Origin of the sequence: Streptomyces sp. NPDC097595 (assembly GCF_044761525.1) — a bacterium.
GTDB classification, from domain to species: domain Bacteria; phylum Actinomycetota; class Actinomycetes; order Streptomycetales; family Streptomycetaceae; genus Streptomyces; species Streptomyces drozdowiczii_A.
Map to the genome: position 1 here is coordinate 1 of NZ_JBIWCN010000004.1, position 115,343 is coordinate 115,343.

Annotated in this window: 94 protein-coding genes, 1 pseudogene and 1 riboswitch (1 of these 96 running past the window's edge); of the genes and pseudogenes, 39 read left to right on the forward strand and 56 right to left on the reverse strand. The window is 72.5% G+C overall.

Translation table 11 applies throughout. The annotated features are described in order from the left end of the window. Positions 1–309 precede the first annotated feature (309 nt). The 14 genes from ACIQZN_RS07135 to ACIQZN_RS07200 all read right to left on the reverse strand — a co-directional run bounded on the left by ACIQZN_RS07135 (position 310) and on the right by ACIQZN_RS07200 (position 15,341). Positions 310–600, reverse strand: coding sequence for an STAS domain-containing protein (locus ACIQZN_RS07135; protein WP_403989192.1), 291 nt, complete (start codon positions 598–600; stop codon positions 310–312). A gap of 53 nt (positions 601–653) precedes the next feature. Further along, positions 654–1,250, reverse strand: a complete 597-nt coding sequence (locus tag ACIQZN_RS07140; protein WP_403989194.1) for a Uma2 family endonuclease — start codon at positions 1,248–1,250, stop codon at positions 654–656. A 98-nt stretch (positions 1,251–1,348) separates the two neighbouring features. Then, positions 1,349–2,626 (reverse strand): thymidine phosphorylase, encoded by a 1,278-nt coding sequence (locus tag ACIQZN_RS07145; RefSeq protein WP_403989196.1) that lies wholly within the window; start codon positions 2,624–2,626, stop codon positions 1,349–1,351. A gap of 119 nt (positions 2,627–2,745) precedes the next feature. Beyond that, complete coding sequence (locus ACIQZN_RS07150) at positions 2,746–3,150, reverse strand: cytidine deaminase (RefSeq protein WP_073964308.1); 405 nt, start codon at positions 3,148–3,150, stop codon at positions 2,746–2,748. Next, positions 3,147–4,436, reverse strand: a complete 1,290-nt coding sequence (locus tag ACIQZN_RS07155) for an ABC transporter permease (RefSeq protein WP_403989198.1) — start codon at positions 4,434–4,436, stop codon at positions 3,147–3,149. Before ACIQZN_RS07155 ends, ACIQZN_RS07150 begins: the two co-directional genes overlap by 4 nt. Continuing rightward, entirely contained in the window at positions 4,433–5,548 is a 1,116-nt protein-coding gene (locus ACIQZN_RS07160; RefSeq protein ID WP_403989200.1) for an ABC transporter permease, read from the reverse strand. Before ACIQZN_RS07160 ends, ACIQZN_RS07155 begins: the two co-directional genes overlap by 4 nt. Continuing rightward, on the reverse strand, positions 5,545–7,134 hold the full coding sequence (locus ACIQZN_RS07165; protein WP_403989202.1) for an ABC transporter ATP-binding protein: 1,590 nt from the start codon (positions 7,132–7,134) through the stop codon (positions 5,545–5,547). The genes ACIQZN_RS07160 and ACIQZN_RS07165 overlap by 4 nt, the downstream gene beginning before the upstream one ends. A 252-nt stretch (positions 7,135–7,386) precedes the next feature. Next, the gene (locus ACIQZN_RS07170; RefSeq protein WP_403989204.1) at positions 7,387–8,427 is read right to left on the reverse strand and encodes a BMP family protein; all 1,041 of its coding nucleotides are present in this window, start codon (positions 8,425–8,427) and stop codon (positions 7,387–7,389) included. 149 nt (positions 8,428–8,576) lie between these two features. Next, a complete protein-coding gene (locus tag ACIQZN_RS07175) occupies positions 8,577–9,806 on the reverse strand; it encodes an amidohydrolase (protein ID WP_403989887.1) in 1,230 nt (409 codons plus the stop codon). A 161-nt stretch (positions 9,807–9,967) separates the two neighbouring features. Further along, the gene (locus tag ACIQZN_RS07180) at positions 9,968–10,576 is read right to left on the reverse strand and encodes a hypothetical protein (protein WP_403989206.1); all 609 of its coding nucleotides are present in this window, start codon (positions 10,574–10,576) and stop codon (positions 9,968–9,970) included. 145 nt (positions 10,577–10,721) lie between these two features. Continuing rightward, complete coding sequence (locus tag ACIQZN_RS07185; RefSeq protein ID WP_403989208.1) at positions 10,722–11,780, reverse strand: hypothetical protein; 1,059 nt, start codon at positions 11,778–11,780, stop codon at positions 10,722–10,724. A gap of 11 nt (positions 11,781–11,791) precedes the next feature. Further along, positions 11,792–12,727, reverse strand: coding sequence for an N-acetylneuraminate synthase family protein (locus ACIQZN_RS07190; RefSeq protein WP_018519148.1), 936 nt, complete (start codon positions 12,725–12,727; stop codon positions 11,792–11,794). A gap of 11 nt (positions 12,728–12,738) precedes the next feature. After that, positions 12,739–13,959 (reverse strand): cytidylyltransferase domain-containing protein, encoded by a 1,221-nt coding sequence (locus ACIQZN_RS07195; RefSeq protein WP_403989211.1) that lies wholly within the window; start codon positions 13,957–13,959, stop codon positions 12,739–12,741. 32 nt (positions 13,960–13,991) lie between these two features. Next, on the reverse strand, positions 13,992–15,341 hold the full coding sequence (locus ACIQZN_RS07200) for a DUF6716 putative glycosyltransferase (protein ID WP_403989213.1): 1,350 nt from the start codon (positions 15,339–15,341) through the stop codon (positions 13,992–13,994). 209 nt (positions 15,342–15,550) lie between these two features. Here ACIQZN_RS07200 and ACIQZN_RS07205 point away from each other — a divergent pair, with 209 nt between their 5' ends. From ACIQZN_RS07205 to ACIQZN_RS07220, 4 genes are all read left to right on the forward strand, one after another. Beyond that, positions 15,551–16,528, forward strand: a complete 978-nt coding sequence (locus ACIQZN_RS07205; RefSeq protein WP_403989215.1) for a glycosyltransferase family 2 protein — start codon at positions 15,551–15,553, stop codon at positions 16,526–16,528. Continuing rightward, positions 16,528–17,886 (forward strand): polysialyltransferase family glycosyltransferase, encoded by a 1,359-nt coding sequence (locus ACIQZN_RS07210; RefSeq protein ID WP_403989217.1) that lies wholly within the window; start codon positions 16,528–16,530, stop codon positions 17,884–17,886. Before ACIQZN_RS07205 ends, ACIQZN_RS07210 begins: the two co-directional genes overlap by 1 nt. 2 nt (positions 17,887–17,888) lie before the next feature. Beyond that, entirely contained in the window at positions 17,889–20,381 is a 2,493-nt protein-coding gene (locus ACIQZN_RS07215; protein ID WP_403989219.1) for a YfhO family protein, read from the forward strand. 79 nt (positions 20,382–20,460) lie between these two features. Beyond that, a complete protein-coding gene (locus tag ACIQZN_RS07220) occupies positions 20,461–21,387 on the forward strand; it encodes a class I SAM-dependent methyltransferase (RefSeq protein WP_403989221.1) in 927 nt (308 codons plus the stop codon). Between the two features lie 22 nt (positions 21,388–21,409). On the opposite strand, the gene leuE is transcribed toward ACIQZN_RS07220, so the two are convergent. Continuing rightward, positions 21,410–22,078: a leucine efflux protein LeuE gene (gene leuE / locus ACIQZN_RS07225; RefSeq protein WP_018101084.1), complete on the reverse strand. Its 669-nt coding sequence runs from the start codon at positions 22,076–22,078 to the stop codon at positions 21,410–21,412. A 203-nt stretch (positions 22,079–22,281) separates the two neighbouring features. On the opposite strand from leuE, the gene ACIQZN_RS07230 reads away from it, so the two are divergent. Continuing rightward, entirely contained in the window at positions 22,282–23,190 is a 909-nt protein-coding gene (locus tag ACIQZN_RS07230) for a L,D-transpeptidase family protein (RefSeq protein ID WP_403989223.1), read from the forward strand. Positions 23,191–23,385: 195 nt separating this feature from the next. Here the strand turns inward: ACIQZN_RS07230 and ACIQZN_RS07235 are convergent, their stop codons facing one another. Then, positions 23,386–24,531, reverse strand: a complete 1,146-nt coding sequence (locus ACIQZN_RS07235; RefSeq protein ID WP_403989225.1) for a hypothetical protein — start codon at positions 24,529–24,531, stop codon at positions 23,386–23,388. Then, positions 24,531–25,352, reverse strand: a complete 822-nt coding sequence (locus tag ACIQZN_RS07240) for an RNA polymerase sigma factor (protein ID WP_403989889.1) — start codon at positions 25,350–25,352, stop codon at positions 24,531–24,533. Before ACIQZN_RS07240 ends, ACIQZN_RS07235 begins: the two co-directional genes overlap by 1 nt. Before the next feature lie 1,195 nt (positions 25,353–26,547). Here ACIQZN_RS07240 and ACIQZN_RS07245 point away from each other — a divergent pair. The 5 genes from ACIQZN_RS07245 (at position 26,548) to ACIQZN_RS07265 (ending at position 33,116) form a co-directional block, all read left to right on the forward strand. Beyond that, on the forward strand, positions 26,548–28,107 hold the full coding sequence (locus ACIQZN_RS07245) for a DUF4331 domain-containing protein (protein ID WP_403989227.1): 1,560 nt from the start codon (positions 26,548–26,550) through the stop codon (positions 28,105–28,107). Between the two features lie 103 nt (positions 28,108–28,210). Further along, a complete protein-coding gene (locus ACIQZN_RS07250) occupies positions 28,211–29,551 on the forward strand; it encodes a tetratricopeptide repeat protein (RefSeq protein WP_403989229.1) in 1,341 nt (446 codons plus the stop codon). 167 nt (positions 29,552–29,718) lie between these two features. Further along, positions 29,719–31,224, forward strand: coding sequence for a sulfite exporter TauE/SafE family protein (locus ACIQZN_RS07255; RefSeq protein WP_403989891.1), 1,506 nt, complete (start codon positions 29,719–29,721; stop codon positions 31,222–31,224). Positions 31,225–31,484: 260 nt separating this feature from the next. Next, positions 31,485–32,306, forward strand: coding sequence for a hypothetical protein (locus tag ACIQZN_RS07260; protein WP_403989231.1), 822 nt, complete (start codon positions 31,485–31,487; stop codon positions 32,304–32,306). A 102-nt stretch (positions 32,307–32,408) separates the two neighbouring features. After that, positions 32,409–33,116, forward strand: coding sequence for a class F sortase (locus ACIQZN_RS07265; protein WP_403989233.1), 708 nt, complete (start codon positions 32,409–32,411; stop codon positions 33,114–33,116). Positions 33,117–33,615: 499 nt separating this feature from the next. Here ACIQZN_RS07265 and ACIQZN_RS07270 read toward each other — a convergent pair whose 3' ends face one another. The 3 genes from ACIQZN_RS07270 to ACIQZN_RS07280 all read right to left on the reverse strand — a co-directional run bounded on the left by ACIQZN_RS07270 (position 33,616) and on the right by ACIQZN_RS07280 (position 36,873). Next, entirely contained in the window at positions 33,616–34,185 is a 570-nt protein-coding gene (locus tag ACIQZN_RS07270; RefSeq protein WP_403989235.1) for a hypothetical protein, read from the reverse strand. A gap of 140 nt (positions 34,186–34,325) precedes the next feature. Beyond that, positions 34,326–35,150, reverse strand: coding sequence for a DUF4328 domain-containing protein (locus tag ACIQZN_RS07275; protein ID WP_403989237.1), 825 nt, complete (start codon positions 35,148–35,150; stop codon positions 34,326–34,328). Positions 35,151–35,277: 127 nt separating this feature from the next. Then, entirely contained in the window at positions 35,278–36,873 is a 1,596-nt protein-coding gene (locus ACIQZN_RS07280) for a glycoside hydrolase family 20 protein (protein ID WP_403989239.1), read from the reverse strand. 310 nt (positions 36,874–37,183) lie between these two features. Here ACIQZN_RS07280 and ACIQZN_RS07285 point away from each other — a divergent pair, with 310 nt between their 5' ends. From ACIQZN_RS07285 to ACIQZN_RS07310, 6 genes are all read left to right on the forward strand, one after another. Beyond that, positions 37,184–37,693, forward strand: coding sequence for a 2-oxo-4-hydroxy-4-carboxy-5-ureidoimidazoline decarboxylase (locus tag ACIQZN_RS07285; RefSeq protein WP_403989241.1), 510 nt, complete (start codon positions 37,184–37,186; stop codon positions 37,691–37,693). Between the two features lie 243 nt (positions 37,694–37,936). Further along, positions 37,937–38,317 carry a succinate dehydrogenase, cytochrome b556 subunit gene (sdhC, locus tag ACIQZN_RS07290; protein WP_026242571.1) on the forward strand — a complete coding sequence of 127 codons (381 nt, stop codon included), beginning with the start codon at positions 37,937–37,939 and terminating at the stop codon, positions 38,315–38,317. Between the two features lie 5 nt (positions 38,318–38,322). Further along, positions 38,323–38,796 carry a succinate dehydrogenase hydrophobic membrane anchor subunit gene (locus ACIQZN_RS07295; RefSeq protein WP_073964328.1) on the forward strand — a complete coding sequence of 158 codons (474 nt, stop codon included), beginning with the start codon at positions 38,323–38,325 and terminating at the stop codon, positions 38,794–38,796. Positions 38,797–38,826: 30 nt separating this feature from the next. Then, the gene (sdhA, locus tag ACIQZN_RS07300) at positions 38,827–40,581 is read left to right on the forward strand and encodes a succinate dehydrogenase flavoprotein subunit (protein ID WP_403989243.1); all 1,755 of its coding nucleotides are present in this window, start codon (positions 38,827–38,829) and stop codon (positions 40,579–40,581) included. After that, entirely contained in the window at positions 40,581–41,357 is a 777-nt protein-coding gene (locus ACIQZN_RS07305) for a succinate dehydrogenase iron-sulfur subunit (RefSeq protein ID WP_018101096.1), read from the forward strand. Before sdhA ends, ACIQZN_RS07305 begins: the two co-directional genes overlap by 1 nt. Positions 41,358–41,510: 153 nt before the next feature. Next, positions 41,511–42,083, forward strand: a complete 573-nt coding sequence (locus tag ACIQZN_RS07310) for a hypothetical protein (protein WP_403989245.1) — start codon at positions 41,511–41,513, stop codon at positions 42,081–42,083. Positions 42,084–42,140: 57 nt separating this feature from the next. Here the strand turns inward: ACIQZN_RS07310 and ACIQZN_RS07315 are convergent, their stop codons facing one another. Then, positions 42,141–42,650, reverse strand: coding sequence for a MarR family winged helix-turn-helix transcriptional regulator (locus ACIQZN_RS07315; protein WP_403989247.1), 510 nt, complete (start codon positions 42,648–42,650; stop codon positions 42,141–42,143). 98 nt (positions 42,651–42,748) lie between these two features. On the opposite strand from ACIQZN_RS07315, the gene ACIQZN_RS07320 reads away from it, so the two are divergent. Together ACIQZN_RS07320 and ACIQZN_RS07325 are read left to right on the forward strand one after the other, a co-directional pair. After that, positions 42,749–44,017 carry an MFS transporter gene (locus ACIQZN_RS07320; protein ID WP_403989249.1) on the forward strand — a complete coding sequence of 423 codons (1,269 nt, stop codon included), beginning with the start codon at positions 42,749–42,751 and terminating at the stop codon, positions 44,015–44,017. A 28-nt stretch (positions 44,018–44,045) separates the two neighbouring features. After that, a complete protein-coding gene (locus tag ACIQZN_RS07325; protein WP_403989251.1) occupies positions 44,046–44,771 on the forward strand; it encodes a TetR/AcrR family transcriptional regulator in 726 nt (241 codons plus the stop codon). Positions 44,772–44,798: 27 nt separating this feature from the next. Here ACIQZN_RS07325 and ACIQZN_RS07330 read toward each other — a convergent pair whose 3' ends face one another. From ACIQZN_RS07330 to ACIQZN_RS07340, 3 genes are all read right to left on the reverse strand, one after another. Beyond that, positions 44,799–46,352, reverse strand: coding sequence for an ABC transporter substrate-binding protein (locus tag ACIQZN_RS07330; RefSeq protein ID WP_403989253.1), 1,554 nt, complete (start codon positions 46,350–46,352; stop codon positions 44,799–44,801). Between the two features lie 220 nt (positions 46,353–46,572). Beyond that, a complete protein-coding gene (locus tag ACIQZN_RS07335) occupies positions 46,573–47,790 on the reverse strand; it encodes a metallophosphoesterase (protein ID WP_403989255.1) in 1,218 nt (405 codons plus the stop codon). Between the two features lie 65 nt (positions 47,791–47,855). Further along, positions 47,856–48,101: an SCO4848 family membrane protein gene (locus ACIQZN_RS07340; RefSeq protein ID WP_403989257.1), complete on the reverse strand. Its 246-nt coding sequence runs from the start codon at positions 48,099–48,101 to the stop codon at positions 47,856–47,858. 121 nt (positions 48,102–48,222) lie between these two features. Here ACIQZN_RS07340 and ACIQZN_RS07345 point away from each other — a divergent pair, with 121 nt between their 5' ends. After that, positions 48,223–49,491, forward strand: coding sequence for a D-alanyl-D-alanine carboxypeptidase family protein (locus tag ACIQZN_RS07345; RefSeq protein WP_403989259.1), 1,269 nt, complete (start codon positions 48,223–48,225; stop codon positions 49,489–49,491). Here the strand turns inward: ACIQZN_RS07345 and ACIQZN_RS07350 are convergent. Next, complete coding sequence (locus tag ACIQZN_RS07350; RefSeq protein WP_403989261.1) at positions 49,439–50,398, reverse strand: YihY/virulence factor BrkB family protein; 960 nt, start codon at positions 50,396–50,398, stop codon at positions 49,439–49,441. The genes ACIQZN_RS07345 and ACIQZN_RS07350 overlap by 53 nt on opposite strands. 140 nt (positions 50,399–50,538) lie before the next feature. On the opposite strand from ACIQZN_RS07350, the gene ACIQZN_RS07355 reads away from it, so the two are divergent. Then, on the forward strand, positions 50,539–51,879 hold the full coding sequence (locus ACIQZN_RS07355; protein WP_403989263.1) for an FAD-binding protein: 1,341 nt from the start codon (positions 50,539–50,541) through the stop codon (positions 51,877–51,879). 30 nt (positions 51,880–51,909) lie between these two features. Next, positions 51,910–52,698 carry a decaprenylphospho-beta-D-erythro-pentofuranosid-2-ulose 2-reductase gene (locus ACIQZN_RS07360; RefSeq protein ID WP_018101109.1) on the forward strand — a complete coding sequence of 263 codons (789 nt, stop codon included), beginning with the start codon at positions 51,910–51,912 and terminating at the stop codon, positions 52,696–52,698. Between the two features lie 5 nt (positions 52,699–52,703). Here ACIQZN_RS07360 and ACIQZN_RS07365 read toward each other — a convergent pair whose 3' ends face one another. Then, complete coding sequence (locus ACIQZN_RS07365; protein ID WP_403989266.1) at positions 52,704–53,297, reverse strand: 2'-5' RNA ligase family protein; 594 nt, start codon at positions 53,295–53,297, stop codon at positions 52,704–52,706. Positions 53,298–53,403: 106 nt separating this feature from the next. Next, complete coding sequence (gene trpS, locus ACIQZN_RS07370) at positions 53,404–54,417, reverse strand: tryptophan--tRNA ligase (protein ID WP_403989268.1); 1,014 nt, start codon at positions 54,415–54,417, stop codon at positions 53,404–53,406. Positions 54,418–54,596: 179 nt separating this feature from the next. Between trpS and rocD the strand changes: the two genes are divergently transcribed. Continuing rightward, the gene (gene rocD / locus ACIQZN_RS07375) at positions 54,597–55,802 is read left to right on the forward strand and encodes an ornithine--oxo-acid transaminase (RefSeq protein ID WP_403989270.1); all 1,206 of its coding nucleotides are present in this window, start codon (positions 54,597–54,599) and stop codon (positions 55,800–55,802) included. Positions 55,803–55,809: 7 nt separating this feature from the next. On the opposite strand, the gene ACIQZN_RS07380 is transcribed toward rocD, so the two are convergent. Then, positions 55,810–57,216, reverse strand: a complete 1,407-nt coding sequence (locus tag ACIQZN_RS07380) for a PLP-dependent aminotransferase family protein (RefSeq protein WP_403989272.1) — start codon at positions 57,214–57,216, stop codon at positions 55,810–55,812. Positions 57,217–57,263: 47 nt separating this feature from the next. On the opposite strand from ACIQZN_RS07380, the gene ACIQZN_RS07385 reads away from it, so the two are divergent. Together ACIQZN_RS07385 and ACIQZN_RS07390 are read left to right on the forward strand one after the other, a co-directional pair. After that, positions 57,264–57,773 (forward strand): carboxymuconolactone decarboxylase family protein, encoded by a 510-nt coding sequence (locus tag ACIQZN_RS07385; RefSeq protein WP_403989274.1) that lies wholly within the window; start codon positions 57,264–57,266, stop codon positions 57,771–57,773. Between the two features lie 8 nt (positions 57,774–57,781). After that, positions 57,782–58,504, forward strand: a complete 723-nt coding sequence (locus tag ACIQZN_RS07390; protein WP_403989276.1) for an isocitrate lyase/phosphoenolpyruvate mutase family protein — start codon at positions 57,782–57,784, stop codon at positions 58,502–58,504. A gap of 75 nt (positions 58,505–58,579) precedes the next feature. Here the strand turns inward: ACIQZN_RS07390 and ACIQZN_RS07395 are convergent, their stop codons facing one another. The 3 genes and pseudogenes from ACIQZN_RS07395 to ACIQZN_RS07405 form a co-directional block, all read right to left on the reverse strand. Further along, the gene (locus tag ACIQZN_RS07395) at positions 58,580–59,569 is read right to left on the reverse strand and encodes a malate dehydrogenase (RefSeq protein ID WP_376456262.1); all 990 of its coding nucleotides are present in this window, start codon (positions 59,567–59,569) and stop codon (positions 58,580–58,582) included. A gap of 370 nt (positions 59,570–59,939) precedes the next feature. Continuing rightward, positions 59,940–60,356: pseudogene (locus tag ACIQZN_RS07400) on the reverse strand (DUF3017 domain-containing protein); the annotation flags it as partial. A gap of 42 nt (positions 60,357–60,398) precedes the next feature. Then, positions 60,399–61,268 carry a bifunctional methylenetetrahydrofolate dehydrogenase/methenyltetrahydrofolate cyclohydrolase gene (locus tag ACIQZN_RS07405; protein ID WP_018101118.1) on the reverse strand — a complete coding sequence of 290 codons (870 nt, stop codon included), beginning with the start codon at positions 61,266–61,268 and terminating at the stop codon, positions 60,399–60,401. Between the two features lie 227 nt (positions 61,269–61,495). Between ACIQZN_RS07405 and ACIQZN_RS07410 the strand changes: the two genes are divergently transcribed. Then, entirely contained in the window at positions 61,496–62,080 is a 585-nt protein-coding gene (locus ACIQZN_RS07410; RefSeq protein WP_403989279.1) for an RDD family protein, read from the forward strand. An 84-nt stretch (positions 62,081–62,164) separates the two neighbouring features. Here ACIQZN_RS07410 and purH read toward each other — a convergent pair whose 3' ends face one another. Then, positions 62,165–63,718, reverse strand: coding sequence for a bifunctional phosphoribosylaminoimidazolecarboxamide formyltransferase/IMP cyclohydrolase (purH, locus tag ACIQZN_RS07415; RefSeq protein ID WP_403989281.1), 1,554 nt, complete (start codon positions 63,716–63,718; stop codon positions 62,165–62,167). Further along, positions 63,705–64,361: a phosphoribosylglycinamide formyltransferase gene (purN, locus tag ACIQZN_RS07420; RefSeq protein WP_161211252.1), complete on the reverse strand. Its 657-nt coding sequence runs from the start codon at positions 64,359–64,361 to the stop codon at positions 63,705–63,707. Before purN ends, purH begins: the two co-directional genes overlap by 14 nt. A gap of 297 nt (positions 64,362–64,658) precedes the next feature. On the opposite strand from purN, the gene ACIQZN_RS07425 reads away from it, so the two are divergent. Beyond that, a complete protein-coding gene (locus ACIQZN_RS07425; protein WP_403989283.1) occupies positions 64,659–65,501 on the forward strand; it encodes a hypothetical protein in 843 nt (280 codons plus the stop codon). On the opposite strand, the gene ACIQZN_RS07430 is transcribed toward ACIQZN_RS07425, so the two are convergent. Next, positions 65,491–67,029: a DUF6350 family protein gene (locus ACIQZN_RS07430; RefSeq protein WP_403989893.1), complete on the reverse strand. Its 1,539-nt coding sequence runs from the start codon at positions 67,027–67,029 to the stop codon at positions 65,491–65,493. The genes ACIQZN_RS07425 and ACIQZN_RS07430 overlap by 11 nt on opposite strands. A 125-nt stretch (positions 67,030–67,154) precedes the next feature. Between ACIQZN_RS07430 and ACIQZN_RS07435 the strand changes: the two genes are divergently transcribed. Next, positions 67,155–68,357: a helix-turn-helix domain-containing protein gene (locus ACIQZN_RS07435; RefSeq protein ID WP_403989285.1), complete on the forward strand. Its 1,203-nt coding sequence runs from the start codon at positions 67,155–67,157 to the stop codon at positions 68,355–68,357. Between the two features lie 100 nt (positions 68,358–68,457). Here the strand turns inward: ACIQZN_RS07435 and sucD are convergent, their stop codons facing one another. The 5 genes from sucD to ACIQZN_RS07460 all read right to left on the reverse strand — a co-directional run bounded on the left by sucD (position 68,458) and on the right by ACIQZN_RS07460 (position 75,450). Continuing rightward, positions 68,458–69,342 carry a succinate--CoA ligase subunit alpha gene (gene sucD / locus ACIQZN_RS07440; protein ID WP_403989287.1) on the reverse strand — a complete coding sequence of 295 codons (885 nt, stop codon included), beginning with the start codon at positions 69,340–69,342 and terminating at the stop codon, positions 68,458–68,460. Between the two features lie 21 nt (positions 69,343–69,363). Then, positions 69,364–70,545 (reverse strand): ADP-forming succinate--CoA ligase subunit beta, encoded by a 1,182-nt coding sequence (gene sucC, locus ACIQZN_RS07445; RefSeq protein WP_073862690.1) that lies wholly within the window; start codon positions 70,543–70,545, stop codon positions 69,364–69,366. Positions 70,546–70,769: 224 nt separating this feature from the next. Further along, on the reverse strand, positions 70,770–71,957 hold the full coding sequence (locus ACIQZN_RS07450) for a vWA domain-containing protein (RefSeq protein WP_403989289.1): 1,188 nt from the start codon (positions 71,955–71,957) through the stop codon (positions 70,770–70,772). Continuing rightward, positions 71,954–74,341 carry a DUF5682 family protein gene (locus tag ACIQZN_RS07455; RefSeq protein WP_403989291.1) on the reverse strand — a complete coding sequence of 796 codons (2,388 nt, stop codon included), beginning with the start codon at positions 74,339–74,341 and terminating at the stop codon, positions 71,954–71,956. The genes ACIQZN_RS07450 and ACIQZN_RS07455 overlap by 4 nt, the downstream gene beginning before the upstream one ends. Further along, on the reverse strand, positions 74,338–75,450 hold the full coding sequence (locus ACIQZN_RS07460) for an AAA family ATPase (protein ID WP_403989293.1): 1,113 nt from the start codon (positions 75,448–75,450) through the stop codon (positions 74,338–74,340). The genes ACIQZN_RS07455 and ACIQZN_RS07460 overlap by 4 nt, the downstream gene beginning before the upstream one ends. A 127-nt stretch (positions 75,451–75,577) precedes the next feature. On the opposite strand from ACIQZN_RS07460, the gene ACIQZN_RS07465 reads away from it, so the two are divergent. Both ACIQZN_RS07465 and ACIQZN_RS07470 read left to right on the forward strand, forming a co-directional pair. Continuing rightward, positions 75,578–76,969, forward strand: coding sequence for an SWIM zinc finger family protein (locus ACIQZN_RS07465; protein ID WP_403989295.1), 1,392 nt, complete (start codon positions 75,578–75,580; stop codon positions 76,967–76,969). Between the two features lie 29 nt (positions 76,970–76,998). Next, positions 76,999–78,648, forward strand: coding sequence for a DUF5691 domain-containing protein (locus ACIQZN_RS07470; protein WP_403989297.1), 1,650 nt, complete (start codon positions 76,999–77,001; stop codon positions 78,646–78,648). A gap of 114 nt (positions 78,649–78,762) precedes the next feature. Here the strand turns inward: ACIQZN_RS07470 and ACIQZN_RS07475 are convergent, their stop codons facing one another. Beyond that, positions 78,763–79,170: a cobalamin B12-binding domain-containing protein gene (locus ACIQZN_RS07475; RefSeq protein WP_403989299.1), complete on the reverse strand. Its 408-nt coding sequence runs from the start codon at positions 79,168–79,170 to the stop codon at positions 78,763–78,765. A gap of 327 nt (positions 79,171–79,497) precedes the next feature. On the opposite strand from ACIQZN_RS07475, the gene ACIQZN_RS07480 reads away from it, so the two are divergent. Further along, positions 79,498–80,358 carry an esterase/lipase family protein gene (locus ACIQZN_RS07480; protein ID WP_403989301.1) on the forward strand — a complete coding sequence of 287 codons (861 nt, stop codon included), beginning with the start codon at positions 79,498–79,500 and terminating at the stop codon, positions 80,356–80,358. Positions 80,359–80,557: 199 nt separating this feature from the next. After that, positions 80,558–81,988: a M23 family metallopeptidase gene (locus ACIQZN_RS07485; protein WP_403989303.1), complete on the forward strand. Its 1,431-nt coding sequence runs from the start codon at positions 80,558–80,560 to the stop codon at positions 81,986–81,988. Between the two features lie 57 nt (positions 81,989–82,045). Here ACIQZN_RS07485 and pcrA read toward each other — a convergent pair whose 3' ends face one another. Further along, a complete protein-coding gene (pcrA, locus tag ACIQZN_RS07490) occupies positions 82,046–84,484 on the reverse strand; it encodes a DNA helicase PcrA (RefSeq protein ID WP_403989305.1) in 2,439 nt (812 codons plus the stop codon). Positions 84,485–84,645: 161 nt separating this feature from the next. Next, a riboswitch (cyclic di-AMP (ydaO/yuaA leader) is annotated at positions 84,646–84,796 on the forward strand. Here pcrA and ACIQZN_RS07495 point away from each other — a divergent pair. Then, positions 84,795–85,943 carry an NlpC/P60 family protein gene (locus ACIQZN_RS07495; protein WP_403989307.1) on the forward strand — a complete coding sequence of 383 codons (1,149 nt, stop codon included), beginning with the start codon at positions 84,795–84,797 and terminating at the stop codon, positions 85,941–85,943. Its footprint overlaps the riboswitch before it by 2 nt. A 50-nt stretch (positions 85,944–85,993) precedes the next feature. On the opposite strand, the gene ACIQZN_RS07500 is transcribed toward ACIQZN_RS07495, so the two are convergent. Further along, complete coding sequence (locus ACIQZN_RS07500; RefSeq protein WP_073964366.1) at positions 85,994–86,347, reverse strand: hypothetical protein; 354 nt, start codon at positions 86,345–86,347, stop codon at positions 85,994–85,996. A 309-nt stretch (positions 86,348–86,656) separates the two neighbouring features. Between ACIQZN_RS07500 and ACIQZN_RS07505 the strand changes: the two genes are divergently transcribed. Beyond that, positions 86,657–87,703 carry an NlpC/P60 family protein gene (locus tag ACIQZN_RS07505; RefSeq protein WP_403989309.1) on the forward strand — a complete coding sequence of 349 codons (1,047 nt, stop codon included), beginning with the start codon at positions 86,657–86,659 and terminating at the stop codon, positions 87,701–87,703. A 42-nt stretch (positions 87,704–87,745) separates the two neighbouring features. Then, positions 87,746–88,507: a GNAT family N-acetyltransferase gene (locus tag ACIQZN_RS07510; protein WP_403989311.1), complete on the forward strand. Its 762-nt coding sequence runs from the start codon at positions 87,746–87,748 to the stop codon at positions 88,505–88,507. Positions 88,508–88,520: 13 nt separating this feature from the next. Here the strand turns inward: ACIQZN_RS07510 and ACIQZN_RS07515 are convergent, their stop codons facing one another. Both ACIQZN_RS07515 and ACIQZN_RS07520 read right to left on the reverse strand, forming a co-directional pair. Then, on the reverse strand, positions 88,521–89,225 hold the full coding sequence (locus tag ACIQZN_RS07515; RefSeq protein ID WP_018101140.1) for a response regulator transcription factor: 705 nt from the start codon (positions 89,223–89,225) through the stop codon (positions 88,521–88,523). Beyond that, positions 89,209–90,507 (reverse strand): PspC domain-containing protein, encoded by a 1,299-nt coding sequence (locus ACIQZN_RS07520; RefSeq protein WP_403989313.1) that lies wholly within the window; start codon positions 90,505–90,507, stop codon positions 89,209–89,211. Before ACIQZN_RS07520 ends, ACIQZN_RS07515 begins: the two co-directional genes overlap by 17 nt. A gap of 175 nt (positions 90,508–90,682) precedes the next feature. Here ACIQZN_RS07520 and ACIQZN_RS07525 point away from each other — a divergent pair, with 175 nt between their 5' ends. Together ACIQZN_RS07525 and ACIQZN_RS07530 are read left to right on the forward strand one after the other, a co-directional pair. After that, positions 90,683–91,999, forward strand: a complete 1,317-nt coding sequence (locus ACIQZN_RS07525; RefSeq protein ID WP_403989315.1) for a PspC domain-containing protein — start codon at positions 90,683–90,685, stop codon at positions 91,997–91,999. Next, positions 91,986–92,249 carry a hypothetical protein gene (locus tag ACIQZN_RS07530; protein WP_403989317.1) on the forward strand — a complete coding sequence of 88 codons (264 nt, stop codon included), beginning with the start codon at positions 91,986–91,988 and terminating at the stop codon, positions 92,247–92,249. The genes ACIQZN_RS07525 and ACIQZN_RS07530 overlap by 14 nt, the downstream gene beginning before the upstream one ends. Here the strand turns inward: ACIQZN_RS07530 and ACIQZN_RS07535 are convergent. The 4 genes from ACIQZN_RS07535 to guaA all read right to left on the reverse strand — a co-directional run bounded on the left by ACIQZN_RS07535 (position 92,156) and on the right by guaA (position 96,882). Continuing rightward, entirely contained in the window at positions 92,156–92,677 is a 522-nt protein-coding gene (locus ACIQZN_RS07535) for a DoxX family protein (RefSeq protein WP_403989319.1), read from the reverse strand. The genes ACIQZN_RS07530 and ACIQZN_RS07535 overlap by 94 nt on opposite strands. 151 nt (positions 92,678–92,828) lie before the next feature. Next, complete coding sequence (locus ACIQZN_RS07540; RefSeq protein WP_403989321.1) at positions 92,829–94,094, reverse strand: hypothetical protein; 1,266 nt, start codon at positions 94,092–94,094, stop codon at positions 92,829–92,831. A 146-nt stretch (positions 94,095–94,240) separates the two neighbouring features. Then, on the reverse strand, positions 94,241–94,996 hold the full coding sequence (locus ACIQZN_RS07545; RefSeq protein ID WP_403989323.1) for an SAM-dependent methyltransferase: 756 nt from the start codon (positions 94,994–94,996) through the stop codon (positions 94,241–94,243). 299 nt (positions 94,997–95,295) lie between these two features. Then, on the reverse strand, positions 95,296–96,882 hold the full coding sequence (gene guaA / locus ACIQZN_RS07550; RefSeq protein WP_266532009.1) for a glutamine-hydrolyzing GMP synthase: 1,587 nt from the start codon (positions 96,880–96,882) through the stop codon (positions 95,296–95,298). A gap of 334 nt (positions 96,883–97,216) precedes the next feature. Between guaA and ACIQZN_RS07555 the strand changes: the two genes are divergently transcribed. Next, entirely contained in the window at positions 97,217–97,507 is a 291-nt protein-coding gene (locus ACIQZN_RS07555; protein ID WP_403989326.1) for a chorismate mutase, read from the forward strand. Between the two features lie 320 nt (positions 97,508–97,827). Here ACIQZN_RS07555 and ACIQZN_RS07560 read toward each other — a convergent pair whose 3' ends face one another. The 7 genes from ACIQZN_RS07560 to ACIQZN_RS07590 form a co-directional block, all read right to left on the reverse strand. Then, positions 97,828–99,510, reverse strand: coding sequence for a peptidase (locus ACIQZN_RS07560; RefSeq protein ID WP_403989895.1), 1,683 nt, complete (start codon positions 99,508–99,510; stop codon positions 97,828–97,830). A gap of 318 nt (positions 99,511–99,828) precedes the next feature. Next, positions 99,829–101,655, reverse strand: coding sequence for a GMC oxidoreductase (locus ACIQZN_RS07565; protein WP_403989328.1), 1,827 nt, complete (start codon positions 101,653–101,655; stop codon positions 99,829–99,831). Between the two features lie 52 nt (positions 101,656–101,707). Further along, positions 101,708–103,336, reverse strand: a complete 1,629-nt coding sequence (locus ACIQZN_RS07570; protein WP_403989330.1) for a succinic semialdehyde dehydrogenase — start codon at positions 103,334–103,336, stop codon at positions 101,708–101,710. Between the two features lie 169 nt (positions 103,337–103,505). Further along, complete coding sequence (locus ACIQZN_RS07575) at positions 103,506–105,146, reverse strand: serine/threonine-protein kinase (RefSeq protein WP_403989332.1); 1,641 nt, start codon at positions 105,144–105,146, stop codon at positions 103,506–103,508. 122 nt (positions 105,147–105,268) lie between these two features. Further along, positions 105,269–108,064: a protein kinase gene (locus ACIQZN_RS07580; RefSeq protein WP_403989334.1), complete on the reverse strand. Its 2,796-nt coding sequence runs from the start codon at positions 108,062–108,064 to the stop codon at positions 105,269–105,271. Between the two features lie 199 nt (positions 108,065–108,263). Next, complete coding sequence (locus tag ACIQZN_RS07585) at positions 108,264–110,213, reverse strand: protein kinase (RefSeq protein WP_403989336.1); 1,950 nt, start codon at positions 110,211–110,213, stop codon at positions 108,264–108,266. A gap of 141 nt (positions 110,214–110,354) precedes the next feature. After that, positions 110,355–112,064, reverse strand: coding sequence for a glycerol-3-phosphate dehydrogenase/oxidase (locus ACIQZN_RS07590; protein ID WP_403989338.1), 1,710 nt, complete (start codon positions 112,062–112,064; stop codon positions 110,355–110,357). Between the two features lie 247 nt (positions 112,065–112,311). On the opposite strand from ACIQZN_RS07590, the gene ACIQZN_RS07595 reads away from it, so the two are divergent. Then, complete coding sequence (locus ACIQZN_RS07595) at positions 112,312–113,574, forward strand: nucleotide sugar dehydrogenase (RefSeq protein WP_403989340.1); 1,263 nt, start codon at positions 112,312–112,314, stop codon at positions 113,572–113,574. Positions 113,575–113,696: 122 nt separating this feature from the next. Beyond that, on the forward strand, positions 113,697–114,254 hold the full coding sequence (locus ACIQZN_RS07600) for a hypothetical protein (RefSeq protein WP_403989342.1): 558 nt from the start codon (positions 113,697–113,699) through the stop codon (positions 114,252–114,254). 64 nt (positions 114,255–114,318) lie between these two features. Here the strand turns inward: ACIQZN_RS07600 and ACIQZN_RS07605 are convergent, their stop codons facing one another. Next, a protein-coding gene (locus tag ACIQZN_RS07605) for a GuaB3 family IMP dehydrogenase-related protein (RefSeq protein ID WP_018101158.1) crosses the window boundary here: on the reverse strand, positions 114,319–115,343 show its 3' portion. It continues 100 nt past the right edge of the window; only the last 1,025 of its 1,125 coding nucleotides appear in the window; the start codon falls outside the window, past its right edge; it ends in the stop codon at positions 114,319–114,321.

Sequence of the window (115,343 nt, forward strand, 5' to 3'; positions counted from 1 at the left end):
CGGGTGATCTTGGTCGTGAACCCGTCTACCAGGAGCTTCGTCGGTTCGTACAGCCCGCCAACCGCCAGGCCGCGCGGTCAGGTTGGAAAGGGCTCCGTAACTCTTGGCAAAGCAAGAACAGTTGTAGGCCGAATCCCTTGCACCGCCACCTGCAACCGGCAGATCTTTCGCAGCGATCGCCACCCGTGCAAGGGCGTCTGGCGACCTCAGCTCGCCCAGGGCATGGCTGGTTGCACTCCAGGGCCGCCCCACCATCGGACGCGAGACTCGCAACTGTGCGTAATGTGAAGACCATCACTGAGGCCGGCCTCAAGTAAGGGTCTCCCCCAGTCCCACCATATCCAGCAGTGCCCGTAGTTCCGGTGGGGTGCCGTGCAGGCGCAGGTTCGGGGCGCCCTTTCTGCGGGCTGTCAGGCAGAGGCGGGCGATCGCCTCGACCGTGGTCAGGTCCGGGTGGACGACGCCGCTCAGGTCGCAGTGCACCGCAGCGGGGTCGGGGGACCCGGCCAGGAGGGCTTCCAGCTCGGCGCACAGGCGGGGGACGGCGTCGCGGGTGAGGTGGCCGGCGACGATGAGCGCGGCCGGGCGCGGGGCTTCCATACCTTGGCAGACCCGGGACCGCGCCGGAATTCACCGCACCGGGCCGGCCCGTCTCAGCTGACGGGGAAGATTCCCGTGTCCAGGTGAAGGCCGAACGGCTCGGGCAGGGTCAGCTTGTCGCCGTACTCGACCGTGGCCAGCTGGCGGTACGTGCCGTCCTCGGGCTCCCCGTAGAGCGTCGCGGTGGGGCGGCCGGAGTGCCAGGGGTCCAGCAGGAGGAAGAGTGGGACGGCCGCCTTCGCGTATCCGCGCACCTTGCCGATGCGGTCGTGGTTGGCGTTGTGCTGCGAGGTGATCTCCACGACCAGCAGCGCTTCCTCGGCGGGGACGTTGTTGCCCGGTCCGGTGGCCACGGCGCGCGGGACGACCACCAGGTCGGGGATGTAGAGCCCGGCCCGGGCGGGGACCGAGACCCCGAGGGTCTGGTAGATCCCCCATTCCTCCGGGATCACGGAGTAGAGCCTGCGCTGCAGCAGTTCGGCAGTGGTGTTGTGGTCCTTGGACGGTGGCGGCGACACAGTGACGATCCCCTCGATGATCTCCACCTTGCAGCCCTCGGGCGCGTCCGTCTCCTCCCGGATCCGGACGAGGTCGTCCCACTCCTGGCCCTGTCCCGGGCCCGGCGCGGGATCGACGGTGAGTGCGCTCATGGCGGTCTCCTCTTATCGGTGCGTCGCCGAGTCCAGCATGCCGAACGGGACCGGTGGCAGTCCACCGGTCCCGTTCACCCGTACGGGGAAGCCGCAGGTCAGGCGATACGTTCCCGCACCACCGGAGTCGCCGCGAACGCCGTGCCCGCGGGCTCGATGTCGTACGCGTCCGGGAGCGCCTTCAGGGCGTAGTCGAACTTCTCCGGGGTGTCCGTGTGCAGCGTCAGCAGCGGCTGGCCCGCGGTGATCTCGTCGCCGGGCTTGGCGTGGAGCTCGATGCCCGCGCCGGCCTGGACCGGGTCCTCCTTGCGGGCGCGGCCCGCGCCGAGGCGCCACGCGGCGACGCCGATGTCGTAGGCGTCCAGGCGGGTCAGGACGCCGGAGGAGGACGCCTTGATGACGTGCTGCTCGCGGGCGACCGGGAGTGCGGCGTCCGGGTCGCCGCCCTGGGCGGCGATCATGCGGCGCCAGACGTCCATCGCGGAGCCGTCCGCGAGGGCCTTCTCCGGGTCGGCGTCCTTGAGGCCCGCCGCGTCCAGCATCTCGCGGGCGAGGGCGAGGGTGAGGTCGATGACGTCCCTCGGGCCGCCGCCGGCCAGGACCTCGACGGACTCGCGGACCTCCAGGGCGTTGCCCGCGGTGAGGCCGAGCGGGGTGGACATGTCGGTGAGCAGGGCGACCGTGCGGACGCCGCTGTCGGTGCCGAGGGCGACCATCGTGGAGGCCAGCTCGCGGGCGTCGTCCAGGGTCTTCATGAAGGCGCCGGAGCCGACCTTGACGTCCAGGACCAGGGCGCCGGTGCCCTCGGCGATCTTCTTGGACATGATCGAGCTGGCAATGAGCGGGATCGCCTCGACGGTGCCGGTGACGTCGCGCAGCGCGTACAGCTTCTTGTCGGCGGGGGCCAGCCCGTCGCCCGCCGCGCAGATGACCGCGCCGGTGGTGTCGAGGACGTCGAGCATCTCGGCGTTGGAGAGGTGGGCGCGCCAGCCGGGGATGGACTCCAGCTTGTCCAGGGTGCCGCCGGTGTGGCCGAGGCCCCGGCCGCTGAGCTGGGGGACGGCCGCGCCGCAGGCGGCGACGAGCGGGGCGAGCGGCAGGGTGATCTTGTCGCCGACGCCACCGGTGGAGTGCTTGTCCGTGGTGGGGCGGGAGAGGCTGTCGAAGTTCATCCGCTCGCCGGAGGCGATCATCGCTGCGGTCCAGCGGGCGATCTCCGTACGGTTCATGCCGTTCAGCAGGATCGCCATGGCCAGCGCGGACATCTGCTCGTCGGCGACCTCGCCGCGGGTGTACGCGTCGATGACCCAGTCGATCTGCTCGGGGGTCAGCTCGCCTCGGTCCCGCTTGGTGCGGATGACGGAGATGGCGTCCATGGTCTGGCGTCCTTCCGGCCGGTACGTACGGTGCGCGTGAGCCCTGTTGACTCTACGCGCATAGAGGGCAAAAGAGGCGCCGGGTGGGCCCGTTGTACGGGACCACCCGGCGGGAGGCGTCAGCCGAGGTGCGACGGGCCGAACGCCTGGGGCAGCATCTCGTCCAGGGTGCGGAAGCCGTCCGGGGTCTCCAGGATCAGCTCCGGTCCGCCGAACTCGTACAGCAGCTGCCGGCACCGGCCGCAGGGGACCAGGCTCTCGCCCGCCCCGTCCACGCAGGTGAAGTGGGTCAGCCGGCCGCCGCCCGTGGCGTGCAGCTGGGAGACCAGACCGCACTCGGCGCACAGCCCGATGCCGTACGAGGCGTTCTCGACGTTGCAGCCGGTGATCGTACGGCCGTCGTCCACCCGGGCCGCGACGCCGACCGGGTAGCCGGAGTACGGGGCGTACGCCCGGGACATGGCGTCCCGGGCCGCGGCCCGCAGGGCTTCCCAGTCGGCCTCGGTGAAGGGCGGGGGCGTCACTTGCCCTGGCCCTTGCGGTAGCGCATGCCGTCCGCCTTCGGCATCCGCAGCCGCTGCGCGGAGAGCGAGAGGACGAGCAGCGTGACGATGTACGGGGTGGCGCTGACGAACTCCGTGGGCACGCTGTCCGTACCGAGGTACCAGACCAGGACGGCGGCCGCGATGACCGCGCTGACGACGCCCTGCACGTAGCTCTTGCGGTAGAGCTTCCACCCGGCGAGGCCGACGAGCACCACGAACAGCAGCAGGAGCAGCGCGTGGACGGACTCGCCGCCGTTGCGCAGCTGGAGCGCGTCGGCGAAGCCGAACAGGCCCGCGCCCATGGCGAGTCCGCCGGGGCGCCAGTTGCCGAAGATCATCGCGGCGAGACCGATGTAACCGCGTCCGCCGGTCTGGCCCTCGTTGTAGATGTGCGAGGTGACCAGGGAGAGGAAGGCGCCGCCGAGCCCCGCGAGGCCGCCGGAGACGATCACGGCGATGTACTTGTACGTGTAGACGTTGACGCCCAGCGATTCGGCGGCGACCGGGTTCTCGCCGCAGGAGCGCAGCCGCAGGCCGAACGCGGTCTTCCACAGGACGAAGAAGGTCCCGATGAAGAGGACGATGGCCAGGATCGTCAGCAGCGAGAGGTTGGTGACGAGGCCGCCGAGGATGCCGGCCAGGTCGGAGACGAAGAACCAGTGGTGCTTCTCGATGGAGTGCAGTCCGTCGGAGAGGCCGGGGATCGTCACCGAGGTGATCTCGTCGGCCGGCGGGGACTGCTTCGGGGAGCCGCCCTTGGCCGCCGCCTCGCCGGTGTTGAACCACAGCTTGGCGAAGTAGGTGGTGAAGCCGAGCGCCAGGATGTTGATCGCGATGCCGGAGATGATGTGGTCGACGCCGAAGGTGACGGTCGCGACCGCGTGCAGCAGGCCGCCGAGCATGCCGCCGACGACGCCGGCGAGGACGCCCAGCCAGGGGCTCGTCTGCCAGCCGGCCCAGGCGCCGAAGAAGGTGCCGAGGATCATCATGCCTTCGAGGCCGATGTTGACCACGCCGGCGCGTTCGGACCAGAGGCCGCCGAGACCGGCGAGGCCGATCGGCACGGCCATGGCGAGCGCGGCGCTGATCTGGCCCGCCGAGGTGACGTCCTGGGCGCCGGTGATCGCGCGCACGGCGGACAGCGCGAGCAGGACGCCCGCGACGATCAGCAGGATGACGGGGAAGGAGAGGCGGGAACGCCCGCTCTTGCCGCCGGAGACCTTGGGGGCCGCCGGGGGCGGGGTGGAAGTCGCCGTGACGGTCACGCCGACACCTCCTGCTGGTCGGAGTTACGGGCGGCCTGTGCGGCGAGTTCCGCGCCGACCTTGCTCTGCTGGCGCTTGAGTCCGTAGCGGCGGACGACTTCGTACGCGATGACGACGCAGAGGACGATGACGCCCTGGATCACGCCGACGATCTCCTTGTCGTACCCCTCGAACTCCAGCTTTCCGGTGCCGCGCTCCAGGAAGCCCCAGAGCAGCGCGCCGAGCGCGATGCCGACGGGGTGGTTGCGGCCGAGGAGGGCGATGGCGATACCGGTGAAGCCGATGCCGACCGGGAAGTCGCCGCTGAACTCGTAGCTGTCGTTGAGCAGCGTGGGCATGCCGATCAGGCCGGCCACGGCGCCCGAGATGAGCATCGAGGTGACGACCATCTTCTTGACGTTGACACCGCTGGCCTCGGCCGCGGAGCCGGAGGCGCCGACCGTACGCAGGTCGAAGCCGAAGCGCGTACGGGAGAGCGTGAACCAGTACGCGATGCCGGCGGCGACGGCGACGACGATGAAGCCCCAGACGGGCGTCGGGGTCGTCGGGAACTCGAAGAAGTGCGAGGACTCCGGGAGCGGCTTGGTGGAGATCTTGGTGCCGGCCTCGTCGAGGTGGCCGAGGCGGTTCTGCTGGAGCAGGTAGCCGATGACCGCGGTGGCGATGGAGTTCAGCATGATGGTCGAGACGACCTCGCTGACGCCCCGGGTGACCTTGAGCAGACCGGCGATGCCGGCCCACATGGCGCCGACGATCATCGCGGTGAGGATGATCAGCGGGATCTGGAGGGCGCCGGGCAGGGTCAGCGCGCCGCCGAGCGCGGCGGCGAAGAAGGCGGCGAGGCGGTACTGCCCGTCGACGCCGATGTTGAAGAGGTTCATCCGGAAGCCGACGGCCACCGCGAGACCCGCGAGGTAGTACGTCGTGGCCTTGTTGAGGATGTAGACCTGGCTGTCCGACTTCAGGCCGTAGTCGAACATGATGCCGAAGGCGTTGAACGGCTCCTTGCCGGTGGCGGCGAGCACGAGTGCCGTCACCAGGAAGGCGACCACGATCGCGAGTACGGGGGCCGCGATCCCCAGGAGCAGCCGCTCCTTGTCGATCTTCTTCATCGGTCCTCTCCCCCTTCGCGGGGGTCGGTGTCGTCGTCCGTGGCGGGCGCGGCGGGAGCCTCGCCCTCCTCCGGCGCTTCCAGGTGGCCGCTGGCCGCGCCGGTCATCGCCGAGCCCAGCTCCTCGGGGGTGATGTCCGCGGGGTCGGCGTCCGCGACCAGGCGGCCGCGGTACATGACGCGCAGGGTGTCGGAGAGCCCGATCAGCTCGTCCAGGTCGGCGGAGATCAGCAGGACCGCCAGGCCCTCGCTCCGGGCCTCGCGGATCTGGTCCCAGATCTGGGCCTGGGCGCCGACGTCCACGCCCCGGGTGGGGTGCGCGGCGATCAGGAGCTTGGGCGCGTGGCTCATCTCGCGGCCGACGATGAGCTTCTGCTGGTTGCCGCCGGAGAGGGAGGCCGCGGTGACGTCGATCCCGGGGGTGCGGACGTCGTACTCGCGCACGATGCGCTCGGTGTCGGTGCGGGCGGCCTTGATGTCGAGGAAGGCGCCCCGGCTGTTGGGCCGCTCGGTGACGTGGCCCAGGATGCGGTTCTCCCAGAGCGGGGCCTCCAGGAGGAGGCCGTGGCGGTGGCGGTCCTCGGGGATGACGGCCATGCCGCCCTCGCGGCGCCTGCGGGTCGGGGTGCGGGAGATGTCCGCGCCGTCCAGCGTGAGGACGCCCTGGTCCGGGGTGCGCATGCCCATGATCGCGTCGACCAGTTCGGACTGGCCGTTGCCCTCCACGCCGGCGATGCCCAGGACCTCGCCCTTGTGGATGGTGAAGGTGATGCCGTCGAGCACGGCGCGCACGGCACCGTCCGGGTCGGTCGCGGTGAGCCGCAGGCCGTCCACGGTGAGCATGGGCGTGTCGGTGACCGTGGACTCGCGGGTCTCCGGGGAGGGGAGCTCGCTGCCGACCATCAGCTCGGCGAGCTGCTTGGTCGTGGTGTTCCGGGGGTCGGCGGTGCCCACGGTGGTGCCGCGCCGGATGACCGTGATCTCGTCGGCGACCGAGAGGACCTCGCCCAGCTTGTGCGAGATGAAGATGACGGTCAGGCCCTCGGCCTTGAGCTCCCGCAGGTTGTCGAAGAGCGCGTCGACCTCCTGGGGCACGAGGACCGCGGTCGGCTCGTCCAGGATCAGGGTGCGGGCGCCCCGGTAGAGGACCTTGAGGATCTCCACGCGCTGCCGGTCGGCGACGCCGAGGTCCTCGACCATGGCGTCCGGGCGGACGCCGAGACCGTACGCGTCGGAGAGCTCCCGGATCTTGGCGCGGGCCCGGTCGCCGATGCCGTAGAGCTTCTCGGAGCCCAGGACGACGTTCTCCAGGACGGTGAGGTAGTCGGCGAGCATGAAGTGCTGGTGCACCATGCCGATGCCGCGGTCGATGGCGTCGCCCGGGTTGGAGAACACGGCCTGTTCGCCGTCCACCGCGATGGTGCCCTCGTCCGGCTTCTGCATGCCGTAAAGGATCTTCATCAGAGTGGACTTGCCGGCGCCGTTCTCGCCGACGAGGGCGTGGACGGTGCCGCGGCGCACGGTGATGTCGATGTCGTGGTTGGCCACGACCCCGGGGAACCGCTTGGTGATACCGCGGAGCTCCACGGCGTTGGGACTGCTGGACGCGTTGATGGCGCACTCTCCTTGGCAGGAGCGGAGGGCGGGGGCGGTGAGGACGGGAAGCAGGGGGGTGGAAAACGTATCGCGCCCGGCCGGCCCCGGTCCCACGCTACGCGCGTAGCGTCGCCGAATCGTTGGCCACCTGATCACAGGTGGCCTCCACCCCGCCGGGGGTACGTGAATCGGGGCCCGGAACGGGCGGCCGAAGCCGCTCGCCGGGCCCCGATCGACGGTGGATCAGGTCGTGGTCTTGACCGTGATGGTGCCGTCGACGATCTTCTTCTTCGCCTCGTCGAGCTGGGTCTGGATGTCCTTGAGGTGGTCACCCGTGGGGGTCAGGCTGACGCCGCCCTTGGCCAGCGAGTACGTCTGGGTGCCGGTGATCGGCTTGCCATCCTTGACGGACTTGACCAGGTCGAAGACGCCGGAGTCGACGTTCTTGACGACCGAGGTCAGGATCGTGTCGGCGTACTTCGACAGGGCCGGGTCCTTGGCCTGGTCGGAGTCGACGCCGATGGACCAGGCGCCCTTCTTGCCGGCGACGGCCTCGATCGAGCCGGCGCCCGAACCGCCCGCGGCGGCGAAGATGACGTCGATGCCCTTGTCGAGCATGCCCTTGGCGGCGGCCTTGCCCTTGTCGGGGCTGCCGAAGCCGGAGAGGTCCGAGCCGGTGGACAGGTACTGGATCTGCACCGTGGCCTTCGGCTTGGTGTCCAGGACGCCTTGGCGGAAGCCCGCCGCGAACTTCTTGATCAGCGGGAGGTCCACGCCGCCGATGAAGCCGATCTTGTCGTCCTTGGACTTCAGCGCCGCCGCGACACCGGCGAGGTACGAGCCCTGCTCCTCGGTGAAGACGATGTTGGCGACGTTCTTCGCGTCGGAGACGGAGTCGACCAGGCCGAAGTTGACCTTCGGGTACTTGGGCGCGATCTTGTCGACCGCCTCCTTGTACGCGAAGCCGATCGCGATGACCGGGTTGTAGCCGCCCTCGGCGAGCGACTGGAGGCGCTGGTCGCGGTCGGCCGAGCTCTCACCGGTCTTGGCGGTGAGCTCCTTCGTCTCGGCGCCGAACTCGGCCTTGGCCTTGTCCAGGCCGCGCGCGGCGGAGTCGTTGAACGAGTTGTCGCCACGGCCGCCGACGTCGTAGGCCATGCCGATCTTCATCTTGCCGTCGTCCGAGCCGCTGCTCTCGTCGGACGACTCGCCGCACGCGGTGGCGGTGAGAGCGAGGGCCGCGGTGACGGCGATCGCGGCGCTGAACTTGGATACCCGGCGCAAGGGAAGGCTCCTTCAAACCTGACCGAAGCGCCTCTTCCGGCGCTGGTTTCGCCGCGATCGTAACGCGCGTAGATGTCAGATAAAGCCCTGTACGGAAGCCGTTATCGGATCGTCGCGAACGCGCGCCGAACCCGGGGCGACGTGTCCGGTTACAGGTGGTTGACGTGGAGCAACGCGGAGGCGGTGAAGAGTTCCACGCCGACCGTGATCGCTTCCTCGTCCGCGTCGAAATTGCCCCGGTGGAGGTCGAGCCCGCGCGTGTCGCCGGGGGTACGGACGCCCAGGCGCGCCATGGCCCCCGGGACGTGCTCCAGGTACCAGGAGAAGTCCTCCCCGCCGAGGCTCTGCTCGGTGTCCTCGATGGCATACGGTCCCCGGCGCGCGGCCATCGCACCGGCCAGCAGGTCGGTCGTGGCGGCCTCGTTGACGACGGGCGGGACGCCCCGGACGTAGTTGATCACCGTCTTGGCGCGGTGCATTCCGGCCACCTCGTCGATCGCGGCGTGCACCAGGTCCGGCGCCTCGCGCCACGCCTTGAGGTCCAGGCAGCGGACCGTGCCGGAGAGCTCCGCGTGCTGCGGGATGACATTGCAGGCGTGGCCCGTCTCCAGGCGCCCCCAGGTCAGGGCCAGCCCGGCCCGTGCGTCGACCCGGCGGGCCAGCAGGGCGGGCACCTCGGTGGCGACCTTGGCGGCGGCGGTGACCAGGTCCGTGGTCAGGTGGGGGCGGGCGGTGTGGCCGCCGGGTCCGTCCAGGGAGAGTTCGAGGCGGTCGCAGGCGGAGGTGATCGCGCCGACCCGGAGCCCGATCCGGCCGACGTCCACCTTCGGGTCGCAGTGGACGCCGATGATCCGGCCGACGCCCTCCAGGGCCCCGGACTCGATCGCGTCGGGCGCCCCGCCGGGCAGGACCTCCTCGGCCGGCTGGAAGATCAGCCGCACCGGGTTGGGCAGCAGCCCCCGCCGGTCCAGCTCGGCGAGCACGAGGCCGGCGCCGAGGACGGTGGTGGTGTGGATGTCGTGCCCGCAGGCGTGCGCCCGGTCGGGCACGGTGGAGCGGTACGGCACGCCGCTCTTGGTGTCCGGGATGGGCAGCGCGTCGATGTCGGCCCGGAGCGCGAGCATCGGCCGGGTGTCCTCCCCGCGCGCCCCGACGTCACACATGAGCCCGGTCCCGGAGGCGAGCACCTTGGGCGCGAGCCCGGCCTGCTCCAGCCGGGCCTTGATCGCCGCGGTGGTGCGGAACTCCTGATTGCCCAGCTCAGGGTGCATGTGGAGATCCCTGCGGAAGGCGATCAGCTCGGCGCGCAGGGCGTCGGGCAGAGCGCCGGGCAGGCTCTCGTCCTGGGAGGGACCGGCTTCGGACTCGGGACAGATCAACTGGCTCACCTTTTGAAGGGTAAGCCTGTTCCCTCCTCAACTGACCATGAAACAAGAAAACTTCAGCCACACAGGCGAATGTTTGGCCGCGTCCCGGCGTGTGGGACGCGCGCGGGATGGGTAAACTCGCCGGCCCCCGCGCCACACCCACCGGGCGATCGTCAGCCCGTCAGCCCCCGGCGCATCGGGAAGAGCCCCAGTCCGATGCACAGGGCCCCGGGCGCCAGCAGGTCCAGGCTCATGGCCATCATCACGACCCCGGCCAGCACCCACAGCGGGGACCACGCCGGGACCTCGCCCCGGCGGAAGAAAGCGAGCAGCGCGACGACCGCCAGCAGCCCCAGCCAGAACAGCATCGGCAGCACCGTGTAGACGACCGGCATCACACCGGGCACGTCCTGCACCTTCTCGAACATGTCGCCCATCGCCCGCTCGTCCGCCGCGAGGAACCCGACCACCAGGTCGATCACCGCCTGGACCGCCACGGCGGCCGTCCCCAGCAGCCCGGCCCCGATGGCCACCCGTACGCCCGTGCGTCTGCCACCGCGTACACCGTCCGGCATGCGCAGGCCGAGGAAGACCGGAACGAACGTGAGCGCCCCGGCCAGGAACAGCACGTGCGCCACCGTCCACCACGCACCGGGCCCGTAGTCCCCCATGGCCCGCCCGGCAGCCCGCACCAGCCCGTAACCGGCCATCAGGGCCGGGCCCAGCATGAACGCCTGTGTACTGAAGCTCTTCTGAAGTCGCGTCATTTCCGTGATCGGCATGCTTCGATCATCGCCTCGGCGCACTCTCCGGCCATCGGGGATGACCCTCGGTCGACCCTGATCAGCCCGCACACACCAGCTGGGGTCGGACTCGGGGCCGGCACCCGTGACGGCCCCGGCTCAGCCTGCCGCGGGCGACCGCCCCTCACGCCTCCCCCGTCACCGCCGTGACCCGCCAGGGCGCCAGGCGGTGGACGTCGCGGGCGGTCTCCGTGACGCCGCTCAGGAAGCCCTGGGCGCGGGGGGAGGCCGTTTCGTGGAGCCATTCCGGGGCGATGTCGCAGACCGCGACCTTGACCTCGGTGCCGGCCAGGGCGAGGGGCAGGGTGTGCACCACGGTGGACGGGAAGCTCAGGACCGTGCGGCCGATCGGGCCTCGGCGGGCGATGAGCTCCAGGGGGAGGTCGGGGCGGACGATCTCCAGGCCGGTGGCCGCCTCCAGGGCGTGCAGCTTCTCGGTGGACTCGCGGCGGTGCGCGAAGTAGCGGGTGGCGCCGTGCGTACGGGCGAGGGCGGCGACCGCCTCCAGATAGCGGGCCCGGTCCACCACGCCCGTCTCGACCAGCGAGGTGCCGACCAGGTCCGCGCCCTTGGTGAGCGAGGGCGGACCGAAGCGGGACCGGGTCCAGGAGAAGGTGTTCGGGATGAGGGTGACGCCCGGCGGCGGGATCACCGGCATGGCGGTGAACAGCTCGACCTCGCGCGCCGCCGACGGGGTGAAGCGGCGCCGCGCGGTGGACGTCACCGGGGCGAGGGCCAGGCCGCGCGGGTCGAAGCCGCCGCGCCGGTGCCAGCGCACGAGGCGCTCGCCCCGGGTGAGCTGGGCGACGAACTCCATGGTGGCGGTGCCGTCGTCGACCACGGTGAGGCGGCGGGGGCGTACGAGCGACAGCAGCAGCTGCACGTAACGCGAGAAGGGGTCGCCGATCACTATGTGGTCGGCGTTGCGGACGAGCCGGGTGAGGGCGCGCAGCGACTTCAGGGGGGTGCCCGAGTCGCCGCGCGCCTCCTGCCAGCGCACGGTCATGCCCTCGTCGCGGGCCAGCTCCGCCATCCGGCGCAGCTGACCGCGCGACATCGGGTCGACCGGGGGGAGGACGACGACGGTGACGTCCGTGAGGACGCGCCCGCCGCCTCCCTCGGTGACGGCCCACTCCAGGACGTTCAGGAGCTGGACCGGGCTCTCGACGAAGGCGAGGTTCACCGGCCGGCCCGTCAGACCGCGACCGGCTCGGCGGCCGGGGCCGCCGCGTCGCTCTCCGCCACGACGCCCGGGACCCGGCGGAGCTTCTTCATCGGACCGAGCTCGGACTCGTACACCTTCTTGACGCCGTCGCCGAGGCTCGCCTCGATGGTGCGGATGTCGCGGACGAGGCGGGACAGGCCCTGCGGCTCGACGGACGCCGCCTGGTCGGAGCCCCACATGGCGCGGTCCAGGGTGATGTGGCGCTCCACGAACGCGGCGCCGAGGGCGACGGCGGCGAGGGTGGTCTGGAGGCCCGTCTCGTGGCCGCTGTAGCCGATCGGGACGTTGGGGTACTCCTGCTGGAGGGTGTTGATGACCCGCAGGTTCAGCTCCTCGGCCTTCGCCGGGTACGTGGAGGTGGCGTGGCAGAGAAGGATGTTGTCGGAGCCCAGCACCTCGACGGCGTGCCGGATCTGGCGCGGGGTCGACATGCCGGTGGAGAGGATCACCGTGCGGCCGGTGGCGCGCAGGGTGCGCAGCAGTTCGTCGTCGGTGAGCGAGGCGGAGGCCACCTTGTGGGCGGGGACGTCGAACTTCTCCAGGAAGGCGACGGCCTCGGTGTCCCACGGGGAGGCGAACCAGTCGATGCCGCGCTCGGCGCAGTGCTCGGAGATCGCCCGGTACTCGTCCTCGCCGAACTCGACGCGGTGGCGGTAGTCGATGTACGTCATGCGGCCCCAGGGGGTGTCGCGCTCGATGTCCCACTGGTCGCGCGGGGTGCAGATCTCCGGGGTGCGCTTCTGGAACTTGACGGCGTCGCAGCCGGCTTCGGCGGCCACGTCGATCAGCGCGAGGGCGTTGTCGAGGTCGCCGTTGTGGTTGATGCCGATCTCGCCGGTGATGTAGACGGGGTTGCCGGGTCCGGCGGTGCGGTTGCCGAGGGTGCGCAGGCGGGAGGTGCTCATGAGGGTGTTCCTTACTGGGTGGGGGCTGTGGTGAGGGTGGGGCCCAGGAGCCAGGCCGCGATCTCGCGGATGGCGCCGGAGCCGCCGGGGGTGGTCGTCACGGCGCGCGCCGCTGCGCGCACCGAGTCGTGGGCGCTCGCGACGGCCACGGGCCAGCCGGCGAGCGCGAAGCAGGGGAGGTCGTTGACGTCGTTGCCGACGTACATGACGCGTTCGGGTGCGAGGGACTGCTCGTCGCACCACTGCTTGAGCGCGAGGTCCTTGCGGTCGACGCCGTGCAGGACGGGCACGCGCAGCTTGTGGGCGCGGGCGGCGACGACGGGGTTCTGTTCGGTGGACAGGATCAGCAGCGGTACGCCCGCTTTGCGGAGGGCGGCGATGCCGAGCCCGTCGCCCCGGTGCACGGCGACGGTCTCGCGGCCGTCGGAGTCCACGAGGACCCGGTCGTCGGTCTGGGTGCCGTCGAAGTCGAGGACCACGGCGTCGATGTCGTCCAGGGTCGGCAGCGGGGCCGGGTCGAGAAGGGGAGCGAGCGCGCGGGCGCGGGCCAGGTCGTGCGGGTCGTCGATCTCCAGGACGCGCGCCGGGTCGGTGCGGACCAGCGCGGTGTGGCCGAAGAAACGGTGCCGGTGGGTGCGGAAGCCGGCGGCGTCCATGGCGTAGGCGGCGCCCGTTTCGAGGAGGTCCTCGGGGCGGTCCTGGCGGCGCGGGCGGACCCGCTTGTCGTGGTTGACGCCGTAGTTGTGGTCCTCGACCGCGGTGCCGTCGCGCCACAGGAAGCCGTGGAAGGGGGCGACGGTGAGGGCGGTGTCGGCGCCCTCGTGGGCGACGGCGGCGGCGACCCCGTCGATGTCCTCGCGGGTGACGAAGGGGCTGGTGCACTGGACGAGCAGGACGACGTCGGCGGTGCGTCCGCGCAGCGCCTCGTAGGCGTCGAGGGCGTGCAGCACGGCGGCCTCGCTGGTCGCGGTGTCGCCGGCGATCTCCTCGGGGCGCTGTACGCAGTGCAGCCGGCCGCTCTCGCCGAGGGCTTCGGCCGCCGCGCGGGCGGCCTCGGCGACGGCGGGCGCGTCGGTCGTCACCACGACGTCGGTGACCTCGCCGGAGGCCAGGCAGGCGCGGACGGCGCGGGCGACGAGCGGGACGCCGCCGACCCGGGCGAGGTTCTTGGCGGGTACGCCCTTGGAGCCGCCGCGCGCGGGGATGACGGCGAGCACGGTGGGTCGGTTCATCGGTGCTCCAGTAGGTGACGTGACAGTGGTGTTCACAGCTCCCCCATCCGCCGGACGACCGGGGCGACGCGCTGGACGCCGTGCCGGTACGCGCCCCGGGCCGCGTCCCGGACCGCCTCGCGCACCGCCGTCCTGACCCGGCCGGCCTCGCGGGGCGCGGCGGCGCCGGGCAGCGGGTGGCCGTCGGGGGCCAGGTGGTGGCGGGCGAGGATGCCGGGGAGGTAGCCGGGGGCGGTGGCGGGCGTGTAGTAGGGCGCCGGGTCGGGCAGCCGGCCCCGGGCCAGCAGTGCGGTGACCCGGGCCCGTGCGGTGTCGTACGCGGTGGGGTAGCTGCCGTCTGCGGCGACGCCCTGGCCGGCCAGCCATTCCGGGTCGGGTTCCGGGTGCCCGCCGCCGTCCAGGTGGTCGAAGGAGGTGAGCAGTCCGGACCCGGTGAAGTGGTGGTTGCCGAGGGCTTCGCGCACCCCGAGGTCGGTGAGGACGGCGGTGGGGATGCGGCGGTGCAGGGACTCCAGGGCGGCCGTGGAGGAGACGGTGACGAGGAGGTCGGTGCGGTCCAGGACCTCGCCCATGTGCCCGTACACCAGGCGGAAGTTGGGCGGGAGCCCGCCGGGCAGGCGCTCGGCGAGCCGCTGGTAGGGGTGCTCCTCGATGTGCGTGGTGTGCTCGCCGGGCTTGGAGCGCAGCTTCAGCAGCACCTCGCGGCCGGGGTGCAGCCGGGCATGCTCGACCAGGCGCCGCAGCAGGTACGTCCGGTCGGCGCGGTTCTCCGGTACGGAGGGCTGGGCGGCGAACACCAGGGTGTCGCGGCCCGGTTCGGGCCGGTACGGCTCGCCGCCGAGGAACGGGAGGGCGGCCTCGGTGACGGCCGAGGCGTCGGCGCCCACTCCCTCGTACACCGTACGGAAACGCTGCGCGTCGTGACGGGAGTTGGCGAGGACGACGTCGGCGCCGTGGCGCAGCAGGAGCCCGTCGGTGAGCTTCTCGTAGACGACGCCGACGTAGCCGGTGACGAGGACGGGCCGCGTGGGCAGCCGGAGCGCCGCGATGCCGTGCAGCATGGCCTGGACCGCGCCGCCGACGAGGGCGAGGACGACGACGTCGTACCCCTCGTCCCCTACGGCGTGCAGGAATTCGACGGCGGTCACCTCGCGCACCCGGTCGGCGGGGATCCCCACGTCGCCTACCTCGGCGAGCTGGCGGGGGGTCGGGGTCGCCCGGCCGCGCAGCAGCAGTCCGCTGATCTCCACCCGCTGCGCGGGCGCCCCGGACACGGGGGCGGTGAGGCGGTGCGCGGTGAGCGCGCCCCATTTCCACCGGGTGTCGGAGTCGGCGATCACGGCTGCCCTGAGGGCCGTCGTCTTTTCGGTACGTCGTGGCACGTCTTCGAATTTAGGAAGGCATTCGGATTCGCGGCCCAACGTGACGGCAACAGCGGGTTAACAGCCCGCCGACTCCCGGAGAATCAGCTGATGGAATGGGTGTTCCGGGGCGGGGATTCGGGCCGGTTCATGGTCCCGACATTCTTCGTTCACCTGGTGTACCCGTCGGGTCCAGGGTAAATGCCGGACCGCCCCCTAGCGTGGTCCGCGTGGTCAAGCTCTCCGTCATCGTGCCGTTCTACAACGTTCGGGCCTACGCCCCCGACACCCTGAGAAGTCTGCGGGCCAATGCCCGCGAGGGGGTCGAATTCATCCTCGTCGACGACTGTTCGTCCGACGGGACCCTGGAGATCCTCCAGCGCGCCGAGCGCGAGCTCCCGGGTGCCGTCCTGGTCCCGCACGAGCGGAACGGGGGCCTGGCCACCGCCCGCAACACGGGGATCGACGCGGCGCGCGGCGAATACCTCACGTTCCTGGACGGGGACGACTGGGCGGCGCCCGGGCACTACGAGCGGCTGCTGGCCGCGATCACGGCCCTGGGCTGCGATTTCGTCCGTACGGACCATGTGCAGTTCACCGACCGGGTGCGCACGGTCCACCGCGTCCCGTTCGGGCTGCGGAACACCGTGGTCAGCCCGCGCGAGGTGATCCTGCCGGCCGACCGCTCGACGCCGGTGGACTACGCGTACGCCTGGGCCGGTGCCTATCACCGCCGGCTGGCGGATTCGGGGCTGCTGCGGTTCCGGGACGGGCTGCGCACGGCGGAGGACCGGCCGTGGATCTGGCGGCTGCACCGGGAGGCGGAGTCCTTCGCGGCGGTCGGGCTGCCCGGCATCTTCTACCGGCGCGGGGTCGCCTCCTCGCTCACCCAGATCGGCGATGTGCGCCAGCTGGACTTCATTCGCGCGTTCGACCAGGTGCTGGAGGAAACGGCCCTGGATCCGGACGCGGACCGGCTGATGCCGAAGGCCGTGCGTACGTACTGCGCGGTCATGGCGCACCATTTGGAATCCATCGAAAGGTTCGAACCAGCAGTGGCCAGGAAATTGCGCTCGATGAGTGCGGCTTCGCTGCGGCGCATGCCTCAGGACATTCTCGCGGAAACGCTGAATTCGCTGGGTGAGCGCCGTGCGGACCGGCTGCGCCGGGTGCGCCGCCGTTCCGTGTCGCGGGAGGTCGCGGCCTGATGCCCGGCAGCACGTCCACCGTCCAGGTCTTCTCGGCGTGTACGCAGTACGCCGCCGCCACGCTCGTCGCGGCCCTGCGCTCCGGCATGTTCGGGCCGCGCTCCGAGCACCGGCGCATCCTCGTCGTCAGCGACACCTCGCCCTCGCCCGAGCTCGGCACCCCGCTCCACCACCGGCCCGGGTTCGAGGCGCTGGCCGCCGAGTTCGACGCGGTGCGGTCCTGGAACGACTTCATCAGCCCCTTCCACCCGGCCGGCTGGGCGCCCCGGGAGCAGGACGCCCCGCTGTGGGAGCGGGCCGTGCGCGCCGCCTGGGACCTGGGCGACGAACCGGTCGAGCTGGCCTGCGAGTCCATCCAGGCCAACCCCGCGCAGGCGCTGGCCACGGTCTTCGGGGACAGCCCGCTCCATGTGTACGCGGACGGCCTGATGAGCTACGGACCGACCCGCAGCCGGCTCGACCAGCTGGTCGGCACCCGCATCCGCCGGCTGCTCCACCTGGACCTGGTGCCGGGGCTCAAGCCCTTGCTGCTCACGGAGTTCGGGGTGGAGCCGGAGGTCGTCCCGACGGACGCCTTCCTCAAGGTGCTGGGCGAGCTCGCCGACCCGGTCGCCGCCCCCGAGGCTCCGGGCCCCGCGCTCGTCCTGGGTCAGTACATGTCCACGTTGGGCATTCTGACGCCTCGACAAGAAGAGGACCTGCACGCGGGGATGGTGCGCGGCGCGGTCGCCCTCGGCCACACCCGCATCGTCTTCAAACCGCACCCCAGCGCCCCCGCCCACTGGACGCGCGCCCTGGAGGAGGAGGCGGTACGGCTCGGTGCCGTGCTCACCGTGGCGGACACCCCGGTCCTGGCGGAGACGCTGTTCGCGTCGATGCGCCCCGCCCTCGTCGTCGGCTGCTTCTCCACCGCGCTGCTGACCGCCGCCTCGTTCTACGGACTGCCGGTCGCCCGCCTGGGCACGGGCCCGCTGCTGCACCAGCTCAGCCCGTACCAGAACAGCAACCGCATCCCCGTGACCATCGTGGACGCGCTGCTCCCCGACCTGGACGACCCGCAAGCGGTGACCGGGTGGTCGATGCCCTCGCCCGAGGAGATCGCGCGCGGGACCGCCGGGCTGGTCGGCGCGGTCGGCTACGCGATGCAGCCGCAGCTCCAGGCCCCCCTGCGCCCCGCCGCCGAGCGCTATCTCAGCGGCCACCGGGACAGCGTGCGGCGGTACTTCAAGCGGCGGCGGCTGACCGCGCTCGGGCTGCCCGGGGCGATTCCGGCGCAGCTCACGTTCATCCCGCGCAACGCGACGGTCCGCCGCATCGCGCGCCGGGCCCGCACCCTGAAGAGGGCTGCGGCCGGCTGAGCATGAGGAAACTCCCGATAGTCCGGTCGCCGCGCGGCCGGGCCGCCGCCCTGGCCGCCGTGCTCGCCGCCCTCACCGTCTGCGCCGGGGACGCGGTGGCCCGCGGCTACCCCTTCGGCCCGCACACCCGCAGCGTCAACGACCTGGGAAACCAGTTCGTCCCCTTCCACGCCCGCCTCTGGGACCTGCTCCACGGCCGCGCCGACGGCGGGCTCCTCCTCAACTGGCAGTCCGGCTTCGGCACGGGCTTCCTGCCCGACTTCGGTACGTATCTGAGCAGCCCGCTCGCCCTGCTCGTCGGGGTCTTCCCCCGGGACCGCATCGACCTGGCGGTGTACGCGGTCACGCTGGTGAAGACGGGGGTGGCGGCGGCCGCGATGACCTGGCTGCTGACGGCGCTCCGTCGCGGCCGGAACCGGGAGTGGGCGGCGGTCGTGCTCGGGGCCTCGTACGCGCTGTGCGGGTGGTCGGTGATCGAGGCCGTGTACAACCCGATGTGGCTGGACGGGCTGATCGCGTTCCCGCTGCTGTGCCTGGCCGCCGAGTGGGCCCGTACCGGCCGGCGGCCGGTCCTGGGCACGCTGCTGGTGACGCTGGCCTGGGTGTCGAACTTCTACACCGCGTACATGGCGACGCTCGGTGCGGCGCTGGTGCTGTTGGTGCGGCTGCTGGTGGAGGACGGGACGCGCCGCGAGCGGATACGGGGGCTGGGCCGCGCGGTCCGGACGGTCGCGCTCGGGATCGGGCTGGCCGCGCCGGTCCTGGTGCCGGTGTTCCTCGGGACGCGGCACGCCTACCCGGGCTGGACGCGTGAGTTCGCCCCGGCGGCCTGGCCGGACGTCGCGGCCCGGTTGCTGCCGGCCACGTACGGCTTCTTCAGCCCGGCGCTCTTCCTCGGCACCGGCGCCCTCCTGCTCGCGGGCGCCCTGGCCTTCCACCGGGCCGTCCCGCGCACCGAACGCCTCGTGTGGGCGGGGCTCGTGGCGGGGGTCGCGCTGTCCTTGCAGTGGGGGCCGACGCATCTGCTGTGGCACGCCTTCGCGACGCCCAACGGCAGCCCGTACCGCCAGACGTTCGTGCTGTCCGGGCTCCTGGTGATCGCCGCCTGGCTCTCGGTCGCCTCCGGCTGGCCGGACCGGCGGGCGCTGCTCGGCGGCGCCGGGGTGGTCGCGCTGATCGCCGCCGGGGCCGCGTCCAGCGCCCTGGTCACCGCCTGGACGTACCCGCTGTTCGCGGTGGGCCTGGCGGCCGTGGCGGGCGCCCTGGTGCTGGCCCGGCAGGGCCGGTACGCCGTGCTGGCGGCGCTGTTGCTGGTCGGGGCGCAGGCCGGGCAGGCCGCCGCGACGACCGCGTACGCCGACCGGCAGCGGCTGGGCCGGCTGGACGACTACGCCCCCTGGGGCGAGCGCCAGCGCCTCCAGGCGGCCGCGGTCGCCGAGGCGGACGGCTGGCCGCGCTACCGGACCGATCCGGGCCTGGAGCAGAGCACGGCGAACGATCCGCTGCTGACCGGCGGCCAGGGCGGGGCGTACTACAGCAGCCACACCCCGGACGTCCTGACCCGCACCTTCCTCGCCCTGGGCGCCGGCTGGACGTCCAACGGCCGGGCCCTGCACGACCTGGACAGCCCGGTGACGGACGCGGTGTTCTCCGTGGGCGCCCGGGTGCACATGCCGCGCGACCCGCACCAGGGCTGGAACCGCCCGGACGACCGCCCGGTCACGGTGACCCACGAGGACGTGCCGCCGCTGGTGACCGTACGGCCCGCCAACGGGTCTCCCCCTTACGGGCGTTCACCCTTCCGCAACCAGGAGAAGCTGCTCGGCGCGTCCGTCTACACCGTGCCGACGACCACTCTGCGCGCGGCGGACGGAAGCAGTGCGCCGGACGCGGGCGCGTACGACTACGCGGTGCGCCCCGGCACCTACACCCTCCGCGCGGCCTGTCCGGCGGGCAGCGAGGTGTATCTGTGGGCGCCGGACCTGTTCGGCCGCGCACGGCTCGGGGCGGCCGAAGAGGCCGACTTCCGGGGCGAGTTGCCGGGCCGCCGGGCCGAGCTGCGGAAGCTGGGCGACGGGGGCGGGGCGCTCGACGCGGCCTTGCGCGTGGCCCGGCCGGGGACCGTCCCGCACGAGGCCGTCGGCTGCCTGGACCGGGACCGGCTGGCCGCCGCCGTGGCCGGGCTGAAGCGGACGGGGGCGACGCGGGTGACGGTGACCGGGAGCGGGGTGCGCGCCGAACTCCCGGCCGGGACGCGGGGCCTGGCGGTGCTCGCCGCGCCCCGGATCGCCGGGTGGAGCTGCGGGGGACGCCCGGCCGGCTCGTACCTCGGGCTGGTCGCGGCCCCGGTGAGCGGCGACCGGCCGGTGCTCGACTGCACCTACCGGCCGCCGGGGCTGAAGGCGGGGAGCACCGCCGGGGGCGTGGCGCTGCTGGGGCTGGTGGCCGTGGGGGTGACGGGGCGGATGCGGCGGCGGCGCGGGGCGGCACCGTAAACCCGTACACCCGCGACGACACCGAGACTTCATCTCCGCGTAGTGGGGCGGCCCGGCGCTCGCGCGTACGTTCCCAGCCATGGTCTCCCTTCTGAACAACCGCCTGACACGGCGCGCCCTGCGCCCCGCCGCCGCCCTGGTCGACCGCCGCATCCAGCAGCGCGTGGAGCGCGCCGCCGGGCCGCTGCGCGGCGAACTCGCCACCCTGCGAAGGGAGTACGAGGAGGAGCGGCGCGGCCGGTATGCCGTGGAGCTGCTGCTCGACGGGACCGGGCGCGGCGCCCACCGCATGCCGCCGGCCCACGAGGTCGACCGGCTGGTCCGCGAGGTGGGGGCGCTGGCCGGGAACAACGCGGCGGCGCGGCGCAGTGTGGTGTCCGCCTACCGCACGGTGGTCGCCCTGGAGGCACTGGGCGTCGGGCGGCTCGCGGGCTCGACGTCCAATGTGTGCGGCAAGCTGGCGACCGTACCGCTGCTGGCTCCGCCCAACGGGCGCATCCTGGAGATCGGCACGCTGTACGGGCTGTTCGCCGCCGCGCTGACCCGGATGACGCACCGGGCGGGGGTGGAGCCGGAGCTGACGATCGTGGACCCGTTGGCCGGTTCCCAGCTCCAGCCGGGCACCTCGCAGCCCGCCGACCCCACGGGCACGCCGGTCCGCGAGGACGTGGTGCGGGCCAACCTGGCGCTGACCGGGGGCGGCACGACGCACCACCCCCGGATCGTGCGCGGCTTCTCCAGCGCCACGGAGGTGCGGGCGGAGGCGGGCGACCGGGAGTACGGGGTGATCGTGGTGGACGGCGACCACTCCATGGCGGGGGTGGCCGCCGACCTGGAATGGGTCGAGGGGATCGTGGCCCCCGGCGGGATCGTGGTGCTCGACGACTACGGCGACGCGGCGTGGCCGGGCGTCCAGGAGGCCCTGGACAAGCATCTGGCGGACGGGACCTCGCGGCTGCGGCTGCTGGGGCGCGTGGCGACGTCGGCGTATCTGCGGGCGGAGTGACCCGTAGCCCCTGAAGGACCCGTCAGACGCTGCTGAGCGACAGCTTCGCGGCGAAGCCGAGGAACAGCACCCCGGCCGCCGAGGTGGCCCCGGCCGAGAGCCGCCGGCGCCTGCGGAAGGCGGCGGAGAGCCGGGTGCCGCCGAAGATCAGCGCCGACAGGTACAGGAAGCTGGCGAGCTGGAGCAGGGTGCCCAGGACCAGGAACGACAGGGCGGGGTAGGCGTATCCGGGGTCCACGAACTGCACGAAGAACGAGATCAGGAAGAGGATCGCCTTCGGGTTGAACAGGCTGACGACCAGCGCCCGCCGGTACGGCCTCTCCATGGCGCCCGGGGCCTGCGCCTCGGCGCGCTCCTCGTCGGTGATCTCGGCGACCCGCCGGTGCCGCTCGCGCCACATCGACACGGCGGCGCGCAGCATCCCGATCGCCATCCAGGTCAGATAGCCGGCGCCCGCGTACTTGACGATCGCGAACAGCACGGGCGTCGTCTGCAGCAGCGACGAGGCGCCCAGCGCGGACAGCGTCATCAGCACGGTGTCCCCGGTCCACACCCCGGCCGCCGCCACATAGCCGGTCCGCACGCCGCGCCGCGCGGCGACGGACAGCACGTACAGCGAATTCGGGCCCGGCAGCAGAACGATCAGCACGAGGCCGGCGAGATAGGTCGGAAGGTCGGTGACACCCAGCATGGAACGGAGTCTCGCACGCGGCCACGACCGTGCGGAAGCGGGAATTCCGGGTGCAGGCGTGCGGAAGGGTGCGTTCTGCGTCACAGATGCGCGACGGTAAGCGGGATGCAGGATTCGGCAACCGGGTGGAGCGGGAACCCGTCCCATGGGATACGCGGGTCCAGGGGCCGACGACGCCGGGACCGAGGATGCAGGGGGCTGGGATGATACGCACGCGCAGGACCGGGCGCGGTTACGCGCTCCGAGGGGCCGCCGTCGTGGCCGTGGTGGCGATGGCCGGGGTGACGGCCGGCTGCAAGGAGCAGCCCGCGTCCGGCGCCTCGGCCGCGCCGTCCGCACCGGCGGGCAGCAGCTCCCCCACCGACGACGCGAAGCCGGGCGGCTCCGCGAGCCCGTCGCCGAGCGCGAAGCCGAAGGAGCCGGTCAAGGCATCGCCGAAGCCCAGTGCGAGCAGCACCACGCCCACGGCCGATCCGCAGGGCAAGGTGCTCATGGCGAGCGGGGCCGAGGGCAAGCAGGTGCGCGAACTCCAGGCGCGGCTGCGGCAGATCGGGCATTTCGACCGCAACCCCACGGGCTACTACGGGACTGTCACCGTGGCCGCCGTGCAGTCCTTCCAGGGCAAGCGCGGCCTGGAGCGGACCGGGAAGACGGACACCGTCACCTGGCAGAAGCTGCTCGGCATGACGCACGAGCCGACGGCGGCCGAGCTGAACCCGCCGACCACCCGCCCGGTCGCCAAGCCGGACAAGCGGTGTCTGACGGGGCGGGTCATCTGCATCAGCAAGAACAGCCGCTCGCTGTCCTGGATGATCGACGGCAAGGTCGTCTCGTCCATGGACGTGCGGTTCGGCTCGCAGTACACGCCGACCCGCGAGGGCACGTTCTCCGTGTACTGGAAGTCGCGCCACCACGTGTCCTCGATCTACCACACGGCCATGCCGTACGCGATGTTCTTCAGCGGCGGCCAGGCGGTGCACTACTCCTCGGACTTCGCGGCCCGCGGCTACAACGGCGCCTCGCACGGGTGTGTGAACGTCCGGGACGAGGGGAAGATTGCGGCCCTCTTCGCCGCCGTCCGCACCGGGGACAAGGTCGTCGTCTACAAGTGAGACGAAGTCGTCCACTAGTGGGACACGAGAGATGAGGGGCGCGGACGGGACCGGGGGAACGTGTCCCGCCCGCGCCATGTGCGCCGAGCCGCAGGTACGGGGGGAACCCCGGCTCCGGGCGCTGCCGATGACCAGTCGGCTCATTCCGTACAGCGTCGGCGGGCCGGAAAATGTCACACCGGCCGGTAGCAAAGGTCAGCGAGCCCACCCGGAGGCGGCCGGCCGGGGGTCCTCGGAGGCGGAATCCGTCGCCCCCGGGTCCGGGGCGACGGCCGCCGTCGAGGGGCCGGGCGACTCGGTGAACCGGATGGCGGGGAGCGGCGCGGAGGCGTCGCCACCCTGCTCGGCGTCGCCCGCTCCGCCGCCGTGCTTGCCGTCCTCGGCGTCGAGGAGCCGGTCGCAGAACCGGTCGAGGTTGCGGGCGCCCTTGGCCAGGGCTTCGAGGCGGGTGCGGCGGTCGGCGTCGAGCGTGCCGTCCCGGTAGTCGCGGCACGCCTGGAGGGTCTTGGCGTACCAGGAGCCGGAGGTGTCGTCGCCGGAGTGGCCGTCCCCCTTGCCGGGGTCCTCGTTCCCGCCGTCGTCGTCGGAGCCGCCGTCCCCGGGGTCCGTCCCGCCGCCGGTGCGGCTGCCGCCCGTGCGGTCGGTGCCGGTCCCGTCGTCCTTGCCGCTCCGGTCGTCGTGGGAGGCGCCGCCGCCGGGGCGTGCGGTGTCCTGGTCGCCGGAGTCGGAGTCGGAGTCGGCGCCGGTGCGGCCGCCGGGGGGCGGGGCGTCCGGGGTCGGGGTGCCGGGCTGCGGGGGCGCGGAGGTCTCCTCGTCGGGGAGGACGTCGCTGCCCAGCTCCTCGGGGGACTCGGCGGCCGAGACCGAGGTCGCCGGTGCGGGGGTGTGCCGGCTGAAGGGGCCGGGCAGCATCCCGGACCCGGCTGCCACGGCCACCCCTCCCAGGGCACAGCAGGCCAGGGAGGCGACGAGCCCGAAGCGCAGGGGCCTGCTCCAGCGGAACGGGCGCCCGCCGTGCTCGGGGCCGGCCGCCCTGCCTATGTGGACCGGGGCGAGCACCGCCGTATCGGCGTCGTCGCCGTGCGCGGCCGAGGCCCCGGCTCCGGCGCCGGCTCCGGCGGTACGGGGGCGGCGGGGGGCGGCACGGAAGGCGGCGAGCGCGGCGGCCTCGCCGGGGAGTTCGCCGGCGGCGGGGCGGGCGGTGCGGGCGACGGCGTCGAGGGCTGCGGCCAGGCGTTCGGCGTCCTGGCGGGGACGGCCTTCGGCAGGGTCGACCGGTTCGCCGCGGAGCAATTTCTCCGCCGCTTCCTTGTCAAGCCATGCGTACTGCTCGTCGGCCATCACATGTCCTTCTGCGTCCACAGACGCGAATGCGTCACACCGGCGGGAGCCACCAGGCCGGTGCGTGGGGGGCGTTGTACGGGTACGGCGCCGAGCTCCCCGGTCCGTCCCGGCGCGTCGTCCCCCGCATTCTCCCGGAAGGCCGCCGAGGGTGCCTCGGGGCCCTCCGGCTGCGCCCGGTGCCGCAGGGTGCCGTCCGCCTGACCTGGGACGGGCGCGGGGCCGGGCTGCCCCTCCCCACCGCCCGGGCGCTGGGCCGCGGTCCCGGCCGCGTCCGCCCCGAGCAGTTCGGCGAGCCGCTTCAGGCCGCGGTGGGCGGCGGTGCGGACCGCGCCGGGCCGCTTGCCGAGGGTCTGCGCCGCGCTCTTCGCGTCGAGGCCGACCACCACCCGGAGGACCACCGCCTCGGCCTGGTCCTGCGGCAGCTGGGCGATGAGCGACAGGGTGCGCCCGGTCGCCAGGGATTCGATCGCCTCGTCGGCGGTGTCGGAGCCGGCCGGCTTGTCGGAGAGCTCCGTCTCGTCGCCGCCGATGGCGGGGCGCCTGCCGCGCATCCGGAGATGGTCCAGCGCCCGGTTGCGGGCTATGCGCGCGGCCCAGCCCCGGAAGCGGTCGGCGTCCCCGCTGAAACGGTCGAGGTCACGGGCTATCTGAAGCCACGACTCGGACGCCACGTCCTCGGCGTCCGGATCCCCCACCAGTGTCCTTATGTAGCCAAGCAGCCGCGGCTGCACAGCGCGGTACACAGTACGGAAGGCGTCCTCGTCCCCGCGCTGTGCCGCGAGCACCGCGGCAGTAAGCCCCGCGTCGTCCCCCAGCACTACCTCAACCCTGCCCTGCTGTCCGAATCGCAGCTGGTCACCACTGCCGCGCCACCCTGCGCGACTCAGCACGCTACGTCCTTGGCGTGCACCGCGTCCATGACTTGTACAACCCGCAACATTCCATCGCCCCACCCCGGTGTGACAGAAAACGCACCCACGGCGCTGAGATGAGTACGGGGTCGTCCTGCGACCCCGCGGAAGACGACCGGGGCCTCTCCTGTGGGGGGTGGCGGCCCCGGTCGTCGTTCCGACACGTGGTCGCTTGACCAGGCGCTTCGCGGATCAGCCGGCCCGTCCGCGACCAACGGTGTGGCCAACACGTCAGGGAATTCCTCAGTACCTCGGTGACCAGCGCTTTCCCGGCGCTCACCTGGCCTGTCCGCGCTCAGTCACCTCGTTGCCTCAGGACGAGCTCCTGGCACTTCCGTTGCCGGCGACTCCCCTTGCGGCACCACCCGGATCAGCGTCGCCGTCCGTGCCGTCGCCGCCCTCGAAATCACTGCTCGACCAAGAGGAAAAGGGCCTCGTCAATTAAGGGCATGACTGAATTCGGCATCAGCCATGCCCATGAATGACGATGGCCGGGCGCCACACGAAGGACACCCGTTCGATACCGTTTTCCTGATTCCCCTCCGGGACTCTCCGAATTCCTCGCCCTTTGCGGTCGAAGGTGATTCGTAGCCACTCCGGTCACGGATTGCCCAGGAGTGGGGGCCGCGGAGGGCCCGCGATCCCCATGGCGGCTCAGGTGATCAAACGGCTGCAAGCCGGGACCCTGGGAGAACGAGCCCTTCCGCACCCTTCCACGGAGGGGGCGAGAAGACGCGCTCCTTATTGCACAACGGTCGCAATAAGGGGCGCGTCACACGTTCGGCCCAAAGAGACGGCTTCCTTCCGGGGTGATTCTCCCCTCCCGGCATTCGCTCGAAATGCGGCACCCATCAGGAGTCATGGACCACTGCCCGCTTCGTTTTGCTTAATTGCGAGGCTGTCAGGCGTTCCGAGTTCTGGACAAGTGTGCTTCTCTATCGCTCCGACGATCAACGGAGGCCCAGCCTCCGCGAAAGGCGACCGGATTTACTTTCCGTCGTCCGGGATCTCGGGCTTCATTCCACCCGCCTCCGGACACCCGGACCGGCACTGCGGCCACGCGGCCGGTCTGCGGTGATTCCGCCAGCCGAGAGGTTCAGTCTTGTCATCCCCCACTCCGAGGCCACGCAGCAGGCGCGCCCTCGACCACTCGCTTCTCGTTCTCGGTGCCGGTGCCCTGGCCACAGGCCTCGGCATCCTCACGCTCGCACCCGGTATCAGTGCCGCGTCGAGCCACCGCGAGGCTCCACTCATCGCAGGCGACCCGCGCGCGGACAACACCGACGTGTACGCGTTCACCAGCCCCGATCGCTCGGGCACCGTGACCCTCGCCGCCAACTGGATCCCCTTCGAGGAGCCCAACGGCGGACCGAACTTCTACCAGTTCGCGGACGACGCGCGGTACAACATCAAGATCGACAACACCGGTGACGGCAACGCCGACCTCACCTACAGCTGGCGTTTCCGCACCCTGACCCGGGATGCGAGCGGCCAGTTCCTGTACAACACGGGCCAGGTCACCTCCCTCAACGACCCGGACCTGAACATCCGTCAGGTCTATGACCTGACGGTGACCACCTCGCGCGGCACCTCCACGATCCTGCGCGGGGCCCCGGTCACACCGTCCCGTGTCGGCAAGGCGTCCATGCCGGACTACGCCGCCCTGCGTGCCCAGGCGGTACGCGACGTCCCGCGTGGCGGCAAGGCGTTCGCCGGGCAGTCCGAGGACCCGTTCTTCGCCGACCTGCGCGTCTTCGACCTGCTCTACGGCGGCGACCTGAGCGAACGCGGACAGGACACCCTCGCCGGCTACAACGTCAACTCGGTCGCACTCCAGATTCCCAAGAAGGACCTGGCGCTGCGCGGCAACGCCACCCGCAACCCGGTCATCGGGATCTGGTCCACCACCGAACGCCGTGGTGTCCAGGTCACCGACTCCCGTACCAGCAACCACACCGGGTGGAAGCAGGTCTCGCGCCTCGGAAACCCGCTGGTCAACGAGGTCGTGGTCCCGCTCAAGTACAAGGACGCCTTCAATACCCTCAACCCCAGCCAGGACCGCACCGTCCAGCCCGTCGTGGACAAGGTGCTCGACCCGATCCTTCCCAAGCTGATCCAGAAGGTGTACGGCGTGCCGGCACCCAAGGCCCCACGCCACGACCTGGCGGAGATCTACCTCACCGGCATCTGCAAGGCATGCGGACCGATCAAGGCCGATCTGAACGCACACCGGCTGAACAAGGACGCCTCGCTCAAGAGGATCGTCCCGGCCGAGGAACTGCGGCTGAACATGGCCGTGCCGCCCGCGGTGAAGCCGAACCGGCTCGGGGTGCTCGGCGGAGACCTTGCCGGCTTCCCGAACGGACGCCGACTGGCGGACGACGTCATCGACATCTCCCTCCAGGCGGTGGAAGGCGCCGCCCAGACAGGCAAGATCGTGCCCGCCCTCGCCGCGGGTGACAAGGTCGACGCCAATGAGGTGCCCTTCGGCGCACGCTTCCCGTACCTGGCGCTCCCGCACTCCAAGAGCGTCAACAGCGGTCCTTCCGGGACCGGGAAGTCGGCGATGAAGCCGTCGCACGCCGTCGCGCTCGGCACCGCGGGTGCCGCCCTGCTCGGACTCGGCGGACTGCGCCTGCGTCGGCGCCGCGCGACGAGCTGACCGGCCGCCCGCCCAGGGCAAAGAGCCGGACAGCAGCGGTGTCCGGACCGGATCGGCCGGTCCGGACACCGTCCCCGCCCGTCACACCACACCGGGAGTACCCGTGCCAGCCCCGACCGACCCCATCCCCGCGCGCCGGACCCGTGGGAGCAGACGACTGCGCAACACGGCCATCACACTCTCTCTGGGCGGCGTGCTCTTCACGGTCGGGGCGCTGGGCCTGGCTCCGCAGCAGCAAGCCCCGGCCGCCCCGTCCCATGCCCCCGCCTTCCGTAGCACGAACGGCGTCGAAGCCCTCCGGGCACGCGTACGCGAACTGCCCGCCGATCCCACCGGATGGTCCTCCCTCGGCATGGCCTACGTGCAACAGGCACGCAGCACGCCGGACGCTGCCACCTACACCCGGGCCAGGGCCGCGCTGCGCAAGTCCCTGGTCCTCCAGCCGTCCGGCAACTTCGCCGCGGAGACCGGCATGGGCGCCCTGGATGCCTCCCTGCACCGCTTCGCCGAAGCCCTGACCTGGGCCAGGCGGGCCACCACATCCGACCCGTACAGCGCACCCGCCCAAGGTGTCCTGGCCGACGCACTCACCCAACTCGGCCGCTACGAGGAGTCCTACGCGGCGGTCCAGCGCATGACCGATCTGCGGCCCGACAGCGGCGCGCTCGCACGGGCCTCCTACAGCTGGGAACTCCGGGGCGACACGAAGCGGGCACGCGACCTGATGGAGAAGTCCTACCAGGCCGCCGGCACCCCGTCCGACAAGGCCTTCGCCCTGACCCATCTCGCCACACTCGCCCTGGAGACCGGCGATCCGCGCACCGCCGTGCACCTCGCGGACACCGGGCTGGCCGCGTCGCCGGAAGACCCCGCCCTGCTGGAGGCACGCGCCCGCGCCCACGCCGCGCTCGGCCGGAATCGGCAGGCCGTCAGCGACTACACCGCGGCCATCGCCGCCGCGCCCCTGCCTCAGTACCTTCTCGGCCTGGCGGATCTCCAGGAATCCCTCAGCCACCCGGAGAAGGCCGAGGAGCAGTACGGCGTGCTCAGAGCGCAGGAGAAGCTGCGCGAGGCCACCGGAGGAGTGGCCGACGTGGACGGAGTCCTGTTCGAGGCCGACCACGGCGACCCCGACAGGGCAGTGGCGATGGGGCGCACCGCTCTGCGGCAGCGGCCCTTCCTCGCGGTGCACGACGCGATGGCCTGGGCGCTGCATCGCGCCGGCCGCGACATCGAGGCCATTGAGCAAGCCGACCTCGCCCTCGCGCTCGGCACGGTCAGCGCACCCTTCCACTACCACCGGGCGATGATCAACGAGGCGCTCGGCCGGACCGAGGCCGCCCGGACTGACCTCCGGCGAGCCCTCGGCATCGATCCCCACTTCCATCCGGTGAACGCCCCCCGGGCGCGCGCCGCGCTCAGCAGAATCGAAGCCGCCCGATGAACCGAAACCGTCCCTCGCGCCGAACGCCCTCCCGCGCCCTTGCCGCTCTGATCCTCATCGGAACCGCAACCGCTCTCGTGACGGGTCCCGCCGCCACCGCGTACGCGCATCCGCTCGGCAACTTCACCGTCAACCACCACACGGGGCTGGTCCTTCGCCAGGACGCCGTGGACGCGCTCATCGTCGTGGACCGCGCGGAGATCGCCACCGCGCAGGAACGCCCGCACATCGATGGGGACCACAACGGCGTCACCGATCCGGCGGAAGCCCGGTCCTACGCGTCGGAGGGCTGCGCCGAACTCGCGGGACAACTGCGCCTGGCCATCGGGCGCACACCGGTGCACTGGAGGAACGTGACGAGCACGCTCACTTATCACCCCGGCGAGGGCGGCCTGCGGACCAGCAGGATGAGCTGCGCCCTGAGCGCCCCCGCGGAACTGGCTGCTGCGGCCGACATCGACGTGCGCACGGACTACGACGAACGCCGCATCGGCTGGCAGGAGATGACCGCGCGCGGGCGGGGGGTCACCCTCATCCACTCGCCACTCCCCGCCATCTCGCCGACCGACGAACTCCGCCACTACCCGAAGGACCCGCTGGCCACGCCTCTGGACCAGCGGTCGGCCCGGCTTCACACGGAACCCGGCGACGGACGACGCGCCGCCGCCGGCCCCGCAGAGTCGCTGCCCGGCGCGGGCCCGCTCTCCACGGTCGCCGGAAAGGTGTCCACGACATTCGACACCCTGGTGGGCCGACACGAACTCACCGTCCCCGCAGGGCTCATGGCGCTCTTGCTCTCCCTGGTGCTCGGCGCCTCGCACGCGGCCCTTCCCGGCCACGGCAAAACCCTCATGGCCGCGTACCTGGCCGGGCGCCGCGGGACCCCGCGCGATGCCGTCACCGTCGGAGTCACCGTCACCGTCACCCACACCGCGGGGGTCCTCGCGCTCGGGCTCGCGCTGCCGCTCGCGACCTCGCTCGCGGGAGAGACGGTCCTGACCTGGCTCGGTCTCGTCAGCGGACTGATGGTCACCGGGATCGGCCTGTGGCTCATGCGCACCGCCCTGACCAAGGGCACCGGCCACGGACACGCCCACGGCCATACACACCGTCACGGACACGCCCACGGACCCCAGCACCTCCACGACCATGTCCCGCACCAAGCTCGCCCCTCGGGTCCGCTTCCCACGGCGGAGCCCCGGCCGGGCTCGGACGCGACCCACGCGGACGGCACAGTCCTCGCCCCGGTCAGGACCGCCCCCCACACACACGATCGTCCCCATTCCCACGCCCATGGGCCGGGCCACGCGCACGCCGGGCACCACCACCACGCCAGGACGTCGCGCACCGGCCTGATCGGCATGGGAATCGCGGGGGGCCTGGTACCCAGCCCCTCCGCCCTGGTCGTCCTGCTCGGCGCCGTGGCCCTGGGACGGACGGCCTTCGGCGTGCTGCTCGTTGTCGGCTACGGCCTCGGCATGGCCGCCACACTCACCCTGGCCGGCCTGCTGCTGGTCCGGCTGCGCGACACGTTCAAGGCGAGGGCGGACAGGTATGCCCGCCTCCGCGTCCCGCTCGCCCGCCTTTCGGGCGTCGTTCCCGCCGCCTCCGCCGGGCTCGTACTCCTGGTCGGTCTGCTGCTGACCCTCCGGGCTGCTGCCGGCCCCTGGTAGACCGGCTGAGGGGATGGTCCGGCGGAAGCACCAGAGGGAGTGCCGACCGTGTCCGGGGGGGCGGGGCCACCGCGCTCCGAGTTCCCGACACCGTGCTGACGGTCGCGTTCGTGCACGGCATCCGCGTACGCGGCTGCCCCGGGGGGCAACGTTCGTCATGCTCCGACCAATCCGGACGCCGCGGGGTTCCGAATACACGGCATCAGCAACCAAACGTCGTTCCGGCTTCCGCCGGGACTTCCGAAAGGGGATGCGTCTTCGTGATAGCCCGCCGCACAGCCCGTCTCGCCACGCTGTTCGCCCTGCCCGCCGCACTCACCCTCGTGGCAGCCGCGCCGTCCCTGGCCCACGAGGGACACTCCGCCGGCACCACGAAGGCCGCCGACGGTGACACGTACCAGATCGACCTGGAGCAGCTGAACGACTCCGGTGCCAGTGGTACCGCCCTGGTCAGCGTGGAGGGCGACCGGCTCACCGTGAAGATCGACGCCGAGGGGCTGGTTCCCGGCCAGCCGCACGCCCAGCACATCCACGGATCCACGGACGGCCACGACTTCCGCTGCCCCGACAAGAGCGCGGACAAGGACGGCGACGGCATCGTCACCACCGCCGAGGGCCTGCCCATGTACGGAGACATCAACATCTCCCTGACCACCAAGGGCGACACCTCCAAGGACAGCGGCCTCGCGGTGGACCGGATGCCCGTCGCCGACAAGGACGGCAAGCTGACGTACTCCCGCACCATCACCGTCTCCAAGGACGTGGCGGAGCACATCAAGGACCTGCACGTGGTGCAGCACGGCATCGACCGGAACAGCGACGGGAAGTACGACTTCGGCGCGGGCAAGAGCGAACTCGACCCCAAGCTCCCCCAGGAGGCCACCGCTCCGGCCAGCTGCGGCATGGTCAAGGGCGCGGCCGTCGGCTCCATGCCGGTGGGCGGCGTCGAGACCGGTGGAACCACGACGGAAGGCATCGAGTCGCCGCGGCTGCTCGCGGCGGGCGGCGTGGCCGTCCTCGCGGCCGGTGGTCTCTTCGCCGTACGCCGCCGCGTCCGTACGGCCGGCCACGACGGCAGCTGATCACGAGTCCCGTTCGACCCGCGGTCGCCCCCAAGGGCTTCCGCCGGTCGGGCCACCGGTCCAGGTGTCCGCGGCGGCAGCGAGCAGGGAAGGGCGACCCCGATGAACGGAAGCGCAAGCGATGACGAGGTCCCTACGTCACTGCGGCGATGGCGGTTCGTCCTCACGGCGGGCATCATGGTGCTGCTGCTGGCCGGGGCACTGATGCTGGGTCTGGGAATCGACCGCCAGCAGCCCGCCCCTCCGGCCGCGAAGGAGACAGCCGGCACCCCTCGGGCCTCCGTCGGGCATACGGCCGCCCGCGACGGGAAGGCGTCCGGCTCGCCGGGAGGCGAGCAAGGCACGACCGTGCTGTCCGCCTCCCGGCCGCTGAGCATCACGATCCCCGCGATCAAGGTGACGTCCACGCTGGAGGACCTGGCACTCGGCAGGGACAGGGCGATGGAGACCCCCCGCGATCCGGACAAGGCCGGCTGGTACAGCCCAGGCCCGCCGCCCGGGGCCCGCGGCCCCTCGGTGATCGCGGGACACGTCACCTGGAACCGCGCACCGGCGGTCTTCTTCAAGCTGGCCGAACTCGACCCCGGCGACCGCATCGAGATCCGTCGCGCGGACGGCACCACCGCGACCTTCACCGTCGATCGCACCGCCGTCTACCCCAAGGACCGGTTCCCCACGGTCGAGGTGTACCGCAACCTCGACCACGCCGGTCTGCGCCTCATCACCTGCGGCGGGGACTACTCCGCGGCCGAGAGCCACTACGCCGACAACGTCGTCGTCTACGCCACTCTCACAGGCAGTCACACGTAGGCGCCGGACGATCCGTTGTGGGGCGCCCACGAGAATGACGCCCCACAACAACCGCCTCCCCGCGGACCTTCCTCCGCGAGGCGCGAGCGGAGACCCCCCGCAGCCGCCGGGGAGCCTCCTTGTGCGCGGTGCCTGCTCCTCCTGACAACCGCTCACACCTTGCATTCGTCACCGTCGGGAAGCCGGATTGGTCGTCGCCGGAACCGCACCCGAACGGGCTCTTCCGGTTCTGCGCGTTTCAGTGGCGGAGGACGGTGTGGTGGTGGCCGTTGTCCTGCCTCCCCGGGTCGGGCGAGCTCGTGGAGGAAGCCGTCCCCGTCGAGGTACCGAGTGGTCAGCCCGTCGCGGGCGACCGTCGCCGAGGTCCCGTGCAGGAGGTGGACGCGGAGCGGGAAGGTCCGCGCGTCGATGGAGGGGTGCACCGTGTCCCCGTCCGCGTGTGCGCGATCCTCGTCCAAGGCGGCGAGCTCTGCCTCATCCGGCGGTAGGGGCCGGGGTCTCAGGACCGCACCCGCCCCCGCCGGGCCGACGCCGCGCGGAGTATCCGCCGGCCCTCCGTGGAGACGTCGCGGATCTGGCGCAGCCCTGCCGTGGCGGGGGCGTCCTCGTCCATGGCCGCCAGCATCTCCAGGATCGCGGTCTGCCGGGCCGCCTCGCCGGCGAGCAGCGGGCCCGCGCCCGAGGGGTCGCCCGCCCGGCAGCGGGCCACCGGGTCCGGGGCGGCGGGGGCGGTCGTGTCGTGGCCGAGGTGGACCTCCAGGGCCAGCACCGAGCAGGCGTCCGCCCAGACACGCAGCCCCTCGCCCGCCCGCTCGGCCGGGGCGGCGGCGAGCACGTCCCGGACCCGGGCGGCGGGTGCGCCGGGGTCCGCGAGGGTGTCCAGCGCGGCGCGGGCCTCCGCGAGGCGGGCGGGCCAGAGGCGGGGCTCGGCGCAGGCGGCCCAGAGCGGGCGCAGCGGGTCGGGGCCGGGGCCCTGGGCGGGCTGGGGCAGACAGCGTTCGAGGCAGGCGACCGCCGCGGCGGCGAGCCCGCGTTCGTCGGCGGCGGCGATCAGGTCGAGCAGGCTCATCGGCGTCTCCTGTCAGCCCTCCCGTATGTGCCCCATGCCGGGACACAGGGGGGCGCAGCGCTTCCTGTTACCGCATTCAGCGCCGAATGGCCGAAAAGCGTCACTGAAGGGTGGCCGATTACCGCCGCCTGCCTCCTCCCTCAGTGCGCCTGAACCGGACGCGGCACCGCAGGGACCGGGCCGAGGTGCGCGCGCCGGGACTGCATCGCCGTCAGTCTCCGCACGAACAGGATCGCCAGGACCGCCGCGCCGATGTCCAGCGCGTCGCAGACCGCGACCATGTCGAGCCCGCGCACGATCTCGTCCCCGGTCTCCGCGTCGGCGTAGAAGCGGCCCGCGCCCTGGCTCAGGAGCTTGTCCACAATCAGCGCCGCCCACCACGCGTTCAGCAGGCCACGCGGCGCGGCGGGCCTGCGACCGTCGCCTTCGACCGGCACGCTCGCAGCCCACACACCGCTCGCCACCCGGTACGGCAGCCACAGGACGCCGATGGGCACGAACCAGGCGCCGACCGCCCAGCCGGGCCGCATCGAGTGGGCGGACGGGTCGAACACCTCCGCGTTGCGCCGGACCCGGCGCATCCACACGAGAAAGACGACCGCCGTCGCGAGGAGCGTGTACGCCTGAAGGAGCCCAGCGAGCCGGTACAGCTGGTCGGCGCGGGTCCACGCCCCCTCGTCCACCGAGAGGAAGCCGCCGTCCAGCCCGTCGGCGAGCAGCATGCGGGAGTGGACACCGGCAGCGATCGACAGCACATCCGCGACGGCCACGGCGCCGAGCAGCACGCACACCGCCTTGGCCAGGCCCACCGGCGAGCGCAGCTGGTCGAGCCGGGGCGAGGCCGGCGCCCAGCCGGGGCTGCCGGCCCAGGCCCGGCCCCGGCCGGCGTCCGCCGCGCCGGCGCACACGGCGCACCGCACATCGGCCGAGCCGACCGGTCTCGTACCGCAGAGTGAACAGAGCATGGAAACGGAACCCCCCAGGATTCGGACGTCGACGCGAGAAGCGCGCGCGTCCCTCCCCGGACGACGCGGCCACCGGAACGTAATGCCCGGCGACCGCATTGTCCATGGTCAGAGGCGTTCCGGAGACTCAGCCCGCGTCGATCTCCTTCGCCAGCGACTGGAACTTCGCGTAGCTCAGCTTCGGCTTGCCCGGGACCCACAGCTTCTGGGCCGTCGCCCGCAGCGGCATCCGGATGCCGGCCGCGACCTGCTCGGCGGTCTGGGCGTTCGGGAAGTCGCCCCAGACGGCGAACCGGCCGCCGAGGATCTGGTCGGAGTAGCGGGCCGGGACCGGGGTGGTGCCGCGCAGCACGAGCGGGGTCCACTGCTCGTAGATCCGCTTGCCGGTCGGGTAGACGAAGGCGTTGGGCTGGCCGAGCACGTAGTACATGAACTCGTCGTTGAGGTTGAGGACCTTGCGGCCCTCGCGCAGATACTCCTCCGGCGACCGGGCTCCGTACTCCTTGCCCGTCCAGTACTCGACCTCGATGTCCTTGTCGGCGCGGACCTTGCTGTCGCGGAACTGGCCGTCGTTCCACGCCTTGGGCTTCATGCCGTGCTTGCGGACCACCTCCGCCCGGTCGTTGAGCCAGCCGGTGGCGAGGTCGGAGATGCCGGCCCCGGAGCCGTACTTCGCGACGGCCGCGCGCTGGAGCTGCGGATAGGACGCGGCCGGGTCGCTCGCCATCAGCGCCCGGTACTCGTCGCCGCCCAGGTGCCAGTACGCACCGCCGAACAGCTCCGCGTACTCGCCGAGCAGCTCGTCGATCAGCTTGGCCGCGCCCGGCTTGGAGATGTCCAGCGAACCGGTCGAGGCGACGCCGGAGACGTTGTGCAGCTGGAGGTCGGGGTGGGCGCGCAGCACCGCGCCGAGGTGGCCCGGCGAGTCGATCTCCGGGACGACCTGGATGTGCAGCCGGCCGGCCAGGGCCACGATGTGCCGGACCTGCTTCTTCGTCAGGTGGTCCGGCGAGACCACCTCGGGGTGCGTGTCGGACTCGATGCGGAAGGCCTGGTCGTCCGAGAAGTGCAGGCCGAGCTGGTTGAGCTTCAGGTCGGCCATCTCGTGCATCCGGTCCTCGATCCAGGACGCGGTGTAGTACTTGCGGGCGATGTCGAGGTTGAGGCCGCGCTGCGGCTTGTCCGGCCGGTCGCGCACCTCCCCCTCGGGCATCGAGCCGTCGGCGCGCACGGACTGCTTGAGGGTGCGGGTGCCGTAGAAGACGCCCGCCTCGCCGGGTCCGCTGATCCTGACCCGCCCGTCGGCGGTGCGCAGGGTGTACGACTCCGAGCCGCCGGACGCCTTCGGGGTGAGGGCCAGCTCCACGTCACCGGCGCGGGCGGCCGCCTCGCCCCGGTAGTGGATCTTCAGCTCCCCGGCCAGCAGCTTCCCCTCGTCGGCCAGCTTGCCGCTGCCCTTGGCGAGGACGACCCCGCTGTCCTTGCCGGGCTTCCAGCCGGGCCCGTGGGCGGGCGTGTGCTCGCGTACGGCGGGGATGGTGCGGGGCGTACTGGAGAGCGGGTAGCTGCGGGTCGGTGACGGGGTGGGCGAGGGGGACGAGGCCGCCCGGGTCGTCTCGGGGCCGTTGCCGTGCTCGGTTCCGGAGCCGTCGCAGCCGACGAGGACGACGCTCGCCGCGGCCGCCGCCGTCACGGCCAGGAGGGCGCCGCGTGAGGGTGCCATCAGTCAGAAACCTCCGGTTCGGGGGGAGAGGGAAGAAAGGGAGCGCAAGGGAGCAGAACTGCGAGAAAACGGTGCAGATGTAGGGAGGTAACCGGGCATTCTCCTCACACATCCGCTCGCCAGGCATCGCGAAACTCTCCCGTCCGGGTGAAATTCGCGCATCCTTCGCCCGCCCTTATCCCCGTCTCGCTAGCGTTGAGCCCCCTCAGTCTCTTCCGTCTCTCCATTTCGGGAGCCCACGCTGTCCAGGTCCAGCGAGTCCCACGCCGGCCTCCCCGAGCAGCCGCCCCGGCCCGCCCGGCGCACCGCCGTGCCCGTGCAGCACCGCGGCGGCGCCTCCGCCCGGTCCGCCGCGCCCGCCTGGGGCCTGCCCCGGTTCAACGGCGCGCCCGCCCCCGAGGCCGAGGCGGCCCTGCTCGGGTGCTTCGGCAGCGCGGCCTGGGCGCGGCGGCTCGCCGCCCACCGCCCCTACCCGGACGCGGAGGCGCTGCTCGCCGCGGCCGACGAGGCGGCCTACGACCTCGCCCCCGCCGAGCACGCCGAGGCGCTGGCGGCCGAGGTGTCCCCGGGGCTGCGGCCGGACGCGCCGCGCTCCGCCCATCTCGCGCTGGCCGCCGCCCACGCCGAGTACGAACGCAAGTTCGGCCACGTCTTCGTGATCTGCCTGGACGGCTACCCGCCCGCCGAGCACCCCGACCAGGTCCTCGCCGGCATCCGGGCCCGCCTCGCGCACGAGGAGGACCGGGAGCGGGCGGTCACGGCCGATGAGATGCGACGACTCGCCCGGGGCCGCCTGGCCGCGTTGGTATCGAGTCGATAACGGGTTGGGGGCGGGCCGCTCGGCCCGGATTCCCCGGCGCGGAGGGGCCGAGCAGGGTCGCGGAGGGCTGTCCATAGCCCGTCCGTGCCTGTTTCGTTGCCACTTTGATCACACCGGAGGGCCCCGCGCGATCGAACCGACAATCCGTCGCTACGATGGCCGGGGCCGGTGGACCGTACCCGGCCGGGTCAGACCGACAGTCAAGCCGGCCGACCCCAATCCCCGCTCCCGGAGGGTTCTTCCGTGCCGGCTGGAACGCTGTACCGCGGCCGGGAAGGCATGTGGTCCTGGGTGGCTCATCGAGTCACCGGTGTCCTCATTTTCTTCTTCCTGTTCGTGCATGTCCTGGACACCGCCCTCGTCCGCGTCTCCCCCGAGGCCTACGACGACGTCGTGTCCACGTACAAGACGCCGATCGTCGCGCTGCTCGAATACGGCCTGGTGGCCGCGATTCTCTTCCACGCGCTGAACGGTCTGCGCATCGTCGCCGTGGACTTCTGGGCCAAGGGCCCGCGCGTTCAGAAGCAGATGCTCTGGGCCGTGCTGGGCATCTGGATCGTGCTGATGCTGGGTGCCCTGTACCCGGTGCTCGGCCACGCCGTACGCGAACTCTTCGGGAGCTGAGGCACATGTCCACCGAGACTTCCGCGATCGGCGCCGTCGAAGGCGTCTCTCTGTACGACGTCGACAATCCGGCCCCCGTCATCGAGCCGCCGCGCAAGCGGACCGGCAAGACCCCCAAGGGCTCGCGCACCAACTTCGAGATGTACGCCTGGCTCTTCATGCGCCTGTCGGGCATCGTGCTGGTCGTCCTGGTCATCGGCCACCTGCTGATCCAGCTGGTGCTGGACGGCGGCGTCTCCAAGATCGGCTTCGCCTTCGTGGCGGGCCGCTGGGCCTCGCCGTTCTGGCAGGTCTGGGACCTGGCGATGCTGTGGCTCGCCATGCTGCACGGCGCCAACGGTCTGCGTACGGTCATCAACGACTACGCCGAACGGGACAACACCCGCTTCTGGCTGAAGATGCTGCTGTACACCGCCACGGTGTTCACCGTCCTGCTGGGCACGCTGGTGATCTTCACCTTCGACCCGAACATCCGCTAGGCGCCGGGCCCGAAGGACCAGAGGTAAACCATGCAGATCCACACGTACGACACCGTCATCGTCGGCGCCGGCGGCGCCGGCATGCGCGCGGCCATCGAGTCGACCAAGCGCAGCCGCACCGCCGTGCTGACCAAGCTCTACCCCACCCGCTCCCACACGGGCGCCGCGCAGGGCGGCATGGCCGCCGCGCTGGCCAACGTGGAAGAGGACAACTGGGAGTGGCACACCTTCGACACGATCAAGGGCGGTGACTACCTGGTCGACCAGGACGCCGCCGAGATCCTGGCGAAGGAGGCCATCGACGCCGTTCTCGACCTGGAGAAGATGGGCCTGCCGTTCGGCCGCACGCCCGAGGGCAGGATCGACCAGCGCCGCTTCGGCGGTCACTCCCGCAACCACGGCGAGGCCCCGGTCCGCCGTGCCTGCTACTCGGGCGACCGCACCGGCCACATGATCCTCCAGACGCTGTACCAGAACTGCGTCAAGGAGGGCGTGGAGTTCTTCAACGAGTTCTACGTCCTGGACCAGCTGGTGGTCGAGGAGGACGGCGTCAAGAAGTCCGCCGGCGTCGTCGCGTACGAGCTGGCCACCGGCGAGATCCACGTCTTCAAGGCGAAGGCGGTCATCTACGCCTCCGGCGGCACCGGCAAGTTCTTCAAGGTGACGTCGAACGCGCACACCCTGACCGGTGACGGCCAGGCCGCCTGCTACCGCCGGGGTCTGCCGCTGGAGGACATGGAGTTCTTCCAGTTCCACCCGACCGGCATCTGGCGCATGGGCATCCTGCTGACGGAGGGCGCCCGCGGTGAGGGCGGCATCCTCCGCAACAAGGACGGCGAGCGCTTCATGGAGAAGTACGCGCCCGTCATGAAGGACCTCGCGTCCCGTGACGTCGTGTCCCGCTCCATCTACACGGAGATCCGCGAGGGCCGCGGCTGCGGTCCCGAGGGCGACCACGTCTACCTCGACCTGACGCACCTCCCGCCGGAGCAGCTGGACGCCAAGCTCCCGGACATCACCGAGTTCGCGCGTACGTACCTCGGCATCGAGCCCTACACGGACCCGATCCCGATCCAGCCGACCGCGCACTACGCCATGGGCGGCATCCCGACCAACGTCGAGGGCGAGGTGCTGGCCGACAACACCACCGTCGTCCCGGGCCTGTACGCCGCCGGCGAGGTCGCCTGCGTGTCGGTGCACGGCGCCAACCGCCTCGGCACCAACTCGCTGCTCGACATCAACGTCTTCGGACGCCGCGCGGGCATCGCCGCCGCCGAGTACTCCGCGAAGAGCGACTTCGTCGAGCTTCCCGAGAACCCGGCGCAGCAGGTCATCGACCAGGTCGAGCGGCTGCGCAACTCCACGGGCACCGAGCGGGTCGCGGCGATCCGCCAGGAGCTCCAGGAGTGCATGGACGCCAACGTGATGGTGTTCCGCACCGAGCAGACGATCAAGACCGCGGTCGACAAGATCGCGGAGCTGCGCAAGCGCTACCTGGACGTGTCCGTCCAGGACAAGGGCAAGCGGTTCAACACGGACCTGCTGGAGGCCATCGAGCTGGGCAACCTGCTCGACCTCGCCGAGGTCATGGCGACGTCGGCGCTGGCGCGCAAGGAGTCCCGCGGCGGGCACTACCGCGAGGACTACCCCAACCGCGACGACGTCAACTTCATGCGCCACACCATGGCGTACCGCGAGGTCGCCGAGGACGGCACCGAGTCGATCCGGCTGGACTACAAGCCGGTCGTCCAGACCCGCTACCAGCCGATGGAGCGTAAGTACTGATGGCTACACCCACCCTGGACAAGGCCGACAAGGCTCCCGAGCCCGAGGCCGGCTTCGCCGACTCGCCGTACATCACGGCCACGTTCCGCATCCGGCGGTTCAACCCCGAGGTCTCCGACGAGGCCCAGTGGCAGGACTTCCAGATCGAGATCGACCCGAAGGAGCGTGTGCTCGACGCCCTTCACAAGATCAAGTGGGACCAGGACGGGACGCTCACGTTCCGCCGGTCCTGCGCGCACGGCATCTGCGGTTCGGACGCCATGCGGATCAACGGCAAGAACAGGCTCGCCTGCAAGACGCTGATCAAGGACCTGAGCCCGGAGAAGCCGATCACGATCGAGGCCATCAAGGGCCTCACGGTCCTCAAGGACCTCGTGGTCGACATGGACCCGTTCTTCCAGGCGTACCGCGACGTCATGCCCTTCCTCATCACCAAGGGGAACGAGCCGACCCGCGAGCGCCTCCAGTCCCCCGAGGACCGCGAGCGCTTCGACGACACCACCAAGTGCATCCTGTGCGCCGCGTGCACGTCCTCGTGCCCGGTGTTCTGGAACGACGGCCAGTACTTCGGCCCGGCGGCGATCGTCAACGCGCACCGCTTCATCTTCGACTCGCGCGACGAGGGCGGCGAGCAGCGCCTGGAGATCCTCAACGACCGTGACGGTGTGTGGCGTTGCCGCACCACCTTCAACTGCACGGACGCCTGCCCGCGTGGCATCGAGGTCACCAAGGCGATCCAGGAGGTCAAGCGCGCGCTGATCACGCGTCGCTTCTGATCCCCACGCGCACGTGAAGAGGCCCGGTCCCCCTCGGGGGTCCGGGCCTCTTGCTGCGCCGGTGGCGGCCCGGACGGTACGGTCGTGCGGAACCGGTGGTCGGTTCACCCACCGCCGCACGGGGATGCGCGGGGGAGCGAGAGCGGGGGCACGTTGAGCGATCCGAATCCGTACGCGGACGACTCATACACATGGGGGCCTTCCCAGCAGCCCGGGACCCCTCCCGGCGTCCCGAACGGCCAGGGCTACGGCTATCCGGCGGGCGGCAATCCGGTCTACGGCTACCCGCAGCCGGTCTCCGGCCCGCCCTCGCAGCCGCCGGGCTACGGGTATCCGTCGCAGCCGACCCAGGGTTACGGGTATCCGGCGCCGGCCGGCGGCGGAACGCCCGTGCTGTCCATCGGGGACATCACCGTGATGAGCGATTCGATCGTGACGCCGTCCGGGACGATGCCCCTCAGGGGCGCGGTGTGGACGGCGACGGACATGTCGCGCACCGAGGAGAAGATCCCGCCGGTCGCGATCGTGCTGGCGATCATCTTCGCCCTGGCCTGCCTGATCGGCCTGCTCTTCCTGCTGATGAAGCAGAAGCAGACGACCGGCTTCGTCCAGGTGACGGTGACCAGCGGGGGCCGCCACCACTCCACGATGATCCCGGCCAGCCACCCGGACACCTTCGCGATGGTGATGTCCCAGGTCAACACCGCCCGCTCGATGAGCGTCTGAGGGCACACCCCGCGGCGCGGGGCGGGGAGGACGCGGCCGGTCCGCTCGTGTGACGGCTCAGTCCCAGGCCGCCCCGCCCCGGTCCTCCGCGACCACCATGACGCGCCGCAGCATGTCGTTGAGCAGCGCCCGCTCGTCCGCGTCCAGGACGCCGAGGAGCCGTTCCTCCTCGTGCCCGAGGAAGGCCATCGCGCCGAGCCAGGTCGACCGGCCCTCGTCCGTCAGCACCACGTCGACGCGGCGGCGGTCCGTGGTGGACGGGGTGCGGCGGACGAAGCCGCGGCGCTCGACCGCGTCCAGCCGGCCGGTGACCGACGCGGGGGCGAGGTCGAGGTCGGCGGCCAGTTCGGACGGGGCCGCCGTGCCGCCGCGCCCGGCCAGCTTGTGCAGGGTGTCGAACTCCTGCCGGTCCAGGTCGAAGTCGATGAGGGACTGCTCACGCACCCGGCGCAGATGGACGGAGAGCTTCTTCATCCGGGTCACCGCGCCCTCGACGTCCGCGTCGAGCTCGGGAAGCACGGGTCTCCACCGCTCCACGTGCCCGTCGGTCCAGTCGCGTCGCTCCATGGCGCTCAGCCTACGCGGGTGCCTCCGGCGGGGACGGGGTCCTTCGGAACCGTAATTCTCGTTGACGGATACTTCGGTACCGAAATAGATTGCCGCTCATGGTCACCCCCGCGCCGCCCACGGCGCATCCCTTAAGGACCCGCTCGTTCCGGCTGCTCTTCATCGGCCGCTCGCTGTCGATGCTGGGCGACTCCGCGATCCCCGCCGCGCTCACCCTCGCCGTCTACCTGGCCACCGGATCGACCGGCGACCTCGCCCTGGTGCTGGGATGCGCGATGGTGCCCAAGCTGTTGCTGCTCCCGCTGGGCGGGGTCGTCGGCGACCGCTTCAACGCCCGCACCGTGGCCCTCACCACCGACCTCGTGCGGTGCGCGACCCAGCTCTTCGTCGGCACCGAACTTCTCTCCGGCACCCCGGCCCTCTGGCAGATCGCGCTCGCCGAGGCGGTCGGCGGCGCCGCCGGGGCCTTCGCGATGCCGACCTCCGCCCCGCTGGTCCGGGGCACCGTGGACGAGTCGGGGCTGCTGCGCGCCAACTCGCTGGTGGCGGTGGCCTCCGGGACCGCGCGCATCGGCGGGCCCGCCGTCGCCGGCGCCCTGATCTTCACCGCCGGACCGGGCTGGGCCTTCGTGCTGGACGGCGCGAGCTTCGCGGTGAGCGCCGCGCTGCTGTACGTGATCCGGGTCCGCCATGTCCCCATCCCCCGGCGCTCGTTGCTCGGCGACCTCAAGGGCGGCTGGACCGAGGTCCGCAGCCGCGACTGGTACTGGACGAGTCTGATCGCGCACGCCGTCTGGAACGGGGCGGCGGCCGTGCTGACCACGCTCGGCCCGGCCCTCTTCCTGCACGGCCCCGGCGGCAAGGGGAGCTGGGTCGTGCTCCTCCAGACCGGTGCGGTGGGCCTGCTGATCGGTTCGCTGGTGGCCGGGCGCATCCGGCCCCGCCGGGCGGTCCTGGCCGCCAATCTCGCCGGCGCGCTGTACGTGCTGCCGCTCTGCCTGCTGGCCGCGCACGCCCCGGTGGCCGTCTCGCTCACCGCGTACGGGATCGCCATGGCCGGTCTCGGCTTCCTCAACCCGGTCTGGGAGACCGCCGTCCAGTCCGCGGTGCCGCCGCAGGCCCTGGCGCGGGTGACCTCGTACGACTGGCTGCTGTCGCTGGCCGCGATGCCGCTGGGCTACACCCTCGCCCCGCTCGCCGCCTCCGCCTGGAACACGGAGGCCCCGCTCGCCGTGGCCGGGCTGCTGGCCGGTGCGGTCTGCGCGGGCACCGCCCTGGTGCCGGGGGTACGGCGCTTCGGGGCGCCGGCCGCCGACGCGGTGCGGGAGACCGGGGCACCGGCCGGGACGACGCCCGCGGCGGGGTAGCGGGCGCGGCCCGGATACGCTCGGGGCCGTGGTGAAGGAAGAGAAGGACGTGAAGGCCGTCAAGGCCCCCCGGAGCGAGCAGACCCGTGCGCTGATCCTCGAAACCGCGCTCCGGCTCTTCCAGGAAAGAGGCTACGACCGGACGACGATGCGGGCCATCGCCCAGGAGGCGGGCGTCTCCGTGGGGAACGCCTACTACTACTTCTCGTCCAAGGAGCACCTGGTCCAGGGCTTCTACGACCGGCTCGCCGCCGAGCACGCGGAGGCGGTGCGGCCGGTCCTGGACGGCGAGAAGGACCTCGCGGCACGGCTGCGCGGGGTGCTGCTGACCTGGCTGGACGTGGCGGAGCCGTACCGCCCCTTCGCCACGCAGTTCTTCAAGAACGCCGCCGATCCGGAGAGCCCGCTCAGCCCGTTCTCGCCGGAGTCGGTCACCGCGCGCGAGGCGGTCATCGCCATCCACGAGCGCTGCCTGACCGGCTCCACCACCCGGACGGACCCCGAACTGACCCCGCTGCTGCCGCAGTTGATGTGGCTCGCGCATATGGGCCTGGTGCTGTTCTGGGTGTACGACCGGACGGACGGCGCCGCCCGCAGCCGCCGCCTGGTCACGCGTACGGTCCCGATCGCCGCCCGCGCGCTGGCCCTGTCCCGGTTCCGGGTGGTGCGGCCGCTGGTGCGCCAAGTGGCCGAGGTGCTGGCGGAGTTCCTGCCGGAAACGACGGCGCGGGCGGCAGGACCGGTGAAGTCCTAGCCGCCCGCGCGTCGGTCGCGGATCGGATCAGATCCAGCCGAGCTCCCACAGCCGCCACACGCCCGTACCGTCGGAGAGGTACTGCGAGCCGGAGACGTCCGCCTTGGCGATGACGTAGTCCTTCTTCTGCCACAGCGGCACCAGCGGCACGTCCTCACCGACCAGCTTCTGGAGCTCCTTGAAGTCGTTCGAGGCCCGGCTGCGGTCGCTGTACTGCAGCGTGGCGCTGATCAGGTCGTCCATCTTCTTGCTGGTGTAGCCGTTGTGGAGGCTGCTGTCGCGGCCGACGAGCGGCTGGCTGAAGGTGTCGGGGTCCGGGTAGTCCGGGAGCCAGCCGACGGTGTACATGTCGTACTCGCCCTGCGCGTAGCCCTTCTGGAACCGGGTCCACTCGACGGCCTTGATGGTGACCTTGAAGAGCCCGGTGGCGTTCAGCTGCCGCTGGATCTCCTTGGTCTCGTCGGTGTACTGGTCGCCCTCGCGGTAGGCGAAGGTGACCGCCAGCGGCGTCTGGACGCCCGCCTCGTCCATGAGCGCCTTCGCGCGCTTGGCGTCCGGCGAGGGGTAGGCGTCGAAGAACGGGGTGCTGTGCCCGATGGTGCCCTGCGGGATCAGCGAGTAGAGCGGTTCGACGGTGCCCTTGTAGACCTTGCTCACCAGCGGGCCGCGGTCGATGACCGAGGCGATGGCCTGGCGGACCTTGCGGTCGGCGAGCGGGGCGCCCTTGCGGACGTTGAAGACGAGGTTGCGGATCTCGGCGCTGTCCGCCTCGGTGACGCGCTGGTCGTTGTCACCCGGGTTCAGCGAGGCGAGTGTGGACGGCGGCAGCTGACGGTGCGTGACGTCGACCTGGCCGGACTTCCACGCCGCGAGGAGGTCCTCGGACTCCTTGTAGTACCGCACGGTGATCGGGCCGCCGGTCTTGGCGACCGCGCCCTTGTACCGCGAGTTCGGCACGAGTTCGGCCTTCACGCCGGCCTCGTAGGACTTCAGGACGTACGGCCCCGAGCCGGTGACCCCGCCGTCGTTGCGCAGCTTGTGCTCGGCGTAGGCGTCCTTCTCCACGATGGCGCCGGCGCCCGTGGCGATCTTCTGCGGGAAGGTCGCGTCGCGCGAGGAGAGGTTGAAGGTGATGACCCGGCCCTCGGTGACCACGTTCTTCAGGCTGGGGAAGAGGACCGAGGGACCGACGTCCGTCTTCATCTCCAGCATCCGGTCGAACGAGTACTTGACGTCCTCGGCGGTGATCTTGTCGCCGTTGGAGAACGTCAGGTCGTCACGGAGCTTGCACTGGTACGTCTGGAGCTTGGCGCCGATGAACTGGCAGTTCTCGGCCGCGTCCGGCTCGGGGACGATGCCCCCGGACTTGAACGTCATCAGGGACTGGTAGACGTTGCTGTACATCGCCCAGGAACCGGCGTCGTAGGCGCCCGCCGGGTCGAGCGAGGTCACCGCGTCGGTCGTCCCGACGACGACCGGATCGGAGCTCCCCTCGTCCGAGGGAAGCAGTTGCCAGGCGACCACGCCTGCGATGACCAATACCGCGAAAATCGCGAGAATCCGTAGCCGGATCGACCGCATTGACGTGCTCTCCCTTAACTGCCCCACCTCGGTGTCGCGCTCAGATACGCAGATCACCGCACGTTCGCGCCAAGCAAATCACACGATTTTCACATCTGGAAGGGGAGATCAGAGGCTCATAGCCAATTGTTTGTCAGTCGAAACCTTTGGCGCTTAGCTCGAATACAGAGGGTTCCCGGCTGGTCACCCGTTTCGCCATTCCGCGTGCGTACAAGGGTGATTACGCCTGCCGGGATGCGAGCTCGACAACGGTGATGTCGGAGGGCGCGCCGACCCGCACGGGCGGGCCCCAGGCTCCGGCGCCCCGGGTGACGTAGAGCTGGGTGTCGCCGTAGCGTTCGAGGCCGGCGACGGTCGGATTGGACAGCTCCGCAACGTAGTTGCCCGGCCACAGCTGGCCGCCGTGGGTGTGCCCGGACAGTTGCAGGTCCACGCCGTGCTCGACGGCCTCGTCGATGACCACGGGCTGGTGGGCCATGAGCACGACCGCGCGGGCGGGGTCGCGGTCGCCGAGGGCGCGGGCGAAATCGGGGCCCTGGCCTTCGCTCTCGCCGGCGATGTCATTGACCCCGGCCAGATCGAAACCGCCGGTCTCCACCCGGGCGTTCTCCAGCGGGTGCAGCCCCAATTCCCTTACATGATCAACCCATTGGGCCGCGCCGGAGTAGTACTCGTGATTGCCGGTGACAAAGAACGCCCCGTGCCGGGCGCGGAGCCCGGCAAGCGGTTCGGCGGCCGGGCCGAGATCGGCGACCGATCCGTCGACCAGATCACCGACGACCGCGATGAGATCGGGCCGGGTGCGGTTGACCGCGTCCACGACCCGTTGCGTATGGGAGCGCCCCAGGATCGGGCCCAGGTGAATATCGCTGACGACGGCGATGCGGAAACCGTGCGCGGACCTCGGCAGCCGGGCGAGCGGCACGGTGACCCGCTTCACCCGGGGCCCGCGCAGCACGCCGTACGTCCCGTAGCCCACGGTCCCGAGTCCGGCGACGGCGGCGCCACCCCCGACCGCCCGCGCCACGAACAGCCGCCGCGACGGGGCGGAGAGGGCGGGCGCGACGGGCTCCGGCGCGGGCTCGGGCGCCGCCCCGGCCGCCGCCCGGCGCGCGAGCCACCGGCGCAGGAGGGGCCGTACGGCCTCGCCGACGAGCAGGGCGAGCGTCAGATAGAGCAGCGCGGCGAGCCAGAGGTAGCCCGGCCAGGCCAGCGCCCGCTGGACCGGGAAGGGCGCGCCCGCAGGCCCGGCGACCAGGGCGCCGACGCTGAGCAGCGGCAGCGCGTACGCGGCGATCGTGCCGGCCCTGCGCCACGGGCTGCCCTGGCGCGTCGTGTCCCCGACGAGCCGGCGCCACACATAGCGGTGCACGGCCACGAGCAGGGCGAGCACAGCTGTCACGGCGAGTACCGCCAGCCCGGCTCCCACGACCCGCATACCCGCTCCCCCGCCCCGTTCGTCCCGGTAACGCCCGATTCAGGTCCCGGCCGGGACCAGTGGTTTCAAGCCTTCTCGGCGCGCAGGGCCCTGACGCCCCGGAACCCGATCCAGCCCACGGCCGTCCCCAGAAGAAAGGACGTGATGGCGAGCAGCAGATGCACCCAGAAGTACGCGGTCGGGTCACCGGCGTCGTCGAAGGCGAGGCCGCTGCCGTCCTTCCACAAATTCTTGGCGAAGGTGACCCAGATGAACCACGACCACACCCCGAAGGCGAGCAGGAACCAGGAGACCGGGCGGCTGAGCTTCATGGATTCAGTATCGCCGCCGCGCTCCGGGGGGCTCGGGCGGGGTGGTCCGTCCCGGCGGTCCGCCCGGCGGGTCACACGGCCAGTACATATATTCACATCAACTGCATGTACGTTTTCGACCGTGCCAGCTCTCAAGAAGGCCGCGTTGGCGGTCACCTCTGCCGCCCTGCTGTCCGCTTTTGTCGTCACGCCCGCCTCGGCGGCCGACGGGGACGACGACGCTCCGAAGCCGCCGGCGACCATGTCGCAGATCGGCGGCGCGCAGCTGGGGCGGTCCGGCACCCAGGTCAACCTCGGGCCCGGCGCTCCGGTGCTGCCCAAGAAGCTGACGGGCCGGTCGTGGATGGTCTCGGACGCGGAGACCGGCGAGGTGCTCGCCGCGCACAACGCGCACTGGCGGCTCCCCCCGGCGTCCACGCTGAAGATGCTCTTCGCGGACACGCTCCTCGCTGATCCGGCGCTCCTGCCGAAGACGCGGGAGTACACGGTGAAGGACGAGGACCTCGCCGGCATGGGCGAGGGCAGCAGCCTGGTCGGCATCAAGGAGGACCTCAGCTACACGGTGCACGACCTGTGGCTCGGGGTCTTCCTGCGGTCGGGGAACGACGCGGTGCACGTGCTGTCCTCGATGTACGGCGGGGTGCCGAAGACCGTCCAGGCCATGCAGGACCGCGCGGAGGAGCTCCAGGCGATCGACACGCACGTGGTGTCGCCCGACGGGTACGACGCGCCCGAGCAGGTCTCCAGCGCGTACGACCTCTCGCTCTTCGCCCGCGACGGGCTCCAGAACGCGGACTTCCGGGAGTACTGCTCGACCGCCGACGCGCAGTTCCCCGGTGAGAAGAAGAAGGGCGAGAAGCGCGAGACCTTCGGCATCCAGAACACCAACCGGCTGCTCACCGGGGCCGACGGCGTCACCGCGTACAAGGGCATCGCGGGCGTCAAGAACGGCTACACCACGCACGCCGGCAACACCTTCACCGGGGTCGCCGAGCAGGGCGGCAAGGTCCTCCTGGTCACCGTCATGCACCCGGACGACGACGAGACGCACGCGGTGTACAAGGAGGCGGCCCGGCTCCTGGACTGGGGGTTCGCCGCGACCGGCAAGGTGACCCCGGTCGGTGAGCTGGTCCCGCCGAAGTCCGCGGTCACCGGCGAGGGCGCGGACACCGAGGGCGCGGGCAAGGGCGCCGAGGCGGACAAGGCCGACCAGGGCGGCCACGGGGCGGACAAGGCGGCGCGGGCGGCGGCCACCACCGACGGCTCCGGCGGGGTCGGGATCGCGCTGGGCATCGTCGGCGGCGTGCTGGTCCTGCTGGCCGGCGCGGTGTTCCTGGTCAACCGGCGCTGGCCGCTGCCGGACCTGATGCGTCGCCGTCCCCGCCCGTGACGCGCCGGGCGGCGAGCGTGGAGCCCCCCTCCGCGTCCGCCGCCGGTTCGTCCTCCTCCTTGCTCGGCGTCGCCGTCCAGGCGGCGCAGAACAGCAGCAGCTTCGCCGTGAAGTTGATCCACAGCAGCAGGGCGATCGGCACCCCGAAGGCGCCGTACATGCTCTTGGACGCGACGCCCCGCATATAGCTGCCGAGCAGCAGCTTGAGCAGTTCGAACCCGACCGCGCCGACCAGCGCGGCCACCACCAGCCGGCGGCGCGGCGGTTCGACACCGGGCAGCAGCGTCAGCAGATAGAGCAGCAGCAGGAAGTCGGCGGCGACGGCCACCAGCAGGGCGGCGATCCGCAGCAGCACCCCGCCCGCCCCGTTCTCGGGGATGTTGAGCAGGTCGGCGACCCAGCCGACCGCCACCGAGCCGACCGAGGAGATCGCGAGCGTCACCAGCGCCGCGCCGCCCAGGCCGAACAGCACCCCGGCGTCCTTGAGCTTGCGCAGGACCGGATTGCCCTCGTCCAGGTCGTCCCTCTCCCAGACCGCGCGCAGACAGTCCCGCATCGAGCCGATCCAGCCGACACCGGTGAAGAGCAGCAGCGCACCGGCCACCAGACCGACCGTCCCCGCGTGGGCGACCAGGCTGTCGATGCCGAGCTGGTCGGAGATGCCGGGCACCTGCTCGGCGATCTTGTCCTCGATCTTGTCCAGCTGCTTGTCGCTGAGCAGCGCGGCACCGATGGCCGCACCGACCGCGATCAGCGGGAAGAGCGCGAGGAAGCTGATGAACGTGATGGCCGCGGCCAGCCTGGCCCAGTGGACCCGCACCAGCGTCTCGTAACTGCGCCACGCGTGCGTCTCCATCAGCCGGGAGACGAGGGGCCCGATGACGGGGAGTTTTTTCAGCCAGTCCATAGGTCACTGCTACCCCTCCGGCACGCGAAAACCGAAGCCCGGTGCGAGGTGGAGGAGATGACAGACCCTCAATCACCCATTTCGGTGAGTGTTGTAACAAATCCCTCAAAGGTGTTATCCCGGGCGATACGGTCACCCTCATGTCTGTCGACACCGTGTCCCTGACCGGCTGGGGCCGCACCGCCCCGACGACCGCGCTGCGTTTCCGCCCCCGTAGTTACGAGGAGGCCGCGGCGACCGTGCTGGGCTGCGGGCCGCGCGGCTCGATCGCCCGGGGCCTGGGCCGGACGCACGGCGACGCGGCGCAGAACGCCGGGGGTTCGGTGCTCGACATGACGGCCCTGGACCGTGTCCGGACGATCGACGCGGCGGCCGGCCTGGTGGTCTGCGACGCGGGCACGACGCTGCACCGGCTGCGCGAGGTGATGCTTCCGCTCGGCTGGTTCCCGCCGGTGGTGCCGGGCGGGCGTTACGTCACGGTGGGCGGCGCGATCGGCTCGGACGCGCACGGCGACAACCACCGCGCGGCCGGCTCCTTCTCCCGCCACGTCACGGAGTTCACGCTGCTCACGGCGGACGGCGAGGTGCGTACGGTGCGCCCGGGCACTGCGCTCTTCGACGCGACCGCCGGCGGCCTGGGCCTGACCGGGGTCATCCTCTCGGCCACGCTCCGGTTCCGGCCGGTGACCACGGCGCTGATGTCCGTCGACACCGAGCGGGCGGCCGGCCTGGACGACCTGCTGGGCCGGATGGCGCGCGGCCACCGCCCCTACGAGTACGCCCGGATCGACCTCACCGCCCGGGGCCGGGCCACCGGGCGAGGCGTCCTGGTCCGCGCCGACCACGTCCCGGTGCAGGCGCTCCCGGCGCACGCCCGGCGCACCGCGCTCGCGCTCGGCCCGGCGCGCCGCCCCGCCGCGCTGCCGCTGCTGCCCCGCCTCTTCGGCCGGCTGTCCGCCACCGCGCTCAACGAGCTCGGCTACCGCGCCGCGCCCCGGTCCCGCACCGGCGAACTCCAGCCGGTCGGGGCCTTCTTCCGCGCCCTGGACGCCCGGCCGCACAGCAACCGCGTCTCGCCCACCGGCGGCCGCATCCACTACGCGTTCCTGGTCGGGCACGGGCAGGAGGAGACGCTGCGCCGGATCGTCGGGCGCATCGCCCGCAGCCGCTGCCCGTCCTTCCGGGCGGTGCTCAGGCGGTGCGGCGAGGGCGGCCCGGGCTGGCTGTCCTTCCCGGCGCCCGGCTGGCACCTCTCCCTCGACCTGCCGGCCGGCCTGCCGGGGCTCGCCCGCTTCCTCGACTCGCTGGACGAGGAGGTCGCGGCGGCGGGCGGCCGGGTCTCCCTGACCGAGGACGCCCGGCTGCGCCCCGGCGCGCTCGCCGCGATGTACCCGCGGCTGCCCGACTTCCGGGCGCTGCGGGCCGAACTGGACCCGAACGGGGCGTTCCGCTCGGACCTGTCCCGCCGGCTGTCGCTGTAGACCCCCTCTTCCCCTGCAAGGAGCGTTCCCGTGAAGGATGCCTTCGGTGCCCCGCAGTCCCTGCTCGTCCTCGGCGGCACGTCGGAGATCGGGCTCGCCACCGCACGCCGGCTGATCGCCCACCGCACCCGCACGGTCTGGCTGGCCGGCCGGCCCTCGCCCGCCCTGGAGGCGGCGGCGGAGGACCTGCGCCACCGGGGGGCGTACGTCCAGACCGTGGCGTTCGACGCGCTGGACACCGAGTCCCACGAGACGGTCCTCGGCAAGGTCTTCGCCGAGGGCGACATCGACATGGTGCTGCTCGCCTTCGGCATCCCGGGCGACCAGGGGCGCGACGAGGAGGAACCGCTCGCGGCGGTCCGGGTGGCGCAGACGAACTACACCGGCGCGGTCTCCGCCGGTCTGGTGTGCGCGGGCGCGCTTCAGGCGCAGGGGCACGGTTCGCTGGTGGTGCTGTCCTCGGTGGCCGGTGAGCGGGCCCGGCGGGCGGACTTCATCTACGGGTCGAGCAAGGCGGGCCTGGACGTGTTCACGCAGGGCCTCGGCGACGCGCTGCACGGCACGGGGGTGCACGTGATGGTGGTGCGCCCGGGGCTCGTGGTGCCGGACGCGGCGGGGGTGCGGGAGGCCGGGGGGCCGCTGGCGACGATCCCGTTCACCCGGACGCCGCTGGTGACGACGCCGGGTGCGGTGGCGGACGCGATCGTGACCGGGCTGCGGAGGCGCCAGGAGACGGTGTGGGTGCCGGGGGCGCTGCGCGCGGTGATGTCAGCGCTGCGGCACGTGCCCCGGCCGCTGTTCCGGCGGCTGCCGGTGTGACCCATTTACGGGTGCAGCGAGGGGGTGTCCAGGGTGCTGCCGCTCTGCGCGGGGACGGCGGGACCCACGCCCCCGGCGCCGAACGGGAACTCGTTGATCTTGCGCCAGACCCGGTCCAGGCGGCCCTGCTCGTACAGCGCGAAGGAGCCGCAGATCCAGGACGCCTCGTAGTCGGCGAGCTCCTCGTACGCCCGGTCCATCGCCGCTTCGGAGATGTCGTGGGCGACGGTCACATGCGGGTGGTACGGGAACTGGAGCTCGCGCGTCAGGGGCCCGGAGGCGTCCCTTACCCGCTTCTGGAGCCAGGAGCAGGCCGAGGCGCCCTCGACGACCTGGACGAAGACGACCGGCGAGAGCGGGCGGAAGGTGCCCGTGCCGGACAGACGCATCGGGAAGGGGCGGCCGCCGACGGCGATCGAGGCGAGGTGCGCCTCGATCGCGGGCAGGTCGGCCGCCTCCGCCTCGGTCGGCGGCAGGAGGGTGACGTGGGTGGGAATGCCGTGTGCGGCAGGGTCCCCGAAGCTCGCGCGGCGCTCCTGGAGCAGGCTGCCGTAGGGCTCCGGGACCGCGATCGAAACGCCGAGCGTTACGGTCCCCACGTCGTTCTCCTCAATCCTCGGTGGTCTGTTTTCAGCCACTGACGGCCGCAAGCATCACGCCGCAAGTGTGCCGCCTGCGGGCCCTGTGCCGCCAGGGTCCTTGGACTCAGTGCTTGGCGGGCAGAAGGCCCATCCGGTCGTAGGTGAGCGCCAGGGTCTCCGCCGCCACGGCCCGCGCCTTCTCGGCGCCCTCGGCCAGGATGGAGTCCAGCGTCTCCGGGTCGTCCAGATATTCCTGCGTCCGCGTGCGGAACGGTGTGACGAAGTCGACCATGACCTCGGCGAGGTCCGTCTTCAGCGCGCCGTAGCCCTTGCCCTCGTACTTCTGCTCCAGCTCCGGGACCGAGGCACCGGTGAGCGTCGAGTAGATGGTGAGCAGGTTGCTGACGCCGGGCTTCTCCGCCCGGTCGAAGCGGATCACCGTGTCGGTGTCGGTGACAGCGCTCTTCACCTTCTTGGCGGTGGCCTTCGGCTCGTCCAGGAGGTTGATCAGACCCTTCGGGTTCGCCGTCGACTTGCTCATCTTCGAGGACGGGTCCTGGAGGTCGTAGATCTTCGCCGTCTCCTTGAGGATGTACGGGTCCGGGACGGTGAAGGTCTCGCCGTAGGTGCTGTTGAACCGCTCGGCGAGATTACGGGTCAGCTCCAGGTGCTGGCGCTGGTCCTCGCCCACCGGGACCTCGTCGGCCTGGTAGAGCAGGATGTCGGCGACCATCAGCATCGGGTAGGTGAACAGGCCGACCGTGGTGCGGTCGGCGCCGTGCCGGGCGGACTTGTCCTTGAACTGCGTCATGCGGGACGCCTCGCCGAAGCCGGCCAGGCAGTTCATGACCCAGCCCAGCTGGGCGTGCTCGGGCACATGGCTCTGGATGAACAGCGTGCAGCGCTCGGGGTCGAGCCCGGCGGCCAGCAGCTGGGCCACGGCGAACCGGGTGTTCTCCCGCAGCTGCGCCGGGTCCTGCGCGACGGTGATCGCGTGCAGGTCGACCACCATGTAGAAGGCGTCGTGGGACTCCTGCAGGGCCACCCACTGGCGGACGGCGCCGAGGTAGTTGCCGAGGTGGAACGAGCCTGAGGTGGGCTGGATTCCGGAGAGCACGCGGGGACGTTCAGAGGCCATGGGCTCATTGTCTCAGGTGTGCGGCCCTTCCCGGGCAGCCGGTGGAGGAATCGCCCGACGGGCCTCCGCAGCGGTATCCGCGGGCGCGCCGTGCGCCGAAGGTTTCCTCGCGGACGAACCGACCGACGATAGAAAGTGGGCCCACCCAAGGCCCACGCCGCACGACGATCGGAGATCCCGTGTCGACCACGGAAAACGCCATCGCCTCCGCCGAGGCGCACAGCGCGCACAACTACCACCCGCTGCCCGTCGTCGTCGCCACGGCGGACGGGGCCTGGATGACCGATGTCGAGGGGCGCCGCTACCTCGACATGCTCGCCGGATACTCGGCGCTCAATTTCGGCCACGGCAACCGCCGGCTGATCGACGCGGCGCGGGCCCAGCTGGAACGGGTCACGCTCACCTCCCGGGCCTTCCACCACGACCGGTTCGCCGACTTCTGTACGCGCCTCGCGGAGCTGTGCGGCATGGAGATGGTGCTCCCGATGAACACCGGGGCGGAGGCCGTCGAGACGGCGGTGAAGACCGCCCGCAAGTGGGGCTACCGGGTCAAGGGCGTCCCGGACGGCATGGCGAAGATCATCGTCGCCGCCGACAACTTCCACGGCCGGACGACCACGGTGATCAGCTTCTCCACGGACCCGGAGGCCCGCGCCGACTTCGGCCCGTACACCCCCGGCTTCGAGATCGTGCCGTACGGGGATCTCACCGCGATGCGCGAGGCCATGACGGAGAACACCGTGGCGGTGCTGATCGAGCCGATCCAGGGCGAGGCGGGCGTGCTGGTGCCGCCGCCCGGCTATCTCGCCGGGGTGCGGGAGCTGACCCGTGAGCGGGACGTGCTGTTCATCGCGGACGAGATCCAGTCGGGCCTGGGGCGGACTGGGAAGACCTTCGCCTGTGAACACGAGGGCGTCGTCCCCGACATGTACCTCCTGGGCAAGGCGCTCGGCGGCGGTGTGGTGCCCGTGTCGGCCGTGGTGTCGTCGGCGTCGGTGCTCGGCGTGTACCGCCCCGGGGAGCACGGCTCGACGTTCGGCGGCAACCCGCTGGCCTGCGCGGTGGCGCTGGAGGTCATCGCCATGCTGAACACCGGCGAGTACCAGCAGCGCGCCGCCGAGCTGGGCGACCACCTCCACCACGAGCTGGGGCTCCTGGTGGGCGGGGGCGCGGTGCGGGCCGTACGGGGACGCGGACTGTGGGCGGGCGTGGACATCGAACCGGAGCTGGGCACGGGCCGGGAGATCTCCGAACGGCTGATGGAGCGCCGGGTCCTGGTGAAGGACACCCACGGCTCCACGATCCGGATCGCCCCGCCCCTGGTGATCGGCAAGGACGACCTGGACTGGGGGCTCGACCAGCTGCGGGAGGTGCTGCGGGGCTGAGGAGTCCTCAGGTCAGCACCCGCAGCAGCGCCTCCAGGGCCCCCGCCCAGGCGCTGTCCGTCGGGGTGCCGTAGCCGATGACCAGCGCCTCGCGCTTCAGGTCGGCGTCCGGGTGGCGGTAGAAGGCCAGGCCCTCGACCGCGAGGCCCTGCCAGGCCGCCGCCCGGATCACCTCGGCCTCGCCGCCCTCCGGCAGTTCGAGGACGGCGTGCAGCCCGGCGGCGATCCCGCTGACCCGGATGTGCGGGGCGCGCTCGGCCAGCGCGGCGACGAGCTGGTCGCGCCGGTTGCGGTAACGCAGCCGCATGGACCGCACATGACGGTCGTACGCCCCCGAGGCCATGAACTCCGCGAGCGTCAGCTGGTCCAGCGCGCCCGGCGCCCAGTCGCTCGCCCCCTTCGCCTCGGCGATCTCGGCGGCCAGGGCGCGCGGCACCACCATCCAGCCGAGCCGCAGTCCCGGTGCCAGGGACTTGCTGGCGGTGCCCAGGTAGACGACGCGTTCCGGGTCCAGGCCCTGGAGGGCGCCGACCGGCTGGCGGTCGTACCGGAACTCGCCGTCGTAGTCGTCCTCCAGGATCAGCCCGCCGGTGGCCCGCGCCCAGTCGACGGCCGCCGCCCGCCGGTCCGGGTGGAGCGGGACGCCCGTGGGGAACTGGTGGGCCGGGGTCAGCAGGACCGCGCCCGCCTGGCGCAGGGTGTGCAGCTCGCCGGTCCGGGTGCCGAGCTCGTCGAGCGGCAGGCAGGGGATGCGCAGCCCGGCCTCGGTGAGCAGGCGGGTGTGGACGCCGAGGCAGTACGACTCCACGGCCACCTCGCGGACCCGGCGCCGGCGCAGCACCTTGCCGAGCAGCATCAGGCCGTGCACGAATCCGGAGCAGACGATGATCCGGTCCGGGTCGGCGTACACCCCGCGCGCCCGGGCCAGATACTCGGCGAGGACGGTGCGCAGCTCGATCCGGCCGCGCGGGTCGCCGTAGCCGAAGGCGTCGTTCGGCGCGGCGGACAGGGCGCGCCGGGCGGCCTTCAGCCACTCGGCGCGCGGGAAGGTGGCGAGGTCCGGGGTGCCCGACTTCAGGCTGTACGCGGGTGCGGTGCGCGGCGGCTTCGTGCGGGGAGGCGTGGCGGCCGCCGGGGGCCGGGGGTCGGCGCGGCGGGCCACCCGGGTGCCGGAGCCCTGGCGGGCGGTGAGCCAGCCCTCGGCGACGAGCTCCGCGTAGGCGTCGGCGACGGTGTTGCGGGCGATGCCGAGGTCGGCGGCGAGGGTGCGGGAGGACGGCAGGCGGGTGCCGGGGGTCAGCCGGCCGGTGCGGACGGCCTCGCGCAGGGCGTCCATCAGGCCGGCCCGCAGACCGGTCGAGCCGGTCGGGTCGATATGGAGGTCGGCGCCGAAAGTGGCCCAGGCATCTGTCATGGAAATGGACCATACCGCTGCGCCACTCCCCCCGTAGCGTTGAGGGCATGACGACGAACGAGAACAGCAACAGCGGCTCCGACTACTGCCCCGAGCACACCCCGCGCCTGGCCTGGGCGCAGCACGCTCCCGACGTCTACAAGGCGATGGCCCGGCTGGACGCCGCCGCCCGCAGGGGCATCGACCCGGTGATCGCCGAGCTGGTGAAGATCCGCGCCTCGCAGATCAACCACTGCGCGTTCTGCCTGGACATGCACACCAAGGACGCGCTCGCGGCGGGCGAGTCGCTGGAGCGGATCGTCCAGCTCAGCGCCTGGGAGGAGTCGCAGCACTTCTACACGCCGAAGGAGATCGCCGCGATCGAGCTGACCGAGGCGGTGACCGTGCTGACCGACGGCTTCGTGCCGGACGAGGTGTACGCGCGGGCCGCGAAGCACTTCGGCGAGGAGGAGCTGGCCCACCTCATCGGCGCGATCATCACGATCAACGCCTGGAACCGGTTCGCCGTGACCACCCGCATGGTGCCGGGCCACTACACGCCCGGCGACCACGGCTGAGCGGCCCGATGACCGCGTCGGGCCTGCGGGCCCTGCACCACGGCCGCGCCCCCGGCGACCCGCTGGTCCTCCCCGGCCCGTGGGACGCCGCGAGCGCCCGTGCCTTCGCGGACGCCGGCTTCCCCGCGCTCGCCCTGCCGAGCGCGGGGGTCGCCGCGTCCCTGGGTTACGAGGACGGGTCGACGCCCGCCGACGAGATGTTCGCGGCGGTGGCGCGGATCGCCCGGGCCGTCTCCGTACCGGTCTCCGCCGATATCGAGGCCGGGTACGGGCTGCCGCCCGGCGAGCTGGTGGAGCGGCTGCTCGCGGCCGGGGCCGTCGGCTGCAACCTGGAGGACACGGTGGACGGGGTCCTGCTGGACGCCGGACGGCAGGCGGACCGGCTGGCCGCGGTGCGGGCGGCGGCCGGGGACGCGTTGTTCGTGAACGCCCGGATCGACACGTACGTCACGGGTGTCCCGGACGGGGTGGACCCGGCGGCGGAGACCCTGCGCCGGGCGCGGCTGTACGCGGCGGCGGGCGCGGACTGCCTGTACCCGATCGCGGCCCCCGCCGAAGTGTTCGGCCCGCTGGCCGGCGCCCTGCCGGGGCTGCCGCTGAACGCACTGGCCCGGCCGGACGGGCCGGGGCCGCGCCGCCTCGGTGAGCTGGGGGCGACCCGGATCACCTTCGGGCCGGGGCTCCAGCGCCGGGCCATGGCGGCGGTGCGGGAGATCGCGGCCGGGCTCTGACCCCGTAACAAACACCACGCCCCCGGCAGCGCTGCGGCTGCCGGGGGCGTGTGCGTACCCCTGAGGGGCGGTGTCTCAGATGAGGCCGAGCTCGCGGACCGCGTCGCGCTCCTCGGTGAGCTCCTTCACCGAGGCGTCGATGCGCGCACGGGAGAACTCGTTGATGTCCAGGCCCTGGACGATCTCGTACTTTCCGTCCTTCGTGGTGACCGGGAAGGACGAGATGATGCCCTCGGGCACGCCGTAGGAGCCGTCCGACGGGATGCCCATCGAGGTCCAGTCGCCCTCGGCGGTGCCGTTGACCCAGGTGTACACGTGGTCGATGGCGGCGTTGGCGGCGGAGGCGGCGGAGGACGCGCCACGGGCCTCGATGATCGCGGCGCCGCGCTTGGCGACGGTCGGGATGAAGGTGTCGGCGAGCCACGCCTCGTCGTTGACGAGCTCGGCGGCGTTCTTGCCGGCGACCTCGGCGTGGAAGATGTCCGGGTACTGGGTGGCCGAGTGGTTGCCCCAGATCGTCAGCTTCTTGATGTCGGAGACGGCGGCGCCGGTCTTGGCGGCCAGCTGCGAGATCGCGCGGTTGTGGTCCAGGCGGGTCATCGCGGTGAAGCGCTCGGCCGGGACGTCCGGGGCGGCGGCCTGCGCGATGAGCGCGTTGGTGTTGGCCGGGTTGCCGACGACGAGGACCTTGATGTCGTCCGCGGCGTTGTCGTTGATCGCCTTGCCCTGCGGCTTGAAGATGCCGCCGTTGGCGGAGAGCAGGTCGCCGCGCTCCATGCCCTTGGTGCGGGGGCGGGCGCCGACGAGCAGGGCGACGTTCGCACCGGCGAAGCCGACGTTGGCGTCGTCGGTGATCTCGATGTTGCGCAGCAGCGGGAAGGCGCAGTCGTCGAGCTCCATCGCGGTGCCCTCGGCGGCCTTCAGCCCCTGGGGGATCTCCAGGAGACGCAGGTTGACCGGCACGTCCGGGCCGAGCAGGTGGCCGGAGGCGATGCGGAAGAGCAGCGCGTAGCCGATCTGGCCGGCTGCGCCGGTCACGGTGACATTCACGGGAGTGCGGGTCATGGCGATCTCCGTTAGACAGCTGGCGGTCCGGGCTCCTGGCCCCTGGTGCGGGACATCTCCCTGAATCTTGATGTGAAGAGATATCCGTCGGCCAGGCTATCCGACCCGGAACCCCGCGGCCGCCCGGCCCCCGTTGCCTGCCGATGTTGCCTGTCGATCACACCGTGGCGGAATGGTCACTTCCGTGCCACAGGGGCAAGCCATCCCTTGAACGGGTGAGGGCCGTCAACAAGGCTGGACGCAGGACGGGGCAAGGCCGCTCAACCGCCGCTTCGGGAGCTTCGCGCTCCGAGGTTGCCCCCGACTCCGGTGTCCGTCCCTTCTCGGGGGAGGGGACGGCCACCGGTTCTTCCGCTCATCGGAGCGCGGGTCAGCGGACCGTGAAGTGGACCGCGTCCTCCAGGAACGGGATGTCGAGCCACGGCCCCGGCTGCGCGACCAGCGCGAGCAGCACGATGAGGACGCCGAGCAGGCCGTACGTCACCAGATCCGTGAAGCGGGACCGCACCGCGAGCATGCCCACCGACCGGACGGTCACGCGCAGGACCGCGCCCAGGACGAGGCCGACGCCGATCAGTATCGTGCCGACGCGGAAGGCCTCGTCGAAGGGATCGGCCGCCACGATCAGCAGTCCGACCCCGGCCGTGCAGAGGACCGCGAGCAGCGGCCACTGCCGGGCCGGGGCGGGCGCGTCCCCGCCGGCCGCCCGGCCGCCGCCCTCGGGCCGCGCGGTGTCCCGGGTCAGCGAGAACCGCCGGGCCCGCCGGGTGGCCGCGGGAGCCGCCGCCTCCGTGGAGCCGGTGTCCGGACTCGTACCAGCGTCCACGGGTCAGCCGGCGGAGACGGCCGCGGCGTCGCGCTCGGCGGCCTCGACCACGTTGACGAGCAGCTGGGCGCGGGTCATCGGGCCGACACCGCCCGGGTTCGGCGAGATCCAGGCGGCGACCTCGGCCACACCGGGGTGGACGTCGCCGACGATCTTGCCGTTCTCGTCGCGGCTGACGCCGACGTCCAGGACGGCGGCGCCCGGCTTCACGTGCTCGGGCTTGATGATGTGCGGCACACCCGCGGCGGCGACGATGATGTCGGCCTGCTTCAGGTGGGCGCCCAGGTCCCGGGTGCCGGTGTGGCACTGGGTCACCGTGGCGTTCTCCGACTTGCGGGTGAGCAGCAGCGGGATGGACCGCCCGATGGTGACACCGCGTCCGACGACCACGACGTGGGCGCCGTTGATCTCGACGCCGTGGTGGCGCAGGAGCTGGACGACGCCCTGCGGGGTGCAGGGCAGCGGGCCGGTCTCGTTGAGCACCAGGCGGCCGAGGTTCATCGGGTGCAGGCCGTCCGCGTCCTTGGCCGGATCCATCAGTTCCAGGACGCGGTTGGTGTCGATTCCCTTGGGGAGGGGAAGCTGCACGATGTAGCCCGTGCAGGCGGGGTCGGCGTTGAGCTCGCGGACGACGGCCTCGATCTCCTCCTGCGTGGCGGTGTCGGGCAGTTCGCGCTGGATGGAGCCGATGCCGACCTGCGCGCAGTCCTTGTGCTTGCCGTTCACGTACCACCTGCTGCCCGGGTCGTCCCCGACCAGCAGGGTTCCCAGGCCGGGCGTGACGCCCCGGGCCTTGAGGGCCGCCACGCGGGCGGTCAGATCGGACTTGATCGCGGCTGCGGTGGCCTTGCCATCGAGAATCTGGGCAGTCATGGTCCCCATACTCCCGGATGACCCCGCCCTCGGACCAATCAGGTACCAGGCGTGGACGCGAGGTTGCACTTGGACAACTTCTTGGACAGCGGCTGGACAAACGTACTAACCGCTTATAACGATGAAGGCCGCTGTGCCGCAGCAGTGACCGGGGGGCTGGACCGCTGACGTTTTCTCTCTCCTCCGTGCGGCCGCACCGTCCCCGTACGTCTGTTGGAGGAACGCCCATGAGCTTCGGCGACCCGAACCCGAACAACCCCTACGGGCAGCAGCCCGGCCAGCCGCAGCAGCCGGGCTACGGCTACCCGCAGGCCCCGCAGGGGGTGCCGCAGCAGGGCTACGGCTACCCGACGGCCCCGCCGGTGCCCGGCGGCGACTACGGCCAGCAGCCCGGTTACGGTGCCCGCCCGCCGCTGTCCGGCTGGTGGCGGCGCGTCGGCGCGATCGTGATCGACAGCTTCGTCATCGCCATCCCCTACGGCGTGATCGTGGGCATCGGCGCGGGTGTCGGCGGCGGCGCGGGCAGCGGCATCGCGGCGCTCGGCATCCTCGTAGGCATCGGCCTCGGCCTCTTCAAGCTGTACAAGGAGGGCACGACGGGCCAGTTCGTCGGCAAGAAGGCCCTCGGCATCAGCCTGCTGCGCGAGGCCGACGGCCGGCCGCTCGGCTTCGGCATGGCCTTCGTCCGCAACATCGCCCACTTCCTGGACAGCATCGCCTGCTACATCGGCTGGCTGTGGCCGCTCTGGGACGACAAGAACCAGACGTTCGCGGACAAGGTCTGCTCCAGCGTCGTGGTGCGCGTCGGCTGACCGCTCCTCGGACAGGCCCGAGGGCCGTAACCGCACGCGCATCGCGTGGGGTTACGGCCCTCGGTCGTACGGGGACGAGCCGGCTCAGTGGAAGAAGTGCCGGGTGCCCGTGAGGTACATCGTCACGCCGGCCTTCTTCGCGGCCTCGACCACCAGCTCGTCGCGGACCGAACCGCCCGGCTGGACCACGGCCTTGACGCCCGCGGCGGTCAGGATCTCCAGCCCGTCCGGGAAGGGGAAGAAGGCGTCGGACGCCGCGTAGGAACCGGCGGCCCGCTCCTCGCCCGCGCGCTCGACGGCCAGCTTCGCGGAGTCGACCCGGTTGACCTGGCCCATGCCGACGCCGACCGAGGCGCCGCCCTTGGCGAGCAGGATGGCGTTGGACTTGACGGCCCGGCACGCCTTCCACGCGAAGGCGAGCTCCTTCAGCTCGTCGGCGGAGAGCGCGTCGCCCGTGGCGAGCGTCCAGTTGGCCGGGTCGTCGCCCTCGGCCTGGAGGCGGTCGGTGACCTGGAGCAGCGCGCCGCCGTCGATCTGCTTGACCTCGACCTCGGCGGACGGGGCCTCGGGGGCGCGCAGCACGCGGATGTTCTTCTTGCGCGCCAGGACCTCGACCGCGCCGTCCTCGTACGCCGGGGCGACGATGACCTCGGTGAAGATCTCCGCGACCTGCTCGGCCATGGCGACGGTCACCGGGCGGTTGACGGCGATGACACCGCCGTACGCCGACAGCGGGTCGCAGGCGTGCGCGTTGCGGTGCGCCTCGGCGATGTCGTCGGCGATGGCGATCCCGCACGGGTTGGCGTGCTTGATGATCGCGACGCACGGCTCGGCGTGGTCGTACGCGGCGCGCCGGGCGGCGTCGGTGTCCGTGTAGTTGTTGTAGGACATCGCCTTGCCGTGCAGCTGCTCGGCGCCGGCCAGGCCGCCGGTGCCCGAGGTGTAGAGCGCGGCGGGCTGGTGCGGGTTCTCGCCGTAGCGCAGGACGTCCTGGCGCTCGTACGTCGTACCGAAGAAGTCCGGGAAGCCGGAGTCGTCCGCGGCGGCGTAGTCGGCGGCGAACCAGCCGGCGACGGCCACGTCGTAGGCGGCGGTGTGCTGGAACGCCTCGGCGGCGAGCCGCTTGCGGGCGGTCAGGTCGAAGCCGCCCGCCTCGACCGCGGCGAGCACGTCGGCGTAACGCTCCGGGCTGGTGACGACGGCCACGGAGGGGTGGTTCTTGGCGGCGGCGCGGACCATCGACGGGCCGCCGATGTCGATCTGCTCGACGCACTCGTCGTCGGACGCGCCGGAGGCGACGGTCTCCTTGAACGGGTACAGGTTGACGACGACCAGGTCGAACGGCTCGACGCCCAGCTCGGCCAGCTGCTCGCGGTGCGCGTCGAGGCGCAGGTCGGCGAGGATGCCGGCGTGGACGCGGGGGTGCAGCGTCTTGACGCGGCCGTCGAGGCACTCGGGGAAGCCGGTCAGCTCCTCGACCTTGGTGACCGGGACACCGGCGGCGGCGATCTTTCCGGCGGTGGAGCCGGTGGAGACCAGCTCGACACCCGCCTCGTGCAGGCCGCGGGCGAGGTCTTCGAGGCCCGTCTTGTCGTAGACGCTGACCAGGGCGCGGCGGATGGGCTTATTCTCCGACATGACCGAGATGAACCTTTCGTCCCTCAATGCGATAGCCGTCACGGGCGAGCCGCCCCACGGCCTCGACGAGCAGCTTGCGCTCGACTTCCTTGATGCGTTCATGGAGGGCCGCTTCGCCCTCCGGGGTGTCCTCTTCGGTCACCTCGACCACGCCCTGCGCGATGATCGGACCGGTGTCGACGCCGTCGTCGACGAAGTGGACGGTGCACCCGGTGACCTTCACGCCGTACGCGAGCGCGTCACGCACGCCGTGGGCACCGGGAAAGCTGGGGAGCAGGGCGGGGTGGGTGTTGATGAACCGGCCGCCGAACCGGGCCAGGAACTCCTTGCCCACGATCTTCATGAACCCGGCGGACACCACGAGGTCCGGCCGGTGCGCGGCGGTCGCCTCGGCGAGCGCGGCGTCCCACTCCTCGCGGGTGGCGTGGTCCTTGACGCGGCACGTGAAGGTGGGGAGCCCGGCGCGCTCGGCCCGTTCCAGGCCGGCGATGCCGTCGCGGTCGGCGCCGACCGCGACGATCCGGGCGCCGAAGCCCTCGGGATCGTCACCGATCACGTCGAGCAGCGCCTGGAGGTTCGTACCGGAACCGGAGACCAGGACGACCACACGGGCCGGGGCGGCGGAGGGAAGCGGGGAGGCCACGGCTGGGCCCTTTCTCGCGTGCGAGCGGTTCGAAGCGGCCGGCCCGCCACCACGGCACCGGGGCGGCGGCCTGCGATTTGTACGGTCGTACGAAAGAAGCGCGCTCCCCCATACGGGGAACTATACGAACGGGCCGACCGTCAGCAACGATACCGGCACCTCGCCGCACCCCTGTCTGACGGGGGTGACGGACCCCCGCGCTTCCCCGCTTTCGGCCCCTCCGCACCGGAAGGTAGCGTCAGGGGCAGCGAACCGTCCGCCGGGCGGAAACGACGAGATGGGGAAGACGTTCACCACATGCCGGACCGACGCCGCACCGCCTTCCGCCAGCCGCTGCCCGAGCGGGCCACCGTGCTGATGCGCGAGCGCTCCTCCTCGTCCTCGTCCGGCTCCTCCGGTTCCTCCGGTTCTTCGGGGAGCCCGAACGACGACAACCCCTTCGCGCCGCCGCCCGAGGGCCGGCCCGACCAGCCCTGGCAGCCGCGCCACCCGTCCGGCTCCCCGGACGGGTCGTCCAACGGGTCCGCGAACGGTGACGACCGGCCCGAGGGCGGACCGTCCGACGACCGGCCCGTGTGGGGCAGCCAGTGGAGCAGTCAGCAGCCCGGCCGCCAGAACGGCTCCTTCGGCGGGCGGCCCTCCGGCCCCGGCGGTACGGAGAGACCCCCGGCCGGTCCGCGCTGGGACCCGACCGACCCCATCCAGCGCCGCGCCCGCTATGCGCTGCTCTCCGGCATGTGGGCCTTCTTCTTCGCGATCTTCGACTTCTCGGAGATCGCCCTGCTGCTCGGCGCGCTCGCCACGTACTGGGCGGTCAGCGCGTTGCGCGCCAAGCCGAAGCCGCCGGTGGCGGGTGCCGCCGCGCCTGCTCGGACGGAGGGTGCCGGGGCGGACGGGACCGCTCCCGCGCCGGACACGCTCGCCGCGCAGCGCGGGGGCCGGCAGCAGACCACGGCCGCGGTGAGCGGTCTGGTGACGGGCGTGGTCGCGCTGGCGATCGTCGCGACGACGTTCACGGTGCAGATGGTCTACCGCGACTACTACACCTGTGTGAACGACGCCCTGACCAAGTCGGGCCAGCTGACCTGCAACGATCTACTCCCGAAGCCGCTGGAGCCCTTCTTCGGCGTCAAGCGCTAGCGGCCGGGGGGCCGGGGGGCGCGTCGGCCTCCCGCTCGGTCTCCCGGGCGTGCCAGGGGTCGGTGGGCAGGAAGTCGTACGCGTCGAGGTCGTCCTCGTCGTCGTCTGCGTCCTGGCTCTCGCCTTCGTCTTCGTCCTTCGCGTCCTGCGCGGGGAGGGGCGGCTCGGGGGCGGGGGGCTTGGGGGCGGGGGGCTTGGGGGCCTTGGCCGTGCTCACCGCGTGCGCCGTGGTTCCCGGCTCCGCCGGCTCCGCGTTCTCCTTCTTGCGTCCGCGCAGCCGCCAGGCCCGGAGCAGCAGGGCCGCGGGGACGCCGATGACCGTCGTCCACGCCAGCGCCGCCGCCCCGGTGAGCCACCACACCGGGCCGAAGTCCGCCAGGGCGTGGGTGCCGAGCGGTCCCCCGGCGGCCGCCGCCAACAGCGCCGCGCCGAGCCCGCAGCCGACCGCCCCCAGTGCGGTGGTGAGCGCCGTCTCCCCCATGCCCCACGCGTCCTCCCGTACGCCTTCGGCCGGCACGGCCCTCCGTACGGTGAACCAGGCCACCGTCAGCGCCGCCGCCACCGGGACCGCCCCGGCCGCCCAGTTCAGCGGCGCGCCCGGGCCGTGCGCGGGCATCGCGGCCAGCAGCGGGAAGTCGGGGACGGCCGGGGGCCCGGTGAAGGCCAGCGGGGCGACCGTCGACGCCGTGCCGAGGGCGAACCCGGGGCCGAGCCCGTACGCCGTGCCCCACACCGCCGCGTTCGGCACGAGCCCCAGCGCCAGCAGGAGGACGGCGATGCGGCCGCCCCAGTCGCCGGAGAGCCGGAGGAACGACTCCTGGACCGGTGCGCCGTGCCACACCAGGGCCGACGCGACGACCAGCGCGCCGCCGCCCAGCAGCACCGCGGTCCCGGCCAGCGCCGCCCGGCCCACCGCGTCGGCCCGCCGCAGGAACCGGCTGCGCGCCATCGCCTCGTGCAGCCGCACCGGCGCCCAGGAGGGCGGCGGGCCGAGCGGGCGCCCGCGGGCCGTCCACACCCCGGCCGCCGCCGCGCCCGCCACGACGAGGGCGCCGGGGAAGAGCAGGGAGAGCGGGCGCGCGGACAGGGACGCGCCGCGCGCGTAGAGGGCGACCGCCCCGCCGACCAGCAGGTATCCGCCCGTCACCAGGGCGAAAGCGGCCCCGGGCGACGGGGCGCCGCGCCCCTCCTCGGGCTCCAGCACGTCCCTGGCCGCCCGGTGCACGAGCCACACCGGCAGCACGGAGAGCAGCAGCGGGACGACGCCCATCGGTGCCGGGGCGCCGGTCAGCGTCTCGGTCCTGACCAGTTCGGCGCCGTGCGCGAGGAGCCAGAGGCCGGCCGCCGCGTGGAACGCCTCGCCGGGACCGCTGTCCGGGGCCGGTGAGCTGATCCAGAGCGCGGCGACGAGGACGGCGAGGGAGCCCAGGCCGAGCCCGGCCGCGACGGCCCCGCGCAGCACCGCCGAGACCAGTACGACGGGCCGTCCCCGTTCACCCTGCGACAACAAGGGGCTGCGTTCGGTCACTTGGGTCACGCGGTCATGCTGCCAACGACACGCGCTTATTTCGTGTAACGGGCGAACAGCCGGGGTGTCGATCAATATACGTTTATGTACTTTTTCACCCGGTGCAGGCCGTGCGGGCGGCCCTCATGACGCAGAGCACGTCCGAGAAGGCTGCCGCCCCTCCGCTGCCCTCGCCGAAGGAACGGCGCAGGCTGCGGGAGGCCCTGTCGCTGACGGAGGACCAGGTCGCGTCGGCCGTCGGCGTGACCCGGGCGACGGTGCGGGCCTGGGAGACCGGCCGCAGCAGCCCGCGCGGCCGCAAGCGCGAGGCGTACGCCCGGCTGATCGGGGTGGTCGTGGCCGCCCCGGCACCTCCGGCACCCCCTCCCCCTCCGGTTCCTGTCGAAGCCCCCGGGAGCGTAGCCATGGCCGCCACCGAACCGGACGAGACCGTCGAGGATGCCGAGGTTGTCGAGGCCGACACCGTAGAGGATGCCGAGGTTGTCGAGGCCGACACCGGCCACGCGGACGACGCGCCCGCTGCCGCGTTCGACGCGTTGTACCGGTACGCCGCAGCCGCCCTCTTCCAGCAGACCTATCTGCTGACCGGGCAGCGCGCCCTGTCCCGCGCGGCCGTGGCCAAGGCGTTCGAGCGGGCCTGGGAGCGGTGGCCGGAGGTCGCGGTGGACCGGGACCCGGTCGGCTGGGTGCGGGCCGCCGCGTACGAGTACGCGATGTCGCCGTGGCGCCGGCTGAACCGGGAGCACCGCCGCCTCGACCCGCCGCCCGAGGCACCGGCCTCGCGGGCGCTGCTCGACGCGCTCCTGGCGCTGCCCCCCTCGTACCGCCGCACGCTGGTGCTGCACGACGGGGTGGGTCTCGGGCTGCCGGAGACGGCGGCGGAGACCGAGGCAAGCACCCGGGCCGCTGCCGGGCGGCTGGTGACGGCGCGGGCGGCGGTCGCCGAGCGGCTGCCCGAGATCGCGGAGCCGGACGCACCGGACGGGCAGGCCGCGCTGATCCACGAGCACCTGGGCACCCTCGCCCGCAGCCGGCCCGTCGCCCCGCTGCCCGTGCCGGAGTTGATCCGTACCGGCAGCGAACGCAAGGCGCAGCTGTGGGCCCGGACGGCCGTCGCGTTCACCGTGCTGATCGTGGGGCTCACGCTGATCACGCTGGCGACGGCTCCCCGGCGGTACGAGACGCCCCCGGCGCCCGCCCAGCAGGTCGGCGGGGTGCCGCCGGTCGGGGGCCCGCAGAAGCTGACCCCGCAGGACGTCAAGCTGCGGAAGAAGCTCGGCGACGAGGTCTTCCACGGTCCGTCCCGGCTGGTGCCCGAGGCCGGCTGAACCGGTCGCGTACGACGACGCGGGCCCGTCCCCCGGGTGAGGGGGACGGGCCCGCGTCGTGCGTACGGTGACACCCTGCCGCGCGATCGCGGCGGCGGGGTCAGGCGCCGAGGATCTCGCGCGCCAGCTTGGCGGTCTCGGTCGGCGTCTTGCCGACCTTCACGCCGGCGGCCTCAAGGGCCTCCTTCTTCGCGGCGGCGGTGCCGGAGGAGCCGGAGACGATGGCGCCCGCGTGGCCCATGGTCTTGCCCTCGGGGGCGGTGAAGCCCGCGACGTAACCGACGACCGGCTTGGTGACGTTCTTCGCGATGAAGTCGGCCGCGCGCTCCTCGGCGTCGCCGCCGATCTCGCCGATCATGACGATCAGGTCGGTCTCGGGGTCCGCCTCGAACGCCGCGAGGGCGTCGATGTGCGTCGTGCCGATGACCGGGTCGCCACCGATGCCGACGGCGGACGAGAAGCCGATGTCACGGAGCTCGTACATCATCTGGTAGGTCAGCGTGCCGGACTTGGACACGAGACCGATGCGGCCGGGCTTGGTGATGTCGCCCGGGATGATGCCGGCGTTGGACTGGCCGGGGGTGATCAGGCCGGGGCAGTTCGGACCGATGATCCGGGTCTTGTTGCCCTTCGCGCCGGCGTACGCCCAGAAGGCGGCCGAGTCGTGGACGGCGATGCCCTCGGTGATCACGACGGCGAGCGGGATCTCGGCGTCGATCGCCTCGATGACGGCGGCCTTCGAGAAGGCCGGCGGCACGAAGAGGACGGACACGTCGGCGCCGGTCTTCTCCATCGCCTCGGCGACGGAGCCGAAGACGGGGACCTCGGTGCCGTCGAAGTCGACGGTCGTGCCGGCCTTGCGCGGGTTGACGCCGCCGACGATGTTGGTGCCGTCGGCGAGCATGAGCTTGGTGTGCTTCATGCCCGTGGCGCCGGTCATCCCCTGGACGATGACCTTGCTGTCCTTGGTGAGGAAGATAGCCATGGTGGTCTGAGTCCCTCTTCCTTACTTCGCAGCCGCGGCGAGCTCGGCGGCCTTGTCGGCCGCGCCGTCCATGGTGTCCACGCGCTGGACCAGCGGGTGGTTGGCGTCGGAGAGGATCTTGCGACCCAGCTCCGCGTTGTTGCCGTCGAGACGCACGACGAGGGGCTTGGTGACGGCCTCGCCCTTCGACTTGAGCAGCTCCAAGGCCTGGACGATGCCGTTGGCGACCTCGTCGCAGGCGGTGATGCCACCGAAGACGTTGACGAAGACGGACTTGACGTCCGGGTCGCCGAGGATGATCTCCAGGCCGTTCGCCATGACCTCGGCGGAGGCGCCGCCACCGATGTCGAGGAAGTTGGCGGGCTTCACGTTGCCGTGGTTCTCACCGGCGTACGCGACGACGTCCAGGGTCGACATGACCAGACCGGCGCCGTTGCCGATGATGCCGACCTCGCCGTCGAGCTTGACGTAGTTGAGGTTCTTGGCCTTGGCGGCGGCCTCAAGGGGGTTGGCCGCGGCCTTGTCCTCGAGCGCCTCGTGCTCCGGCTGGCGGAAGTCGGCGTTCTCGTCGAGCGAGACCTTGCCGTCCAGGGCCAGGATGCGGCCGTCCTTGGTCTTCACCAGCGGGTTGACCTCGACGAGGAGCGCGTCCTCGGCGACGAAGGTCTCCCACAGGGTGACCAGGGCCTCGGCGACACCCTCGGCCACGTCGGCCGGGAACTTCGCCTGGGCCACGATCTCGCGGGCCTTGGCGATGTCGACGCCGTCGACGGCGTTGACCGGGACCTTCGCGAGGGCCTCGGGGGTCTTCTCCGCGACCTCCTCGATGTCCATGCCACCCTGCACCGAGGCCATGGCCAGGAAGGTGCGGTTGGTGCGGTCGAGCAGGTACGAGACGTAGTACTCCGCCTCGATCTCCGGCGACAGCTCGGCGATCATCACCTTGTGGACCGTGTGGCCCTTGATGTCCATGCCGAGGATGTCGGTCGCACGGGCGACCGCCTCGTCGGCGTTCGCCGCCAGCTTGACGCCGCCGGCCTTGCCGCGGCCGCCGACCTTCACCTGCGCCTTGACGACCGACTTGCCGCCCAGCCGCTCGGTCGCCTCGCGGGCTGCCTCAGGCGTGTCGATGACTTCACCGGCCAGCACCGGTACACCGTGCTTGGCGAAGAGGTCCCTCGCCTGGTACTCGAACAGGTCCACGCGCGTCCGTCCCTTATCAATGGTCTCGCGGTTGGTTTTCTGCGTGGGCGTGCCGCGAGGGGCAACGTGACTGCGGTGTCACTAGGAAGGCGCACACGGTGACCGGATACGCGGCATGTCCATCTCGCAGGTTATCCCCGAGGCCGGTGTGACCCTAAATCGCAGATCACACCTGGGCGGTGATTACGGTCACAGAACCGCCCTGGTGGGGGCACGGGCGCCGGTCAGGAAGGCTCCTTGTCGGGTATCGGCAGAGGCCGCTTCTCGATCGCGGCGGCCATCACGTCGGGGAAGAGGTCCGGCGTACAGGCGAAGGCGGGAGCGCCCAGGGCGGACAGGGCGGCGGCGTGATCGCGGTCGTAGGCCGGGGCGCCCTCGTCGGACAGCGCGAGCAGGGTCACGAACTGCACCCCCGACGCCTTCATCGCGGCGACCCGCTTCAGCATCTCGTTGCGGATGCCGCCCTCGTACAGGTCGCTGATGAGCACGACGACGGTGTCGGCCGGGCGGGTGATCCGGGACTGGCAGTAGGCGAGGGCGCGGTTGATGTCGGTGCCGCCGCCGAGCTGGGTGCCGAACAGGACGTCGACGGGGTCGTCCAGCTGGTCGGTGAGGTCGACCACCGCCGTGTCGAAGACGACCAGCCGGGTCCGGAGCGAGCGCATCGAGGCGAGCACGGCGCCGAACACCGACGCGTAGACCACGGAGGCGGCCATCGAGCCCGACTGGTCGATGCAGAGGATGACGTCCTTCTTCACGGACTGGGCGGCTCGGCCGTAGCCGATGAGCCGTTCGGGGACGATCGTGCCGGCGCCGTCCCGGCCGGGCAGCTCCAGGTAGTGCTTGAGGTTGGCCCGGATGGTGCGGTCCCAGTCGATGTCGTGGTGGCGGGGGCGGGTGACCTTCGCCGACCGGTCGAGCGCGCCCGTGAGGGTCGCCCGGGTGCGGGTGGTGAGCCGCTTCTCCAGCTGCTCGACCACCTTGCGGACCACGGCCCGGGCGGTCTCCTTCGTCGTCTCGGGCATGGCCTTGTTGAGCGAGAGCAGGGTGCCGACGAGGTGGACGTCGGCCTCGACGGCCTCCAGCATCTCCGGTTCGAGCAGGAGCGCGGAGAGGCCGAGGCGGTCGATCGCGTCACGCTGCATGACCTGGACGACGGAGCTGGGGAAGTACGTCCGGATGTCACCGAGCCAGCGGGCCACGGAGGGCGCGGAGGCGCCGAGCCCGGCGGAGCGGCCGCCCCCGCCCCGGCCGCCGGGGCGTCCGCCGCTCTCGTAGAGCGCGGTGAGCGCCTGGTCCATCGCGGCGTCGCGGCCGGTGAGCTTCCGGCCGGTGCCCTCCTCGCTGTCGGCGCCCAGCACCAGGCGCCAGCGGCGCAGCCGCTCGTCGTGGGCTGTGTCGTTGGTCGTCATGCCGTTTCCCCCAGGGGTGGGTCGTCGTGGTGGGCGGGGGCGCCGGGCGCCGGTGCCGCGGGGGCAGGGCTCGCGGCCTCGTCCAGGCCGAGGAGCAGGCGCAGGACCGGGACCACCGCGTCCGCGCGGGCGGCGTCCAGGACCGGCCCGAAGCCCGGTGCCGTGGCGCCCGCGCCCGCCGGGGAGCCGGCACCCGGGGCCCCGGCCGGGGCCGGGCCGCGCCGGACGAGGTCGCCCAGGGTGCGCCGGACGCCCCCTTCGTACGCGGAGAACGTGCGCCGCAGCAGGGGCAGCACGTCGGTGAACGTGTCGGCGGGGACTCCGGTGAGCCAGGCGTCGACCAGGGCGAGCAGCCGTTCGTCGTGGACGAGGAGCATGCCGCCGCCCGCCGCTCCGCCGACGAACCCCTCGATCCAGGCGGCGGCGTCGGCCGGCGGGGTGCCCGGGGAGAGGGCGAGGCCCATCAGCCGGGCGGCGGCCTCCTGGTCGAGGTGGCCGTCGTCCAGGAGCAGCCGGGCGGCCCGGCCCCGGATGACGCCCGCGACGGTGTCCCGGACGGTGAGCTTGTGCAGCACCGCGCGCCACCGTGTCCGCAGCCCGTCCGCGCTCGAAGGGACGGCGCCGGCGAGCAGCCCGATCGCGGTGTGGACGCCGTCCACCTGGCGGCGCAGCGCCTCGGCCCCGTCGGCGTCGAGCCCGGTGCAGGCGGGGGGCAGGCCGACGCAGATCCGCTCCGCGAGGCCGGCCGCGACCTCGCCGAGGGCGGTGGTGTCCGTGGCGCGGACGTCTCCGTAGCGCAGGGTGCGGGCCAGGGCCGGGAGGGCGTCCGCGAGGTGGCCGACGTCGGAGTCGAGCGCGGCGCGGTCGGCGAGGGCCCGCATCACGACCGGCAGGGCGTCCGGCAGATCGGCGAGCAGGCAGCGCTCGGCCAGCCCGGTGACCTCGGCGAGCGCGGTCGCGGCCAGGGCGTCGGACTCGGCGCGGGCGGTGGCGGCGGAGAGCACGGTGGTGCCCCAGACGCCCGCCTCCGCGACGCGCACGTACAGCTCGGGCTCCCAGCGCAGCCGCCAGCTCTCCCGGAAGGTGCCGGTGCTCCCCCGCCCCGTGGCCGGTTCGCCCCAGGCGATGCCGAGGAGGCGCAGCCGGTGCAGCAGGCGGCTGCGCGACGCGTCGGTGTCCTTGCGCAGGTCGAGCTCGATCTCCCGCTCGTCGGCCTCCGGCTTGAGCCGCAGGGTGCGCTGCTGCCGGGTCAGGTCGCGCTGGAGGGGGACGGCGGGGGCGGTGTCGGGGACCTCGCCGAGCGTGGTGCCGACGACGAGGCGGTCGTGGACGAGCGCGAGGGGCACGTCGGAGCCCTCGCACATGACGGCCCGGATCGCGTCGGTCGTCTCGCTGAGCCCGGCGAGCGGGCGGCCGCGCATCGCGGCGAGCGTCTGCGCGAGCCGGACGGCCTCGATGGCGTGGGCGGACGAGACGAACCGGTCCTCGTCGCGCAGGAGGCCGGCCACCTTCGTCATCCACCGCTCGATGGGGCGGTCCGGGGCGGCGAAGAGGTGCTCGTACCAGCCGGGCGACTCGATGCCCGCGCCGTATCCGCTGTGCCGGGCGAGCCTGCGGTGGGTCCAGGGCACCCAGGTCAGTTCGGCCTTGGCCTTGGGCAGGCCCTTGAGCAGGGCCCGGTCGGCGGTGAGGGTCGTACGCGTACGCAGGGCGGGGACGTGCCAGGCGCCGCAGACCACGGCGAAGTCGTCGCCGAACTCCTTCTTCGCCGTACGGATCTGGATGCGCATGTACGCCTCGCGCACCGCGTCCCTGGGATGCCCGCCGTCCCCGTACGCCTCGCGGAGCGCCGTCATCGCCTCGCCGAGCGCGGCGAACGCGGCGAGCGGTCCGGCCGCCTCGCCGCTGCCGGGGACGCGGTGCTCGACCACGTCCTCCCACCAGCGCTCGGGGTCGTCGTATCCGGCGGTCTCGGCGAGCACCCGGATCGGGTCGACGGGGACCGGCCGTTCGCCGGGCTCGTCCTCGGAGGCGTCGTCGTCGGCCTCCATCGCGAGCGAGTGCGCGGCGGGCAGGTCGATGAAGCGGACGGGGACGTCCCGGTCCAGGGCCCAGCGGATCGCGACCCACTCGGGGGAGAACTCGGCGAACGGCCAGAACGCCGCCCGGCCGGGGTCGTCCACCGCGTGGGCGAGCAGGGCGACCGGGGGCCGCATCTCCTCGTCGGCGGCGAGCGGCAGCAGCGCGTCGCCCTCGGGCGGGCCCTCGATGAGGACCGCGCGCGGGTCCGCCGTGTCGAGGGCGGCGCGGACGGCGCGGGCCGAGCCGGGGCCGTGGTGCCGCACCCCCAGCAGCAGCGGCCCCGCCGCACGGGTGCCGGTCATGCGGACGCCTCCCGGCAGGCGCGGTAGAAGTCCTTCCAGCCGTCCCGCTCGCGGACCACGGTCTCCAGGTACTCCTGCCAGATGACCCGGTCCGCCGCCGGGTCGCGGACGACGGCGCCGAGGATGCCGGCCGCGACGTCGCCGGGGCGGAGCACGCCGTCCCCGAAGTGGGCTGCGAGGGCGAGGCCGTTGGTGACGACGGAGATGGCCTCGGCCGTGGAGAGCGTCCCCGAGGGGGACTTGAGCTTGGTGCGGCCGTCGGTGGTGACGCCGTCGCGCAGTTCGCGGAAGACCGTGACGACGCGGCGGATCTCGGCGAGGCCGTCGGGCGCGGCCGGCAGGTCGAGGGAGCGGCCGACCTGGTCGACGCGGCGGGAGACGATCTCGACCTCCGCCTCCGGGGTCGCGGGCAGCGGCAGGACGACGGTGTTGAACCGGCGGCGCAGGGCGCTGGACAGCTCGTTGACGCCCCGGTCGCGGTCGTTGGCTGTCGCGATGACGTTGAACCCGCGCACTGCCTGGACCTCCTGGCCCAGCTCGGGCAGGGGCAGGGTCTTCTCGGAGAGGATCGTGATCAGCGAGTCCTGCACATCGGCGGGGATGCGGGTCAGTTCCTCGATACGGGCGGTCATCCCCTGGGACATGGCGCGCATCAGCGGACTGGGCACGAGCGCGTCGCGGCTGGGGCCGTGGGCGAGCAGCTGCGCGTAGTTCCACCCGTAGCGGACGGCTTCCTCCGGGGTGCCGGCCGTGCCCTGGACGAGCAGCGTCGAGTCACCGCTGACGGCGGCCGCCAGATGCTCGGACACCCAGGTCTTGGCGGTGCCGGGGACGCCGAGGAGCAGCAGCGCCCGGTCGGTGGCGAGCGTGGTGACGGCGACCTCGACGAGGCGGCGCGGGCCCACGTACTTGGGTGTGATGACGGTGCCGTCGGGCAGGGTGCCGCCGAGCAGATACGTCGCGACGGCCCAGGGCGACAGGCGCCAACGCTCGGGCCTGGGACGGTCGTCGGCGGCCGCGAGTGCCTTCAGCTCGTCGGCGAAGGCGTCCTCGGCATGCGGGCGCAGCGCCTCGGCTGAGCTTGTCTGGGTGGTTTCGGACACGGTCATGGATCCCCCTCCGGATCGGTCGCCAGGTCGGTCGGCCGGATGTGGTTCCACCGTGCACCATGGCACTGACAATCGACCTTTGCGCAGGTCAGGGCGATTGTCAGTGGGGCCGCCTAACGTCGTTGGCATGCTGCTGACTGACGGGGGAGAACCCTTGGCCGACGCTGCCTCGGCCGCGCGCTGGACGGTGGAGCAGGTGCTGGCTCTGGCTCCTGACGACGCCTCACGCAAGGCGGGGAACAAGCTCGGTGCGGCCGGCTCCTGGTCGGAGACCGGGTGCGAGGCGACGGGTGCGGTGTGGGGGCTGTGCAAGGGCAGTGGGAGCAAGCCGTACCGGACGGTGGTCGACACCACCGGCCCCGCGTACAAGTGCAGTTGCCCCAGCCGGAAGTTCCCGTGCAAGCACGCGCTGGGGCTGCTGCTGCTCCGCGCCGCCGACGAAGCGGCGGTGTCCGCCGGGTCGCCGCCGGACTGGGCGCGGGAGTGGCTGACCGGCCGCCGCGCCCGGGCGGAGGCGAAGGCGCGGCCAGCCGGGGGTGACGGTGCGGCGGGCCCGGCCGATCCGGAGGCCGCGCGCAAGCGGGCGGAGAAGCGCGCCGAGCGGATCGGGGGCGGTGCGCGGGAGTTGGAGCAGCGGCTGACCGATCTGCTGCGGGGTGGTCTGGCGGCGGCCGAGCAGGCGGGGTACGGGCTGTGGGAGGAGACGGCGGCCCGCATGGTCGACGCGCAGGCGCCCGGACTCGCGGGCCGGGTGCGGGAGCTGGGCGCCGTCCCGGCGTCCGGTCCCGGCTGGCCGGTGCGGCTCCTGGAGGAGTGCGCGCTGCTCCATCTGCTGGACTCGGCGTGGCTGGGCCGCGACCGGCTGCCGCCCGCGCTGGCGGCCACGGTCCGTACGCGGGTGGGGCTGCCGGCCTCCCCGGAGGGTCCGCCGGTCCGCGACCGCTGGCTGGTCCTCGCCCAGTACGACACCCCCGAGGGCAAGATCGTCACCCGTCGCATCTGGCTGTACGGGGCGGAATCGGGGCGCACCGCGCTGCTGCTGTCCTTCGGGGCGGCCGGCCGCTCCCCCGCCCAGGCCCTGCCCGTGGGCGTCACGATCGACGCCGAGCTGACGCCCCATCCGGGCTCCGGACAGCTCCGGGCCGAGCTGGGCGAACGCTTCGGACTGCCCGTGCCCGCCGTTACGCCCCCGCCGGGTGTCACGCTCTCCGAGGCGATCGCCGCGTACGGGCGGGCCCTGGGCGATGACCCGTGGGCGGAGTCCTGGCCGGTGACCCTGCGCGACGTCATACCGGTGCCGTCCCCGGACGGCTGGCAACTGGTGGACGCGGAGGGCCGCGAGGCCCTGCCCGTGACCCCCGCCGCGCTGAACCGCCCGTCGCTCTGGAAGCTCGTCGCGGTCTCGGGCGGCGCCCCGCTCACGGTCTTCGGCGAGTGCGGCCACCGGGGCTTCGACCCGCTGGCGGCGTGGCCCGCGGCCGGGACGGGTGCTCCCGTCGAGACCGTCACGCTCATCTGACCCCGTAGTCCGGCTCCCGAGGAGGGGCGATGTCCCGTACGACCACACCAGCCGCCACCCCGACCACCGCCGTGCCGGCGGCCTCCGCGCCGTGGGAGGAGCTGGTCACCTCGGCCCTGCTCGGCACGGACCGGCGGCCGCCCGAGGGCGCGTCCGGCGCCGGTCCGGACGGCACGGCCGCCGCGCTGCTGGACGCCGCCGCGCTGCACACCGTGCGGCGGAGGGCGGGGCTGCTGCCCGCCGCCGCGTCCCCGCGCCCCGCCGTGGCGCCCGACGACCCCCGGCCGCCGCTGCCGGAGGCGGCCCGTGGCCGGCTGGCCCAGCTCCTGGCGGACCGGGCGGCGGGCTCCGGCGGCAGGCGGGGCACGGCCCCGGACCTGACGGAGCTGATCCCGCAGTGGCTGGCCACCGCCAACGTGCACGGCTACCGGGCGCCGGACTCCGCGCTGCCCGCGCTGCTGGACGCGGCCCGGGCCCGCACCGATCTGCGCCCGCAGACCCTGGAGTTCGCCGGGCCGCGCGGCCTGTGGCTGGCCGGGCTGAACCCGGAGTGGAAGTTCGCGCTGCGCGGCGCGTCCGGCAGCGCGCTGCTGCCCTCGCCGGACGACGCGGAGGCGGTGCGACGGCTGTGGGAGGAGGGCCTGTTCGCGGAGCGGATCGCGTTGCTCGGGGCCGTACGGGCGCATGATCCGGAGGCGGCCCGCGCGCTGCTGGCCACCACGTGGAAGACGGAACGGGCCGAGGACCGGCTGATGTTCGTGGACTCGCTGCGCACCGGGCTGTCCGCCGCCGACGAGGAGTTCCTTGAGCAGGCGCTCGCGGACCGCAGCCGCAATGTCCGGGCGACGGCGGCCGAGTTGCTGTCCGCGCTGCCGGGGTCGGCGCTGGCCCGGCGGATGGCGGACCGGGCGCTGTCCTGCGTGAGCCCGGGGCTCACCGGCGACGCGCCGTTCGTCGCGGTGGAGGCGCCGCACGAGTGCGACGAGGCGATGCAGCGTGACGGGGTGGTGCCGCTCCCGCCGTCCGGCCGGGGCGAACGGTCTTGGTGGCTCGGCCAGTTGGTGGAGGCGACCCCGCTCTCCGTCTGGCCGGCGCGGTTCGGCGGGCGCGGCGCGGCGGAGATCGTGGGCCTGCCCGTGGCGGACGGCTGGGGCGAGGAGCTGCACGCGGCCTGGTGCCGGGCGGCGGTGCGGCAGCGCGATGCCGGGTGGGCGCGGGCGCTGCTGGGTCCGCCGTCGACGCCCCCGTCGAACGGCCCCGGTACGGCGTCGCTCGCCGAGCGGGCGAAGCTGCTGGCGGTGCTGCCTCCGGCGGAACGGGCCGTCTGGGTGGCGGATTTCGTCGCCGCGCACGGTTTGTCGGAGGCGTTCCAGCTGCTGGGGGTGTGCCCGGTCCCGTGGGCGCCGCCGCTCGGCCGGGCCGTGGTCGACGCGCTCGACATCGCGCGGGACGCGGGCAGCTATCCGTGGAGCTTCAGCGGTGTGATGGGCCTGGCCGAGCGCTGCCTGGACCCGGCCGAGGCGGCCCGCCTGGAGGTCCTGACCACGACCCCCGCCGAACCCGCGGACGCCTCCCCCGGCGCGAACGGCTACTGGACGGAGGCGTTCCAGCGCCTGGTCTCGACGCTCCGCCTCCGCGCCACGATGGACAGCGAGCTGTCCGGGGCCCCGATGCGGTGACCCCCGGGTCGCCCCGGGGCTCACTCGCGCGAGGCGGCACGCGTACCCGGCCGCCCCGGGCGCCCGCACCGGACCACAGCCCCGGACCCCGGCGCCTCGGGCGCCCGGGGCGCCCTACGCCGCCTGGCGGACGTTCGCGTTGACCCAGTCGACGATCGCCGTCGTCGTCGCGCCCGGGGTGAAGATCTCCGCGACGCCCTGGTCCTTCAGGGGGGCGATGTCGGCCTCCGGGATGATGCCGCCGCCGAAGACCTTGATGTCCGCCGCGTCGCGGTCCTTCAGGAGTTCGATCACCTTGGCGAAGAGCGTGTTGTGTGCGCCGGAGAGGATCGAGAGGCCGATCGCGTCGGCGTCCTCCTGGATCGCCGTGTCCACGATCTGCTCGGGCGTCTGGTGCAGGCCGGTGTAGATGACCTCCATACCCGCGTCGCGCAGCGCCCGCGCGATCACCTTCGCCCCGCGGTCATGGCCGTCGAGGCCCGGCTTGGCCACCACCACACGGATCGGACCGGTCACACCCATCACTGCCTCCACACGCGTCTCCCGTGCCTGAAGGGCCGGGGATGTGAACGAACGTTATCCACAGCATCCCGCAAGCCGCCGTTTCGCGGTGCGCCGGGAGGGGGAAATCACACATGGGACATTGTTCACGGGCGCCCACCCGGGCCCCGCGGCGGTTTTCGCCGTGCGGGGCCGGGCGCCCGGGGAGCCGCACCGGGTCGCCGTATCACCGCGCCGTCAGCCGCACGGCACGGTGGTACGGGCCTCCGTCCGCGCGGGCCGCCTCCGACACGGCGCTCCGCCCGGGCCTCCGCCGGCGCGGCGCCCGTCCGGAGCAGGAGGCCGACCATGAAGACCCCCAGCCTGCCGTTCCCCGCCCCGCCGACCGCACTGCTGAGAGCGACCGCCCTGGAGCTCTTCGTGCTCGCCGGGCACGCCCTGCTCTATCCGACCGGGATCGCCGGTGAACGCCACCCGGGCCGCACCCCGGCGGACGACGAAGGCTCCGAGCCAGCCGATCACCCGGACATCGCGCCCACCGACCGGCCACCCGTCGTCTTTCTTCACGGTTTCATCGACAACCGCTCCGTCTTCGTCCTGCTGCGCCGCTCCCTGGCCCGGCACGGCTGGCGCCATCTGGAGTCGCTCAACTACTCCCCGCTGACCAGCGACATCCGTACGGCCGCCGAACTGCTGGACCGGCACATCGAGGAGATCTGCGCCCGCACCGGACACCACCGGGTGGACATCGTGGGCCACAGCCTCGGCGGCCTCATCGCCCGCTATTACGTACAGCGGCTGGCCGGTGACCACCGGGTGCGCACCCTCGTCACGCTCGGCACGCCGCACTCCGGGACCGCCGTCGCCCCGCTGGCCGGGGCGCTGCCCATCGTGCGGCAGATGCGCCGGGGCTCGGCCCCCGTCGAGGAGTTGCGGCTGCCCGCGCCCGGCTGCCGGACCCGGTTCGTCAGCTTCTGGAGCGAACTCGACCGGGTGATCGTTCCCGCCGACGCGGCCTGCGTCGACCACCCGGACCTGGACGCGGTCAACGTACGCGTCACCGGCATCGGACACCTCGCGCTGCCGGTGCACCCGGCCGTGGCGGCGGCCGTGCGCCAGGCGCTGGACGAGGCGGAACCCGTCCAAGAGGCTCCCCGGAGCACGCCCGGGACCGCCCCCGGAACCACCCGCACGACCCCCGCCGCCTAAACCGAACAAACTTCGAACATAGAGCCAAGGCTCTGTGCGGGCGCCGTCGAAAGACGGCCGATTGCCCCTTTTCCCGCGCGCCCGGGCGCCGTCGAAGATTGTCGATGGCGGATACCGCCGGGTACAGTCGCCGCCAGTTCTCCCGGGGTACCCCACGCCCCCGGAACCTGGTTCTGCTGCCGAGGCGAGAGAGAAGTTGGTGAACGACCAGCACCCCCACGCCGGGTATGCCGGATACGACGGCTACTCCACAGGCAGCTTCGAGACGGGCAGCTTCGAGACGGACCCGCTCTTCGGTTCCCTCCCCGGCACCGGCACCGCCTACGCCGGCGCCCATGACGCCTCGTACGACACCTCGCAGGGCTACGGCATCCCGTATACCGGCGGTGAGACCGGATACGGCGGCGCGTACGACACCACCCAGTGGGACACGGGCGCGCACCACGCCTACCAGGCCCAGCAGCACCCGCAGTACGACACCACCCCGTACGACACCGGGCAGTACGACACCACCACCGCCTGGCCGCAGACGGACGGCTACGCCTCCGGCCAGTGGGACACCACCACCTGGACCGCCGCGGCGACCGCGTGGCCCTCGGCGGACGACACGGGGACGTACGACACCGGCGTGTACGACGCCACCGCCTGGAACACCGGCGCCACGCCCGGGCACGAAGAGCAAAATGTGCAAAGCCCGGCCGCCTCGAACGAAGCCGAACAGGCCGCCCCCTCGGAGCCGTACGAGACCTACGCGTCGTACAACGGGCACGACTCCTACGACTACGACCCGTACGAGCCCCACCGCCGCGCAGCCGACAACGACGAGCCGGACGAGCCCGCCGAGCCGCACCCCGATCTCGCCCCCGCCGAACCCCGCCGCGGCGGCCGCAGCCGCAGGCGTTCCCCCGCGAAGCGCTCCGCACTCCTCACCGTCGCCGTTCCCTCCGCCTGCGTGATGAGCGTGGCCGGAATCGCCGCCGCCTCCGTGAGCGGCATGGGCGGGGACGAGACGAAGAAGGACGCGACCACCACCATGGCCGCCGCCGACCCCGGCACGGTCAAGCCCGTCGCGGCCAACAACGAGCTGGACACCCAGCTCGCCAACCTCAGCGCCGACGCCGAGAACTTCGCGGACCGCGCCAGCCGCACCCAGGAACGCATCGACCTGAAGCAGCGGCAGGCGGCCGAGAAGAAGAAGCGCGAGGAGGAGGCCGCCCGCAAGGAGGCCCTGCGCCCCAAGTTCGTGATGCCGGTCAAGCAGCACGGGCTGAGCGCCTACTTCGGGCAGGCGGGCGTCAACTGGATGTCCGTGCACACGGGCATCGACTTCCCCGTCCAGTACGGCACCCCGGTGATGGCGGCGACCGACGGCACGGTCCGTACGCAGTACAACACCGCCTACGGCAACATGGCCATCGTGACCATGGCCGACGGCACGGAGACCTGGTACTGCCACCTCAGCAGCACCCGTATCCGCTCGGGCCCGGTCAAGGCCGGCGACGTCATCGCGTACTCCGGGAGCTCCGGGAACTCGACCGGCCCGCACATGCACTTCGAGGTGCGCCCGGGCGGCGGCGCGGCGATCGACCCGCTGCCGTGGCTGCGCAGCCACGGGATCAATCCGACCTGAGTCGTCGGGATATGCATCACGGCCGGGGCCTCGGGGGCTCCGGCCGTGACGCTTATCTCAGAGCTTCTGCACCGGCGCGTACCGCAGGAGCAGCTTCTTGGGGCGGTCGTCGCCGAAGTCGACCGTGGCCTTCGCCTGGTCGCCGACGCCCTCGACCGCCGTCACCGTGCCCAGGCCGAACTGGTCGTGCGTGACCCGGTCCCCCGCGACCAGCGTGATCGTCGGCTTGTCCGAGGTCCGCCGGGTCGCGAAGCCGGAGGGGCCGGAGCGGGCCCGGGAGGCGGAGAGCGATGAGGTGATGCCCGAGGTGGGGCCCGCCGGGGCGGCCATCGGGCCCTTCCGCTTCCACTCCAGGTGCTGGTCCGGGATCTCCTCCAGGAACCGCGACGGCGGGTTGTACGAGGGCTGGCCCCAGGCGCTGCGCATGGCGGCCCGGGTCAGATAGAGCCGCTCGCGGGCGCGGGTGATGCCGACGTAGGCGAGGCGGCGCTCCTCCTCCAGCTCCTTGACCTGGCCGAGCGCCCGCATGTGCGGGAAGACGCCGTCCTCCATGCCGGTCAGGAAGACGACCGGGAATTCGAGGCCCTTCGCGGTGTGCAGGGTCATCAGCGTGATGACGCCGGAGCCGTCGGTGTCCTCGTCGGGGATCTGGTCGGAGTCGGCGACGAGCGCGACCTTCTCCAGGAACTCCGCGAGCGTGCCCGCGCCCTCCTCCTCGCCCCGGTCCTGCTCGAATTCGAGGGCGACGGCGGCGAGTTCCTGGAGGTTCTCGATACGGGTCTCGTCCTGGGGGTCGGTGGACGCCTGGAGCTCGGCGAGATAACCCGTACGCTCCAGGACCGCTTCCAGCACCACGGCGGGACCGGCGCCGGACTCCACGACCGTGCGCAGCTCCTCCATCAGCGTGTTGAACCGCTTCACGGCGTTGGCGGAGCGGGCGGCCATGCCGTACGCCTCGTCCACGCGGCGCAGCGCCTGCGGGAAGGTGATCTTCTCGCGCAGCGAGAGCGCGTCGATCATCGCCTCGGCGCGGTCGCCGATGCCGCGCTTGGGCACGTTGAGGATGCGGCGGAGCGGGACGGTGTCCTCGGGGTTGGCGAGGACCCGCAGGTAGGCCAGGACGTCCCGGACCTCCTTGCGCTCGTAGAAGCGGACGCCGCCGACGACCTTGTAGGGCAGGCCGACGCGGATGAAGATCTCCTCGAAGACACGGGACTGCGCGTTCGTCCGGTAGAAGACGGCGACGTCGCCGGCCTTCGCGTCGCCCGCGTCGGTGAGGCGGTCGATCTCCTCGGCGACGAACTGGGCCTCGTCGTGCTCGGTGTCCGCGACGTAGCCCGTGATGCGGGCGCCGGTGCCGGCGTTGGTCCAGAGGTTCTTGGGGCGGCGGCTCTCGTTGCGCTCGATGACCGCGTTGGCTGCGGACAGGATCGTCTGGGTGGAGCGGTAGTTCTGCTCCAGGAGGATCGTCGTCGCGTCCGGGTAGTCCTCCTCGAACTGGAGGATGTTGCGGATGGTCGCGCCCCGGAAGGCGTAGATCGACTGGTCGGCGTCACCCACGACGCACAGCTCGGCGGGGGCGTTCTCCGGACCGGCCGGGCCGACCAGCTCGCGTACCAGCGTGTACTGGGCGTGGTTGGTGTCCTGGTACTCGTCGACCAGGACGTGCCGGAAGCGGCGGCGGTAGTGCTCCGCGACGTCCGGGAACGCCTGGAGCAGGTGGACCGTCGTCATGATGATGTCGTCGAAGTCCAGCGCGTTGGCCTCGCGCAGCCGGGCCTGGTACATCGCGTACGCCTGGGCGAGCGTCTTCTCGAAGCCGTCGGCCGCCTGGCCCGCGAAGGTCTCCTCGTCGATGAGCTCGTTCTTGAGGTTGGAGACCTTGGCGGTGAAGGACTTCGGCGGGTACCGCTTCGGGTCCAGCTCCAGATCGCGGCAGACCAGGGCCATGAGCCGCTTGGAGTCGGCCGCGTCGTAGATCGAGAACGAGGACGTGAAGCCGAGCTTCTTGGACTCGCGGCGCAGGATGCGGACGCAGGCGCTGTGGAAGGTCATGACCCACATCGCGTTGGCCCGGGGCCCGACGAGCTGCTCGACGCGCTCCTTCATCTCGCCGGCGGCCTTGTTGGTGAAGGTGATCGCCAGGATCTGGCCGGGGTGGACGCCCCGCTCGGCCAGCAGGTGGGCGATGCGGTGGGTGAGCACCCTGGTCTTGCCGGAGCCGGCGCCCGCGACGATGAGCAGGGGCGACCCGGCGTGCACGACGGCGGCGCGCTGCTCGGTGTTCAGCCCGTCGAGCAGCGCCTCGGGGTCGATGACCGGGCGGTGCGCGCCGTCGCGGTAGTACGCGTCACGGGGCGGCGGGGGCCCCTCGAACACGCCCGCGAACAGGTCCTCCGGCACCGCTTCGGGTGCGGAGTCCTCGGGGGGCGGCGGGGGCGCGTCCTCCTCCTGCTGGAGGCCGGCCAGGAAACTGTCGTCAAAGAGGCTGCTCATCGCTGTCCGAGTCTAAAGCTCTCCACTGACACCCGGTCCCGCTCCGAAAAGGTCACGGAAATGTATCGGGCATATCGCACACCAACCTTCACAGCGGCCCCATCAGTTGGCTAGCGTGCACGTTCGGACGGCCCGTACCCCCAGAGGCGACCTACGCCGAGCGTGCCGCCACGCCGAATCCGGGCCCGCCCGGAACCGGGGACCCACACGCAGTACCGGGGTGAATCGGTCCTTCCCCACCGGACCGTAGGGCAGCCTTCCGTTCCGCCCGAACCCGACAGCTAACCCGGTAGGCGGTCCACGGAAGGAGATGCCGGCCTTGGCGTCGCATCGCAAACCGCGCACCCGGATGCGCTCCACCGCCCCGGCCGTCGGGCTGACCTCGGCCGCGCTGGCCTCGGTGACCCTGCTGTCCTCCCAGAGCGCGATGGCCGCGCCCGCGCCGAAGCCGAGCATCGAGGAAGTCCAGAAGAAGGTCGACGACCTGTACCGGCAGGCCGGCACCGCGACCCAGAAGTACAACCAGGCCAAGGAGGCCACGGACCAGCAGAAGTCCAAGGTCGACTCGCTCCTGGACGACGTGGCCAAGCGCACCGAGAAGGTGAACGACGCCCGCAGGACGCTGGGCAACTACGCCGCCGCCCAGTACCGCAACGGCGGCCTCGCGCCGACCGCGACCTTCTTCCTGGCCGACGACCCTCAGTCGTTCTTCGACCAGACGCACCTCATGGACCGGATGGCCGAGCGCCAGCAGCAGGCGGTCACGGAGTTCCGTACGCAGCAGGCGAAGGTGTCCAAGCAGCGGGCCGAGGCCGTGGAGAGCCTGGAGACGCTGACCGAGTCGCAGGCCGATCTGCGCACCAGCAAGCAGAACGTCCAGACGAAGCTGACCGAGGCCCGGACGCTGCTGTCGAAGCTGACCGCCGAGGAGAAGGCGCGTCTGGCGGAGCTGGAGCGCAAGAAGGAGGCGGAGGCCGAGCGGAAGGCCGCCGAGCTGGCGAAGAAGCAGGCCGCCGCCCGGAAGGAAGCCGAGCAGAAGGCCAAGGAGTCGGGCGGCGGCGGTACGGAGACGGGTTCCGGCTCGGACACCGGCTCCGGGAGCAGCGCCTCCACGAAGGCGGAGAAGGTCCTCGCGTTCGCCCGCGCCCAGCTCGGCAAGCCGTACGTCTGGGGGGCGACCGGCCCCTCCTCGTACGACTGCTCAGGACTGACGCAGGCGGCCTGGAAGGCGGCGGGCGTCGACATCCCGCGTACCACCTGGGACCAGGTGAACGTCGGGACGCGGATCGCGACGGCCGATCTGCAACCCGGTGACCTGGTCTTCTTCTACGACGACATCAGCCACGTCGGGATCTACAAGGGCGACGGGATGATGATCCACGCGCCGAAGCCCGGGGCGAACGTGCGCGAGGAGTCGATCTACTACATGCCGATCTACGGGAGTGTGCGCCCGGCCTGACCGGGGAAGAGGGCCGGTCCGCGCGGACCGGCCCTCCCGCTTGGCGCGGCTCAGGTCCAGAGCGTGGCGATGAAGATGTTCGCCAGGGTCAGCGCGCCGACCGCCGCGAAGGCCCCCTTCTCGACCTTCTCCTCGTCCCTCTTGATGTAGACGAGCCCCAGGATCACGACCAGGAACAGCAGCTTGATCCCGATCTTGACGTTGTTCACGGGGTGGTCGTCGGCCTGGTCCAGGCCGACCAGGGCGACACCGGTGACGAGCATGGTCAGCGCACCGTGCAGCATCCCGGGGACGAACCGGGCGGTGCCGGCCTTCATCGCCTTCATCTGGCCGAGGAAGCCGCCGAGCAGGGCGGCGATGCCGATGATGTGCAGGGCGACGACGAAATCGATGAGTACGCGCATGGTTCCGCACCCTAGAACCCGCTCCCCGGACCGCTCCGGGCAGGGTGGGGCCTACGGGTCGCTTGAATGATGAATGCACTTTTTGCCTGATTCTGTCGCCCTTCTCCTGGTCACCCGGGCTTCAAGAGCGGTCATCCGGCGACAATGCCACGCCAAGAGCGGGCAATAACCGCCATAACGACACCTTTCCGTGACCTCGGATTAGCGTCCCTTCCCGGTGGCCGTGGACCAGGGACCGTCCTCGCCGGCCACCGGAGCATCCCGCCGGTACACCCCGTCGGGCCGTCGCACGGAAGGACGCCCGCCCCCGTGGCAGCGCATCGCAAACCCAGGCAGCGCCTCACCACCGCCTCCGCGGCCCGCACCGCGGCGACCCTCGCCGTCGCCGGAGCCGCGACGGCCGCCGTGCTGCCCGGAGCCGCGCACGCGGACCCCGCGCCCACCGCGAAGCAGGTCAAGGCCCAGGTGGACCGGCTGTACCGGGAGGCGGAGGTCGCCACCGAGAAGTACAACGGCGCGAAGTCCGAGGCGACCGCCGCCGCCAAGTCGGTCGACGCCCTGCGCGACGAGGCCGCCCGCAGGACCGCCCGCCTCAACACCGCCCGCGACGTGCTCGGCGCGTACGCCGCCGCGCAGTACCGGTCCGGCGGGATCGACCCCTCCGTGCAGCTGGCGCTCTCCTCCGACCCGGACCAGTACCTGCGCCGCGCCACCTACGCGGAGCAGGCCGGTGAGCGCCGGGCCACCGAGGTGCGCTCGGTGCGCCGCCAGGTCGCGGAGATCGCCCAGGTACGCGCCGAGGCGGCCGGCAGGCTCACCGAGCTGGCCTCCCGGCAGGCCGCCCTGAAGGAGCACCGGGCGACCGTCCGCGCCAAGCTGGCCGAAGCCCGCCGCCTGCTCGCCCGCCTCACCCCGGCCGAGCGCGCCTCCTACGACGCCTCCGAGGACGGGCGCGGGGCCGGCCACGCCGACCGCGGCACCCCGCGCTCCGCCGTCGCCGCGCCCAACGCCCGCGCCGCCCAGGCGGTCGCCTTCGCCTACAACGCCCTGGGCAAGCCGTACGTGTGGGGCGCGACCGGGCCGAACTCCTTCGACTGTTCCGGGCTCACCCAGGCCGCCTGGCGCGCCGCCGGGGTGTCGCTGCCCCGGACCACGTACACCCAGATCAACGCCGGGCAGCGGGTGCCGCGCTCCCAGCTGGCCCCCGGGGACCTGGTGTTCTTCTACTCGGGCGTCAGCCATGTCGGCCTGTACATCGGGAACGGCCGGATGATCCACGCGCCGCGCCCCGGGGCCCCGGTCCGGATCGCGCCCATCGACGAAATGCCCTTCGCGGGGGCGACCCGGGTGGCATAGGCTCCGGCCTCTTGACCCCAACGGCCCGAAGGACACCCGCACATGCCGATGGACGCCGACGTCCAGACCCATGCCCGTACGCTCACGCTGCGCTCCCCGGACCATGTCCGCGTCGGACCCTTCGTGATCCGCTACAACCCGAACTGGTCGCTGAAGTACGCCAACTACGCGATCCCGGACCAGGGCGCCGAGCCCACCCCCGATGAACTCGACGCGCTCATAGCGGCGTTCCGCGAGCGGGACCGGATGCCCCGCCTGGAGTTCCTGCCCGGCTGGGCGCCCGCCGTCGAACCGGCGCTGCTCGCCGCCGGGTTCACCGTCGAGAACCGCGCCCCGATCCTCGCCTGCGCCCCCGGCGACCTGGTGGAGCCGAAGCCGGTCGCGGACCTGGTCATGGCCGAGCCCGCCTCCGACGCGGAGTTCGCCGCCGCCGCGCTCGTCCAGCACCTGGGCTACGGCGGGGAGGGCGAGCCCGAGGACGGCACGGTCGAGTGGCTGCGCAACGCGGTGGCCGGCGGCGGGGTCGCCGCGCTCGCGACGGTCGGCGGCGTACCGGCGGGCGCGGGCGGCTGCTCGGTCCCGGTGGACGGGCTCAGTGAGCTGGCGGGCCTGGCGGTCGGCGCGGACTTCCGCCGCCGGGGCATCGGCGCCGCGCTCTCCGCCCACCTGACCCGCACCGCGTTCGCGCGGGGCTGCCGGGTGGTGTGGCTGGAGCCGGGCGACGCCGATGTGGAGCGGATCTACGTCTCCATCGGCTACCGCAGGATCGGCGAGAAGCTGAACATCTCGCTGGACCCGGCCTGATCCGAAGAAGCCCCTAGACCAGCCGTCGCGCCGTCGCCCAGCGGGTCAGTTCGTGGCGGTTGGAGAGCTGGAGCTTGCGGAGCACCGCCGAGACGTGGGACTCGACCGTCTTCACCGAGATGAACAGCTGCTTGGCGATCTCCTTGTACGCGTAGCCCCGGGCGATCAGGCGCAGGACCTCGCGCTCGCGCTGGGTCAGCCGGTCCAGGTCCTCGTCGACCGGGGGCGCGTCCGTGGACGCGAAGGCGTCGAGGACGAAGCCGGCCAGGCGGGGCGAGAAGACGGCGTCGCCGTCCTGGACGCGGAAGACCGAGTCGACCAGGTCGGTGCCGGTGATCGTCTTGGTGACGTACCCCCGGGCGCCGCCCCGGATGACGCCGATGACGTCCTCGGCGGCGTCCGACACGGACAGCGCGAGGAAGCGCACCGGGTTCTCGGCGGCGCCCATCAGGGGCGCGCAGCGGCGCAGCACCTCGACGCCGCCGCCACCGGGGAGGTGGACGTCGAGGAGGACGACCTCGGGGCGGGTCGCCGTGATGACGGTGACCGCCTGGTCGACGTCGGCCGCCTCGCCGACGACCTCGACGCCGGTCTCCTCGGTGCGGCCGATCTCGGCCTGTACGCCGGTGCGGAACATCCGGTGGTCGTCGACGAGCACGACTCGTACCCGGCGCTCCGGGTTCTCCTGGCCCCCGGTCGCCTCACTGGTCCCGTTCATCGCTCGTCCTCTCCATCTCAAGCTCGACCTCGGTGCCCCCGCCGGGCACCGAACGCAGCCGGGCCGTGCCGCCGTTGCGCTGCATCCGGCCGATGATCGATTCTCGTACGCCCATTCTGTCCCCCGGTACGGAGTCCAGGTCGAATCCCGGGCCCCGGTCGCGTACGGAGACGAAGACCGTGCGGCCCTCGACCTCCGCGTAGACCTGGACGGCGCCGCCCTCGCCACCGTACTTGGCGGCGTTGACCATCGCCTCGCGTGCGGCCTGCATCTGCGCGGACAGCTTCTCGTCCAGCGGGCAGTCGCCGACGACGACGACCTCCAGCGGGACGCCGTGCTTGTCCTCGACCTCGGCGGCGGCCCGTTTGACGGCCTCGGCCAGGGTCTCGGGCTCGTCGTCCTCGTCCTTGCCGGTGCCCTCGGGGTTGTACAGCCAGTTGCGCAGCTCGCGTTCCTGGGCGCGGGCGAGCCGGCGGACCTCGCCGGCGTCGTCGGCGTTGCGCTGGATCAGGGTGAGGGTGTGCAGCACGGAGTCGTGGACGTGGGCGGCGACCTCGGCGCGCTCCTGGGCCCGGATGCGCATGAGGCGTTCCTCGGAGAGGTCCTGGGTCATGCGGACGAGGTAGGGGCCGGCGAGGAGGGCGATGCCGGTGAGCACGGCGATGGCGGCGGTGATGACGTTGCCGAGCTGGGCGGCGGAGCCGCGTACGACCATGAAGACGGCGAGCCCCAGGCCGACGAGGGCGACTCCGGCCAGGGCGCGGGCCAGTTGCAGGACGCGGCGGCGGCGGCCGACCTCCATCCAGCGGGCGCGGCGGGCGTTGTCGGCCTGGCGCCAGACCAGGACGGAGCCGGCGCCGATGAGGAGGCTGGGCCAGATGTAGCGGTCGGCCTTGCTGCCCATGTCGACGTTGCCGACGAAGATGAAGGCGCCGACGAGCAGCGCGATGAGGGCGAAGAGCTGGCCCTTGTCGGGTTTGCGGAGGCGGCGGGTGCCGTCGGGGGCGGTCTCGAAGACGGACCGGGGTCCGTCCACACCGCCGACGCCGAGCGGGACCACGATCCAGAACACCGCGTACAGCAGCGCCCCGAGGCCGTCCGCGAAGAACAGGCCGAGGAAGACGAACCGGAGCCAGGCGACCGGGAGTCCGAGGTGTCCGGCGAGCCCGCGCGCCACTCCGCCGAGGAGCCGGCCGTCCGCGCTGCGGTACAGCTTGCGCGGCGGGGGCTCCTCCGGGTCGGGGGCGTGGGAGCTTGCGGCTCGGGTGGTGGCGGCGGGCATGGTCCGATCGTCACATGCGCGTACGGGTGAGGGCATCAGGGTCGGCCCCCGGTTCGACCCTGAGACGCCCGGAGCGCACGGCCCGGCATCCCTGAGAGGCGGGCGGGCCGATATCAGGGACCGGCCAGGGTCGGGGCGGGTGCCGGTGGGGCGCGTGGGCCGTCACCATGGAGCCATGACCGTTCCCCAGGACGCGCCGCCCGGCGCCGCACCTCCCCCGGACCCCGCTCCGCGCCTGCACCGCAGCCCGCGGCACAAGGTGGTGGCCGGGGTGTGCGGCGGGCTGGGCCGGTACTGCGACGTCGATCCGGTGATCTTCCGGATCGTGCTCGGAGTGCTGTCGGTGACCGGCGGCTTCGGGCTGATCTTCTACGGCTTCGCCTGGCTGCTGATCCCGGCGGAGGGCGAGGACGAGAACGAGGCGCGGCGGCTGCTGTCGGGGCGGGTCGAGCTGGCGTCGCTGAGCGCTGTGCTGTGCGCGCTGATCGGCTGCGGTCTGTTCCTGTCGATGCTGGGGAACGGCGGCACGCTGGCGTTCTCCGCGATGCTGTCGGTCGCCGTCCTCGGCTTCTCCATGTGGACGCAGGCGCGCAAGAAGGCCGGTCCGGAGGACCCGCTGCACCAGGCGGCCGCGCAGGCCGCCTCGGAGGCACCGCCCGAGGTGAAGGCGCCGCCGACCCCGTCCGGCCCCTCCTGGTGGCGCGACCCGATCGTCAAGGACGGCACGACGGGGCCGGTGGCCCTGGGCTATCTGTGGGGGCCGCCGGACACGGTGGTCGGCGGGGAGCGGGAGCCGCGCGGGGCGACGCCCGACGCGCCGTTCCGCCCGCCGCCGCCCCGGTCGCGGGAGGTGCGGGGGCCGCGGTCCATCGCCGGCCTCGCGTTCCTCGGCGCGCTGCTCGCGGGCGGTCTCGGTACGGGGCTGACCTGGGGGTCGCAGCCGCTGGGCACCAGCCTGGAGGTCGGGCTCGCCGCCGCGCTCGGGGTCTTCGGCCTGGCGATGCTGGTCAGCGCGTTCGTCGGGCGGACCGGGTTCGGCACGCTGCTGCTGGCGATGATCACGTCCGGGCTGCTGGTGGGCGCCGCCTCGCTGCCCAAGGACATCAGCACGCACTGGGTGCGCGAGGAGTGGCGCCCGGCGTCCGTCGCCGCCGTCCAGCCGTTGTACGCGATCGGCTCGGGCCAGGCCGAGCTGGACCTGACCCGGGTCACCGTGCCCAAGGGCGAGACCGTGCGGACCCGGGTGGCGGCCCGGGCGGGCCGGGTCCTGGTGCACGTGCCGCCGGAGGTCACCGTCCGGGTGCACGCCCGGACTCGGTTCGGGGCGCTCGTGGTGGTGGACGGGCGGCACAAGGGCGATCTGGACATCCGCGCCACGCAGGACCAGCGCAAGACGCTGTCACCGGCCGAGGGCAGCACCCCGGGCGGCACGGTCGACCTGGATCTGGAAGTGGACTACGGACAGGTGGAGGTCAACCGTGCCGCGTCATGAGTTCCGGCCGGGGCGCGCCGTCACCGGTCTGGTGATGCTGGCCCTGGCCGCCGGATACGCGGCGGACGCGGCGGGCGCCTGGGACGCCCCGCCGCAGTTCTTCATCGCGCTGTTCAGCGGCGGGCTGTGGACGGCCGCGTGGGTGACGTGGATCGGCTATCGCATCCGGCGTCGGCGCGCCGGGAGGAGCGCGTCCACCGAGAGCGACGCGGCCCCGCCCAGCAGCAGCGGCAGCCACGCCATGAGGTAGATCAGGTCGTTGCCGAGGTAGTACGGGGAGACCTGCCAGCTGACGGTGAGCCACAGGCTCAGCGAGATGAGGGCGCCGCCGAGCGCGGCGATCCTCGTCCACAGGCCGAGGAGGGTGCCGATGCCGACGGCCAGCTCGCCGATCGCGATCGCGTAGCCGAAGCCGGCCGGGCTGTTCAGGGCCAGGTCGACCAGGCCGGGGATCGCGGCGGAGTCGCGGACGGCGTGCATCTGCTCGCCGATCGACCCGGGGCCGGAGGCGTGGAAGAACGCGCTGTCGGTGAGCTTGTCGAGCCCCGCGTACACGAAGGTGACGCCGAGGAAGATCCGCAGCGGCAGCAGCGCGTGCTCCCGCGCCAGGTCCCGCAGGCTGCTGCCCTCGCCCTGGACCCGTCCCAGCCCCCGCCCGTTACCGCCGTACCCGTACATGCTGCTCCCGCCTTCCGCGGCCGTGCCGTCGCTGCGGCCGCCCGGTCGCGGCCACCGGACCGTACGGCCCGTCACCCGACCTTACGTACGAACGCGGCGAAAGCGTTCAGCGCGGTCCGGGTTGGCGGGGAGTGGGTTCGCGGGGAGCGGGTCAGTCCGTGACGTCGATGGCGACCGGGGCGGTCTCCGTGCCGGCGGCGGTCACCACCTGCACCTCGACCACGCCCGGCTCCACCTCGACCGGCACCGGCACGGTCAGCAGCGTGTCGGAGGGGTTCGCGAAGCCGCCGGGGACCGGCACCAGCGGGACATGGACGTGCACGGTCCCGATCCGCACCACGACCCGGGCCAGCCGGTCCGGGGCCCCCGCGCCGGGCGGCACGAATCCCGCGCCCCGGATCTCGATGTCGTCGCCGGTCCGGATCGGCGCGTCCAGGTCGCCCGCCTCGCGGGCCCGGACGACCGAGAGCACGACGGGCCGGCCGCCCTCGCCGAACTTCCCGGTGAAGTAGACGGCCGCCGAGACGGCCACCAGGAGGGCGAGGCCCCACGGCAGGTCGGGCAGTTGCTCGGGCCGGCGGGCGAGGCGGACGGCGGCGAACACCACGGCGACCGTGGACACCAGCACGTACTGCACGTCCGTGAAGCCGCCGCGCCCCGAGTCGTCGGTGAGCAGGTCCGCCGCGCGCGGCCGGTCGGCGCGCAGCTTCTGGAGCCGCCCGGACAGCACCCGTACGCTCACCACCCGGCGCACGGCCACCGCCACGGCGCACACCAGCGCGAGCACCGTCACGATCCCGGCGCCGCGCGCCAGGTCCAGGCCGTCGATCAGCTCGTCGCGCCGGGTGTGGCCGGAGGCGGCGGCCAGTTCCAGGGCGAGGACGAGCACGGAGAACACGGCGAGCAGCACCCAGGACGCGGCGACCGCCCGGGAGGTGGAGAGCCGGTTGTCCTCGCCGATCAGCGGGGCGAGGAGGCCGCCCCGGGCCCGGTGGACATGGGCGGCGGCGGTCAGCAGTGCGGCGGTGACCAGTCCGGCGACGAGTCCGGCGGTACGGGCATGGGTCCAGCCGGCCCCGATCGCGGTGGCGGCCTCGGCGAGGGCGAGGACGGCGAGGCCGCCCCAGACGACGACCAGGGTGCGCTGCCACACCCGGTAGAGCCAGGCGTCCCCGGCCTCGCGGCCCCGGTCGGCCACCTCGCGCGCGGACTCGGTCAGCTCGTCGGAGACCCACTGCCGGGTCGCGGACGCCGACTGGGCGACCCCGGCGGGCAGCCCCTGTCCGGCGGCGAACCCGTCGCGCTTGGCCAGGAAGGCGGCCACCGCGCGCCGGTGTCCCTGGCGCGCCCCGTGCGGGCAGTCCCCGCAGGTGCAGCCGCCGCCGTGCGCGCCCTGTCGTGCCTCGTCCAACGCCACGGAGAACGCCGCCCTTTCCCGCCCCTGTTGCCGCCGTCGGCGGGTCAACTCGTCTGTGAACGCTGCGAATTGTGCCGTACGGGGCGGAGGGGTGCCGCATCGGGGCGCACCGGAGGGGCACCTTCGTCAGCGTGTTCGATACCCGCTCAGGCGCTGAGCACGAGGTAGGCCAGGCCGAACGTGCCCCGGTAGCCGCCGTAGTAGCCGGTGCGCCGCTCGTCCACGGCGGCGACGACCCCGTCGTGCAGGGGGTGTTCGGGGTGGGCCAGGGCCCAGCGCTCGCCCCGGCCGATGTTGGCGTGCGACTCGAAGAGGTCCCATTCGCGCTGGTCGGCGGCGGTCACCTGGAGCGCGCGCAGGCCCGCCGCCTCGGCCTGCCGGATCAGGTCGAGCAGCGAGCCGAAGTCGCCGGGCTCGGCGCCGAGGCCGGCGAGCGCCGCGTCGTCGGGCTCCCGCTCCCAGAAGCCCTCGCCGAAGAGGACCCGGCCGCCGGGGCGTACGGACGCCCGCAGTGCGGCCAGGGCCTCGGGGGTGCCGCCTTGCCAGGCGTGCGAGGCGCCGATGGACACGGCGAGGTCGTATCCCCGCTCGGGCCACTCGGCGGCGGGGGTCTCGTGGAACCGTACGCGTTCTGCGAGGCCGCGTTCTGCCGCGAGTGCGCGGCCGCGGGCGATGGCCTCCGGGTCGGTCTCCACGGCGTCGCCGGTGCTGCCGGGGGCGGACTCCACGAGGCGCATCAGGAGCTCGCCCCAGCCGCTGCCGAGGTCCGCGATGCGGGCGTGGGGGGTGGGGGCGCAGGCGGTGATCAGTTGGGTGGCGTGGTCGTGGGAAAGGGGGGTGTTCCAGGTCAGGTGGGGGTTGTGGGCGGCGGACATCAGGGTGCGGATCTTTTCGGTGGACATGGGGGCGGAGCCTGTCATGGGGGGCTGGGGGCCGCCATGCGTTTTCGGCGCCTGCGGGTGCGGTGCGCCAGCGGCGGGCCTGTTCCCCTACCCGCCCCTTCCCGAAACCGGGGCTCCGCCCCGGACCCCGCTCCTCAAGCGCCGGAGGGGCTTGGTTTCGCGCCGGGGTGGGTTTCGGGGCTCCGCCCCGGACCCCGCTCCTCAAACGCCGGAGGGGCTTGGTGGGGCTGAGGGGCTGAAAACGGATGCCGCCGCCCGGTTCGCCGGGCGGCGGCATCGTCAGGGGCGTGCGGGGAGGGTCACTCCCACTCGATCGTCCCCGGCGGCTTGCTCGTCACGTCGAGCACCACGCGGTTGACGTCGGCGACCTCGTTCGTGATGCGGGTGGAGATCTTCGCCAGGGTCTCGTACGGGAGGCGGGACCAGTCGGCGGTCATGGCGTCCTCGGAGGAGACCGGGCGCAGCACGATCGGGTGGCCGTAGGTGCGGCCGTCGCCCTGGACGCCGACGCTGCGGACGTCCGCGAGCAGGACCACCGGGCACTGCCAGATGTCGCGGTCCAGGCCGGCCGCGGTCAGCTCCTCGCGGGCGATCGCGTCGGCCTCGCGGAGCAGGTCGAGGCGGTCCTTGGTGACCTCGCCGACGATGCGGATGCCGAGGCCGGGGCCGGGGAAGGGCTGGCGCTGGACGATCTCGTCCGGCAGGCCGAGCTCCTGGCCGACCATCCGGACCTCGTCCTTGAACAGCTGGCGCAGCGGCTCGACGAGCTCGAACTCGATGTCCTCGGGGAGGCCGCCCACGTTGTGGTGGGACTTGATGTTGGCGGTGCCGGTGCCGCCGCCGGACTCCACGACGTCCGGGTAGAGCGTGCCCTGGACGAGGAAGGCGACCTCGGGGCCGTCCTCCTGGAGGATCTCCAGCTGGGCCTGCTCGAAGACGCGGATGAACTCGCGGCCGATGATCTTCCGCTTCTGCTCCGGGTCGGACACGCCGGCCAGGGCGTCCAGGAAGCGCTTCTCGGCGTCGACCACCTTGAGCTTGGCGCCGGTCGCGGCGACGAAGTCCTTCTCGACCTGCTCGGTCTCGCCCTGGCGCATCAGGCCGTGGTCGACGTACACGCAGGTGAGCTGGGAGCCGATGGCCTTCTGGACGAGGGCGGCGGCGACGGCGGAGTCCACCCCGCCGGACAGGCCGCAGATGGCGCGCTTGTCGCCGACCTGGGCGCGGATCGCGGCGACCTGCTCCTCGATCACGTTGCCCGTGGTCCAGGTGGGCTCGATGCCCGCGCCCCGGTACAGGAAGTGCTCCAGGACCTGCTGGCCGTGCGTGGAGTGCATGACCTCGGGGTGGTACTGGACGCCGTAGAGCTTCTTCTCGTCGTTCTCGAAGGCGGCGACCGGGACGACGTCCGTGGACGCGGTGACGGTGAAGCCCTCGGGGGCGGCGGAGCAGGCGTCGCCGTGCGACATCCACACCGACTGCTCGTCCGGGGTGCCCTCGAAGAGGGTGGAGCCGGACTTGGAGACGGTCAGTGGGGTGCGGCCGTACTCGCGGGCGCCGTTGTCGTCGACGGTGCCGCCGAGCGTGGTCGCCATCAGCTGGAAGCCGTAGCACATGCCGAAGACGGGGACCCCGGCCTCGAAGAGCGCGCGGTCCAGCGAGGGCGCGCCCTCGGCGTAGACGGAGGAGGGGCCGCCGGAGAGGATGATCGCGCGGGGGTTCTTGGCCAGCATCTCGGCCACCGGCATCGTGGACGGCACGATCTCGCTGTAGACCCGGGCCTCACGGACGCGGCGGGCGATGAGCTGGGCGTACTGCGCGCCGAAGTCGACTACCAGGACCACGTCGGTGGTGGTGTCGGGGGCGGCGGGGGGTGCTGCTGGCACGGGCGGCCTTCCGGCGGTGGAGAGGGGTCGGTCCTCCAATTCTACCGGCGGCCGGAAGTGGCCTGCCCCGGTCCGGGGCCGCCGCCCCGGGTGTGCGCCGTCTCACGATCCGGGCCGGGTACGGGCCCGCCGGGGCGAGGGGGCCATACTGTCCCCATGCGTCAGCACACGACCTTCGTCTTTACCTATGGCATCCGGCCCGCCGGCTGCCATGGTCGTGCTGCTTGAGCAACTGACAAGCAACGTTCCAGGCGCCCCGGGCCGACAGGCCCGGGGCGTTCTGCGTTCCGGGCCCGTCAGGACCGGGGGTGCCGCATCCCACCGGGAGACCGTCATGAGCAGCACCACCAGCACCGAGACCACCGGCGCCCGCACCGACGAGGCCGCGTCCCTGATCGGCGACGCCCGCACCCGTATCGATTCCCTGGACGACCGGATCATCGGGCTCGTCCAGGAACGGATGGCGGTCTCGGCGGTGATCCAGGAGGCCCGGATGACGTCGGGCGGCCGCCGGGTCAACCTGTCCCGCGAGACGGAGATCCTGGTCCGTTTCCGCGAGGCGCTGGGCAAGCCGGGCACCCCGCTCGCGATGACGCTCCTGGAGCTGTGCCGGGGCCGGGTCTGAGCGGCGCTCCCCCGCCGTATCCCAGTTCGGGCGGAGTCTCACCCGTACGGCGCGTGACCGGGTCCCGCGCGGGTTCGTTGGTCCCGGTGTCCGTCTCGGCCAGGGGCGGATCTTCAGGGGAACCACACATGGCTCCGCCGGAGTGCGTGGCGTACCGCGTGTACGCCGTGGGACCGCGCACCGGCGTGCGTGACCGGTCGGCAGGGGACAGCAGCCCGGTCACTCGGAGGGACCGCCAGGTCTCTCCAGGGAAACGGCCGGCTCCGGGGACGCCCGGGGCCGGCCGTTTCTCCTTGTACGGGATTTCTCCTTGTACGAGGTCAGCGCGTCGGGCGCCGCCTGGACACGGTGAACAGGACGCCGCCCGCGAGCAGCGCGACGAGGGCCGCACCGGACGCGGCGAGCGCGACGGTGCCGGTGGCGGCGAGCGAGCCGTCACCGGAGCCGGAGGTGCCGGAGGTGCCGGTGCTGCCGGAGCCGCCGGAGCTCCCGTTCGCACCGCCCGTGCCGCTCGTGCCGCTCGTGCCGCTCGTGCCCGACGAGGACGAGCCGCCGGTGGCCGTCGAGCCGCCGTCGTCGGAGCCGCCCGTCGTGGCGTCCGAGTCCTCGTCGTTGAGCTCCACCCACGCCCTGTTGTTGGCGGGCTTCGGGTCGAAGGGCAGCGCGGGCGCCTGGAGGTGGGTGTTGCGGACGACGACCGCGCCGTTGCTGCCGGGGTCCGCCGAGACGAGCTTCAGGCGGAAGGGCAGGGCGAAGTCGGCGTCCTCCAGGACGGACATGGGCGTGGAGCAGAAGTAGCGCGGGGCCTTCTCCTGGTTCTCGCGGTACTCGCCGGCCGCCGTCACGCCCCGGCAGATGTCCGGCTTGGAGACGACGTAGCTGCCGGGGGGCACGGTGAAGTCGACGGTGGCGACGGGTTCGCCGGAGCGGATGTACCCGATCCAGGCGGGGCCCTTGTTACGGAAGCCCAGGGTCACGTCCACGGTGTCGCCCGGCTTGCCCGCGGCCCGGTCGCCGTAGGCCGCGAAGTCGGCGGAGTTGGTGGTCCGGAAGTCGGCTTCCTGCTGGTTGTCCGTCGGGTCCAGGTCGGCCGAGCGGACGGCCGGGGCCTCGCGCAGGGCCAGCCTCGCGCCCTTGCCGGGGCTGAAGCGGGCGCCGGAGCGCAGCGCCGTACGGGCGTCGGTGCCGTCCTCCTCGATCCGGTAGAGGAAGGTGTCGTAGAAGGCGTGCTCCGTGGCCCGCAGGGTGGGCGGCACTTCCAGGGTGTACGTGGCGCCGGGCTCGAAGCTGCCCGGGAAGGTGCAGAGCGCGGTGGACCAGGTGCCGGGGCCCATGCCCAGGTCCTCCTCGCTGTACTCGCAGTTCTGGTAGCGCTCGGTGAATTCCAGGCCGCGGGTGTTGCGCAGGGTGAGCAGGACGCCCTGGGCGGCGCGGGTGCCGTTGTTGGTGAAGGTGACCGGGACCGGCTGGCTGTCGCCGGGCCCCAGCTCGGTCTTCAGCGGCAGCGGCTTCATCGACAGGTCGGGCCCGCCGATCGACACGTGCGCGGTGAACGGGCGGAAGGTGGCGCCCTCCGCCTCGGCGGTGACCTCGATGGTGCCGGAGTCGCCGTCCTCGCTGCCCTGGGCGGCGCTGACCTGGAGTGCGGCGAGGGTGCTCAGGCCGGGCCGGATCCCGTAGTCGTGGCAGACGGCGGTGGTCCCGGTCCGCTCGCAGTCCGGGCTGCCCTCCTTGTCGAAGGACACGTCCGCGACGCCCGCCAGCTTCCCGAAGTCGAAGCGGACGGTGTACTCCTCCGCGAAGTCCCCGTTCTCCTCGTCCTCCGACGGGTTGGTCACCGTGATGTCGAGGCTCGACTCCAGCGGGGAGCCCGTGGCCGGATACGGGTGCAGGGCGGTCTCGGCGGGGCCGCCGATCGTGAACTCGGGGCCGGCCGCCTGAGCCGGGCTGCTCAGCGTGAGCAGCCCGCCCGCCAGCAGACCGGCCGAGGCGACGATGCCCATCGCACGGCGGAACGGAATCGTGCTTCTCATCTCGGGGCCTTCGGGGTCGTCGGGAGCTGTGTGACCGCTGGGGCGGCGACAGCGGGTACGACCGGGGGCGACCGGGAAAAGTTGCCCGAGAGCAGATCACGGATCGGGCACGGCAAGCGGAGTGATCCACCTCACATAAGGATTTCATCAGTACGGGGACAACCATCCGGGGGTCCGGCAGGTCATGCATGCGGAACACCGGTTGTCGTTTGTTGAACGACGGACCGGTTACAGCGTGAGGGGCTGCACTGGGAGGGGGGTGCAGCCCCTTCTGCTGCCCCCGGACCGTTACGCCTTCTCCTTCGGCGGCACCGCCGGAATCCCCAGGAACGGCAGCCTGAGCGCGCCGAACGCCTCCTTCGGGACCGCCGGAGCCTGCGGCTCCACCGCCGCCAGCCGCTCGTACGCCTCGCCCTGCGCCGGGCGCCGGTCCGGCTCGCCCTTGTTCGGCCAGAACGACATGGCGCGCTCGGCCTGGGCGGTGATCGTCAGCGACGGGTTGACCCCGAGGTTCGCGGAGACCGCGGAACCGTCGACCACGGAGATGCCCGGGTGCCCGAACAGCCGGTGGTACGGGTCGATGACGCCCTCGTCCGCGGTGGCGCCGATCGGGCAGCCGCCGAGGAAGTGGGCGGTGAGCGGGGTGCCCATCAGCTCGCCGATGTTGGACCCGGCGAAGCCGTTGATCTCCTCGGCGAGCAGGGTCGCGCTCTGCGTCGCCTCGGCGATCTGCGTGGGGTTGGGCGCGCCGTGGCCCTGGCGGGCGGTGAGCAGGCCCTTGCCGATGCCGCTCGGCTTGCGGTAGGCGGTCAGGGAGTTGTCGAGCGACTGCATGACGAGCCCGATGATGACGCGCTCCGACCAGCGCCGGTTGGAGAGCGAGCGGGCGGCGATCGTGGGGTGCTTGACCAGGTTGCCGAGCCAGGCGCGGACCCGGTGGGCGCTGTACGGGACCTGGACGATGGTCATGCCGCCCATGGCGTTGGAGCCCTTGCCGTAGCGAACGGGCTCGATGTGGGTGTTGGCGTCGGGGTGGATGGACGAGGTGATGGCGACGCCCTTGGTGAAGTCGGGCTTCGTACCGTGCTTCTTGCGGTAGCGCCGGTCGGAGGTCTGGGCGCCGACCAGCCCCTCGGAGTTGGTACGGGTCAGCTCGCCGAGCCTCGCGGAGAGCCGGGGCAGCAGCCCCTTGTCCTTCATGGTGTGCAGCAGGGTCTGGGTGCCGTACGTGCCCGCGGCGACGACCACCTTGCGGGCGCGCAGGGCCGTGGGCTTCGCCTTCTTCCGCCGGTCGGTGGGCACGGTGGCGACGCGGTAGCCGCCCTCGGGGTGCTCGGTGACACCGACGACGGAGGTCATGGGGTGGATGACCGCTCCGGCCTTCTCGGCGAGGTGGAGGTAGTTCTCGTTGAGGGTGTTCTTGGCGCCGTGCCGGCAGCCGGTCATGCACTCGCCGCACTCGGTGCAGGCCTTGCGCGCCGGGCCCGCCCCGCCGAAGTACGGGTCCGGGACCGTGCCGCCGGGCTTCGCGCGCGCGGTGCCGTCCGCGTCCTCCCCGTCGCCGAAGAAGACGCCGACCGGGGCGAGGTGGAAGGTGTCGCCGACGCCCATGGCCTCGGCGGTCGCCTTGAGGTGGACGTCGGAGGGGGTCGTCGTGGGGTTGAGCCGGACCCCGAGCATCCGCTTGGCCTGGTCGTAATACGGCTTCAGCTCGTCCTGCCAGTCCGTGATGTGCGCCCACTGCCGGTCCTCGAAGAACGGGGCGGGCGGCACGTACAGCGTGTTGGCGTAGTTCAGCGAGCCGCCGCCCACCCCGGCACCCGCCAGCACCATCACCTTGCCGAGCAGGTGCACGCGCTGGATGCCGAAGAGGCCGAGGGCGGGCGCCCAGAGGTAATTCTTGAGGTCCCAGGAGTTCTTGGGCAGGGTGCCCGGGGTGAAGCGGCGCCCCGCCTCCAGGACGCCGACCCGGTACCCCTTCTCGGTCAGCCGCAGCGCCGAGACCGCACCGCCGAAGCCGGACCCGACGACGATCACGTCGTAGTCGTACGCGGCGTCGTCGTCGGCCGCACCGGCCGGCCGGTCCTGATTCTGGGCAGGGCTGTCCTGGGACATAGCACTCCTCGGTACGAAAAGGACAGAAGTGGTGCGGGGGCGCGCGGGGGAGTCAGCGCAGGCGGAACGCCTTCATCGCCTTCAGGCTGCGGGTCATGAACGCGGCGTACTTCTCGTCGTCCATCCCGAAGGACGGGGCGAGCGGGATCAGCCGCTGCTGGGCGACGGTCTGGGCCTCGGTGTATTTGAGGATGCCCTCGGAGCCGTGGCGCCGGCCGAGACCGGAGTCCTTCATGCCGCCCATCGGGGACTGCACGCTGCCGTACGCGGGGGCGTACCCCTCGTTGATGTTGACGGTGCCGGTGCGCAGCCGGGCGGCGATCCGGTGGCCGCGCCGGCCGTCCTTGGTCCAGACGCTCGAATTGAGGCCGTACGGGGTGGCGTTGGCCAGCTCCACGACCTCGTCCTCGTCGCGGAAGCGGTAGATCGAGACGACCGGGCCGAAGGTCTCCTCGGTGCAGACGGCCATGGGCGCCTCGACGCCGTCCAGGATCGTCGGCTCGTAGAAGAGCGGGCCGATGTCCGGGCGGGCGACCCCGCCGGCGACCAGCTTGGCGCCCTTCTCGACGGCCTCGGCGACATGCCGGCCGACGGTCTCCAGCTGCCGTTCGCCGACCAGCGAGCCCATGTCGGCGCCGTACGCGAGGGCGCTGCCGAGCCGCATCGCCTTCGTGCGGGCCGCGAACCGCTCCACGAAGTCGTCGGCCACCGACTCGTGGACGTACAGCCGCTCGATGGAGATGCAGAGCTGACCGGCCGAGGAGAAGCAGGCGCGGACGGCGCCGGCGGCGGCCTTCTCCACGTCGGCGTCGGCCAGGACCAGCATGGCGTTCTTGCCGCCGAGCTCCAGGGAGACGCCCACGAGCCGGGCCGCCGCGCCCTGGGCCACCTCGCGGCCGGTGCGGGTGGAGCCGGTGAACGAGACGTAGTCGGCGTGCTTGACGACCTCCGGGCCGACGACCGGTCCGTCGCCCAGGACGACCTGGAAGACCTCGGCCGGGAGCCCCGCCTCGATCAGCAGGTCACGCGCCCACAGGGCGGTGAGCGCGGTCTCGGTGTCGGGCTTCATCACCACGGCGTTGCCGGAGACGAAGGCGGGCAGCGCGTCGCCGACGGACAGCTCCAGCGGGTAGTTCCAGGGGGCGATCTGGCCGACGACCCCGCGCGGCTGACGGAGCTCGGTGACCTTGGTGAGCGTCGGCACGACCCCGGTGTGCCGCTTCGGCTTCAGGTACGCGGACGCCTTGCGGCCGTAGTGCCGGGCGGCGACGGCGACCGCCTGGACCTCCTCGTGGGCGTGCAGCCGGGCCTTGCCGGTCTCCAGCTGGATGAGGTCGAGGACCTCGGACTGGCGGCTCATGACGAGGTCGTGGAAGCGCAGGAGCACCGCGGCCCTGGCCCGGACCGGCAGGGCGGCCCAGGCGGGCTGGGCGGCGCGGGCCCGCGCGAAGGCGTCGGCCACGTCCTCCGGGGTGGACTCCGGCAGGTCGGCCAGCTTCTCGCCGGTGAACGGCGTGTGGTTGGCGGTGCGGCCGGAGCCGGTGACGCCGCGCGTCAGACGGGCGATCACCTCGGGCGTCGCGACATCGGCGGCCGTGCGCACGCCCGCGGGGGCGGCGGCCACGGGGTTGGTGCCGGCCGTGGCGGCGGCGGGGGACGTGGGGGCCTGCGAGTCCGTCATGAGGGCGAGAGTACGTCGGCGGGGAGGCTTTGGGTACCCGTGGGTAACACCTTTTCACCGACTCTCCCGGAGTCCCGCCACACCCCCGCCGACCCAGCCAGTGATCACTGGCGGCATAAGCCCTGATCAGGGGCTATCGCTCGGCGCGGGTCCCTTGCTCGGCCCGGGTCTACTGCTCGGCCGGGGGGCGCCAGCTGCGGAGGATCGCGTTGAAGCGGTCGCGGGTCTCGTCCCAGTCGTCCGCCGGGCCCGTCATGTACAGCGCGTACTCCGGGCCGCCGTCCTTCTCGAAGTACATCTGGTCGATCGCGTGCCGCGCCTCGCCGTCCTTCTCGGTCCAGGTGAACTCCCAGATGGATCCACGGTGGTCGCGGTACACGTTGGTGTTCAGCTCGATCTGCCGGTACTCCGGCAGCCGGGTGCTGAGCGACTTCTCCAGCCCCACCATGTGGTCGTAGGAGTTCTCGAAGTCGGGGGCCGGGTCGGAGCTGACCCGGAAGTAGTGCACGCCGCCGTCGGGGCTGTAGTCGATGTTGTTGTCGGTGACCTTGCGCTCCCAGCCCACCGGCAGGAGGACGCTGAACCCGGACGGGTCCACGACGCGCCGCCAGCCGTCCGGCACGTCCTGCGTGACGGTGTCCGAGGAGCTCGGCGTGGGTTTCGGCTTCGGCTTCGGCGTGACCGGCCCCGGGGTGCGGGTGCCGTGCGAGGCCGTGCCGCCGTCCCCGGTCCCGGCCGCCTCCCCGCGGTGCGCGTACAGCATCGCGGCGATCCCCGCGCCGCCGCCGAGCACCGCGGCCAGGACGATGACCAGGACCCTCGTACGCCAGCGGCTGCGGCGGGCGGGCTGGGCGGGCGGCACGGGCGCGGGCGCCACGGCGGGGCCGGGCCGGGGCAGCACGGCGGTGCCCCCGCGCAGCATCTCCTCGGAGACCTGCTGCGTCGGGACGAACGCCTGGGCGCTCCTCGGCGCGCGGCCCTCCATGGCCTCCAGGAGCATCCGCTCGGTCTCCTCCGCCGACGGACGCTCGTCCGGCTCCTTGCGCAGCAGCGCCGTGATGACGGGGGCGAGCGCCCCGGCCCGGGCGGGCGGCGGCGGCTCCTCGGTGACGACGGCCTGCATGGTCGATATGGGGGACGTCCGGCGGAACGGCGAGCGCCCCTCGACGGCCGTGTAGAGCGTGGCGCCCAGGGACCAGAGGTCGGAGGCGGGGCCGGGGTCGCCGCCGCGTACCCGCTCGGGCGCCAGATAGTCGATGGAGCCGACGAGTTCACCGGTCCTGGTGATGGTGGAGTCGCCCTCGATCGCGGCGATCCCGAAGTCGGTGAGCAGAACCCGGCCGTCCCGGGCGAGCAGCACGTTGCCCGGCTTCACGTCCCGGTGCAGCACCCCGGCCCCGTGCGCGGCGCGCAGCGCGCCCAGCACGTGCAGCCCTATGCGGGCGGCCTCGCGGGCCTCTATCTCGCCGCCGGACTCCTTCGCCCGGTCGGCGAGCGACGGCCCGTCCACGTACTGCATGACGATCCACGGCCGGTTGTCGTACTCGACCACGTCATGGACGGTGACGACGCCGGGGTGGGTGATCCGGGCGGCCGCGCGGGCCTCCTTCTGGGTCCGCTGGTGCAGCACGATCCGGTCCGACTCGGCCACGTACAGACCGGCGGTCAGCTCCTTGACGGCCACCGTGCGGTGCAGCACCTCGTCGTGGGCGCGCCACACCTTGCCCATGCCGCCGCGTCCGAGGACGTCGCCCAGCCGGTACCTCCCGGCCAGCAACAGCCCCGCTTCCGTGCCCTGTGATCGATCCACCTGTGTCCCCGCCCCCGTTGCTTCGGATGACAGGTTACGGAGGGGACGTGCGGCCACGGAACCTCGCATCGCCCACGAGACCGCACTGTGATGCAGATTCCGCCCGTCAGCCAGTCAGTCCGTCAGCCCGTCACGCGGTAGGAGACGCTGGCCTGTTGGTAGATCTCGGTGATCCGGTCGCGCTCGTCCTCGGGGCCGATGACCTGGAGGATGTGGTACCGCCCACCGACGAGCATGACGAGGTTGCGGACGTACACCTCGCGGCCGTTGCTGTCCTGCCAGGTGAACTGGCCCTCCGCCATGGCCTGTCGGCCGACGTCCGTACGCCGCAGGCCGCTCGCCGACGACCAGCTGGAGTCCCGGAACGGCTTCAGCTCCGGCTCCTTGTCCCGCTGGTAGTCCAGCGGATCACTGCCGTTGGCCTTCGCGGTGTCGCGGCCGGGGACGATGAGCACGCTGAACCCGTCGCTGCCGTAGCGGATCTGACGCTCCGCGTTGGCGGGGCTGCGCTGCCAGCCCTTGGGCAGCCCGACCTCGAAGCCCTCGGCGTCCTTGCGCAGCGTGTACCCGGGCGCGAGCGCGGCGGCGGACCGGCTGGTCTGCGGCTTCTGCGCCCCGGAGGAGGCGGGCGGCTTCCCGGACGCGCTGGGAGCGGGCGCGGGCGTCGTGGCAGCGGATGGCGCGGAGGCGGTACGGGAGGGGGCCGCGCCGGTCCCCTTGCCGTCCTCCTCGCCGGACTTGGGCATGAACAGCACCGCGTACGCGATCGCCGCGACGAGCGCCAGGATGATGAGGACGAGCAGGGTGCGGCCGAGCCGGCGCGGCTGGTCGCCGTCCCGCAGCGCGCGGGGTTCCCGTGGCGCACGGGGCTCGCGCGGCGGCTTCAGGCGGGGCTCGCGGTGGGTGACGGCGGTGCGGTCCACGGCCTCGCGGGGCCGGCGGCCGCGCGCGTGCGTCCCTCCGCCGCGCCGGGGGCGCCGCTTGCGGACGAGCTCGCCCCGCCTGCGGACGACGGGGAGCCGGGTGGCGTCCTCGGCGGGCAGCGGCACGACGTCGAACCCGGCCTCCGGCTCCGGCGCCGACCGTACGAGGGAGCGCAGCCAGCCGCTCAGCTCCTCCACGTCGGGGCGCTCGGTGGGGTCCTGCCGCAGCAGCGACTCCACGACCGGGCGCAGCGGCCCGCACTCCTCGGCGAAGGCGGGCGGTTCGCCGCACACCATCTGGACCAGCTCGGCCGCGCTGTCCTCGGGGTAGGGCGCGTGCCCCTGGACGGCGCGGAAGAGCAGTGCGCCGAGGGCCCACAGGTCGGTGGCGGGGCCGATGGGCGGCGCCAGCTGCCAGTTGCCGTGGACGGGCCCGGCCTGCTCGGGCGCCCACCGCTCGGTGACCGCGCCGACGACGGCGATCCGCGCCTGCCGCGCCCGCTCGGCGGCGAGCGCGGTGGCGGGGCCCCGGTACCCGGCCGCGCCGGTGTCCTCGGCGTCCTCGTCGTCCCAGCGGCCGGCAGGGGCGTCGCGGCCCGAGGCCCCGTGGCCGTACGCCTCCCGGCTGGACGGCGGCAGTTCGGCGCGGGCACCCGGCGGCGTGCCCCGGCGCGCGGCGTCGGCGCGGAGCGCGTCCTCGCGGGAGCCGCCCGCGGGCACGGGGCGCCCGGCGGTCGGCCCGTCGTCCCAGGTGCCGGTGAGGTGGAGGCGGCGGGGCGGCGGTCCGTCGTCCTCGTCCTCGTCGTCCTCGTCGTCGTAGGGGTCGTACGGCCCCGGCGCGTCCGGGTCGCGCACCCAGCCGCCGGGCAGCTGCGGCAGCTCGGGGCGGGGGCGCGGCGGAGTGCCGGGGCGCGGCTCGTCCGGGCCGTCGCCATAGGCGTCGTAGCCCTCGTAGCCCTCGTAACCGTCGTGGCTCTCGTCGCGCGCGGGCGGCAGGGCGTTCCAGGGCTCGGCGTCCTCGTCCCGGGGGCGGCCCGGCGCGCCGGGGCCCGACGGCGCGGTGTCCCGCGTCCACGCGTCCCGGTCCGGGGGTGCCTCCCGGCGGGCGGCGGCGCGGGTGCCCGCGCGGTACGCGGCGATGGCGCCGGCTCGGGCGCGCGCCGCGCTGTCCGCCCCGGCGGCGGGCACGGGCAGCCCGGCGGGCGGCACCGGCCGGGTCGCGGGGCCCTCAGCGGGGCGTTCGGCGGTGCCCTCGGCGGTGTCCTCCTCGGAGCCGTACGGGCCGGCGGGCGGCTCTATCGCCGCCGGGCCCCGGGAGGCGGGCAGCAGGCCGGCGGGCGGCACATACGGGCCGGTGGGGCCGGTCTCGACGGCGGGCCCGCCGAATCCGTCCTCGTCCGGCTCCTCGTCGTCGGGGCGCGGCACCGGGCTGTAGCCGCACAGCGCCTCCTCGGCCGCCCCGGCCGCGAGGCCGGTCAGCACGACGCGCCCGTCGTCGCAGACGAGCACCGTGCGCACGGTGACGTTGCGGTGGGTCCAGCCGTGCGCGTGCAGCACACGCAGCGCGGTCAGCACGTCGGAGCCGATCTCGGCGGCCCGGTAAGGATTCAGCGGGCGTTCGGCGAGGAGCGCGGCGAGCGGGCGGGAGGCGACGAGTTCGCTCACTATCCAGAGCGAGCCCTCCTCCGCGAACACGTCGAAGACCTGGTCCAGGCGCGGATGGTCGGGCACCTGGGCCGCCGCCTGGGCGGCCTCGATGGCGCGCCGGACGGCCGGGTCGGCGGGCCGCCGGGTGGTGCGCGGCGCGGCGGACGTGCGCCCGTCGCCCGCCACGAACTCCGCGTCCACGACCTCGGGCAGCGGCACCTGACGGACCAGGACCTCCTGCCCGCTGTAGGTGTCGAAGGCCCGCGTCTCCACGAGTTCGTACGCGTCGGACGGAGGCAGCGGAAGGCGGTAGCGGTCGGCGAGCACCCGACCCGCGTAGTCGTCCACGACGCCTCCCCAGAGCGCGCTGTCCCCCGGCCACGGAAACCGCGCCGAATCGGTCGATCACAGTCGCTTGCGGTGCAATTGACTGCGCGTTCCGGCTGCGTACGGTCTCCGGACTCTCACCATACGTGGCATGCGGCGGCCACGCGGCAGGTCGGCCCAACCAGCCGCGCCGCCGCGCCGGATCCCGCCGCCGCCCGGCTCAGTCGACCGGCTTGAACGAGCCGAACGCCGCCTTCCGCAGCTCCCGGCACTCCTTGCCGTCCCACTCGTCAGCCTTGCAGCTGATCATGATCGCGTAACCGTGGTCGCTGTCGGCCTTGAAGCCCCGGTTGAGCACGCGTACCCGCTGCCCCTGCTGCGTACGCTCGAACTGCCAGTCGGCGACGGTGGGGTAGCCGTTGTACTCCACCTTCTTGATGCCCAGGTGGTGGTAGTTCGTACTGGAGGCGGCCGTTCCGCCCCGGGCGGAGTTCCAGGACGCCGCGGCGTCGTTGCCGGGTGAGGAGGTGTAGTCGACCTGGAGGCGGGGGAAGCCGCCGCCCGCGTTGTAGATCGCGCCGGCGCCCTGGCCGGAGGTGGTGTCGAAGCGGAAGTCCTCGGGCATCGCGATGGAGAAGTGGAACCGCTTGTTGGTCACCGTGTGGTAGCCGGCGGGCACGGCGTCCTCGGCCTTGCCGTCCTTCTTCCCGTCCTCGCCCTGCTCACCGGCCGCGTCGTCGTCCTGGCCCTTGCCCTTGCCCTGGTCCTGACCCTTGTCCTCGCCGCCGTCCTGCTCCTTGCCGCTGTCGCCCTGTGCGGCGTCGGAGGAGCCGGCCGAGGCGTCGGGGCTCGGCGCCCCGGCGGGGGCGGAGGCGCCGGTGCTCTTCTTCCCGGAGTCGTCGGGCTTGTCGTCGCCGCCGCCGAGGGTGAGCGCCAGCACGGTGCCCAGGACCGCGAGCACGATGACCGCCGCGATGATCGCGAGGGTGCGGCGCGGGACCACGTCCGTGAGGGACGCCCGGGGCGCGGTGACCGGCGAGGAGGCCGGGCGCTGCGGCGGCACCGCCCCGGAGGGGGACGCGGCGCCGGGCGCGGGGGTCGGCCGGGCCGGGACGGGCGGTGCGGTGACGGGGGCGGCGGCCGCACCGGCGGCGGGCGTGGTCCGGGCGTTGCGCACGGAGCGCAGCGCGCCGCGCAGCCGGTCCCGGGTGCCCTCGCCCGCGTCACCGGAGGCGGGCTTGGCGTCGGCGACGCCCTTGGGCAGCGCCATCACCTGGGTGGCGTCGGCGGGGGCCGGGACGGGGCGCTCCGGCTGCTCGAAGGAGCTGATGACGTCGTTGAGGAGGGCGCGCGCCCCCGCGTCGTCCAGCCGCTGGTCGGGGTCCCGGGTGAGCAGACCGTAGATGACCTCCTCCAGCGGGCCCGCGTTCTTCGGCGGGTCCAGCGGCTCGGTCATCACGGCGGTCAGGGTCGCGATGGCGGAGCCCTTGTCGTACGGCGGGGAGCCCTCGACGCTCGCGTAGAGCAGGCCGCCGAGCGACCAGAGGTCGGCGGGCGGTCCGGGCTTGTGGCCGCGCGCCCGCTCCGGCGAGATGTAGGAGGGGGCGCCGACGAGCATGCCGGTGGAGGTGACCGAGGGGTCGCCCTCGACCTGGGCGATCCCGAAGTCGGTGAGCACGACCCGGCCGTCCTCGGCGATCAGCACGTTGGACGGCTTCACGTCGCGGTGCAGGATGCCCTCGCGGTGCGCGGAGCGCAGCACGTCGAGGAGGGCGAGGCCGATCTCGGCGGCCCGTTTCGGCGTCAGGACGCCGTCCTCGCGGACCGCTTCGGCCAGCGACTTGCCCTCGATGAGCTCCATGACGATCCACGGCCGGTCGTCCTCGTCCACGACGTCGTAGACCGTGACCGCGCCGTTGTTGCGGATGCGCGCGATCGCCTTGGCCTCGCGCAGCGTGCGCGTGATGAGGCGGCGCTTCTCGTCCTCCTCGATAGCCGACGGGAACCGCAGTTCCTTGACCGCGACCGTGCGGCCCAGGGTCTCGTCAACGGCACGCCAGACCGTGCCCATACCGCCCCGGCCGAGCACCTCCCCCAGCCGGTACCGCCCCGCCAGGAGACGTCCGTCCGTGTCCCCTTGGGGCTCCCGTGCCTGCTCCGCCTCCGACATGCGTCCCCTCTGCGATCAACCCGCCCTGGCAGAGCGTTCATTGTCCCTCACCCCGGGACCGGTCCGGGTGCCGGGTCCTGATGCCGGGTCCCGGTACCGCTTCCGGCTCGCTCATGAGGGGCCCGCCGAGGGGACATGGGGTCACAGCAGCGGCACGATGTCCGGTGCTCCCAGCCTCGCCGCGTCCGCCGTCAGGTCGTCCGGCTGGCGCTGCGATTCGCGTTCCGCCTCCACCCGCTTCTCGTAGTGCTCGGTCTCCCGGTCGATCCTGCCCGCGTCCCAGCCGAGGACCGGCGCCATCAGCTCGGCGCAGAGCCGGGCGGAGCGGGTGCCCCGGTCGAAGGTCTCGATGGAGATCCGGGTGCGCCGGGTCAGTACGTCGTCCAGGTGACGCGCGCCCTCGTGCGAGGCGGCGTACACGATCTCGGCCTTCAGATAGTCGTCGGCGGCCGGCAGCGGATCGCCCAGCTCGGGGTCGGCGACGATCAGCTCCAGGAGCTCCTCGGTCATCGAGCCGTACCGGTTGAGCAGATGCTCCACCCGGGCGACATGGAGGCCGGTGCGGGCGGCGATCCTGGCGCGCGCGTTCCACAGGGCGCGGTAGCCCTCGGCGCCCAGGAGCGGGATGTCCTCGGTGACGCAGTCGGCGACCCGCTGGTCGAGCGCGTGCACCGCCTCGTCCACGGCGTCCTTCGCCATCACCCGGTACGTCGTGTACTTGCCGCCCGCGACGACGACGAGGCCCGGCACCGGATGGGCCACGGTGTGCTCGCGCGACAGCTTGCTGGTGGCGTCCGACTCACCGGCCAGCAGGGGCCGCAGGCCCGCGTACACGCCCTCGACGTCGTCCCTGGTCAGGGGCGTCGACAGGACCGCGTTGACATGTTCGAGCAGGTAGTCGATGTCGGCGCTGGAGGCGGCCGGGTGCGCCTTGTCCAGGTCCCAGTCGGTGTCCGTGGTGCCGACGATCCAGTGCCGGCCCCAGGGGATGACGAAGAGCACGGACTTCTCGGTGCGCAGGATCAGGCCGGTCGAGGAGTGGATGCGGTCCTTGGGGACGACCAGGTGGATGCCCTTGGACGCCCGTACGTGGAACTGGCCGCGCTCGCCGATCAGCGACTGGGTGTCGTCCGTCCAGACCCCGGTCGCGTTGACCACCTGTTTGGCCCTGACCTCGTACTCACCGCCCGCCTCGACGTCCTCCACACGGGCGCCGACGACGCGTTCGCCCTCCCGGAGGAAGCCGGTCACCCGCGCCCGGTTCGCCACCTGCGCGCCGTACGCGGACGCGGTGCGCACCAGGGTGGCGACATAGCGGGCGTCGTCCATCTGGGCGTCGTAGTACTGCAGGGCCCCCACCAGGGCGTCCCGCTTCAGGGCCGGGGCGACGCGCAGGGCCCGGCGGCGGGAGAGGTGGCGGTGCGTGGGCAGGCCCCGGCCGTGCCCGGAGGAGACCGACATCGCGTCGTAGAGCGCGACGCCGGAACCGGCGTACAGCCGCTCCCAGCCCTTGTGCTGCAAGGGGTAGAGGAAGGGCACCGGCTTCACCAGGTGCGGGGCGAGCCGTTCGAGGAGCAGCCCGCGCTCCTTCAGTGCCTCCCGTACGAGGGCGAAGTCGAGCATCTCCAGATAGCGCAGGCCGCCGTGGATCAGCTTGCTCGACCTGCTCGACGTGCCGGACGCCCAGTCGCGCGCCTCGACCAGTCCGGTCGAGAGCCCTCTGGTGACCGCGTCCAGTGCCGTCCCGGCGCCGACCACGCCCGCTCCCACGACCAGCACGTCCAGTTCGCGCTCGGCCATGGCGGCGAGCGCCTCGGCACGCTCCGCCGGTCCCAGTGTCGCTGTCCTCACCGCTGCCTCCCGGTTGCTCGGGGTGTTCGGACACGGATCGCGGCCCCGACCATGCGTTCGGTGCCCGTGCCCACAGATCGATTCTGTCCGCGCTGCGCGACTTCAGCCACCGCCTGTGGACAACACCCGGACGACAAGGGCCCCGCAATGCGACATGTCGGTCATATTTACGCCTAACCTGACATAGCGCTGTCCACAGCGGTTGCGCTTTCTGCCTCCTGGTCTTAAGGGAAGGACGGCCCACCCCGTGCCTGCAGACCTCGCCGTCATCGGACTCGGTCACCTCGGCCTGCCCCTGGCCCACGCCGCCGTCCATGCCGGTATCCAGACGATCGGCTACGACACCGACCCCCGTGCCTTCGCCGAGGTCGCGGCCGGCCGTGCCCCGGTCGAGGGATCGCTGCCGGCCTCCGACATCCGCCGCATGCTCTCGCTGGGCTTCCGGCCCACCACCGACCAGGCCGAGCTGGGCCGGGTCCGCACCGCCGTGATCTGCGCGCCCACCCCGCTCGGCCCCGACCGCACCCTCGACCTGAGCGCCGTCGCCGACGCGGCCCGCGCCCTGGCCGCCCGGCTGCGCCCGCACACCACCGTGCTCCTGGAATCGTCCGTACCCCCCGGCACCACGGAGGGCTTCCTGCTCCCGATCCTGGAGGAGGGCTCGGGCCTGCGCGGCGGGCGCGACTTCCACCTCGCGCACTCCCCCAGCCGGCTCGACCCGGGCAACCGCGCCCACGTCTACGCCAACACCCCCAAGGTCATCGGCGGCCTCACCCCCGCCTGCACCGAGTCGGCCGCCGCCTTCTACGGCCGGCTCACCGACAAGGTGGTCCGGGCCCGGGGCACCCGCGAGGCCGAGATGACGAAGGTCCTGGAGACCAACTTCCGGTACGTCAACATCGCCCTGGTCAACGAGATGGCGGTGCTCTGCCACGATCTGGGCGTCGACCTCTGGGACGTCATCCGGTGCGCCGAGACCAAGCCCTTCGGCTTCCAGCCCTTCCGCCCGGGCCCCGGCGTCGGCGGCCACGGCGCCCCGGTCGACCCGGGCCATCTCCCGTACCACCACCGCACCCCCGGCCCCCCGCTGCGGATGGTCTCGCTGGCGCAGGAGATCAACGAGCGGATGCCGCAGTACGTGATCCAGCGCTGCGCCACCCTCCTCAACGAACACGGGAAGGCGGTGCGCGGCGCCAGGATTCTTCTGCTGGGCGTCACCTACAAGCCCGACCTCGCCGACCAGGAGGCGTCGCCCGCCCGCGAGATCGCCACCCGGCTGATGGACATGGGCGCCCAGATCGGCTTCCACGACCCGCACGTCCTGGACTGGCGCGTCCGCCAACTCCCCGTCCCCCGCGCCGATTCGCTCTACGAGGCGGCCGCCGACGCGGACCTCACGGTGCTGCTCCAGCACCACCGCACGTACGACCTCCAGGGCCTCGCCGTGAAGGCGCAACTCCTCCTGGACACCCGTGGCGCGACCCCCGCCGGAGCCGCCCACCGGCTCTGATGACGGGCCCTCAGCCCAGTCCCCCCAAGGATTTCGGTGGGCCGATGTCGGAACCGGCTGCTAGCCTGCGGCGTCACTCCTCGCACAGCAGTGCGTAGACGTCCCCAGGGGGAGAACCCAGCATGAGCCAGCCCGTACCACCGCCGAACCAGCCCTACGACGCCCAGCCCCAGGGCGGCAACCCGTTCGCCGGCCAGCAGCCCGGCGCCCCGTTCGGCGGCCAGCAGCCCGGCGCCCCGTTCGGCGGCGGCCCCGCGCCCTTCACCCCGGCGCCTCCGGCCCGCAACAACATCGCGCTCGGCCTGGGCGCGGGCGTGGTGGCGGCCGTCGTCGGTGCGCTCGTCTACGGGCTCATCCTCGGCAACACCGATTACCAGATCGGCTATCTCGCGGTCGGCGTCGGCTTCCTCGTGGGCTTCGCGGCGAGCAAGCTCGGCGGTGCCAACCCCGCCGTGACCGTCGTCAGCGCCCTGCTCTCCATCGGCGCCGTGTACATCGGTCAGCTCGTGGGCGTCTCGATCGCCCTCTCCGACGTCGCGCACGAGTCGGCGACCAGCATCTTCTTCGACCACTTCGGCATCCTCACGGACGCGTACAGCGAGGGGGCCGGCTTCAAGGACTACCTCTTCCTGGCCCTCGGCGCCGTCGGCGCCGTCGCCGGTGCGAAGAAGGCCGCGTAACGAAGCACCGGAGGGCCCGGACCGCGCTTGCGGTCCGGGCCCTCCGGCATGCGTACGGGGAAACTCAGCGGCGGTGCTGGGAGTCCGCCACCGTCACCTCGACGCGCTGGAACTCCTTGAGGTCGCTGTAGCCCGTGGTGGCCATCGCACGGCGCAGCGCGCCGAAGATGTTCATCGAGCCGTCCGGGGTGTGCGAGGGGCCGGTCAGGACCTCCTCGGTCGTCCCGACCGAGCCCAGGTCCACCAGCTTGCCGCGCGGCACGTCCTCGTGGACGGCCTCCATGCCCCAGTGCCGGCCCCGGCCCGGCGCGTCCGTCGCGCGGGCCAGCGGGGAGCCCATCATCACGGCGTCCGCGCCGCAGGCGATGGCCTTCGGCAGGTCGCCGGACCAGCCGACGCCGCCGTCCGCGATGACGTGCACGTAACGGCCGCCGGACTCGTCCATGTAGTCGCGGCGGGCACCGGCCACGTCGGCGACGGCGGTCGCCATCGGGACCTGGATGCCGAACACGTTGCGCGTGGTGTGCGCGGCGCCGCCGCCGAAGCCGACGAGGACACCGGCCGCGCCGGTCCGCATCAGGTGCAGGGCCGCGGTGTACGTGGCGCAGCCGCCGACGATCACCGGGACGTCCAGCTCGTAGATGAACTGCTTCAGGTTCAGCGGCTCGGCCGCGCCCGAGACGTGCTCGGCGGAGACCGTCGTACCGCGGATGACGAAGATGTCGACGCCCGCGTCGACGACGGCCTTGGAGAACTGGGCGGTGCGCTGCGGGGAGAGCGCGGCGGCGGTGACGACGCCGGAGTCGCGCACCTCCTTGATGCGCTGCCCGATCAGCTCCTCCTGGATGGGGGCGGAGTAGATCTCCTGGAGCCGGCGGGTCGCCGTCTCGACGGGCATCTCCGCGATCTCGTCGAGGAGCGGCTGCGGGTCCTCGTGCCGGGTCCACAGCCCTTCCAGGTTGAGGACGCCGAGGCCGCCGAGCTCGCCGATGCGGATGGCGTGCTGCGGGGACACCACGGAGTCCATGGGGGCGGCCAGGAACGGCAGCTCGAAGCGGTAGGCGTCGATCTGCCAGGCGATCGAGACCT

Coding starts and splice junctions, on each gene's coding strand:
- ACIQZN_RS07140 (WP_403989194.1), bottom strand. CDS start 1,250: ATGAGCGCACTCACCGTCGATCCCGCGCCGGGCCCGGGACAGGGCCAG.
- ACIQZN_RS07305 (WP_018101096.1), top strand. CDS start 40,581: ATGGCTACACCCACCCTGGACAAGGCCGACAAGGCTCCCGAGCCCGAG.
- ACIQZN_RS07145 (WP_403989196.1), bottom strand. CDS start 2,626: ATGGACGCCATCTCCGTCATCCGCACCAAGCGGGACCGAGGCGAGCTG.
- ACIQZN_RS07515 (WP_018101140.1), bottom strand. CDS start 89,225: ATGAACGGGACCAGTGAGGCGACCGGGGGCCAGGAGAACCCGGAGCGC.
- leuE (WP_018101084.1), bottom strand. CDS start 22,078: ATGCTGGGTGTCACCGACCTTCCGACCTATCTCGCCGGCCTCGTGCTG.
- ACIQZN_RS07195 (WP_403989211.1), bottom strand. CDS start 13,959: ATGAACCGACCCACCGTGCTCGCCGTCATCCCCGCGCGCGGCGGCTCC.
- ACIQZN_RS07525 (WP_403989315.1), top strand. CDS start 90,683: ATGACCGTTCCCCAGGACGCGCCGCCCGGCGCCGCACCTCCCCCGGAC.
- ACIQZN_RS07395 (WP_376456262.1), bottom strand. CDS start 59,569: ATGACCCGCACTCCCGTGAATGTCACCGTGACCGGCGCAGCCGGCCAG.
- sucD (WP_403989287.1), bottom strand. CDS start 69,342: ATGGCTATCTTCCTCACCAAGGACAGCAAGGTCATCGTCCAGGGGATG.
- ACIQZN_RS07520 (WP_403989313.1), bottom strand. CDS start 90,507: ATGCCCGCCGCCACCACCCGAGCCGCAAGCTCCCACGCCCCCGACCCG.
- ACIQZN_RS07460 (WP_403989293.1), bottom strand. CDS start 75,450: ATGACCGTGTCCGAAACCACCCAGACAAGCTCAGCCGAGGCGCTGCGC.
- ACIQZN_RS07190 (WP_018519148.1), bottom strand. CDS start 12,727: ATGAGCACCTCCCGCCTGCGCACCCTCGGCAACCGCACCGCCGGACCC.
- ACIQZN_RS07180 (WP_403989206.1), bottom strand. CDS start 10,576: ATGCCGATCACGGAAATGACGCGACTTCAGAAGAGCTTCAGTACACAG.
- ACIQZN_RS07390 (WP_403989276.1), top strand. CDS start 57,782: ATGACCGCGTCGGGCCTGCGGGCCCTGCACCACGGCCGCGCCCCCGGC.
- ACIQZN_RS07495 (WP_403989307.1), top strand. CDS start 84,795: ATGCCGGCCTTGGCGTCGCATCGCAAACCGCGCACCCGGATGCGCTCC.
- ACIQZN_RS07350 (WP_403989261.1), bottom strand. CDS start 50,398: ATGGACTGGCTGAAAAAACTCCCCGTCATCGGGCCCCTCGTCTCCCGG.
- ACIQZN_RS07435 (WP_403989285.1), top strand. CDS start 67,155: ATGACGCAGAGCACGTCCGAGAAGGCTGCCGCCCCTCCGCTGCCCTCG.
- ACIQZN_RS07480 (WP_403989301.1), top strand. CDS start 79,498: ATGAAGACCCCCAGCCTGCCGTTCCCCGCCCCGCCGACCGCACTGCTG.
- ACIQZN_RS07465 (WP_403989295.1), top strand. CDS start 75,578: ATGCTGCTGACTGACGGGGGAGAACCCTTGGCCGACGCTGCCTCGGCC.
- ACIQZN_RS07270 (WP_403989235.1), bottom strand. CDS start 34,185: ATGAGCCTGCTCGACCTGATCGCCGCCGCCGACGAACGCGGGCTCGCC.
- purH (WP_403989281.1), bottom strand. CDS start 63,718: ATGTCGGAGAATAAGCCCATCCGCCGCGCCCTGGTCAGCGTCTACGAC.
- ACIQZN_RS07510 (WP_403989311.1), top strand. CDS start 87,746: ATGCCGATGGACGCCGACGTCCAGACCCATGCCCGTACGCTCACGCTG.
- ACIQZN_RS07475 (WP_403989299.1), bottom strand. CDS start 79,170: ATGGGTGTGACCGGTCCGATCCGTGTGGTGGTGGCCAAGCCGGGCCTC.
- ACIQZN_RS07160 (WP_403989200.1), bottom strand. CDS start 5,548: ATGAAGAAGATCGACAAGGAGCGGCTGCTCCTGGGGATCGCGGCCCCC.
- ACIQZN_RS07500 (WP_073964366.1), bottom strand. CDS start 86,347: ATGCGCGTACTCATCGATTTCGTCGTCGCCCTGCACATCATCGGCATC.
- sdhA (WP_403989243.1), top strand. CDS start 38,827: ATGCAGATCCACACGTACGACACCGTCATCGTCGGCGCCGGCGGCGCC.
- ACIQZN_RS07335 (WP_403989255.1), bottom strand. CDS start 47,790: ATGCGGGTCGTGGGAGCCGGGCTGGCGGTACTCGCCGTGACAGCTGTG.
- ACIQZN_RS07425 (WP_403989283.1), top strand. CDS start 64,659: ATGCCGGACCGACGCCGCACCGCCTTCCGCCAGCCGCTGCCCGAGCGG.
- ACIQZN_RS07455 (WP_403989291.1), bottom strand. CDS start 74,341: ATGACCGGCACCCGTGCGGCGGGGCCGCTGCTGCTGGGGGTGCGGCAC.
- ACIQZN_RS07565 (WP_403989328.1), bottom strand. CDS start 101,655: ATGTCCCAGGACAGCCCTGCCCAGAATCAGGACCGGCCGGCCGGTGCG.
- ACIQZN_RS07280 (WP_403989239.1), bottom strand. CDS start 36,873: ATGGCACCCTCACGCGGCGCCCTCCTGGCCGTGACGGCGGCGGCCGCG.
- ACIQZN_RS07215 (WP_403989219.1), top strand. CDS start 17,889: ATGAGGAAACTCCCGATAGTCCGGTCGCCGCGCGGCCGGGCCGCCGCC.
- ACIQZN_RS07210 (WP_403989217.1), top strand. CDS start 16,528: ATGCCCGGCAGCACGTCCACCGTCCAGGTCTTCTCGGCGTGTACGCAG.
- ACIQZN_RS07235 (WP_403989225.1), bottom strand. CDS start 24,531: ATGGCCGACGAGCAGTACGCATGGCTTGACAAGGAAGCGGCGGAGAAA.
- ACIQZN_RS07535 (WP_403989319.1), bottom strand. CDS start 92,677: ATGTACGGGTACGGCGGTAACGGGCGGGGGCTGGGACGGGTCCAGGGC.
- ACIQZN_RS07265 (WP_403989233.1), top strand. CDS start 32,409: ATGAACGGAAGCGCAAGCGATGACGAGGTCCCTACGTCACTGCGGCGA.
- ACIQZN_RS07320 (WP_403989249.1), top strand. CDS start 42,749: ATGGTCACCCCCGCGCCGCCCACGGCGCATCCCTTAAGGACCCGCTCG.
- ACIQZN_RS07380 (WP_403989272.1), bottom strand. CDS start 57,216: ATGACAGATGCCTGGGCCACTTTCGGCGCCGACCTCCATATCGACCCG.
- ACIQZN_RS07410 (WP_403989279.1), top strand. CDS start 61,496: ATGAGCTTCGGCGACCCGAACCCGAACAACCCCTACGGGCAGCAGCCC.
- ACIQZN_RS07330 (WP_403989253.1), bottom strand. CDS start 46,352: ATGCGGTCGATCCGGCTACGGATTCTCGCGATTTTCGCGGTATTGGTC.
- ACIQZN_RS07570 (WP_403989330.1), bottom strand. CDS start 103,336: ATGACGGACTCGCAGGCCCCCACGTCCCCCGCCGCCGCCACGGCCGGC.
- ACIQZN_RS07470 (WP_403989297.1), top strand. CDS start 76,999: ATGTCCCGTACGACCACACCAGCCGCCACCCCGACCACCGCCGTGCCG.
- ACIQZN_RS07545 (WP_403989323.1), bottom strand. CDS start 94,996: ATGTCCACCGAAAAGATCCGCACCCTGATGTCCGCCGCCCACAACCCC.
- ACIQZN_RS07230 (WP_403989223.1), top strand. CDS start 22,282: ATGATACGCACGCGCAGGACCGGGCGCGGTTACGCGCTCCGAGGGGCC.
- ACIQZN_RS07220 (WP_403989221.1), top strand. CDS start 20,461: ATGGTCTCCCTTCTGAACAACCGCCTGACACGGCGCGCCCTGCGCCCC.
- ACIQZN_RS07315 (WP_403989247.1), bottom strand. CDS start 42,650: ATGGAGCGACGCGACTGGACCGACGGGCACGTGGAGCGGTGGAGACCC.
- ACIQZN_RS07585 (WP_403989336.1), bottom strand. CDS start 110,213: ATGTCGGAGGCGGAGCAGGCACGGGAGCCCCAAGGGGACACGGACGGA.
- ACIQZN_RS07450 (WP_403989289.1), bottom strand. CDS start 71,957: ATGACGACCAACGACACAGCCCACGACGAGCGGCTGCGCCGCTGGCGC.
- ACIQZN_RS07385 (WP_403989274.1), top strand. CDS start 57,264: ATGACGACGAACGAGAACAGCAACAGCGGCTCCGACTACTGCCCCGAG.
- ACIQZN_RS07405 (WP_018101118.1), bottom strand. CDS start 61,268: ATGACTGCCCAGATTCTCGATGGCAAGGCCACCGCAGCCGCGATCAAG.
- pcrA (WP_403989305.1), bottom strand. CDS start 84,484: ATGAGCAGCCTCTTTGACGACAGTTTCCTGGCCGGCCTCCAGCAGGAG.
- ACIQZN_RS07555 (WP_403989326.1), top strand. CDS start 97,217: ATGAGCAGCACCACCAGCACCGAGACCACCGGCGCCCGCACCGACGAG.
- ACIQZN_RS07135 (WP_403989192.1), bottom strand. CDS start 600: ATGGAAGCCCCGCGCCCGGCCGCGCTCATCGTCGCCGGCCACCTCACC.
- trpS (WP_403989268.1), bottom strand. CDS start 54,417: ATGGCCTCTGAACGTCCCCGCGTGCTCTCCGGAATCCAGCCCACCTCA.
- ACIQZN_RS07355 (WP_403989263.1), top strand. CDS start 50,539: ATGTCTGTCGACACCGTGTCCCTGACCGGCTGGGGCCGCACCGCCCCG.
- ACIQZN_RS07600 (WP_403989342.1), top strand. CDS start 113,697: ATGAGCCAGCCCGTACCACCGCCGAACCAGCCCTACGACGCCCAGCCC.
- ACIQZN_RS07560 (WP_403989895.1), bottom strand. CDS start 99,510: ATGGGCATCGTCGCCTCGGCCGGTCTGCTGGCGGGCGGGCTGCTCACG.
- ACIQZN_RS07275 (WP_403989237.1), bottom strand. CDS start 35,150: ATGCTCTGTTCACTCTGCGGTACGAGACCGGTCGGCTCGGCCGATGTG.
- ACIQZN_RS07295 (WP_073964328.1), top strand. CDS start 38,323: ATGTCCACCGAGACTTCCGCGATCGGCGCCGTCGAAGGCGTCTCTCTG.
- ACIQZN_RS07340 (WP_403989257.1), bottom strand. CDS start 48,101: ATGAAGCTCAGCCGCCCGGTCTCCTGGTTCCTGCTCGCCTTCGGGGTG.